This window comes from Polyangiaceae bacterium (genome assembly GCA_020633235.1).
Lineage (GTDB): Bacteria > Myxococcota_A > Polyangia > Polyangiales > Polyangiaceae > JACKEA01.
Genome location: JACKEA010000001.1, coordinates 396,706 through 512,048 on the forward strand (window position 1 = coordinate 396,706; position 115,343 = coordinate 512,048).

Below are 115,343 nucleotides of genomic sequence, written 5' to 3' on the forward strand. Positions count from 1 at the left end.
CACGTTCTGCCCCCCGGCTGACAGCGATGCAATCGCGCGCCCGGGAGGCGCCGTGAGAGTGAGGCTGCGCGCGCTGCTTCCCGACGGGCGATAGCTGCCGCTCACGCGGCCGTGGTCGATGGTCACGCTCACCAGCCGCGTGGCGAGCGCCAGCGGATGCGTGCCTTCCCGCGGCGTGATGCTCACTCCGCTGCTGATGGCCTCGACGCCCGCGATGCGAATCGCGGCAAAGAGCGGCATCGCGTGGGCGTTTGCGTTCTGTACTGGGAAGTCGGTCATGGGCGTGACTTGGCTCTTCCAGGTGCGCCCGCTCTGGGCGCTCACGCCGTCCGGGCCGCTCCAGATGCCGTACCACACGTCCGGGAACGCCTGCGCGTGGGCCGCCATCGTGTTTCGCGTGAAGTGCCGCCAGGCGCGCTCCGGGTCGGATAGACTGTAGCCCCAGGTGAGCGGCGCGCTGATCGCCGGCCACACCTGGCCGCCGGGAAGCAGCGTGGCACCGATGGGCGAGGGATCGTCGAGCTTCTCGGCGATGGTGCTCACCAACGTGTCGCGCTGAACGTCGTTCTCGAAGGTGTCGCCAATCAGGGCCCAGATCTGTGACTCCAGGTTGATCGTGTTTTCGTAGGCGGGCTTGCCGTCGCCGAAGTAGGCCCGGTAGAAGAATTTACCGTTGTAGGTTTTTGTCAGGGCGGCGCGGAACCCCGCGACCCGCTCGCGGATCTCCGCGGCCAGTGCCGGCTGGCGCACGTCCAGGAGATCGGCAATGCGCGGCAGCACGGCCACGGCCATCTGCGTGTTGGGGACGCTCTCCCCCTTTTCCACCGCCAGGTTCCGGTCCTTCGCCTCTTGGACGATGCCGTCGCTCCAGTCTCCGGTGCCGATGCGGATCAGGCCGTGCTCGCCGGTGCCCACCACGTCGAACAGATGTCGGAGGGCGCCCACCAAGTGACTCTCGACCCGCGCGTCGGGCCGAGCTTCCCGCGGCCAGTACGGCGCGTGCTCGTCGAGGAAGCCGAGGTCGCCGGTCACGCTCAGGTACTCACCCAGCGCCCAGACGAAGAACAGCGGCAAGTCGCTGGGGGCGCTGTGGATGAGGGCGCTGTCCAGCATGCCGTACCCCTGGAAGGCGTAGCTGAAGCGCTCGTCCGCGTACTGAATGCCCATGAACAAGCGCAGCTCGTCCTTGGCCAGCTCGGGGTCGGTGTACACCAGCGGCAGGGCGAACAGGCCGAGGTCACGGGCGGCGCCATCCGCGCCGTGGAGATAGAGGTAGGCGGAGCCTTGCGGTACGACGTGCCCCTGCCAGTAGTCGCGATAGCCGACGCTGGTCTCCATTTGGTACGCGTGCCACGCGAGCTCGCGGCCGAGCTCCGGTGCATCGGGAGCCGCGAAGGAGAGCAGCCGTGGGCGCAGTGCATCGGCGTAAGCGTCCGCCGCGTGAAAGCTCGGATCGGAAAAACGCGGGTCGTCCACCGGGTCGTCTCCAGCGCGGGCGTAGCCGTAGACGAAGCGCAGCGTCTTCGACTCTCCCGGCGCCAGCGTGAGCACGCTCTTCATCACGAACAGGTGCGGCTGCCCCAGACCGTTTGCTTCGCTGACGATGCCCTGAGCGAGCCCCACGCCGGGGAGGTCCTGTTCCACGGCCGCGGGGGCGGCGGGACCGCCGCCCCCGAAGAAGGCGGCCTTGTCCACGAACACGTCGCTCACGTCCCCGAGGGCCGCCAGCAACAAGGGAGAATTCGCCCAGTGGTCCACGGCGCTCGGCTCCCCTTTGGGGATGCGCGGCTCCGAGCCGGCCCAGGCGCGGGTGACCATCAGCCGGCGCTCGCCGGCGTCGAAGCGCACGGTCTCGTCGAACAGGGCGTTTCTGCCGTCACGCGTGTCGCGGGCGTTCTGGGGCGCGAGCTTCAAGGAGGAGCCGCTCACCAGCCAGTTGATCTCGATCGGCCGCCGCGCCACGTCCCAGTACTCCCAGTGAGTGAGCGTCTTTGGCGTGTCGCCGGTGTTCTCCAGGGTGACGTCGCTCACCACGACGGGGGCCGAGCCCGGTGGCGCCGCTGTCACGCGGCGCGCGCGGACGCCGCGGTACTCGAGGCTGGTCTCGCCGTAGCCCATGCCGAAGCGCCGCGTCGTGCGCGCGCCGTCGGGACGAAAGCGGTACGCCGTGCACCACGACTCCGTGCCGTCACTGAGCCAGCCGAAGCCACCGGCCCACGCCTGTTGCGACTCGTCGAGCTCGTTCAAGTACTCCACCCCGCGGTCCTGCGTCACGACTTCCACCATGCCGTCGTTCGAGAGCATGGCGTTGACGCGACGATTGCCGAAGGCCGCGAAGTGGTCTCGGCGCTCGACGGGATTTCCGGCTTCGTCCGTCTCCGTGAGGGGCCACGCGGCGCGCGGGTCGGCGTGCTGGTCCAGCTGGTAGTCGTAGGCCACGAGGCCCCGCGCGTCGACGCTCCACTGACCGAAGCTGCCGCTCCCGGTGGTGCACGCGACTTGGGTTTCAGGGTGCGCCAGATCCGGAGCCGCACAGTGCTCCGGAGGGGGCACCCAGGGGACGTCTCCCGCCGCCGCGGGACGCGCAGGTTCGTCCGTGCCGCAGGCCGCGGCGAGCCAACAAAAAAGAAATGCGGCGAAGGGCGGACGGGAGGGCTTCACGGTAGCTTCAACGTGGTCCGATAGATCAACGTCGGGTTCTGCTGCCCGTCCAGCCAGCTCCGATCCGGACCATCCAGCGGCGACGTGTAGTTGTAGACGAGGAAGCTCCGGTCCTCGAGGGGCAGCGCGCTGGCGAAACAGGTGTCGCCGCGGCCGGGGAGATCGAGCACGAAGGTGACCGTCAACGCTACGGGGTCCACTTTCCACAGGGAGCAGCGCTTGGGAGTCTTCCAGTACGTGGCTTCGTACTCGGCGGACTGGTCGGGTATCGGGTCGCTCCGGTGGAAGAGATCGTAGTTGCCGTCGTTCGCGAGCTGACGCCGGCCGATGAGATAGACGTCCGACCCGCTCTGGAACAACAGCGGCGAGTCGTACTTCTTGGGATCCGCGGCGCACTTCCAGTCTCCCCAGGCGCCGGCTTCCGCACGGCAGATGCGCGAGCCCCAGCCGAGCTCGTCCCCCGCTTCGTTGCGGCTGACGGCGACCACGCTGCCGTCGTCCAGGAAGGCGAAGTCCGTCTCCGATCCTCCGCTGTGGAGCACGATGGGCTGATCTTTCACCACGGGCTCGAAGTGCTCGCCGTCTTCGGTCTTCAGCCAGTAGACGTCGATGCGCTCCTGGTCGTTCTCGTAGATGTTCTCGCCGCCGGTGTAGCCGATGAGATAGCCGGTGCCGTCGATGTTGCGGGCGCGCCAGGGGATGAATCCGGGCTCGAAGATGTCCTTCGGGACGCTCCAATGGCCGGGCTTGCCACACACGGTGTACTTGGCGCCCTGGGGCTCGAAGGCGAGGGCGTTGGTCCCGAGCACGGCGAAGTAGAGGATGAGCCGGCCACCCACCACCAAGAAGCGCGGCTCGCGCAAGTCCGTGTCCATCGCGAGCTTGGTCTCGAAGCGCCAGTGCAGCTGGTCTTCGCTGCTGACCACGTACAGCACGGTGTCGGTGCCCGCGAAGTGGTGCGGCGCCGTGCGAAACGCGAAGTACAAGCGACCGCGGTACCAGGCGATGTCGAGGTTGTTGTGGGACACCTGAGACACCACCTGCGGCGGCATCCCGGAGTTCGGCACGACGGTGATGGGTGGTGAATAGGCGGGGCCGGCGGAAGGCGCTGCGCCGCAAGCTTCGGTGAGGCGATCGCAGATCGGCACTTCCGGAGGCGCGATCGGTTCGTCTTCGCCGCATCCGGCCACAAGCAACGCCAGCGCGAGCCAGCGGGGCGAAACGCTCATGGCGCGAAGTGTACGCTCACTCTTCGCTGCTCACCACGGCGAGAACGGCGTCTGCTTCGACCTGCTCGCCCTCGCTCACCAGAAGCTGGCGCACGACGCCGCTCTCCGGAGCCTTGACGGAATGTTCCATCTTCATGGCTTCGAGCACCACCAAGACCTGCCCCATTTCCACTGCATCGCCCTCGGCCACGGCGAGCTTCACGACCTTGCCGGGCATGGGAGCGACGCAGGCACCGGGGGCAACCTCGATCTCCGGCTCCGGAAAGCGCGGGAGCTCGAGGAACGCGACGGAGCCTTCCACGCCGTGGGCGTAGACGTGATCTCCCGCGCGAATCACGCGCCACGTGTGGCGTACGCCGTCGCCGTCTTCGAAGCTGACCTCGGGACCCTCGACGGAGACGTTGCGGAGCGTGGAGTGGAGCTCCCCGACGTGGACGCTCAGACTGCCGTCGGGGCGCGGCGTGTACTCCACGCGCTGCACGCCGGACTCACGTCGGAGCTCCACCCACTCCGGAGCGAAGCGGTTGTTGCGAAAGCCCGGCGACAGGGCGGGCAGCACGTCCCGGCTCGACTGTCGTGCGTGGCGGCCCTCGAGCGCCACGGCGATGGCGCCCAGTGCGGTGGGATCCGGCGCGTCGGTTTCCGGGCTCGACAAGTGCTCGTCGATGAAATGGGTGTGGGTGTTGCCGCTTGCGAACTCCTCGTGCCCCAGAACACGGAGCAAGAAGGCGCGATTCGTCACCACGCCCTGGAGGCTGAGCTTCGAGAGGGCACCCCGCATCTTCTGGATCGCTTCCGGTCGAGAGGGCGCCCAGGTGATCACCTTGGCGATCATGGGGTCGTAGTGGATGCCGATCTCCGTGCCCGCTTCGACGCCGGTATCGACCCGCAAATCGGGCATTTCGGGGAAGTGGAAGTCCACGACCTTGCCGGTCGTGGGCAAGAAGCCGTTGTCCGCGTCTTCCGCGTACAAGCGGCATTCGACGGCGGCGCCGTTCATGCGTAGGTCTTCCTGACGGAAGGACAGCGCGTGGCCCTGCGCCACCAGGAGCTGCTCCCTCACGATGTCGATACCGGTGACGGCTTCGGTGATCGGATGCTCCACCTGCAGGCGCGTGTTGACCTCCAGGAAGTAGAACTTGCGGTCCGGCCCCAGGATGAACTCCACGGTTCCCGCGCTCTGGTAGTCCACCGCCTTGCCCACGGCCACGGCGGCTCGCCCCATCTCGTCACGAAGCGCCGCGTCCAGCGCGGGGGAGGGAGTCTCTTCGATGATCTTCTGATGCCGTCGCTGAATGCTGCACTCGCGCTCGAACAGGTGCACCAGGTTGCCGTGGGCGTCCCCGAGGATCTGGATCTCCACGTGGCGCGGACGTTCGATGTACTTCTCGATCAGGAGCGTGTCGTTGCCGAAGGAGCTCTTGGCCTCGCGCTTGGCGCCCTCGATGGCGGCTTCCAGCTCGGCGTCGTCGTGCACGACGCGCATGCCCTTGCCCCCACCCCCCGCGCTGGCCTTGACCAAAATCGGAAAGCCGATGCGTCGTGCTTCCGCGGACAGGCCCTGGACAGTCTGATCCTCGGCACTTCCTCCCGGAATCACGGGAACACCGGCCTTGGCGACGATCGCCTTCGCCTCGCGCTTGAGGCCCATGTCGCGGATGGCGCGGGGCGACGGCCCGACGAAGGTGATGCCGGCGCTGGCGCAGGCTTCGGCGAGCTCCGCGTTCTCCGCCAGGAACCCGAAGCCAGGGTGAATGGCGTTGGCGCGCGTCCGCTTGGCTGCGTCCACGATCTTGTCGATGCGCAGGTAGCTCTCGGCGCTGGAGGCCGGGCCGATGCGCACCGCGCGATCCGCGCTGCGAACGAACGGGGCGCCTTCGTCCGCGTCGGAGAACACCGCCACGGTGGAGATGCCCATGGCGCGAGCCGTGCGCTGAATACGCGCAGCGATCTCGCCCCGGTTCGCGATCAAGAGCGTGAATGCGCCTGTCATTTCGCGGCGGAGGCTACCACGGGGCCCCGTTGCGTTGGGTCGCTGCGTGCTATAAAGGGGCGCGCATGGTGGCTGACGAAGCCGGAGTCGTTGCGGAGCTGATCTCGGCGCGAAGCCTGTCCCCCAGAGTGAAACACCTGGTGCTGCGTTCCGTGGGCGAAACGCCCTTCGAGTGGCAAGCCGGACAGCACGTGGAGCTCTCCATTCCGTCCATTGGGTCCCAGGCCCAGCCCTATTCCATCGCGTCGGCGCCCAACGTCGAGCGGCCTGGAGAGTTCGAGCTGGCCGTGTCTCGCGGTGGAGACGTGGAGGAGCTGCCGGTAGGTCTCCAGCTCGAGGTGCGGGGACCACGGGGCGCGTTCTTGAGGCGTTCGACGGCGGACACCCCGACGCTGTTCGTGGCCAACGGAACGGGCGTGGCGCCGGTGCGGGCCATGCTCCAGGAAGAGTTCAAGAACGGCAATTCCGCCAATGTGGTGCTGCTGTTCGGCTGCCGCAGCGAGATGGACCTCTTGTGGCGAGCAGAGCTGGAGGCTCTGGCGGAAGAGCACCCGCGCTTTCGCTTCGAGCCGACGCTTTCCCGTCCGACCAACGGCTGGACCGGGCGTCGCGGCTACGTGCAGGAGCACCTCGCGGAGCTGGTGGCCACGCTGGCCGAGCCCGACGTCTACGTGTGCGGGCTCACGGAGATGGTCACGGATTGCGTGGGTCGCCTCACGTCCGAGCACGGCATTACGAGCGAACGCATCGTGACCGAGAAGTACTGATCACGGCCCGGACAGAAGTCCGACGCCCATCAGTCCGAAGAAGAACACGATCATCACCAAGTTGAGGATCAAGAACAGCGCGTTGATGACCAGCGCTGCGATCGCCAGCCCCTTGCCCTGGTAGCGTTGCGGCTCGTTGTTGCAGCGGTTGATGGACACGAACCCCAGCACCAGGCCGACGATATTGGCGGCCAGGGCCACCGGACCGCAGCAGAAGTAGACAGGCACACTCACGATGCCGAGCACCAGAGCGATGATGCCCATCGGCTCGGTTTGGGTGCCGCCGGTGGGGTTGCCGGGAGTGTAGGGGTTCACGCCCGGGGGCAGCGCCGTGCCCCAACCCCCGACCGGTCCTTGCGGTGGTGCTCCAGGCGGAGCGCCCCAACCCTGGGGGCCACCGGGAGGAGCGCCTGGCGGGGGCGGCTGCATCGAGATCTGGTTATCACGCCCAGAGTGCTGCGCACACGCTGGCCAGCACGTCCGGGCGATCCGACATCAAGCCATCGACGCCCAGGGCGGCGAGTCGCCGCATCTCTTCGGCGTCGTCGATGGTCCACACGTGAACCTGGACGCCGCGCGCATGCGCTTGGGACACGAAGCTCGGCGTGACGACGGTCAGGGGACCTTGGGCGACGGGCACCTGCAGCGCGTCGTAGTCGATGGCGAGGGCGCGGGTGGCGCCGGCGCGGGCCGCCGCCCAGAACAGCGTCACCTCCCGGGCGCTCGCGCTGGTCGCCACGGCGCCGCCACAAGCGCGACGAAACTCCGCCACCAGCGAGTGCTTTGCCGCGGCGATCAGCACGCGGTCCTGCAGCGAGCGCTCCTCGATGAATTGCCACATGGCGCGCGGAAGGTCCACGCCTTCGGCCTTGAGCTCCACGTTGATTCGCACCGACGCATCGAGCTCGCACAGCTCGGCGAAGGTCGGGATCCTCAGGCCCTTGCCGCGGAAGGGAAACGTGCGCCCGTCCTGTGACATGCGATAGCCCGCGTCCAGCCGTCGCAGTTCGTCGAAGGTGAAGTTCGCGATGTACCCGTGGCCATTCGTCGTGCGATCCAACCGCGCGTCGTGGAACACCACGATCTCTCCGTCACGGGTACGGTGAACGTCGGTTTCCAGGTGCGTGACGCCCAGGGCCAGCGCGCCGCGAAACGCCTCGATGGTGTTTTCCGGCCACAACGCCGAGCCACCGCGATGCGCGAAAGCGAGGGGACGGTCACCCTGGAGGAACGCTCGGGGGACGCTGGTGGATTGGTCCGGCATTTGCTATCGGTCCCATCGAGGTGAACCGGTGAACGGATTGACGACGGTGTTCCGTGCGGCGCTGGGGGGCGCCCTCTTGATCCTGGCTTCCAGCTGCATGGGAGGGCAGTTTGGTGCCCTGGGCGCTGCGGCGTGCCCCGCGCTGGGCTCCGGGGACCCATTGCAGTTCAACTACTCCGCCAACGCCAGTGCCAACGGCAAGGTGAAGTCTTTCGTGCTCGCCGCGCGATCGCTGATGGAGACCTCCACCAAGATGGAGGCGCTGGCGACCCAGGCGTGTCGCAACATGGGGCGTGATCTGGGCATTCCGGACCAGGCGATGACGGCTCAGAACGACGAGCCCGGCGCTTCGGCCAAGGCCGCCTGCACGGTCGTCGCGGGACAGATCAACGCCATCCTGAGAGCGGGCATCCAGATCCAGGCGCAGGTCTCGCCGCCTCAGTGTCAAGCGAACTTCCAGGCCAAAGCGCGCTGCGAGGGTGCCTGCAGCGCGCAGGTGGACCCTGGGCAGATCGTGGCGCAGTGCGAGCCCGGCAAGCTGAGTGGCTACTGCCAAGGGCGCTGCGAGGGTCAGTGCGAGGGCGTGTGTCAGGGCCAGTGCAACGGTCAGTGTTCCGCGATGAATGCTCAGGGGCAGTGCAACGGTCAGTGCAATGGAACCTGTAACGGTGGCTGCACGGCGACCTGCCACGCCAAGTGTGAGGGCCAGTGGCAGGCACCCAAGTGCGAGGGCAGCATCACTCCCCCGAGCGCGGACGCCGAGTGCAACGCGAGCTGTAACGCCACCGCGAACCTGCAGGCGGAGTGCACGCCGGCGCAGGTGAACGTGCAGACCAACGCGAACACCGAGATGGCCATGCGCCTGGCGACCACGCTGCGCGCGAACCTGCCCTATCTCCTGAAAGCGGAGATCGGCCTCGGCCGGCGGGTGGCTGCGGACGCGAAGGTCGTCGTGGACGTCGGCGCACAGCTGCCGAAGATCATCGGCAACGCCGGTGCCCAAGCCGTTGCCTGTGTGGCGGCGGCGGCCCAAGCCTCCGTGCAAGCGTCGGCACGCATCAACGTCAGCATCCAGGCCAGCGCCAGCGTCAGCGGCCAGGTGGCCGGCCACAGCTGAATTTCGGCGATTTCCGCTGGCTTTTGCGAGGCCGGCGGATGGATGTCATGGTCGCGACGCTGATGCGGTGGATGTTTCCCATGCTGCTGGCGCTTGCGGCCACGCTGTCCGTGCCGTCGGCCCACGCCGAGGCCAAGGCCGTGCGGCACACGATCCAGCGGGGCGAGACGCTCTCGTCGATCGCGGCCAAGTACAACACCAACGTGGCGAGCATCTGTCGTTGGAACGCGATCAAGAAGACTGCGATGCTCACGCCGGGCAAGAAGATCGGCGTTCCACTCCCTCCCGGTGCGTCCGCGCCCAAGAAGTCGGAAGCCAAGAAGTCCGGTGAGAGCTGGCAGTCTTTCAAGAAGACGCCTGACCGTCCCGGCTACGTGAAGCTCGTCGGCTACACGGGCAAGTGGGAAGGCTACGCGGTCGGCAAGGGCGGCAAGGTCATCGGAAATGCTCGCGAAGCCTTCAACGACGTTTTGTCTTCTCGGAGGACGAAGAAAGAGAAGGACATCGACACCCGGCTGATACAGCTGGTGGCGCAGGTCAGCGACGTGTTCGGGGGTCGCACCATCCACGTGGTGAGCGGCTACCGCCCTGGCACCCACTCCAAGCATTCCACTGGTCACGCGTTGGACTTCACGGTGGAGGGCGTGCCCAACTGGGCCGTGCGGGACTACCTGCTCACCCTGGATCTGGTGGGCGTGGGGTACTACCCGAACTCCTTTCACGTCCATCTGGATACTCGGGACCGCAAGACCTACTGGGTGGACGTCTCCCGTCCGGGGCAGCGGGCGCACTACGTGAAGCCTGCGCGCCGCGCCACGCACCACAAGAAGAGCCGCCGCAAGCGCTGAGGTGACGGTGGCGGGGCGTCCGGTCGTCGCGGTTCTGCTTCTCGGGCTGGCGTCGTCCTGCAGCGGCAGCGATGAGGACGCACAGCGACCTCCGGCCAAGGAAGCGGGCGTGGTCGAAGCGTCGTGGGACGTGCAAGTGGAAGACGCGGGCGTCGATGCGCCGCCCGAGGCCGCGCCGCCCTGCGGCGACGACATGGTGCACGTGGACGACTTTTGCATCGATCGCTACGAGGCGCCCAACGTCCCTGGGCAAGTGGCGTTGGTGATGTACACGTTCGTGGAGAGCGAGGCTTGGTGCGCCGCTCGCGGCAAGCGCTTGTGCTTCGACGACGAATGGACTCGGAGCTGCGCTGGGGTGGCTGAAAGCAAGTACCCCTACGGGGACACCCACGAGCCCGGAATCTGCAACGACGACAAGCTGTGGAAGCTCTACGATCAGCAGAAGCTGAACGGCTGGCCCATCACGGTATCCAAGCCGGAGGTGGAAACCCTAACGGAGCTGCTCGCCACGGCGAAGCAAGTCTCTCAGGTGGCGGCCGTGGCCGCGGACCACGTGGAGTGGCTGTACCAGGGAGAAGCCGCGGGCGAGAGCCCGGGGTGCACCGGGCCCGACCAGGTTTTCGACCTGGAAGGCAACGTGGAAGAGTGGACTCGACGCCGGGACGGCGGCACCCAGGACTTCCACGGTAGTCTCAAGGGGCGATACTGGGCCGAACCACGCACCTGTCAGAGCGCGGTGACCACCCACGGTGATGGCTTTCGCTTCTACGAGATCGGTTTCCGCTGTTGTCGCGACCTGAGCGGTGGCGGCTGATTCTCCTCGTGTTGGCCCTCGCGCTGCCCGCGGGTGCCCAGGAGATCGTGCGCCCCACGCCGGTCGGCGAGACGCGGGTGGACTACCCCCAGGGCGCCCAGGGCGACGCCGTGGTGGTGCTCGAGATCGTGGTCGACGCCGATGGCGCCGTGCGGGACGTGACTGTCGTGAGCGGCTCGCCGCCGTTCTCCGACGTGGCCCTGGCGTCTGCTCGGCGTTGGACGTTCAGCCCCGCGAAACGGGATGGAAAGCCGATGGCAGCGCGCATCCGCTTCGAGGTTCGCTTCACCGAGCCTCCGCCGCCGGCTCCGGAGCCCAGCAGTGCTCCCCCTCCCGTGGCTCCAGAGCCGAAGCGCGTGAGCGTGCAGGCGCCCATCGACGTGACGGTGGAAGGCGACAAACGCCCTCCGGGCGTGACGACCTTCACCCGAGCCGAGGTCCGCGAGATCCCAGGCAGCTTCGGTGACCCTTTTCGCGCCGTGGAAGCCATGCCCGGCGTCACCCCCATCATTTCTGGCGTGCCGTACTTCTTCGTGCGCGGCGCACCGCCCGGCAACGTGGGCTATTTCCTCGACGGCATTCGCGTTCCGCTGCTCTACCACGTGGGCCTCGGACCTTCGGTGGTTCATCCGGCCATCGTCGATCGCGTCGACCTGTACCCCGGCGGCTACCCCGCGCGTTACGGACGCTTTGCCGGCGGCATCGTGGCCGGCGAGATCACTCCGCCGCGGGCGGACTTCCACGGCGAGGCCAACCTGCGGCTAGTGGACGCGGGCGCGCTGGTGGAAGCGCCCATCGCCAATCACCGCGGGACGGTGCTCCTGGGCGGACGCTACTCCTACACCGGGCTCTTGCTTTCGCTCTTGTCCGACGGCGTGCTCGACTACTGGGACTACCAGGCGCGTTTCTCCTACGACGTGACGCCGCGGGATACGCTCTCTCTTTTCTCCTTCGGTGCTTACGATTTCCTGGGGGAGAAGAGACCCGGGGGCGAGGTGAAGACGCTGCTCTCGACGGAGTTTCATCGCGTCGATCTCTCGTGGACCCATCGGCCGACTCCACGCACCAGCACCAAGCTGGCGGTCACCGTGGGATTGGATCGCACGCGGGGCTCCGAGGACGACGTCTTCGTGCGGGATCGCTCGGTAGCGCTGCGCAGCAGCGTGCGGCACCGTCAGAGCAAGACCGCGGAGCTTCAAGCCGGCAGCGACGTCACCACCGACACGTATGACGTCGTCGCGCCTGCGCTGGATCCAGAGAATCCCGAGGACCGCGAAGCGTTCCAGCGACTGTTCCCCACCCGTACGGATCTCGCGACCGGGGTCTGGGGCCAGGTGGTGCTGCGCCCGGAGCCTTGGATGACCCTCACCCCTGGCGTGCGGGTGGATCTGTACGCCTCGGACGGCTCCGCGGCGTGGGCGGTGGAGCCGCGCATCGCGGCTCGCTTCGAGGTGACGCCGAAGTGGCGGCTGCTGCACGCGTTCGGGTTGGCGCACCAGCCACCGAGCTTCGTGGTGCCCGTTCCCGGGTTCCAGATTTCGGGCCTCGAGGCTGGGTTGCAGCGCAGCGTGCAGTACAGCTCGGGGGTGGAGACGGACCTGCCCTGGGACGTGACGGCGTCCTTCACGCTGTTCCAGAACGCGTTCTTTCGCATGACTGACGCGCTGGGCGCCTCCCGCGGCAGTGAAGGGGGCACGGAGGTCTTGGAGCAGCGCAGCTTGGGCTCCTCTGTGGGGGCGGAGGTGTTCCTGAAGCGTCCGCTCACCAAGAAGCTCGGGGGCTTCCTCTCCTACACCTTGTCGCGCTCCACTCGCAGCATCGGTCGCGAGCACTTCCCGTCGTCCTTCGACCGCACCCATGTGCTGAACTTCGCGCTGGCGTACGACTTGGGTCGACGCTGGCGGGCCGGCACGCGCTTCGTCTACTACACGGGCTTTCCCGGGCAGGACGCCGATCCGGATCGCCTGCGCTCCGCGCACCCGTCGCGCATTCCCGCGTTCTATCGGGTGGACGCCCGCATCGAGAAGCGCTGGCGCTTGGGGCAGTCGGGCTACTGGGCCGCGGTGCTGGAAGTCCTGAACGCCACGTTGTCGAAGGAGGTCGTGAACGTTTCCTGCGATGGGGATCGCTGCGAAAATGAAGAAGTGGGTCCGGTCACGGTACCAAGCATCGGCGTCGAGGCAGTGTTTTGAGCCTCGCCGCCGTGCGCCAAGTGCTGTTCGAGTTCGCCGACGTGCTCGAGGGACGCGTGGTCGACGCGGCGGTGCCCGCGTGGTGTGAGCGTCGGGGCTGGACCGAGGCCCTGCTTTCCCTGAGCGACGCCGAGCTGCTGCGCGCCGAGCTCGTCGGGCTGCGAGCGAGCGAACCCGAGAACCTGGTGGCGTTCTGCGCGCGGACGGAAGCCCTCGCGGCGCCGTACCGTGGGACGACGACCGCACCAGCGTCCGTCCAGCGGGGCGTGAAGCTGCGCAAGTCGGCACAGATCGAAGCGCTGCTGGCCGAGTGCCGCGCGGCGAAGCCGCCGCAGCGCATCGTGGACTTCGGTGCGGGCCTCGGGCACCTCACCCGCGCGCTGGCGTCGGAGCTCGACGTGGAAGCTGTGGGCGTGGAGTGCGATCCAGTGCGCGTGGCGGCGGCAGAGCGACTGGGCGGAGCCCGCTTTCGAGTGGCGGACGCGGCTGAGGTGGCCCTCGCTGCCGGTGACCTGGTGGTGGGCCTGCACGCCTGCGGCGCCCTGGGCGACACGCTGGTGGAGCGTGCGGCCGCTCACGGCGCCGACGTGCTCCTGGTCTCCTGCTGTCCGCACAAGACGACGGCAGCGGAGCGACGCTCCATTTCTCGGGAGGGGGCCGGCCTGGGCCTCTCGCGCATCGCCTTGGGGGCCGCCAACATCGCGCACCTCCAGCGGGTCGAAGACATGGATCGAGTGATGTCGGGGCGGCGCGAGCGCTTCGCGCTGCGGCGTTTGCTCGAGCGCCGGGACGTCCACGAGCCGGCGGGGCACGAGCTGTACGGCGTGCCGCGGCGGCGCGTGGGCAAGGGGCTCGCGGCCTGTGCGGAGATCGCGTTTCGACGTCGCGGCCTCGCGCCGCCGAGCGCCGCGGAGCTGTCGTGGGCGGAGCGGGAGGCGGCGCGCGAGCACGGCCGCGTGCGACGCCTGAACCTGCCGCGCTATCGCCTCGCGCGCATGGCGGAGCTCTTCATCGTGTTCGACCGCGCGGCGTACTTGTCCGAGCGCGGCTATCAGGTGAGCGTGCGCGCGCTGTTCCCGTTCGACGTGTCTTCGCGCAACGTGGCGATCTTCGCTGGAGCGCCAATGTAGGTCGGGGTGGGGACGCCAGCCGCGCGCGGTGGGTGTATGCTTTCGTCATGGCGGGACGGAGCGCACTGGCGTTCTTGGCGGGCCTGCTCGTGGCGACACCGGCGCTGGCGGTGGGCGAGAGCACGAGTGACGGGTTCCCGAACTGGGCCGAACGCGTGATGCACGAGTGGACCAATCGCGCCCGCGTGGATCCGCAGCTGGAGATGACCCAGTGCGGCGCTCCGTGCGGCGAGAAGGCCTGCTACTCGCCCCTCGCGCCGGTCTACTACCTGGAAGGGCTGAATCGCGCCGCCCGCTTCCATTCCGACGAGATGGTGAAGCAGGGCTACTTTGCCCACGACTCCGCCTGCACCGTGGTCAACAACATCGCGTCCATCTGGCCGGCGAGCTGCGACGGGTCTGCCAGCTGCGCCTGCGTGGGAGGCACCCAGACGTGCAGCCCCACGTGCAGCAGCTTCTCCGCCCGCGTGAAGTTGTTCGGGCCCAGCGGGACGGGCGAGATCATCGCCAGCTCGACGGATCCCAATTCCGCCTTCTACCAGTGGCTGTACGAGAATTCGTCGAGCACCACCTGCGCCTTCTCGCAGGCGAACGGTCACCGCTGGCTGCTCTTGAAGTCCACCGGCGCCGTGGGGTTCGGCTCGACGGGCCGCTCCGTGGGGGATTTCTCCGGAGGAGGGACGGCCTATGCGATCCCTTCCGGCTCGCACTACCCGCGGCAAGCGGCGACGGTGGACGCGTGGGCCAACTGGTATTCCGCGGCGGGCCCCAAGCAGGCTCTGGTGAACGTGGATGGCAGCTGCACCTCGATGAGCCTGGGACGCGGCAGCGCGACGAACGGCGCCTGGACCGCGAAGGTGAGCGGCGTGGGGAGCGGGTGCCACCGCTACTACTTCGTGTTCACCAACGCGAGCAATGCGACCGTGACCTATCCGTCCAGTGGGTCGCTCGGGATCGGTCCGGCGGGCAGCTGCGCAGACTGGAACAGCACGCGCCCAGCGATGGGGACGGGCTGTGGCGCGTGTACGCCCCAGTGTGGAGGGAAGCAGTGTGGCCCGGATGGTTGTAGCGGCAGCTGCGGGAGCTGCAGCGGCGGAACGACGTGCAACGCGTCCGGGCAGTGCGTCGCGACGGGGACCGGCGGAAGTGGCGGCACGGGTGGCGCGACGGGGGGCAGTGGCGGCACGGGTGGCGCGACGGGGGGCAGTGGCGGCACGGGTGGCGCGACGGGGGGCAGTGGCGGCACGGGTGGCGCGACGGGGGGGCAGTGGCGGCACGGGTGGCGCGACGAACACGGGTGGCAGCGCGGCGGCGACGGGCACCGGCGGCGCGACGAACACGGTGGCAGCGCCGGCGCGACGGGCACCGGCGGCGCGACGAACACGGGTGGCAGCGCCGGCGCGACGGGCATGGGCGGCGCGACGAACACGGGTGGCGCGACGGGCACGGGTGGCGCGACGAACACCGGCGGCGCGAGCCTTGGCGGCGCGACGGGCAGCGACGGCGGGCTCGGCCTCGACGGGCCGGGCGACGTGGAAGGCACCTGCGCCTGCAGCGCCGTGGGCTCGCGCAGGGCCGACGGCGCGGCGTATCTGTTCGGCCTCGCGCTGCTCGTCCTCCGACGTCGGCGCCGGGCATCGCGCCGAACCAACCAGATACCGTAGCTATCGGCTCAGGTGATGTTCTCGATGCGGCGGATGCCCTTGCGTGTGACCACGACGCGTAGGCGGTGCCAGGGTGCGTCGTCGTCGCCCACGCGGCGCAGACGATAGACGACGGCGATGTTGTAGACGCGAGGTGCCTGGGCCGAGCCCACGCGACCGGCGACGGGATCCGCGAACACGATGTCGCGCTTGGGGTCGTCCGTGTGGGCCAGCCAGGGGCCGAGGTTCAGGCGAAAGATTTCCGTGAGGGCCGACAGGCGCGGGTCGGCCTTCACCACGCGATCCGCGAACAGCGTGACCTGCTTTTGGTGGAACAGAACCGTCTCCGGGCGCGCCTGCTCTTCGAGGGGATGCTCTCGCGTGATTCGTCGCGAGGCGAGCACCGCTTCGGGCACCGTGTCCCAGCCGATGAAGCCGCTCTGCTCCTTCATGGTGCCCAAGGTGACGCCGCGCTCGCGATCACGAATGCGCCAGCGGCGGTCGGGGAAGTGCCGATCGAGCACGCTGGAGAACACGTGCTGGAGTGAGGCCTTGATGCGATCCTTGGCGGCGTAGGCCACGACGGCGATCAGCATCCAGTCCATCCAGCGCCGCGGCTCGGCCTGAAAGCCGTTCAAGATGCCGGCGCCGATGGCGAAACCCATGGCCACGCTGGCGGCCACGGCGAACAGCAGCTCCCGAACCCAGCGCGAGGCCGGCCGCACCTCCGGCGACAGCCACAGCACGCTGGCGGTGAAACGCTTGAGCATGTGGCGGCGAAACTCGATGGTCTCGATGTCCCTACGCTTCATGCCCAGACGCCCGATGCCGCCCAGGCCTTGGCTCGAGCGATGGCGCGCTTCCGCCAGGGCGGCGTCCTCCACTTCTTGCACCACGCGGCGGGGAGCCTGGGCGCGCTCGAGGCGCTGCCCAACATGGGCGAGCAGCGCTTCCAACAGGCGCGACACGTCCTCTTGAACCCAGCATGCAGCGGTTGCCAGCGGATCCCCACGCTCGCCGACGCCTTGGAGAGTTTGACGAAGCTCCGCGCTCACTCGACGAGCGTTTCGAGCCAGGCCGAGCGCCAGGTCGAACGCGTGCTCCGGCGTGTTCTTCGATAGTGCGTCGAAGATCTGACGCCGAACGTTCACGCCGGCGGCGCGCACCCGACAGGCGTACAGCCGGAGCTCGTTCATGGCGTGCTCCGCCGAGCCGTCCGCGAGTGCGCGCTTCACGTCGTCCATCGCGTCGTCGCCGAGGGCGCCGAACTCGACCTCCGGCACCTCGAAGCGCACGTAGCTCTGCAGGTCGGAGTAGATGTCGTTCTTGTCGTAGGTGCGGCTATCGAGCCGCAGGCTCTCGGGGGCGAAGAAGAACGCCTGCCACTCGTATTGCTCCCGCGACGACCCTGCCGTCAGCCGGTAGTCGATGGCGAACTCCACGTGGGTGCGGTCGTGGACGTGGAAGGTGGGCTCCTCGCGCCGTGACAGGTCGGCGACCAGCGAGCCCCAGTCCGTGGTCCGCTCGTTCCCCGGAGTAGTGGGGGAAGGAAGCGAAACTACGGGAGAATTCTTGGGCTCGAGCTGGACGACACGGTGGGCGATGGCCACCTCCTTGTCACCTCAGCGTCACACATTCGTCAAAAAAGTCCAGCCAAAGGTTGCGTTTCGACAGGTTTCTTGTCGGTGCGCCGCGGTCACGACGTGGGGCAGATCACGGTGACCACCTTGCGTGCGCCGGGGCACGGCGAGCCGGTCCCGAGGCTGCCGGTGAAGGAGAGCAGCACCGCGGAGCCGAGCACTGCGAGGGATGCCGTCGTTACGCTCAGCGGCGCCAGAGAGTCGTCTCCCAGGTTCGGGACCTCGCAAGGCGCGAGCAGGCTCTCGGTATCGAGCGAACGCGCGGCGTCGGTGGCGACGCCGGTCAGGTGCAGCGTCCCGCTGACGGATGGATCCCCGGCGTAGAGGGTCGTGAGCTCCGTTCCGACCTGCGTGATGGTGAGCGTGCCGCCGGTTCCACCACTGCCGATGAACCAGGTCGTGGCGCCGCCCTGATACTCGGTTGCGATCTGAGAGTGACAGGAGAGCGTGCCCCCTGGCACTCCGTTGACGACGTTGGGCGCCAGCACTGGGTCCAATGCCGGTCCGTCCTGACACACGACCCACGCACGAGCGGGCGTCGACGGCGTTCCGCATGGGCCGGCGACCCCGCTCAGGGTGCCCGCCGCCGACAGGAACAGGGTGCCGCCCGCTTCGATCAACGCGCCGCCGTTCGCCTCGAGACTCGCGGGGAACGGGACCTCGTTGCTGAAACCGATGCCCTGGACGCACAAGCCCGAGTAGCCAGACAGCGTCTGACCAGCGTGCGACAGGCGCGCCGAAGCCGCGCTGCTCACCGTGAAATCCAAGATGCGCGACAGCGCGGGCGCTCGCTCGTAGTCGGCGGTCACGGTAGAGCCACTCTCCGTCAGCGTCAGCGATGCGTCGGGGACGGCCCCGATGCCGTTGAGGAACACGTTGCCATCGGGGTTCTCCAGCGCTTCGGTGCAATGGCTCCAGGTGCCCTCGGGAAAGTGCGGGGCTCCGCCTTCAGCGGCGGGCTCCGACTCGTCGAGCCCGATGGTGCGCGCGCCGCATCCCGACAGCAGCACGAGCGCGAAGGCGAAACAGGACCGCACCCCCGTAGCGTCCCGCGGCGCGACGCTCAGGTCCAGCCCGCGGGTTCGGGGCGCGGTGTGACCGCGGCGGACCGAAAATATCAAGCCGGGGATGGCGATCAGTGGCGGAAGACGCCGAAGCTCTGGGTGCCGCGTACTCTCGCGTTGTGCGCCGTGGACAGGGCGATGCCCACCACGTCCCGCGTCTGACGCGGGTCGATGATGCCGTCGTCCCACAGGCGCGCGGTGGCGAAGAAGGGATCGCTCTCCTGATCGATCTTCATCTCGATCATCTGCTTGGCCATTTCGAGCTGTTGCTCGTCCACTTCCAGGCCGCGCTTGGCCGCGGCCTCGCGGCGGATGATCTCGAGCACGCCAGCGAGCTGTTTGCCGCCCATCACTGCGATGCGATGGTTCGGCCAGGTGAAGAGCAGGCGGGGATCGTAGGCCCGGCCACACATGGCGTAGTTGCCGGCGCCGTAGCTGGCGCCAATCATGATGGTGATGGCGGGCACCGTGGAGTTGCTCACCGCGTTGATCATCTTGGCGCCGTTCTTGATGATGCCTTCCTGCTCGTATTTCTTGCCGACCATGAAGCCGGTGATGTTCTGCAGGTAGAGCAGGGGGACGTCGCTCTGGTTGCACAGCTCGATGAACTGCGCACCCTTGTTGGCGCTCTCCGAGAACAGGATGCCGTTGTTCGCCAGGATGCCCACGGGGTAGCCGTGGATGAAGGCCCAGCCGCACACCAGGGTGGCGCCGTACAGCGGCTTGAACTCGCTGAAGCGCGAGCCGTCCACGATACGCGCGATCACCTCGCGGGCCTCGAAGGGAACGCGGATGTCGGGGCTGGCGATGCCGAGCAGCTCGTCCGCGTCGTACAGCGGCGGCTCCACCCGGCGTGCGGGGGAGGGTCCGGCCTTGGTCCAGTTCAGGTGGGCCACGATCTCCCGCGCAATGCGGATCGCGTCGCGCTCGTCCTCCGCGAGGTAGTCGCTGACGCCGCTGATCTTGGAGTGCATCTCCGCGCCGCCCAGCTCTTCGTGCTCGGTCTCTTCCCCGGTGGCCATCCTCACCAGCGGCGGACCGGCCAGGTACACCTGCGCCTGCTGCTTGACCATGACCACGTAGTCGCTCATCCCGGGGATGTAGGCGCCGCCCGCGGTGGAGCTGCCGCACACCACGCAGATGGTCGGAATGCGCTCTTCGCTCCGCCGCGTCAGATCGCGAAAGCCCTGGCCGCCGGGTACGAAGATCTTGTGCTGGTTGGGCAGATCCGCGCCGGCGCTCTCGATGATGCTGATGCCGGGTAGCCGGTTCTGCTCCGCGATCTCCGCGAGCCGCTTGGTCTTCTTCACCCCCAGCTCGTTGATGGCGCCGCCGCGCACGGTGGACTCGCTCGCGGTGATGAGACACTCGACCCCGCTCACCATGCCCACGCCGCCGACGCTGCTGGCCCCCGTCGCGTGGTCGTCCACGTCGTGGCCGGCCAGCGCACACAGCTCCAGAAAGTGCGAGTCGCGATCGATCAAGAGCTCCACGCGCTCTCGCGGCAGGAGCTTTCCCGCGGCCTTGTGCCGGGACACGTACTTCTCGCCGCCACCGGCGCGGGACTTCTCGAGCGCCGCCTCCAAACGCTCCAGGCTCTTCAAATTCTGCTCGTAGTTTTGCTGGAACGTTTCGGCCTTCTTGTCGAGCTTGCTGCGCAGGATCGGATACGGCTGAGCGTGCATCCCGGCCACGCTACAGTGTTTTTCATTGGGTGGTAACACGCGACGCTTGGCGACCCTGGAAAACTGGTAGTCTCCCGCCGCTCTCATGGCAGCGCTGGGCGTGCATCGCATCGAGATCGGCATTCGCTCCGAGTACCGCGACCCGCGGGGCGAGAGCGTGGCCCGCGACGTGCGGCGTCACCTGGGCGCTCGGGTGGACAAGGTGCGGACGCGGGACGTGTACCGCATCGAGAGCGACCTGAGCACGGATGAAGCGAAGCGCGTGCTCGCGGAGCTGGTGGATCCGGTGCTGCAGACCGGCGCCCTCGGCCGCCTGGAAGACGGCCCCTTCGGCGTGGCGGTGACCGTGGCCTACAAGCCCGGCGTCACGGATCCGGTGGGCAAGAGCGCCCTGGTGGCCGTGCGAGACACCCTGGGGCGCGCGTTGCCCGAGGGCTCGGCGGTGTACACCTCCACGCTGTTCCTGCTCGATGGCATCTCCGAAGCGGACGCCGAGCGCGTGGCCTTGAAGCTCTTGGCGAATCCCGTGATCCAGAGCATCAGCCTCCAGAGCCACGAGGCCTGGCGCGCCTCGGCACCGGACGTGTCCGTACCCCGGGTCCTCGATCACGCGCGGCCGCCGGTGGAGCGCGTGGAGTTGCCGGACGACGACGAAAGGCTCGTGGCGTTGAGCAAGGCGCGGCTGCTGTCCCTCACATTGGAGGAAATGCGCGCCATTCGCTCGCATTTCCAGGGGCGGCAGGCGCTGGGGCTCGGCAGCGAGCCGACGGACGTTGAGCTCGAGTGCCTGGCGCAGACCTGGAGCGAGCACTGCAAGCACAAGATCTTCAACGCCGAGGTGCGGCTCGAAGGCGAGCCGGAGCCGATCCGTTCGCTGTTCTCCACGTACATTCGCGGCGCCACCAAAGAGGTGGATCGCGCGGTGACGGAGCGCGAGGGCAAGTCCTGGCTCGTCAGCGTGTTCCACGACAACGCCGGTGTGGTGGAGTGCGACGAGCAGTTTCACCTCGTGTACAAGGTGGAGACTCACAACTCGCCATCGGCGCTGGATCCCTACGGCGGCGCCATCACGGGCATCGTGGGCGTCAATCGCGATCCCTTCGGCACTGGTCTGGGGGCGGAGCTCTCCTGCAACGTGTGGGGGTACTGCTTCGCGTCGCCGTTCTACGACGGTGACCTGCCCCGCGGCCTGATGCACCCGCGTCGCATTCGCGACGGCGTGCATCATGGCGTGATCGACGGGGGCAACCAGAGCGGAGTTCCCTACGGCCGCGGTTGGGAGATCTTCGACACGCGCTTCGTGGGCAAGCCGCTGGTGTTCTGCGGAACCGTGGGCCTGTTGCCGGTGACGGTGGCCGGCCGCCCCGGACACGAGAAGGGTGCGCGCCCGGGGGATCGCATCGTGATGGTGGGCGGGCGCATCGGTGCGGACGGCATTCACGGCGCCACGTTCTCGTCCGCGGCACTGGACGAATCCGCGCCGATCCAGGCGGTGCAGATCGGCGATCCGATCACGCAGAAGCGCATGTTCGACTTCCTGCTGGAGGCCCGCGAGCGCGGCCTGTACACCGCCATCACGGACAACGGCGCCGGAGGCCTCTCTTCTTCCGTGGGGGAAATGGCCGAAGCAAGCGGCGGCGCGCGGCTGGATCTTTCGCGCGCACCCTTGAAGTACGCGGGGCTCGCGGCCTGGGAGATCCTGGTCAGCGAGGCGCAGGAGCGTATGACGCTCTCAGTGGCGCCGGAGCAGCTGGACGAGCTCTTGGCGCTGGCCGAGCGGCGTGAGGTGGAAGCGACGGACGTGGGCGAGTTCACCGACAGCGGCGTGTTCCACGTGGTCTACGGTGACGAGACCGTGGCGCACCTGTCGATGGAGTTCCTGCACGGAGGCGACCCGCGGCTTCGCATTCCCGCGCGCTTTGCGCCGCCCACGCACGCAGAACCGGAGGACTCGCCGCCCGAGGATCTGGGGGCAGCCCTCACGGAGATGGTGGCGCGGCTGAACCTGTGCTCCGGCGAGCAGAAGGCTCGGCACTACGATCACGAGGTCAAGGGCCTCACGGTGGTGAAGCCCTTCGTGGGCGTGGGCGCCGACGTGCCGGCGGAGGCCACGGTGTTCCTGGTGCGGCACGGCAGCTTGCACGGCTACGTGCTGAGCGAAGGTGTCAATCCGTTCTATTCCGACATCGACACCCACGCGATGGCCCACATGGTCGTGGACGAAGCCGTGCGCCGGCAGGTCGCCGCAGGCGCGCGCTTGGATCGCATCGCGCTGCTGGACAACTTCTGCTGGCCGGATCCAGTGGAGAGCCCGCAAAATCCGGACGGCGCCCACAAGATGGCGCAGCTGGTGCGAGCCTGTCGCGGCCTGTATGAAGCGGCCGTGGCCTTCGGCGCGCCGCTCATCAGCGGCAAAGACTCCATGAAGAACGACTCCACCATGGGTGGAGTGCGGGTCAGCGTGCCGCCGACGCTGCTGGTGAGCGCCATCGGCCAGATGAGCGACGTGCGGCGCGCTGTCACGCTCGATCCGAAAGAGCCGGGGGAAGTCCTGTACCTCTTGGGCGACACGCGCGACGAGACCGGCGGTAGCGAGTACCTCCGCTGGCGCGGAGAGCGTGCAAAAGCCAGCGCACCCTTGGGCCAGGCCGCGCCCTACGTGGGGAACCGCGTTCCGCGCATCGATCCCGCCGCGCAGCTCCCCTTGTACCGCGCACTGGAGGCGGCCATTGCCGAAGGCTTGGTGCGCGCCGCAGCGGTGCCGGCCAAGGGAGGCTTGGGCCTGGCGTTGGCGCGCATGGCCATGGCCGCGGAGCTTGGCCTCTCCGTGCGGCTGCCCAAGAGCGCTCTGCCCACCGACGTGCTTCTGTTCAGCGAGAGCGGTGGGCGCTTCGTCGTCAGCGTGGCGAAAGAGAACGAGCGCGCCTTCGAGGCAAAGCTCGCCGGCCTCGCCTGCACGCGCATCGGCCGGGTCACGGCCGAGCCTCGGTTGGTCATCGAGGACGTCCTGGACGTGACCGTGGGGGACTTGAAGCACGCGTTCAAGCACACCTTGGGGGAGGCGTGATGAGCCGCATCGACGCCTTCCGCGCGCTGCCCGAGAGCGAGCAGGCCGAGCTCAAGAAGCGGGTGAAGGTGCTGGTGCTCACGGGCCTCGGCCTAAACTGCGAAGCGGAGACGGAAGCCGCGTTTCGCATGGCGGGGGCCACACCCGAGCGCGTGCACCTGCTCGATCTGCTCGACACCGGCGGACCGAAGCTTCGGGACTTCCAGGTGCTGGCGTTCGTCGGCGGCTTCGCCTTCGGCGATCACTTGGGCGCGGGCTTCGTGTTCGCCAACAAGATCCGCTACCGCCTGTACGACGACCTGGTCCGCTTCATCGAAGATGGCGGCTTCTCTCTGGGCATCTGCAACGGCTTCCAGACCATGACACGGCTCGGGCTCTTGCCGGGGCTCGACGGAAGCTACCGGACCCCGCTGGCCACCCTCGCGCCCAACGACCGCCCGGGCTACCGCGACGCATGGGTGCGCCTGGCCTTCGACGCCGAGTCGCCGTGCTTGTGGACGCGCGGTGTGGAGAGCATGGATCTGCCGACGCGCCATGGAGAGGGGAAGTTCATCGCCAAGAGCGGCATCCTCGAGCGCCTCGAGGGCGAGCACCTGGTGGCCGCGCGCTACGTGGACGAGACCGGCGCGGCCACCGAGCAGTGGCCCGACAACCCCAATGGATCGCCCAAGGCAGTGGCCGGGATCTGCGATCCGAGCGGCCGCCTGTTCGGGCTGATGCCGCATCCGGACGCGTTCCTGTATCCGTTTCAGCACCCACAGTGGGCGCGGCGCCGCGCCGTGGGTGAGGTGCCCGCTCGAGGGGACGGCATGAAGATCTTCGAGAGCGGCGTCACGGCGGCGGCGGCTCTCGCTCGCTGAGCACCGCGAATTCCACCTTGCGACTGTCACCGTTGGCGGCTCGCGGGGTGAGCCGAGCGCCGTCCACGCCGCGAGCGATCAGCGCCGCGCGCACGTTCTCCGCCCGCGCGAGGGCAAGCCCTTTGGGTTCCTTCGCGTCGGCGTGGCCGATCACCTCGACGTGCGCGAGCTCCGGGTGCTCGTTCAGGGTGCGGGCGAGCTCGTCGATGATGGGCGCCGTCTCGGGGCCGAGCTCCGCGCTCCGTTCGGCGAGCTCGAGCTGAAGCGTGATCTCGATCTCCGTGGGTTGCACGATGCTGAGACACGGCCGCGGTGGGCAGCCGAGCTCGTCCGGGTAGCGGTTCTCCGTCCCGGCGACCTCGGGACAGCGATCCACGTCGTCCTTGAAGCCGTCGCCATCGCTGTCGGGCACGGCCGGGGCAGCGTGCGGCGCCGCGGGTGGGGCAGATCGTGACGCCGGGGCGGGACTGCACGCGAGGGTGGCAAGGCCCAGCGTGAGTAGACGCCGCCGCCGCGCGAGGATCGCGTCCCGGTCGTCTCGCGACATGCTGGCGTGCTACCACCGACGGCATGCGCGCGCCGCTCTGCATCGTCCTGTGTACGGCCCTCGCCGTGCTTTCGGGCCGCGCCGTGGCCGCGCCGAGCCAACCCCCAGAAGCCAAGCCTTTCGAAGAACCTCCGCACCATCGCCTGAAATGGCGTTCCGAGTGGCGGCGCTTCGACGCGCTGGAGTACGTGATCTCGGGCGCCGTGGCGGCGGGCTACCTGTACGTGGAATTCGGGGTGAAGAGCCCGACGGAGCCGAACTGGACCGGACCCATCCTGTTCGACGACGGCGTGCGGAGCGCGCTCCGGGGAGAATCCCGGAAGGCGCGAGAGAACGCCGCCACGTTGAGCGACGTGTTCGCCGTGACGCCGCAGGTGATGGTGTTCGCGGACACGATCTTGGTGCCGACCCTCACGGACGACTTCAATCTGGACGTCGCCTGGCAGATGACGGCCATGAACCTCCAAGCGCTGAGCTTCGTGGGGCTGCTCACGCGGTCGGGGCATCGATTCGTGGCCCGCGAGCGGCCGGACGTGGCGGAGTGCGAGAAGGATCCGGACTACGACCCGACGTGCTTTGGCGGCAGCAACGCGTCCTTTCCCGGAGGCCATTCGTCGGCGACGATGACCTCGGCGGGGCTCATCTGCGCGCACCATCTCAACGTGCCACTGTACGGAGGCGGTGCACCGGACATCGCCGCTTGCGGTACCGCCGTGGGTCTGGGCTTGGCCACGGGTTGGATGCGCATGACCGCGGATCGCCACTACGCGAGCGACATCATCGTGGGCACGGTGCTGGGTTTTGGCGGGGGTTTTGGCTTGCCGCTCTTGCTCCACTACCGCGGCCTCGCGCCCACTCGGCAGGTGGCGGGCACCACCATCACGGTGTTTCCGCAGGCCAGCGAGCGAGAGCTCGGCCTCGGCCTGTACGGCTGGTTTTGAGACTGCCAGGGGTCAGTGGGGGCATTGCGCCGAGGCATGCGCGTGCGCAAGCTACGCCCGCTATGGATTACTTCCGCTGCGCCAAGTGCGGTGCCTTCAACCGAGTCAAGAACAAGGACGGCAAGTCGCCGGTGTGCGGCCGCTGCAAGGAGAAGCTGGACGTCAGCGGTGCGCCGCAGCAGGTGACCGGCGCCGAGCTCGAGCGTGCAGTGAAGGGCGCGCCGGTGCCGGTGCTGGTGGACTTCTGGGCCGCGTGGTGTGGCCCCTGCCGCATGGCGGCGCCCATTCTCGACGAGATCGCTCGCAGCAAGGCCGGGGAGATCGTCGTGCTCAAGCTCGACACCGACGCCAACCAAGACGCCGCACGGCGCCACAGCGTGCAGGGCATCCCGCTGTTCGTGATGTTCCGCGAAGGGCAGGAGGCCGCGCGCCAGACGGGCCTGCCGCCCAAGAGCGCGTTCAAGTCCTGGGTCGAGTCCGTTTCGTAGCCTCAGTGTGAGGCAGAGTCTGATTTTGTCGGTGCCGCGCGGAACCTCGCGTGCGCCGGCGGCCCCGATGTAACGCCACTCATCGCCCAGGTGGTCACGTTGGTGAGCATAGCGGAGAGCGGTATCCGCGCGGGTTCGGGCAATTCGCCTTGACGCGCGAGCAAACGCGGCCAAAACGCTGGGGCGCGATGGACGCCTGTTACAAGAGCGAGCTGAACCGGGATGTGCCGCTGGCGCGGCCCGGGGAGTTTCGCGCGGTGGCCCTCGGGCCGCTGTCCGTGTGGCCGCCGGTGGTGCTGGCACCCATGGCCGGCGTGACGAACTATCCGTTCCGCTCGTTGTGCCGTCGTTTCGGCGCGGGGCTCTACGTGAGCGAGATGATCACCGCCCGGCCCCTGTCGGAAGGGCGGGAAAAGACGCTCAAGCTCAGCGACTTCGGTGCGGAGGAGAGCCCCCGGTCGCTGCAGCTCTACGGTGTGGATCCGTACTACGTGGGGGAGGCCGTCAAGCGTCTGGTGGGCGAAGGACGCGTCGATCACATCGACATGAACTTCGGCTGCCCGGTGCGCAAGGTCACGCGCAAGGGCGGCGGGTCGGCCATTCCCGTGAAGCCGCGGCTGCTCGCATCGATCGTGCGCGCGGCGGTGGGGAATGCGGAGCGCATTCCCGTCACCATCAAGTTTCGCATGGGCATCGACGATACCCTGCTCACGTACCTGGACGCCGGGCGCGTGGGACAAGAAGAGGGCTGCGCGGCCGTCGGTTTGCATGCGCGGACCGCAGCGCAGCTGTACGACGGCGATGCGCGCTGGGAGGCCATCGCGGAGCTGAAGGCGCGGGTGAGCATCCCGGTGCTCGGCAACGGTGACATCTGGGAGGCGGCGGACGCCCTGCGCATGATGCGCACCACAGGTTGCGACGGCGTGATCGTCGGCCGCGGCTGTCTCGGTCGGCCGTGGCTGTTCCGAGATCTTGCGGACGTGTTCGACGGGCGAGAGCCCGCCAATCCCCCGAACTTGGGGCAGGTCACGGACGTGATGCGGGAGCACGCCGAGCGCCTGGCGGCGTGGATGGGAGAGCGCCCGGCGCTGCGCGCGTTCCGGCGCCACGCCACCTGGTACACGAAGGGATTTCGGGGCAGCGCGGAGCTCCGGCAGCGCTTCATGCAGGTGACGGATCTACAAGGGTTGTCCCAGGTGCTCAGCAGCGTTCGGCGCGACGAGCCGTTCCCTCCCTCCGCCATGCGGGTGCCCCGAGGGAAGAGCTCGGGGACGCAAAAGGTCAGCCTTCCGGAGGGTTACCTGGACGACCGTTGGGACGCGACACCTCCCGAGGCGGGTGCCGAGGACGCCTTCAGCGGGGGCTGATTGCCCCAGTCGCCCGGGCCAACACCTTGAGGTAGACTCCGGCGGGAGGCAGGAATCGATGCAGGCGTTGAAGGCTTTGGCCGAGCTTCTGCGTTGGCGCTGGGCGCCGTGCATCGGCATCGTCAGCGGTGCGCTCTTGTACGTGCTCATCGCGGTGGTGGCGATCCCGTCGCGCGTGGGCGACATGCCCAAGCACTCTGCCAGCGGAGCGCTGGCCCCGCTGGCGGCGGACGAGGGATCGCCGCTGAGCGCGACGATGCCAACGACCCCGTCGTTGCCCACGCGCCGCCCGCTGCCGGTGCCCACCTCGCCTCCGCGCACCTTCACGCCGCCGCCCACCCCCATGCCGGCGCCGCCGCCGCCCGAGCCGGAGCCTCAGCGCGAGCCCGATCCGCCTCCGCCACCTCCGCCTCCACCACCGCCGCCGGCTCCCCAGGCCGACGAGCAGGGAGACGTGGAAGACGAAGAGGGCGCCGAGGACCCCGCGCCGCAACCGCCCACGCGGGTCGTGCCCCAGCGCTTCGCGTCTCCGCTGCGCATGCTGCCTGCGACGCGCACACCGCCGCCGCCGCCATCCGACGACGATCCAGATCAGGGCGAGTGAGTCAGCGGTAGCGAGCGCGCTCCAGCGCGCGACGCTCGGCCTTGGTCGGACGACCGCTCCCCCGCGGTCGCACCGCGATGCGCTCTTCGCGCGGCGGCGGAGGTGGCGAGTGGTCTTCGTACAGCTCCCGCGCCGCCGGCGGCGAAAGCCGCTTTTCCGCCAGTCCCGCGATGTCCAGCACCACCGGACCGCGAGGAGCGAGGGCCTCCACGCGATCCCCTACCTTCACCGCATGGCTCGCGCGTACCGGGTTGCCGTTGACACGCACGTGCCCGCCGACGCAGGCGTCGGTAGCCAACGTCCGAGACTTGTAGATGCGAGCGGCAGACAGCCAGCGATCGATGCGAACGGTCTCCATGGGCGAGGCCAAGGGTAGCTCACCGCCGGCTTCGGTGCTCGCCGAAGCCGCCTTGCGGGCGCTCGACCCACACGTGACAGAGTAGGGCTATCCTCGCCCGCCCATGATGCGCCCCACCGACACCGAGCGAACCACGGTGGTGCGCGAGGTGCTGCGCCTGACGGGTCCCGCGGTGCTCACCAGCTTCCTGCAGACGCTGGTGTTCCTGGTGGATCGCATCCTGCTCGGTCGCTACAGCGAGGCGGCCCTGGCGTCGATGCAGGTGCAAGGGCCGCTGCTCTGGTCCCTGTGGGGCATTTTCACTGGCTTGCTAGTGGGCACCGTACCGCTGGTAGCCCGTTCCGTCGGCGCCCGAGACTTGTCGCGCGCTCGGGATGTCGCTCGCGCCGCGCTCTTGCTCGCCTTCGTGCTCGGTCTCGGCGTGTCGCTTTCGTGCGGCGTGCTGGCGCGGCCCATCGTCGGCGTGCTGGGTCCCGACTCGGCGGAGCTGCGAGCACTGTCGGAGCGCTACGTCGTCATCGCCCTCGCCGGCTTTCCACAGATGTTCGTGGCCACCACCGCCGCCTTCGTGCTGCACGGCACCGGCAACACCCGCACGCCCTTCGTGGTGGGCTTGCTCTCCAACGGCGTGAACGTCGCCGCCAGCGCGCTCTTGGTGTTCGGTCTGTCTTGGGGTCCGTTCCACGTTCCGTCGCTCGGCGTTTCCGGCGCCGCCATCGGCTCCGCGCTGGCTTTCACGGTAGAAGCGGTGCTGCTGCTGCGGGCGTTGCGCGATCCCTCCGGGACGCTCGGGCTCGTGCCGCTGTTCCAGAGCGGCGGGCCCGCCGCGCGCCGAGACTTGCTGCGGGTCAGCACGCCGGCCCTGTTCGAGCGCGTCGTGATCCACGTCGGCTACCTCGCCTACGCCAGCGTCATCAACTCCCTCGGCCCCGTGGTCATGGCGGCCAATCAGGCGCTCATCACGCTGGAGTCGATCTGCTTTCTGAGCGCCGATGGCTTCGGCGTGGCCGCCGCCACGGTGGTGGGTCAGGCCCTCGGTCGCAAGGATCCGCGCCAGGCGCGCTTCGGCGCGCTGGTGGCCACGGGCTTCGCCATCTCGGCGCTCACCACGCTCGGGCTCGCCATCTGGGGCTCGAGCTCCGTCACCCTCGGCCTGTTCGTGCCCCGTGGCGCGGACGGCAGCGCCCTCGTGGCCGAGGCCCACAGCGCACTGCCCTGGCTCGCCCTGTCGCAGCCGTTCATGGCCATCGGCGTGGTGCTCGCGCAGTCGCTCCGCGGCGCGGGCGACACGCGCTCCCCCGTGGTCGCCGCGGTGGTCGGCGGCTTCGCGGTGCGCGTGGGCCTCGCGTGGTGGCTCGGAGCTCAGCTCGGCCTTGGCGTTCGCGCCGTGTGGATCGCCAGCGCCGTCGATTGGATGGTGCGCACGGTGTGGCTCTCCGGCGTCTTTCTCGCCGGCCGTTGGACTCGCCTCGAGATCTGATTGTTGGTCCGGCGCGATACCCGTCACGGACGAAAGCGCACGCGGCGGCACTGCGTGGCCACGCACAGCTCGCCTTCGACGTATTCGCCGCTGGGCTCCATGCCAACGACGATGGGCAATCGCGCGCGGCCTCGAGCGTCGGTGATGGCGCGCACGGTGTCGCCGTCCTGGAGCACGAGGCGCACCGGCAGGCCCGCGCGGGCGCGAGCGTCGCTCTGCGTGGTCGCGCCCTGGGTGCGCGTGTACTCGACCTGCGTACGCGTGCTGGATCCGAAGTCGAACAGATCCACTGCCGTGGCGATGGTGGCGGGCACGGCGACGAGAAAGCCAGCGAAGTTGTCCAGGCCGGAGTACATGCAGCCGACGTCGCGGTTTTCGCATTCGTCGGGTTGCGCCATCACCCAGACGCCAGCCGCTGCGATGGTAGCCTCGAGCGTGAGCACTACGGGATCCGGATACTCTTCGGTGGTGACCTCCAGGGTGCGCTTCTCACGCTCGCCCGATGTGCACTCCCGTTGCTCCAGCGCCACCACCTCGATGACGTCGCCGCGGCGCGCCGCGCTGAACCCGGAGCGCCATTCGCAGCTCTGGGTCGGTTCGCGCTCGACGGAAACCAAGCGGCTCGACTGCGACTGTAGCGTGGGCGCGCAGCCCACTGCGACAAGAACCAGGACGGCGAGCGCGCGCATGAGCCGTCTCGAGTGCAATCGGCGTGCCGCGGTGCGCCGCGCGGATACCGGCCGTTTCGCGCGGGCGCCGTGCGCTGGATTCACGCTGCGATGCCGCCGCCCTGGGCCGCGCCGGCACACCGCGCCGGGCATCGCGCCGGACCAACAGGCAGCGGCATATTTGGCCCACTCGGCAGTTGTCACGCGACAATTTCGCGGCGCACCGAATCACGTCGTTTCGTGGAGGGAACATGCTTCAGCAAATCTCAGCTCGTCGCCGGCCGCCGCCGCTCTGGTACGTCACGAACGGTGAGCTCACCGTGGGACCCGTACGCACGGACTTGCTCCTGCGCGGCGTTTGGTACGGCCGTGTCCCGGACGACTGTTGGGTGCGGGAATCGCGCTGGTCGGAGTGGCGCACCCTGGAACAAGTGCGGGAAATTCGCGCACTTCGCCAAGGGCGCTCGTACGCCGCGGAGCGCCAGACGGACTTCGGCGCGTTCTTGGTGGGTGCCAGTGATCCGAGCGAGGTGCTGCTGTTCACCCTGAGCTCCGCGATGAGCCTCACCGGCGCCACGACGGGGCTCGTGTATCGCTCGCGGCGCGCCTTCGGGCCGCCGGTGGCGTCGTATGCGCAGGGGCCCGGCATGAGCGAGATGCTCGGGCTCTTGCTCGATGGCGGCGACGCCGTGGTGGATCTGGCGCGGCGCGGCCGCGTGATGATCGGAGCTCCGGAAGACGGTTTTGCGCAGCGGCAGATCGCGCATCGCTCGAGCGCGGGGCACGCACCGGCGGGCGTGGCGCTGGTGCCGATCGTCTCCGGCAAGAACGTGATCGCCATGATGGAGCTCGGGCGCGCGGATCATCCGTTTCGACAAACCGACGCGCTGTCTTTGGCGAAGCTCTCGGCAGCTGCGGTTTTCAGCATCGAGCATTTTCGCGGCTGACGCTCCAGCGTAGGCTCGGGGCCTTCGGACCCCCGTGAAGACAGGCGACGTCCTCCTAGATCGTTTCGAGATCGAGCAGCGTGCCGGCGAAGGCGGCATGGGCGCGGTATTTCGGGCGCGGGACAAGCACACCGGGGACTGGGTCGCGCTGAAGGCAGCGCCGGCTCCGGACGAGGCCCGGGCGCTGTCTCGGCTCGATCACCCGGTCATCGTGCGCTACGTGGCCCACGGCGAGGGCTTTGTCGCGATGGAATGGCTCGACGGCGAGCTGCTTTCGGAGCGTCTCGCGCTCGGCCCTCTCGCCATCGCGGAGGTGGTCAGCCTGGGGCAAAGCTTGGCGTCGGCGCTGTCCCACGCCCACGCCCGCGGCGTGGTGCATCGCGATCTCTCCCCGCGAAATCTCCTGCTCGCGGGCGGTCGCGTGGAGAGCGCGCGTCTGCTCGACTTCGGTCTCGCGCTGGTGGGCGGTGCGCGTTCACGCTCGGGGGTGTTGCGCGGCAGCGCTGGGTACATGGCGCCAGAGCAGGTGCGCAGCGCCGACGACGTGGACGGGCGCGCGGATCTCTTTTCCTTGGGCTGCGTGCTGCACGAGGCGCTCACTGCGCAGCCGGCGTTCCGCGCGGAGCATTACCTGGGCGTGCTCGCCAAGCTGATGCTTGCGGAGGCGCCGGACGTTCGCAGCCTTCGGCCGGAAGCACCCGCCGGGCTCGCACGGTTGATCCGGCGCTTGCTCGAAAAGGACCCGGATGCGCGACCGGGCAGCGCGGAGGAGGTGGCGCGCGCCCTGGAGGGCGAGCCGGCGCACGCGGTGGAGGCGATCACGCGAGCGGAGCGCCACGTCGCCAGCGTGGTGCTGGCGGGGGACCTGACGCTGCCTCTGCAGCCCGGCACGGAGCCGGATGCGCGCACTCGAGAAATCGCGGAACGCTACTCCGCCGTGGCTGCGCCGCTGCCGAATGGGGCCGTTGCCTTGGGTTGGTCCGGCGCGGGCACGGCCCGGGATCACGCCGTGAGCGCCGTGCGCGCGGCCCTGGAGCTTCGGCCCTTGCCCGTCGCCGTGGCGACCGGCTGGGCGCGACAGGGCGGCGAGCTGTCCACCGGCGAGCTCATCGACCAGGCCGTGGTGATGTTGGCGGAGCCGGGCGCGCGTCAAGGCGTGCGCGTGGACTCGGTGACCTGGGGCCTCTTGCCCGCGCGCTTTCGCACGGAAGGCACGGACGAAGCACGTTGGGTCACCGGCGAGAGCGAGGGCGAGCCCACGCGGCGCTTGCTCGGACGCGTGGTGCCCTGCATCGGCCGTGAACGAGAGCTCCGAACGTTGCACGCCATGGTGGACGACGCCTTCGACGTTCCTCGCTCGCAGGTGGTGTTGCTCACGGGCGCGGCGGGGGTGGGCAAGAGTCGCGTGCGGCACGAGCTACTGCGCGCCGTCGCGGAGCAACGCCCGGAGACGCGCGTCTGGATCGGTCGCGGGGACGCGACCCGGGCCGGAGCTCCCTTCGGCATCTTGGGGGACGCACTTGCCCGCGGGCTTGGCCTGCGGGACGCCATCGGGGCTCGGAGCGAGTTCTTGGCGGAGCTCTGCGGCGTGTCGAGAGGGTCGTCCCCACAGCTGGATGCCGCCCGGAGCGATCCCGTGTTGATGGGCGATCAGCTCCGCGCGGCGTTCCAAGACCTGTTGGTGGAGGAATGCGCCAGCGGCCCGGTGCTGCTGGTGCTCGAGGATTTCCAGTGGGGAGACGTGGCTACGGTCACGTTGCTGGACGCCGCGCTCAGGAATCTCCCGGAGCTGCCGTTCTTCTTGCTCGTCGTGGCCCGCCCTCAGCTTTTTGACTACTTTCCGCGGCTTTTGCTGGACCGCGGCGCCCAGGAGCTGGTGGTGGGCCCGCTCACGCGGCGCTCGGGTGAACGCTTGCTCCGTACAGCGTTGGGCGACCAGATCGGAGCGGAGCGACTGGACGAGCTCGTCCGACGAGGCAACGGCAACGCCTTCTACCTGGAGGAGCTGGCGCGGGCGGAGGTCGAGGGGCGTGCCTTGCCGGACACGGTGCTGGCCATGGTGCAAGCGCGGCTGGAGGCGATGGAGCACGAGGCGCGACGAGTGCTGCGGGCAGCCAGCGTGTTCGGCAACAGTGCTTGGCTCGGCGGCATCGCCGCGTTGCTCGGCGGCGAGTCTCAGCGAGAAGAGGTCGCGCGTTGGCTCTCGACGCTGGCCGCTCGCGAGGTCGTGAGCAAGGTCCGCGATACGCGCTTCGTCGACGAGCCCGAGTACGCGTTCCGTCACGCGTTGGTGCGCGATGCCGCCTACGCCATGCTCACCGACGAAGACCGCGCCCTGGGCCATCGCCTGGCGGCCACCTGGCTTTCGCGCGTGGGGGAGACGGACGCGGGAACGCTGGCCGATCACTACGAGCTCGGGGACGCCGTCGGAGAAGCCTTGCCCTGGCTGGAACGCGCGGCGGCTTCGGCCCTCGACGCGGGGGACTTCGAGCAGGCCAAGCTTCACGCCGAACGCGGCGAGAAGATGGCGGCGGGAAGTGATGGCTTGGGAGGGCTGGTCGCGAGCCACGCGGAGGCGCTGCGGCTCTTGGGGCGCGCCGAAGACGCCGTGGAAATGGGAGCGAAGGCGCTGGCGCTGCTCGAGCCCGGCAGTGCGCGCTGGTGCGCCGCCGCCGGCGAGCAGGCGTTGGTGCTGCAGCGCTTGGCCCAGGGCGAAGAGCTCACGGACCTGGCGCGAGTGCTGCTGTCCACCACGGCTCGCCGCGGAGCGGGGGAGAGCTTGGCGCTGTCCCGGCTGCGCGCGGCCATCGCGCTGCTCCGCACCGGAAACGTGGCCGACGCGAATCGGTTGGCCAACGCCGCGCTGTCGCCGAGCGACGACGCTCGGCCCTTGGTCAGCGCCTGGAGCCATGCCTTCCGCGCGCTCTCGGCGCTGCAGGAGGGGGACCGTGGAACGTTCCTGGTCGAAGCGCGCACGGCGCGGCGTCACCATCTGGAAGTGGGCGACGAGCGGCCCGCGCTGGAGCAGGCCATCAACATGGGCAGCGTGTACGTCGAGCTCGGTCGCTTCGACCAAGCCGAGACCATGCTGCGGGAAGCGCTCGCGCGAGCGGAGCGGCTGGGGCTGTCGCACGCCCGGGCCGGCGCCATGCACAACCTGGGCTTGGCGGTCGCGCGCCTGGGGCGCACCGCCGAGGGGCTCGACCTCGAGCGGAGTGCCCTGCAGGTCTTTCATGGCCAAGACAAGCGTCTGGAGGGCGGCGTGCGCGTGTCCATGGCGCTCATCGCGCTGTGGTCCGACGACATGGCGCTGGCGACGCGGGAGGCGGCGCAGGCGGAAGAGCTGCTCTCGGACGCCGCTCCGCCCATGGTGCCGGTCGCTCTCGCCGTGCGGGCGAAGGCCGCTCTGGCGCGGGGCGAGTCGGAGCTGGCGCTGACTCTCGCCGAGCGCGCGATGGAGCTCTCCGCGTCGGTGGGTGTGGAGTTCGGCGGCGGATTGGTTCGCCTGGTGCACGTGGAGGCGCTCAGGGCGAGCGGTGACGAAGCCCGCGCCGAGCGCGCGCTGGCGCGCGCCCACACGCTGCTCCTGGAGCAGGCCGACGAGCTGTCGGATCCGGTGCTGCGAGAGAGCTTCCTCGAGGGCGTGCCCGAAAATCGCCGCACCCTGGAGCTGGTCACTCGGCCGACGAATACTGGCCTGGCGTGACGCATTTCGCGACTGTTTCAGAAATTCCGAGACGAACGAGGGAGAGCCGGCACTAAACTCGTCGCCTCCGGATGGCGCGCACCGAGGTCAACAGCACGACCGTGGCCGTGGAGCTCGAGACGAGCTTCGCCGCCAGTGCGTTCACCCTGCGCGTGATCGAAGGGCCCGACGCCGGAACGGCGCTCGAGCTCGATGGGGACGCGGTGGTCCGGCTGCTGATCGGGACCAGCCCGGCCTGCGACGCCCGCCTGGAAGATCCGCAGGTTTCTCGACGCCACGCCAGCGTGGAGCTGGTCGGGCGGCGCATCCGCATTCGCGACCACGACAGCACCAACGGCACCTTCGTGGACGGTGTCGCCATCGTGGATGCGTATTTGCGCGGCGGAGAGGTCGTGCGCATGGGCAGCACCGCGCTTCGCGTGGACGAGACCGGGCCCTACCGGGAAGTCACCCTGCCTACCGTGGTGCAGTTCGGTCGCGTGATCGGCGCTAGCGTGGCCATGCGGCGGCTGTATCCGCTGTGCGCGCGCTTGGCGAAGGCCGACGTCCCGGTGGTGATCGAGGGGGAGACGGGCACCGGCAAGGAGCAGTTGGCAGAAGCACTGCACGAGGAGGGCGCGCGGTCCGGCGGTCCCTTCGTGGTCTTCGACTGTACCGCGGTGGCGCCCAATCTCATCGAGTCCGAGCTGTTCGGTCACGAGAAGGGAGCCTTCACGGGATCCACGGGCACGCGGCGCGGCGTGTTCGAGCGTGCGGACGGGGGCACGTTGTTGATCGACGAGATCGGCGATCTGCCGCTGGCGTTGCAGCCCAAGCTGCTGCGCGCCATCGAGCGCTCGGAGGTGACGCGGGTGGGTGGTGAGCGTCCGATCCGGGTGAACGTGCGAGTCTTGGCCGCCACGCGCCGGGACCTGGACCACGAAGTGCAGCTCGGACGCTTCCGGGACGATCTGTTCCACCGCATCGCGGTGACGCGCATCGAGCTGCCGCCCCTGCGCGATCGCGCAGGGGACGTACGGCTGTTGGCCAGCTACTTCTGCACCCAGCTGCACGCCGACGCGGACTCCATACCGCCGGACCTGATGCGTCGCTGGGAGGACTACGCCTGGCCCGGAAACGTGCGCGAGCTGCGCAACGCGGTGATGCGTCGCGTGGCCCTGGGGGATCTGGCGGACGACGCGCCCAGCAGTGAGGATGCGCCCAGCGTGGCGCGGGACCTGGCGCTGGGCGCCCGCGCCTCGGGGGATCCCATCGCCCAGGTGATCGCCATGGACCTGCCCCTGGCGGAGGCTCGGCAGAAGATCGTGGACGAGTTCGAAGCGCGCTACGTGGAGCAGTTGCTGGCCAATCACGGCGGCAACGTGACGCGGGCGGCCGCTGCGGCGGGAGTGGCGCGACGCCACCTGCAGAGACTCAAGGCGCGCTTCGAGTCGCGTTGACATGGCCCGGCTCGCCGCGCTCGTGATCGCGCTGGGGCTCCTCGGCTGCACGGAGCGCGCTCCTTCAGCGAGTGGTCGGCTGTGGCCGGAGGCCGACCAGCTGTTCCATCGCGAGCCCCGCTGGGTCGGCGGTGATGGCGCCTACTCGGTTCCCCTTGGTGGCGATCGCGTGCTGTGGCTGTTCGGGGACTCCTTCATCGCTCAGGGACCCGTCCTGGATCGCTCGCATTCCCGCATGGTGCGCAACAGCGTCGCGCTCGAGACGGGGCTCGATCCCGCGAACGCCTTCATGGAGTTCCATTGGCCCGAAGTGGACGGCGAGCCGCAGTCCTTCGTGCCGGAGGACGGAGCGTCTTGGTTCTGGCCCATGCACGGCGTCGTGGTGGGCTCCCGCTTGCTCTTGTTCTACGAGCGGCTGGGCACGCCGGCAGGGGACCCGGACGGATTTCAGACCGACGGCTGGAGCGCGCTGGTGGTGGACCATCCCGAAGCGCCGATTTCCGCGTGGACGCCCAGGGGAGCGCTGCTCCCGAAGAGCAGTCACGACGTCATCCTGGGTGAGGCCGCGCTCCTCGAAGAGGACTTCCTCTACCTGTATGGCACGCGAGGCCAGCGTCACTCCGTGTATCTCGCGCGCGTTGGCACCGGCGCAGCGCGCGAGGGGGACTTGCGGAGCCTGGAGTGGTGGACCCTTGCCGGGTGGTCCAAGACCGACGCACCAGAGTCCGTCGTGGACTTCGGCGCTCCGGAGCTCTCCGTGCACTACGACCACCACGTGAATCGCTACCTGATGGTGCACACCGAGGGCTACGGAGGGACCACTCTCGCGTTGCGTGCGGCGGACCGACCCGAAGGCCCGTGGACGCCGCCCCGAGACATCCTGCGTCCACCGGAATCGAGTGAGCCCGACGCCTTCGTGTACGCCGGCAAGGCTCACCCCGAGCTCTTCGGTGCCGATCTGGTGGCGACCTACGTGCCCAGCAGCTTCGCCGACGTTCCGAGAGAAGACGAAGATCGGTTGTACTTTCCTCACTTCGTGCGGGTGAGCTTCTGATGCGCCGGAAGCTCGTGCTGCTCGCGGCGCTTGCCTGGGCCGTTCCCGCGCGCGCGGAATGGCTGCCGGCCCAGGGGCGGAGCTTCTCGCGGGCGACGTCGGCCTCGCGGGACGCTCCGGTGCTGGAGCTCGCCTATGGCCCCAGGAGCTACGGCAGCATCGGCTTGGAGCCGGCGCTCTACGCGCACCGCTCGGGTCGCGGGAGGTTCGTGGTTGGATTCTCGGCCCTGCTCGCGTTCGAGAACGAAGACACCACGCCGGTGGTGCCGGATCAGCCGCTGTGGCGCGACGTCGCGGGAGCGTTCGTGGCCCACGCTTTCGGCGACCTCGAGATCGCGGGGTTCCTCGGTCATGAAGCGAGCTTCGCCGTGGATCGACCTCCGGATGCCTACCGCCCGACCGACATCCCTTTTGGGGGAGGGGGTTGGTTCGTCGCGCCGGACATCGCGTTGCGCTCGGGCGTCACTGCGAGCGTCGAGCTCACGTCGCGCCTCGGTGACCGGCTGTATACCAACTTCTTCCCCGCGCTCGTCGGTCAGCGCGAGGAGTCGGACTACGTCGCGGACTTCCTGCGCGAGGGCTCGAGTCAGATGCCTTTCGCGGAGCTGTCCCTGCGCTGGAAGCTCGCGCCGTGGCTCCGTCCCGTCGTGTCCGTCTACGGCGAGGCCCTGGTGCCCCATGACGACAGCGCCAAGGCCGGCGTGCTCGTACGCGGGCTCTTCGGCGCGGGCTTCACGGGGGCCGCCGGCACGTTGACGCCGTTCGTCGCGGCAGCGGCGGGTAACGGCAAGGGTTGGCTGGTCAACCGCCAGGAGCTCTCGCTGTCCCTCGGGGTGCGCCTCTCGCTGGAGAGCGCGCCATGAGAGCCTGGCTGCTCCTCGCGTTGCTGCTGGGCGGCTGCGGTGTGCGCCTCGACGAGACGCCCGAGCCGGCGCCGGCGCCCAGCTCGCCGCTGGCGCCGTCCTGCCCATTGTTCCCTTCGTTCGCTCACGTTTGGGGACGAGCGAGTCCCATCGGCGACGCGTGGTTGTGCGAGAGCGTCTCCAGCGCCGGGCAAGAGCAGGTGAACGCCGGGGTGACGATCGCGGGCGGCGCGGATCCGTGCGGCACCGAGGGCGTGGTCGAGCAATTGGTGAACGACTCACCGAGACCCGAAACCCTGCCGCCCCAGCCGCTATCACCGGTGAGCTTGGATGGCGCGCGATGGCTGTTCTACGCGCTGTACCGTTCGGATTCGAGTCAGCCCTTCGGCGTCGCGAAGGAGGGCTATGGCGTGGCCGCCTTCGATCCCACCAGCGGCCGCTACCAGCCCACGGAGCAGCTGCTGTGGACCGCGGATCGTCCTGCTTTCGGCAGCGGCGCCCTGGTGGAGGGAGACGACGTCGTGCTGTACGGCTGCAGCGGTGGATATCCGGAAGAGGACTGCTACGTGGCGCGGGTCGCCAAGACGAAGGTCGACGATCTCAGCGCCTACCGTTACCTCAGCGGTGGCGGGCACGAGACCACGTCCATCGATGCCGCGGCGATCGCGTTTCGCGGGGGCGCTCCGTCCGTGAGCCGGCTTGCCGATCGCGATCGCGTCGTCGTGGTCTACGCGAAACCGCTCGGCGATCGCTTGCTGATGCGCACGGGGCTCGGACCGCTCGGACCCTGGTCCAAGCCTTACGAGGCCGCCCGCTGCGACGTGCCCAGCGGCGGATTCTGCGCGTCGCCGGTGATCGTCGACCAGCCATCCCCGACGACGTTGCGCGTGAGCTACGCCGTCTCGACTCTGGCCGCGGGGGCGCGGGAGGCCGCCCCGAAAGCATACTCGACGCGCCTCGCCACGGTGACTTTGCCCGCCGCGCTGCCCTGAGCTTGGCTTGACCCCCAGCCGAGCGTAGAATTTCTGCGTGCTTCGCAGGGTCTTAGGCGCGCTCCTTTTGGCGCTGCTGACGCTCGTCGGCTGCGCCAGCTCCGAGGTGCCGTCCGTTGCGGGAGAGCAGCACGACGCGGGGTCGCACCCAGGGGACGCCGGCGCGGACGGGCCGGCATGTACGCCGGACTGCCTGGGCAAGACCTGCGGCCCCGATGGTTGTGGCAAGTACTGCGGCAGCTGCTGGGGAGACGCGTTCTGTACCCCCGACGGGACTCTGTGCTCGCCCACCTGCGTGGGATCCTGCGACGGCAAGAGCTGCGGCGACGATGGCTGCGGCAACTCCTGTGGTAGCTGCGCCGCGGGAGAGTACTGCGTGGGCGGCACCTGCTCGGGGTCCTGCACGCCGAGCTGCACGGGCAAGAGCTGCGGCGACGACGGCTGCGGGGGCAGCTGCGGCAGCTGCGCCGCGGGGCAGGCGTGTGTGAACGGCCAGTGCAATTCCAGTTGCAGCCCGAGCTGCAGCGGCAAGAGCTGCGGGCCGGACGGATGCGGCGGCACCTGCGGCACCTGCGGTGTGGGCAAGGTCTGCAACACGACGACCGGGAGCTGCGACGCCACATGTACGCCGGCGTGCTCGGGCAAGAGCTGCGGTTCCGACGGCTGCGGCGGGCTGTGCGGCACCTGTCCGTCGGGCCAAGGCTGCAGCGGAGGCCAGTGCGCGTGCGATCCCCAGTGCGGCACGAAGAAGTGCGGCCCCGACGCCTGCGGCGGTAGCTGTGGCAGCTGCGCCGCGGGGGAGACCTGCAGCTCCGGCAGCTGCAGCTGCGTGCCGCAGTGCACGGGGAAGCAGTGCGGCCCAGATGCTTGCGGCGGTAGCTGTGGCAGCTGCTCGCGCTCACAAACGTGCCAGAACGGTGCGTGCGTGTGCGTGCCGCAGTGTTCGGGAAAGCAGTGCGGCCCAGATGGTTGCGGTGGCAGCTGTGGCAGCTGCAGCGGTGGCAAGATCTGCAGCGGCGGCAGCTGCGTGTGCCACGACACGCTCCAGCCGGGGCAGGCCCTGGGCGTCGGCGAGTCGATCACCAGCTGCGACGGCGACGTCACGCTCGTGATGCAGAGCGACGGCAACCTGGTGCTCTATGGGCCTCCCGGCGCGCTGTGGTCGTCGAACACGGCCAACACTCCGGCGAACGTCGCCGTCATGCAGGGGGACGGTAACTTCGTGGTGTACGCCGGGAACACCCCGTACTGGAACTCCAACACGGCCAACCACGCCGGCGCGTACCTGGTCGCTCAAGACGACGGCAACGTCGTCATCTACCAGGGCAGCACGGCGCTCTGGTCCACGCAGACCTGCTGCTACTGATGGCGAGCGCGATCACGCTCACCTTTGGCACCGGGGAGTGCTTGCGGCTGCCGCTCTCGAACGGAGCAATGTCCGCGCTCGTGGCATCTTTGGTGTGGGTCGGCTCCGAGGTGATCGACGATGACCCTTGGGCAACCGACGTACTCCGCCTGCTCGCGAGCCATGACATCGCGGCCATCGGGAGCTTGCCGATACTGGAGCTCGGGCGGCTCGGCTTCGACGAGGGGAGTCTCTTCGAGCAGAAGGCGCTGATGACTTTGATCGTCGACCTGACGCTCGGCCGCGACGTTCCCTCGTCGCCGAGACGGCTGTTCCCGAACTTGGGAGCACTGAGGCTCATGATTCAGCACTTGAGGGCGGACGGCATCGACCCGCGGCCCCCCGAGTGGCCCTTGCCGCGACCCGATCGGGTAGAGCGCTGCCCGCGGGATGGAGCGCTGCTGCACGCGCGCGGCTGCGTCGTCTGCAATACCTTCGTGGATCTCACAAGAGCTTGAGCTGAGGCGGCTCGAGGCGGGACCACACCACCTTCTCGGCCTCGTCCATCCAGCTTTCCCGGGGAATGCTGGCGAGGCTCAGGAACTCGAGGGCGTGGTCCCGAAGCTCGCGCAAGAGGCGCGCGTCGATGGCGCGCTGGAACTCGGGATCCGTGGCGCGGACGCCGTCGGCGGCGGGGCGCTCGAGCACCGGCACATGGATCAAGAGATCGTAGGTCTTCATCCAGTAGGCCACCAGCTCGTCCAGGCCTTCTTGTCCGCCGGAGGCGAGCAAGAGGTACACGTAGTTGTCGAGGGCGGAGCGGTCGCAGATCACCACGGGATGGCGATGTGCCGCGATGACCTCCTCGGCGATCTGCGTGTGAAGGATCCACGATTCGCTCGCGAGGCCGGTTTCTTCGTTGATGGGCAGCGGGCAACGACGCGCGACCTCGTGGATCACTTCCAACACCACGTCTCGCGCCTTCAGCCGAGCGGCCAGTCCGTAGCAGAGCGTCGTCTTGCCCACGCCGTGGCTACCAATGAACGCCACTTTGAAGCACTTGGCCATCGAGCGAGCACCATATCGCTGACGCGCCTGCCTGTGGTGGAGTTTGAGGGCCCTCCCGTCGATGCTACGATGCAAGACGAAAGCCATGAGTGCATTGATCCCCACGCGTGCCTACCGCACCGCTTACCGGGCCCAACAGACGACGTTCCTTCTCAACTGTCTGGCGGCGCACCGATTTCTGCGGACCGTGTCCGGGCTCAAGATCGAGCCGAGCCCAGCAGCGCTGCTCGAAGTTCGCCGCCGCTACGACGAGCTCCTGGACTGTGATCTCTCCAACGTGGAGCGCGGCGTCTATCCTCGCAGCTTGCTGTTCCAGTTTCCCGTGGCGGACTACGCGCGGCAGCTGCCCAAGCTGGTGCGAGACTTCCCGCGGACCATCGCCCGCGCGCGGCGCAAGAACTACCAAGACCTGCCGAACGACGTGCAGCTGAGCGACTATCCGCCCTATTTCCGCCGCAACTTCCACTGGCAGACGGACGGCTACTTCAGTGAGCGCTCGGCGGAGCTGTACGACGTGGGCGTGGAGTTCCTGTTCCTGGGCACGGCGGACATCATGCGGCGCCAGGTGATCCCGCCGCTGGTGGAGAACCTCGGCCGCCAGGGCCGGCCGCGCATCCTGGACGTGGCGTGCGGCACCGGCCGCGCCCTGCGACAGATGGCCCTGGCCATGCCGGGCGCCAAGCTGTACGGACTGGATCTTTCGCCCTACTACGTGCAAGCGGCGCGGGAGTTGGTCACGGACGTTTCTCCGGACGTTTCCTTCGTGGCGGAGAATGCCGAGAACATGCCGTTCCGGGACGACTATTTCCAGGCCGTCACCAGCGTGTACTTGTTCCACGAGCTGCCGAGAAACGCGCGTCGCAACGTGTGCCGCGAGATCTTTCGCGTGCTCGAGCCCGGGGGCACGGTCGTGTTCGAGGACTCGGCGCAGTACGCCGAGGCGGGGGAAGTGGCGTTCTTCCTCGAACGCTTCAGCGAGGAATTCCACGAGCCGTTCCACCGCGACTACCTGCGGGACGACATGGCGGAAATGCTGACCGAGACGGGTTTCCAGGTGCAGAGCGCCGAGCCCTGCTTCGTGTCCAAGGTCGTGGTCGCGAAGAAGCCCTGATCAGCGTTTGGCGCAGCCCATGCGGGTGCTCAGGCCGAAGCCCGTGCTGAGGCCCACGGTGGTGTCGCTGACGCGGCCGTTTGGCGAGATCACGTAGTTCGTGGGGAATGCGCTCACGTGATAGGCGGCGAGCACGGCGTCGTTCCCGAGCAACACCGGATAACGGATGTCGTGCTCCTTGACGAAGCTCCGGATCCGCGCCGGATCCTCCGAGTCCGCGACCACGGCGATCAGCGCTTGATCCGAGGCGAGCCCCGCGTAGATGTCATTCAGGGTTCCGAGCTCCTGACGGCATACGCCGCACCACGTGGCCCAGAAGTGCACCAGCACCGTCTTGCCGCGCAGGCTCGCGAGGCTCACCGGCTTGCCCTCGAGGTCCATGAGCACGAAGGCCGGGGCTTCCGTGCTGCCCGAGGACAGCAGGTTGCGCTTTTGCCAGGTGGTGACGGCCAGATACACGGCCACCAACAAAAGCGCTTCCAGGGTCCAGCGGGTGATTCGGGAGCGAAGGGGCGGCTTTTCGGCGCGCGCGGAGGCTTCGGTCACTCTTTCTTGCTCTTCAGCAGGGCTCGTACCGCCTGGCGGGCGAGCATCGGTGCCGAAAGCATGCTCCTCGCGAGGGAAGCTGCAAGCGCAATGGGGGTGGAGCCATGAGCGACGATGGCGACGCGTTCGCCGTTCTCCGCGTCTTCCAGGGCGCCGCGGGCGATGGTCCGCGTGCCGTCCGAGCGGATCTCCACCACCATGCGAGCGACCACCGGCGGCTCGTCCGAGTGCTCCACCTGGGTGCTGCCGACCTTCTCGATATCGTCGTCCTTCATGGGTGGTCCCCGGGAAGCGTGGCCCGAGGCTTCTTGCCGCGCCACGGCTTCCAGGCACCGCTCAGTGCTGCGTCGCAAGGCGGCGGGAAATTGGGGCTCGCGTAGCGAGGCTGCCCGCTCTCGCCGGCGTTGTCGAAGACCAAGATGCGTTCGTGCTCGTCGATGGCGAAGGCGTGCATGGGGCCGCCACCCGCTGCCACGGGCCAGGCGTAGGCGATGAAGCGACGCTCCGCGAGCTCTTCGTTCACTGGGTCGGTGGGGCGCGCGGTCAGGCCGCCTGCCGCGCCGGGCAAACAAACCAAGAAAAGATAGCGCCCCACGTTCGCAGCGGGTCCCTGGGGAGTGTCTTCCAAATGCGTGAAGTGCGCTTCGAGTAGCGGCGGCGAAGGATGCTCGCCATTGCGCAGCGGCTTGGCTCCGGAAAGGCCGGTGATGAAGGCGGCGGAACCGACATGATCTCCATCCGGGTCGATGGTGCCCCGCTTGCGCAGCACGTCCTGGCTGAAGGAGATGTCCCGCAAGCGCGAAACGGCGGTGGTCGCCGTGGCCGAGTTCCCGCCCTGCATCAGGCCCGGGATGGCTTCCGTCGCCACGAAGCGGCAGACGGCGACGGTTGCGAGGATGGCGGCGGCGCCCAGGACGTAGCGACAGCTGCGTAGGGTGGCGGGGGGCAGCGCGGCCGGCAGTGACAGGAAGGTCAGAAGCGTGGCCAGGCCGGCCGGGAGCGACAGCTTCGGCAGCAGGATGCTGACCGCGGCGAGCAGCAGCACCAACACGGTACCGCCCAGCCAACTCGAGGTGTTGGCGCCGGCTTTTGCTTCAGTGGTCAACGCCGCGGCGGCTTGGAGGAAGGATGGGGAGCGTGTTCCGTCGTCACTTCCTCACCGCTTACCGCATATCCACCCAGCGGTCTCGTGATGGGATCCGGCTTGCGGGGTAGCGGGGACGGCTTGGGCGGTGGCTCCACGGCTTCCAGCGAGTTTCCAGGTGGCGACGGCCGCGAGGCAGCGATTGCCCACTCCAGCTGGCTCCGGGCCGGGGGCTGCGTGGAACGCTGCGTGACGCCGGCCTCCACCGTGGGGCGATCCCCCGGATCGAGCTCGAGCTCCGAGACCATGGGCTGTACCGGTTGGGCCGCGGCGGGGTGGGCGGGCAGGGTGCGCTTTGCGTCCCGGGGGGTATGGACGGGCTCGCGCAGGGTCTCGAGCTCCTGGATGAGGTCGGCGTTTTCTCGCAGCAGGCGGGAGAGCTGGGCTTGGGCGTCGTCCCGTTGGGCCTGCAAGCGGCGCAGGACCTCGCGCGAACGGTCGCGTTCGGTGGTGAGCTTCTCAATCACGTGCCGAGCTTCGACCAGCTCCTGCGCGGCATCCGTGATGGGGCGATCCGGTGGCGTGAGGTTCGAGCGGCGTTCCTCCGCGGCGTCCCTGCGCGCCATCTGCTCGAGCTGGGCTCTCAGCGCCTCGCGCTCCCGCACCACGCGCTCGAGTGTTTGCTCGTGTTCGTCGAGCAAGCCAGCGAGGAAGCGATCTTGATCGTCGATGATGTAGCGACGCTCCGCGTCCGCCTGGTCCCGCGCTTCGACCAACGCGCGTTCCAAGAGCTCCACTCGATTCTTCAGCGCGAGGCGTTCTTCGTTGCTGGAGCCGAGCATCTCTCGAACCCGCGCGAGCTCCTGGTTGAGCTGGGAGTTGGCTTCGCGGGCGCCGCTCACATTGGCGGTCACGAGCTGGATGGCGCGGTGCAGCGCGCTGAGGCTCGCCTCCGCTCGGGAGCTGGCGGCCAGTGCCGCTCGGACGTGTTCTTCGCTGGGCTCCTGCGCCTCCGGCTCGCTCGCCGTGAGCTCCGGGGGTGTCCACGCCGAGTCCACGGTCTCGGAGGTGTCGTCGGCCTGGGCCGGCATGCCGGGCACGGTGCGCATGGAGCCCCAAGGATACCCGAAGGCGGCGCTCCTCGTCCCGTCCGACCCGGGTCTTTTTAGCTGAATGAATACCAATGCTTGCTCGGCCCTCGGGCGCTCCCAGGGGCGGCGACAAGCTGCTACGATGCGGTGGAATGAGCCGACGTCTAGTGAGCCTGCTGGTCGCGCTCTGGGTCGCGACAGGCTGTGACTCGGGGGATGCCGGTCCCGCGACCCCCGCCACGCCTCCGCCGCAGGCGTCGTCCGCTCCCAAGCCGCCCCCCCCGCCCCCCACGCCGGGCGGTCCGGTGACGTTCGCCTCGGAGGACGGCGCCGCCCTGGCTGGGGTGTTGTACGTGGCGCCGAACAAGTCGGCTCCCAGCGTGATCTTGGTTCATCGGCAGTATGGAGACCGTGCGGAGCTCTCCGATCTGGCGCAACGGCTCCGGAAATCCGAGAAGCGCTACACGGTCCTTTCCTTCGATCTCGCCGGCCATGGCAACTCCAAGCTTCCGGACAAGAGCAAGCCGGACGACGTGGCCCGCCTCACGAAGGACGTGAAGGCCGCCATTGCACGCGTCAAGGAGGCGACCGGCGGGGCGACCCGCGGCTACGTCCTGGTCGGCTCTTCGCTCGGTGCCACTCTGGTCAGCCGCGTGGCCGACGACGAGCCGAAGGTCCTCGCGTTGGCCCTGGTGTCTCCAGGGGCGGCCATCAGCGGCATGGACATCTACGAGCCCTATGCGGAGGTCCGGACGTTGCCCACTTTCCTGGCGGGCAGCGCGGACGATCCCATCAGCCAAGCACCCTTGGACGCCCTGGAGAAGATGGCGAAAAACGGAACGGTGCGGCGCTACCCGGGTGCCGTACACTCGGCGGGACACATCGCGAAGGCGAACCCGGCCCTGTGGGACGACCTCGAGGATTGGCTGATGAAGGTTTTCAACGCCGAGCAGGTCGAGCGACAAGCTCGCCAAAAGGGCAAGCACTGATGCCGCGGATCTTGGTGGTGGAGGATTCCATGGCGATGCGCGCGTTCGTGCGCGATGCCCTGGAGGCAGATGCCGAGCTCGGCCCCACGGAAGTGGTAGAGGCCGAGAGTGGATTCGAGGCCCTCCGCCTGCTGCCCCGCGGGCCTTGGGATCTGGTGATCACCGACATCAACATGCCGGACATCAACGGCCTCGAGCTGTTGTCCTTCATTCGCAAGAGCGAGCAGCATCGCGGCGTTCCCGTCCTGCTCATTTCCACGCAGTCCTCCGAGCGGGACCGCGAGCGGGGCCTGAAGCTGGGCGCAGACGGCTATCTGGCCAAACCCTTCACTCCGGAGTCTCTGCGGGAGGAAACGGCGCGGCACCTCACGCCCGCGGCATCGTCGAATGGCTGACGTCACGGACAAGGCCCGCGAGGAGTTCTTCTCCGAGGCACAAGAGATCATCGAAGGCCTCAGCAAGAACCTCCTGGCCCTGGACGCCGCGATGAAGTCCGAAACGGAGGACCCCGCGCTGGTGAACGAAGCGTTCCGCGCGGTGCACACCCTCAAGGGCCTCGCGGGCCTCTTTGGCGCGAGCAAGATGGGGCTGCTCTCGCATCGCCTGGAAGACGTCCTCGACCACCTGCGGCTCGGGCGCATGACCCTGAACGAGCGCGTGTTGGACGTGCTGTTTTCCGCCATCGACGTCTACGGGCAAATCCTGGCCGTGGAAAAGCACGGTCTGGACGACCCTCTGAGCTCCGTGGACGAGCTGGTGGATCAGCTCGGCTACCTGGGGGCGGACGCCAACAGTGGCAGCAGCCCGGCCATCGAGTACGAGCTGGATCCCGGCCTTTTGGCGGTGCTCACGGAGTACGAAGAGCATCGCCTGCGCACGAACATCGAGCAGGGGTTGCGGCTCTACCGGCTGCGAGTCCAGTTCGACTTGGCCACCATCGACAAGGCGCTGGAGGACATGAAGTCCCGCGCCAAGAAGCACGGCGAGATCGTCACCTACCTGCCTACTGGAGAGTCGCCGTCTCCGGACGCCATCGAGCTCGATCTGCTGATGGCGTCGCGGGACGACCTGGCCATGCTGATCGGCTCCCTGGGTGCGGACAACGTGGTGATCGAGGAAGTGCCGCGGCGTCGCGCCGGCGTAGGCACCATCCCGCCGTCGATGGCGCCGACCGGTACCAGCGTCAGTCCCAAGATGATGGTGACGCCGTCGGTCTCCGAGTCCTTGGCGGCCGAGCCCGCCGTGGTGGAGCCCGCGGGATCGCTCCGCGCCGTGAGCCAGACGGTGCGCGTCGACATTCGCAAGCTGGATCAGCTCATGAACATCGTGGGCGAGCTCGCTATCGTGCGCAGCACGCTGGCCAGAATCGGCGAACGCGTGCGCGGCGAGGGCAATCGGCAGTTGGGCAGCGAGCTCCAACGACTGCATCGCAGCTTCGATCGTCGCCTGGCGGAGATGCAGGACGCCATCTTGGAAGTCCGCATGGTGCCGCTGGGGCAAATCTTCGACCGCTTGGCGCGAGTGGTGCGGCAGATCAGCCGGGAGCTGGGCAAGGAAATCCGCCTGGTGATCACCGGCGCCGAGACCGAGATCGACAAGCTGATCGTTGAAGAGCTCAGCGATCCGCTGATGCACATGATTCGCAACGCCATCGACCACGGCATCGAAGCCGCCGAAGAACGCAGAACCGTGGGCAAGCCCGTGGCGGGCACCATCGCGTTGAACGCCTACCAAAAGGGCAATCACGTGATGATCGAGATCGAGGACGACGGCGCCGGCATCGACGAAAGCGCGCTGGTGGATCGAGCCGTGCGCCTGGGCAAGCTGTCCACCTCGGACGTGGGCGAGCTCACCCGCGCGGAGGTGCTCGGGCTCATTTTCGTGCCCGGGCTCAGCACCCGTGCGGAGGCCGGCGAGCTCAGCGGCCGCGGCGTCGGCATGGATGTGGTGAAGACCAACATCGGCAAGCTGGGTGGCGTGATCGACGTGCAGAGCGAGCAGGGCATCGGCACCAAGATGATGATCACCCTGCCCATCACGCTGGCCATCGTCAGCGCGCTGGTGGTCGAGGTGTACGGTCACACCTTCGCGATTCCGATGAGCAGCGTCTCGGAAGCCATCGTGTTCGATGGACGCGGCAGCCGAGTGGTGGATGGGCGAGAAACCATGACCTTGCGCGGCACCACCTTGCCGCTGTGCCGCCTGGAACAGCTGCTCGGCTTGTCGGAGAAGGAGCCCCCGCCGCGGCGTCGCTTCGTGGTCGTCGCGTCGCTGGCCGCCCGGCGTCTGGGGCTGATCGTCGATCGCCTGGTGGGTCAGCAAGACATCGTGATCAAGCCGCTCGGACACTCGCTGTCGTCGGTGCGCGGCTTCGCGGGCGCCACCGAGCTCGGAGATCAACGCGTGGGCCTGGTGCTCGACGCCGGTGCTCTGATCGAAGAGGTACTGGCCAGCATCGACGCCACCATCACCGCTGGGGGGAGCTTGCATGGCTGATCTCGCCAAAGTCCGGGATCAGCGGGTCGTCGCTCAGAAGCCCGTTCGGGAGTTCTTGGTGTTCACCCTCGCGGACGAGCTCTACGGCGTGGAGCTGACGCGCATCCGCGAAATCCTGAGCCCGCCGCCGGTCACCGAGGTCCCCCGCGCACCGCGAGACGTGATCGGCGTGTGCAGCGTCCGAGGTCTGCTGGTGACGGTCGTGGACCTGCGTCGTCGCATGAGCGTGAGTGAGAGCCCGCCCACGCGCCGGACGCGCATTCTGCTTGCGAGCGCCCCTCACGACGAGGTGGTCGGACTGTTGGTGGACGAGGTCAGGAACGTGGTGCGCTTGTCCGAGACGGAAATCGAGGTGGCCACGTCGGTGCTGGGCGGCGACGTGTCGGAGCACGTGTTCGCTGTCGGCCGCCCCAGCTCGGACAGCATCTTGGTGCTGCTGGATCTCGGCTCCGTCGTCGGCGAAACCAGGGAGAGTGCGCAATGGTGAGCTCACGCCATCGTCCCGATCCGGACAAGAGCTTGGTCGGTTTTCTCGTGGGTAGCGTGCACTACGCGGTGCCGATCAGCTCCGTGCGCGAGATCGTCAACCCGCTGCCCGTGACCACCTTGCCTCACGCGCCTTCGGCCGTGGTGGGCGTCGCGGATCATCGCGGCGAGGTCGTGCCCGTGGTGGATCTGCGCGTGCGGTTCGGCTTGCCCGCGGCGCCGGACTCGCGGCGCTCCAAGTGGATCCTGGTGGACATCGCGGGCCGCACCGTGGGCCTCAGCGTGGACGGCGTCACGGAAGTGTTCGGGACCGGCGGTGCGGAGCTCCGCCCGGCGCCGGCGCTGGGCACCGGCGACGACGTGCGCGGCATCGCCGGAGTCACCAGCTACGACGAGACCATGGTCTTCGTGCTCGACGTGGATCGCTTCGACTCGTTGACGGCACCCTTGGCGGAGGCGGGGCTCTTGGGGGGCGAGCCGTGAAGGTCGAGGAGATCGAGCAAGGCCTGCTGTCGGAAGATCCGGAGCTTCGCCGCCGCGCAGCGGCGGCCCTCGCGAACGAAGCGGGGCCGAAGAGCGTGGCCCTCTTGATGCGCGCGCTGGGCGATGAGGACTGGCGCGTACGCAAAGAAGCGACGTCCGCCGCGGTGGCCTTGCGCCCGTCCCGCGCCGTGCTCGACGCGCTGTGCAGCGCCTTCGAACCTGGGCAGAACGTCGGGCTGCGCAACGCTGCGGTGGAGGCCATCGCCGGCTACGGAGAAGTCGCGGTGGAAGCGCTGGGCAACGCCCTCGCCACGCTGGACGCGGACGGTCGCAAGCTGGCGGTGGAGGCTTTGGCCAAGACGGGCCGTCCGCGTGCCCTTCGCTACCTGGAGGCAACGCTGGGCGACGACGACCCCAACGTGCGGGCCGCGGCCATGGAAGCGGTCTCTCAGATCGCCTCCACGTGCTCCACGCAGGCCATCGTGGTGCTCGATCGCGGGCTCGACTCCGCCGACGCGCTGCAGCGCCTGGCAGCGCTCGAGGGACTGAACAACCTCGCCGTCACCATGCCGTGGCATCGCATCGAGCCGCTGCTCTCGGATCCGGTGCTGGAGCGTGCCGCCCTGGTCGCTGCCGGGAGCTCCGCGGACCCGCGCGCGGCGGCGGTGCTCGTCAGCGCCCTGGACGCCGCTCCACGCCGAGCCTTCGGCGAGGTGCTCGCGGGTATTGCCGACCTCGGCCGCGGGGAGGGCGCGTTGAAGCGCGCCATCCGTGAGAGCGCGGATCGGCTTTCCGCCGGCAGTGTGGATCGAGTGCTGGCCTTCGCGTCGGGAGACGCCGGGCCGGAGCTCCGGCGCCTGGCACTCTTGCCCGCTGCTTTGCTCGCCGGTTCGCGAGCGGCGGAGGTCGTGCTCGATGCGCTGGCCGACGACACCGTGGCGCTGGAGGCGGAAGAAGCGTTGGAGGCCCTGGGTGCGGACGTCGCGCCGGAGCTGGTGCGACGCGCGACCTACGGCGAGGCCAGCGAGCGCGCGGCGTATCTGGAGCTCATCGGCGAGCTCGCTTCGGAGCAGGCGAGCGCGGACGTCGTGAGCGTCGTTCGCGCCGCGCTTCGAGATGCCAACGTCGAGGTCGCCTGCGCCGCGCTCTCGGCGGCTGCGGCATTGGGCGACGCGAGCACGCTGCCCTTGGTGGCCCGCTGGCTCAATCCGTCGGAGCCCGTCGCCGCCCGCAAGCTCGCGGAAGGCGCCTTGGCTCGCCTCTCCGAGCGCCACCCGGACGTCGCTCGGGAATTCGCGGCGGCTGCGGGTCCGGAAAGCGCCGCCGCGGTGGCCACCATCATCGCCAACGGCACGGCGCCGGTGTTCGGCACTGCGGAAAAGGACGTCGAGTATCTCTCGTCCCTGCTCTCGCACGAGCAGGCTCCATTGCGCCGCGTCGCGCTGGACGCCCTGGCAACCCTTCCGAGCCCCCTCGGCGTCGAGGCCGTCGCCTTCGCCCTCAGCGACGAAGAACCCGAGGTGCGGCTGGCCGCAGTACGGGCCCTCGGACGTCTCGGCGGCGCGGTCGCCACCCAGCGGCTCTTCGACCTGGTGGACGACGCCGAGGAACCGGAGCTGTCGGCTGCGGCGATCCGCGCCCTGGGCGAAACTGGTGACGTCCGCGCCATCGGCGTGCTTCGGGACATCGCGCGTTCCGCCGACGGTCTGGCCGCGGTGGCGGCCGTGGATGCGCTGTCTCGCACCGGCGATCCGCGTCGCATCGACGCGTTGATCGACGCTTCGAGTCACCCGGACTCGGAGGTCGTCAAGTCGGCCCTGCGCGGCCTTGCGCTCGAACGCGATCCGCGCGCCGTGGCGCACCTCGGGGCGTGTCTCGATCACGACGCCTGGGACGTCCGTCGTCTGGCCGCGGATCTGCTCGGCCGCATCGGCGACGGCAGCGCCATGGGCCTGCTCCGGGCGAAGCTATCCACGGAGGGGGAGCCCCTGGTCCGGGAGGCCGTCGCGCGGGCCCTGGAGCTGTTGGAGGCCGGCGGCGGGTTGCGCCGCACCACACCCCCGCCGCCGCTGGGGCCGCCGAAATGATGATTCGCCGCGGCTCGGGGGTACGCGCCAGGCTCCGGCCCGACGAGTTTCGTCTGATCCGAGATCTGATCAACGAGCACGCCGGTCTGACCTTCGACGAGAGCGCGATCTACACCTTCGAGCGGCGGTTGGGAGAACGGCTGGCGGAGCTCGACCTCCGGAGCTTCGACGAATACTACAAGTACCTTCGCTTCCACGTGCGCGGCACCGCGGAGCTGGACGACGCCATCGATCTGCTCACCACGAAGGAGACGTACTTCTTCCGGCAGGAGTATCAGTTCCGGGCTTTTCGCGACGAGATGCTGCCGGAGCTGGCGAAGCAGAACGCCGGCCGCCGGCGCCTCGCCATCTGGAGCGCGGGCTGCAGCACGGGGGAAGAGGCCTACACCATCGCCATCTACCTGTTGGAGTCCAAGTTGTTCGAGGGCTGGGACCTCAGGGTGATCGGCAGCGACATCTCCAAGACCTCGGTGGCGGCGGCGCGGCGGGGCGTGTATCGGCCGGCGTCGTTCCGCACCACGCCGAACGACGTGCGCCAGACCTACTTCACTGAGCAGCGAGACGGCACGGCGGTCAACGAATCCGTGCGGCGGCTGTGCCACTTCGGGCAGCTCAATCTGTTGGACGCGACCAAGGCCAGCATCGTCGGCCGGGTGGACGTGGTGTTCTGTCGCAACGTGCTCATCTACTTCGACGTGCGCTCGCGCCGCCGAGTGATCGATAGCCTCTACCAGCGGCTCTTGCCCGGCGGTTTCTTGCTCTTGGGCCACAGCGAGTCGCTCTTGAACGTATCCACGGCCTTCGAGCTGGTGCACTTGAAGGAAGATCTGGTGTACAGAAAGCCGCTCGCCTCCGAGCGCTGGGACGTGACGGACAAAGGATGACCGAACCGCAGCAGCCCCCGGTAGGAGTGCTCGTCGTCGACGATTCGGCCGTCAATCGCCGGAGCATCTCCGAAGCCCTCACGTCCACGCCGGAAGTGAAGATCGTCGGCAAGGCCGCCAACGGAGAAGAAGCACTGCGGCTGGCGTTGCTGCTCAAGCCGGACGTCATCACGCTGGATCTGGAAATGCCCCGCATGGACGGCTTCACGTTCCTGCGCATCCTGATGAGCCGGCAGCCCACTCCGGTGATCGTCGTCTCCAGCTACAGCCAGAAAGAGAACGTGTTCAAGGCGCTGGAGCTGGGCGCGCTGGACTTCGTGGCCAAGCCGGACCGGCAGACGGACGCCGAGCTCGCCAGCATCCGCCGCGAGCTGGTGGCCAAGGTGCTGCAAACTCGAAGCCTGCGCCCCAAGAGCCTGGCTTCTCGTCCCCGCATCGACTCAGTGAGCGGCATGCACGTCGCGCCCATCGTGCGCCAGAAGCGCACGGAGCCGCCGCGGCGCGTGGTGGCCGTGGCGTCGTCCACCGGCGGCCCCACGGCGCTGATCCAGATCTTCGCGCGCATCCCCGATGGCTACGACAGTGCGCTGCTCGTCGCGCAGCACATGCCGGAGCGCTTCACCCGCACCTTCGCGCAGCGCCTGGATCGTCGGGCCCGCATCCTGGTCAGCGAGGCGCTGGAACGGGACGCCGTGACCGCGGGCATGGCCCTCATCTGCCCCGGGCGGCGCTGCATGGAGCTCGGCTCGGACGGGGACGAGCTGGCCGTCCGGGTCGTCGACCCGGACGCCTCGGACCGCTACGTTCCCAGCGCAGATCGGCTATTTTCCAGCGTCGCCAAGGCCGTGGGGCCCCGCGCCGTGGGCGTGATCCTGACCGGCATGGGGGACGACGGCGTGCTCGGGGCGCGGGACATCCTGGATGCCGGCGGCACCGTGATCGCCGAGAGCGAGGAAACCGCCGTCGTCTACGGCATGCCGGGGGCGGCGGTGCGCGCCGGCGTGGTGTCCCGATCGCTGCCCATCCATCGCATCGCGGATTTCGTGGCCGGCTTGGGCGGCTGACGCCCTTGACAGACTTTTTCCGGGTGGACAGGTTCTTGCCTGCCCGACGCGGCCATCCCGTCGGGCAAACATCCAACCGGGGTTCGTGTGTGGCCGGCGGCGCTGTCGCCGTGGGGTCAGCCACGCCCTGTCACCAGGAGCAAGCACCATGTTTGGCTACACCAGGGATTACGAAGGAGCATTCGATTTGATGGACCAGCTCCGTCGTCGCATGGACCGGATGCTGGAAGAAGGAGACTGGGACGCCTCGTTCCCCCGCACCAACGTGTACGACACCGGCGCGGCGTTCGTGCTCGAGGCAGAGCTGCCGGGCGTGAAGCAGGACGACCTGAAAATCACGCTGCTGCAAGACGTCGTCACCATCGCCGGGGAACGGCGAACGAACGCTCCGGAAGGCTACGGCGTCCAGCGCCAAGAGCGCGCGCCCTTCCGTTTCAATCGCAGCTATTCGCTACCCGCCAAGGTGGATCCGGAGAAGGTCGGCGCCAAGCTGAACGATGGCGTGCTCACGCTCACGTTGGAGAAGGCGCCAGAAGTGAAGCCGCGTCAAATCTCGGTGAAGGTCGGTTGAAGGAGGCACACCATGGCAAAGGATCTCGACAAGCGTGAACAGGATCGCCTTTCGGAGCGCGTGTCGCGGCGGCCCGCCGTGGCTCCGCGCGTGGACATCTTCGAGAACGAGCAGGAGTTCTTGGTCCTTGCGGACATGCCCGGCGTCCCCAAGGACGCCCTCGACATCCGCGTGGACAAGGACGAGCTGACGCTCCAAGGTCGGCGCAGCGACATCCAGGAGCGCGCGGCCCTCGCCCTCGAGCTGCGTCCGGTGGACTACCGGCGCTCCTTCGTGCTGCCCGGCGGGATCGACGTGGACAAGATCGACGCCCACCTGGAAGGCGGCGTGCTCCGGCTCAAGTTGCCGAAGTCCGAATCCCTCAAGCCCCGCACGATTCCGGTGCGAGTCGGCTGATCGGGAATGAGGACCGGACCTCGTCGGTTGCTCCGGAGAAGATGAAAACCCGTCGCAAGCTCCCCGTCATCCTCGCGCTTTCACTCGCTCCAGTTGCCGGCTGCACCCGGGTTCATCCCGGAGCAGGCCCGGAACCCGGACAAGCCAGCATGGCGGGGGGCGCCAAGGCGGAGAAGGTCAAGACCCTGAAGACACTGCCCACGCCCGCCTTGGCGCGCGTGGGCGGTAACGCGAACATCGCGGACGTCGTGGAGAAGGTGCTCCCCTCGGTGGTGAGCATCTCGTCCACGCGTGTGCAGCGCTTCCCCCAGCATCCCTTCATCCCGGGGTTCGGTCCCTTTGGCGGCGGTGGTGGCGGGCAGCGCGAGCTCCGGCAAGAGGGGCTCGGCTCCGGCGTGGTGGTGGCGCCCGGCGTGGTGGTCACCAACAACCACGTGGTGGACGGCGCGGACGAGATCCGCGTGACCACCAAAGACAAGCGAGAGCTGGTGGCCAAGGTGGTGGGCACGGATCCGAAATCGGATCTGGCGGTGGTTCGCGTGGAGGGCGACACCAGCTCCCTCACTCCCGTGAGCTTCGCGGACTCGGCGCGCCTGCGCCTGGGCGACGTCGTGCTCGCCATCGGCAATCCCTTTGGCGTGGGGCAGACGGTCACCATGGGCATCGTCTCCGCCAAGGGCCGCGCGGACGTGGGCATCGAAGACTACGAGGACTTCATCCAGACGGACGCCGCCATCAATCCCGGCAACTCCGGCGGGGCACTGGTGGACATGGAAGGCCACGTGGTCGGCATCAACACGGCCATCTTGTCGCGCTCCGGCGGCAGCGTGGGCATCGGCTTCGCGATCCCGTCCAACATGGCCAAGCCCATCGTGGATTCGCTGATCAAGAACGGTCGCGTGGACCGCGGCTACCTGGGTGTGACGATTCAAGACATCGATCAGGACATGGCCAGCGCCCTCGGTCTGAACAAGGCGGACGGCGTGCTCATCGCGGACGTGCAGCCCAACGGCCCCGGCGCCAAGGGCGGCCTGCAACGGGGGGACGTGGTGCTCAGCATTGCCGGGCAACCGACCCACTCCACCGGGCAGCTGCGCAACGTCGTGGCCTCCTCCGGCGCGGAGCAGACGGTCCAGGTGAACGTCAACCGCAAGGGCAAGAGCGTGAGCTTGGACGTGAAGCTCGGCACCATGCCGGACAATCTCGGTCGCTTCGCGCAGAAGCCCTCGTCGGGCGGCGGTGCCTCCTCGAGCGCCTTGGACGGCGTCACGCTGGAAGGGCTCACCAAGGAGAACAAGCAGCGCTTCCAGCTGCCGGACAACGTCTCGAGCGGCGTGGTGATCACCAACGTGGAGCCGGGCAGCACCGCAGCGCGCGCCGGCCTGCGCCCGGGTGACGTCGTGCTCGAGGTGAACCGTCAGAAGGTGACCACGGTGCAGCGCTTCGAGCAGCTGTACAAGGACGGCAAAGGGCAGCTCCTCCTGCTCGTGAATCGCAAGGGCAACACGCTTTTTCTAGCCGTTCACCGCTGACCCGGCGGCCGGTATCCACATGCCCGGGAGGGCGCTACGATATCGGCCGTGAGCCCCCCGCAAGCGGTCGAGACGCTGCCTCTCGGCGCCGCGTTCCAATACGGGGACGCGGCGTCGCTGCCCAAGCGCTGCCCCACCTGCGGCGGGCGTTACCCGGCAGACTTCCGGGTTTGTCCTCGCGACGCAGAACCTCTGGAAGAAGCCCCCGCCGACGAAGATCCGCTCATCGGTGCCACGCTGTCCGACACCTACGAGGTGTCCCGCGTGATCGGCGAGGGTGGCATGGGCCGCGTGTACGAGGCGCGCCACCAGCGCCTGCGTAACAAGCGCTACGCCATCAAGGTGCTGCACAGCGAGCTCGCCCGGCAGCCGGAAGTGGTGTCGCGCTTCCAGCGCGAAGCGGAAGCCGCCAGCGCTCTCTTGCACCCCAACGTGGTCGGTGTGTACGACGTCAACCGCACGCCGGACGGCCGACCCTACATCGTGGCGGAGCTCCTGGAAGGCGAGCAGCTCGGCGACGTGCTCGATCGTGAAGGGCGGCTCTCGCCCGGGCGCGCCGTGCCCATCGTGCGGCAAATCTGCCGCGCCCTCATCGCGGCGCACGAGCGCGGCATCATCCACCGCGACGTCAAGCCGGAGAACGTGTGCCTGGTGGGCAGCGGACCCACGGTCAAGGTGCTGGATTTCGGCATCTCCAAGGTGACCGAGATGGGCGACGATCTCACCCGCACGGGCGTCGTCATGGGCACGCCGGCGTACATGGCGCCGGAGCAGGCCCGCGGGGATCACGTGGACGCCCGCGCGGACGTGTACGCCGTGGGCGCCATCCTGTATCGCGCCCTCACCGGTCGCCGTCCCTTCGAAGGGCTCGACCAGATGGCGACCCTCACGGCGGTGCTCACGGAAGAGCCGCCGCGCCCGCGGGACGTGAACGGCATGGTGCCGGAAGCCCTGGAGGTCGTGATCCAGCGCGCCATGGCCAAGGAGCCGGGGGATCGCTTCCGTACCATGGACGAGCTCGACCAAGAGCTCGCCGCCTTCGATGCGCCCGTCAAGGTGGAGGCCGAAACGCTCATCGCGGTAAGACCTCCGGTGGTGAGCGACGCCTCCCGCCGCGCTCACCTGGCGCGCCCCACGTTGGTGGCGTTCTCCCTGGCAGCGTGGATGTGGGTGCTCACCCTGGTGGTGGTCGGCGTGCTCTCGCTGATCCGCACCTTCAGCAAGGAGCTCGGCCCCACCGACGCGGAGCTGGTGCTCACGGTGGTGGGCTCCCTGGTGCTGCTTTCTACACCCACCGTGCTGTGGGTGCGCTGGCTGATGACGTCCGTGTGGCGCAACACGCCGCGCACCCTGGAGGTGGGGGATCGCCTGCGGCGCACGTTGGTGTTCGGCGTCACCGCCTTCGCCGCGGAGAGCGCGCTGGCCCTCATGTGGCAGCTCGCCGTGTTGCGCGCCGCACCCGGCCTGGCCTGGCCGGGCTGGGCGCTGTTCGGCGTCGTGGCCAGCGTCGTCGCCGGCGCTGCGGGCTGGCTACTCCCCAAGCGCTAGGGGTTCGTTTTCTTGTTGGTCCGGCGCGAGCCCCGACGTGTCGCGAGGTTCCGCGTTGGACCAAAAAACCAGCGGAGGAGAACGGTCAGACCATGTCCCCGGGCCGGACCCATTGGTCGAATTGTTCTTCGCTGACCAGGCCGGAAGCGACGGCGGCCTTGCGCAGCGTGGTGCCTTCGGCGTGGGCGCGCTTGGCGATGGTGGCGGCGGCGTCGTAGCCGATGTGCGGGTTGAGGGCGGTCACCAGCATCAAGGAGTTTTCCAGGTGCTCGGCGATGCGTTCGCGGTTCGGTTCGAGGCCCTCGATGCAGTTCTTCCGGAAGCTCTCGCTGCCGTCGGCGATGAGCCGGGCGCTCATCAGGAACGCGTGAGCGATGAGCGGCTTCATCACGTTGAGCTGGAAGTTGCCGCTGGCGCCGCCGAAGGTCACGGCCACGTCGTTGCCGAACACCTGGGCGCACAGCATGGTCATGGCTTCTCCCTGGGTGGGGTTCACCTTGCCCGGCATGATGGAGCTGCCCGGCTCATTGGCAGGGATGTTCAGCTCTCCAATGCCCGCCCGGGGCCCGCTCGACAGAAAGCGGACGTCGTTCGCGATCTTCATCAAAGATGCCGCGAGCGTTTTCAGGGCGCCGTGAGCGAAGACGATGGCGTCGTGGGCCGAGATCGCTTCGAACTTGTTGGGCGCGGGCACCATGGGCACGCCGGTGGCCTGCGCCAGGCGCGCGGCGACGCGCTTTCCGAGCTCGGGGTGGGCGTTCAGGCCCGTGCCCACGGCGGTGCCGCCCAGGGCCAGCTCGCACAAGTGGGGTAGGGCGCTGTTCAAGTGCTCGGCGCCGTGAGAGAGCTGCGCCGCCCAGCCGCCGATCTCCTGCCCCACGGTGAGGGGCGTCGCGTCCATCAAGTGGGTGCGACCGATCTTGACGACGTCGTCGAACGCCTTCGCCTTGCTCAGCAGGGTATCGCGAAGCGCGAGCACGGACGGCAGCACGCGATCGTGTACGGCCGTCGCGCTGGCCAGCGCCATGGCGGAGGGGAACACGTCGTTGGAGGACTGCCCGCGGTTCACGTGATCGTTCGGGTGCACGAGACGGCCCTCGCCGCGGGGGCCGCCCAGGATCTCGCTGGCGCGGTTGGCGAGCACCTCGTTCATGTTCATGTTCGTCTGGGTGCCGCTGCCCGTCTGCCACACCACCAGGGGGAACTCGTCGTCGTGCTGGCCGGCGAGCACCTCGTCGGCGGCCTGGGCGATGGCCTTGCTCAGCCGTGCGTCGAGCTCACCGAGCTCCGTGTTGGCCTCGGCGGCGGCCTTCTTGATCATCGCCAACGAAAGCAGCAGCTCCCGCGGCTGGCGCTCACCGCTGATGCGAAAGTTTTCCAGGCTGCGCTGGGTCTGGGCGCCCCACAGGCGGTTTGCCGGCACCTCCACGGGTCCCAGGGAGTCCTTTTCGGTCCTCGTCGTCATCCAACGGGCCTTCCATGGAATGCCCCGAGGGATCAAGATCGCGAGGCTTTTTCCCTGCTATTTGACCGATTCGTGACGGCCCGCTACCACTCGGCTCATGGTCGGGCTCCGTCTCACGCTTCCCGCTCTGCTTGCGGCGCTGTGCCTGAGCGGGGTGAGCAGCGCCAAGCCCAAGGCCAAGAAGGCCGAGAGCGCGAAGCTCGACGACAAGAAGACGGACAAGAAGTCCTCTGCCGAAGCTTCCAAGAAGGCGGAGGACAAGAAGGCGGACGCGAAGCAACCGGACCCGCCGAAGAAGGACGACAAGCCCGACGTGGGACCGGGCGCCGGCGCGGGCACTCGCAAGGTGGACGCCGACAAGGGCAACGACAAACCCAAGACGGAGCCGCCGAAGGAGCCGCCCAAGCCCAAGGTGGAAGAGGAGAAGAAGGACAAGCCCGTGTCGCATCGCCGCGGGCCCCGACCTCGGAAGCCGAGCCCCACCTTGCCCAAGGGGGCCGAGCGCTCCTCACCTAAGGAGTCGGTGCGCCGCGCCATCGCGGGCGGCAAGACGCTCGACGATCTGCGCGCCGGTACGGACGATCCGGAGCTGCGCGCCCTGAAGGAAGCCGACCGCGTGCTGTTCCCGCGGCCGCTCCACGGCGCCACGCCGGGGTTCGACTGGAACCTTCCGGCGCCCGCGCGTCGCGGCAGCCCCGACGTGGTCGCTTCGGGCTTGCCGCCGGAGGCGCGCGTGTCGCCCTCCACCGGGACGGAGGACGACGCCGTCACCGCAGAGTGGCTCCGGAGCCTCACGATGCCGAACCTGCCGGTTCGCCTCGAGGCTCGCGTCGTCCGCTACCTGAAGTTCTACCGCGACAACTCCCGCGGCCGGGCCATCGCCAAGGTGTGGGCGCGCAAGAGCGGGCGCTTCGTTCCTGCCATCAAGGCGGAGCTCGCCAAGGCCGGTCTGCCTTCGGACCTGGTGTGGCTCAGTCTGATCGAGAGCGGACACAACCCGACCATCTACTCGCCGGTGGGCGCCGCCGGGCTGTGGCAGTTCATGCCCGCTTCCGGGCGCATGTACGGCCTCACGGTGGACCGCTGGGTGGACGAGCGCCTCGACCCGAAGCGCAGCACCGACGCCGCCATCCTGTACCTCAGTGATCTGTATCGCCGCTTCGGCAACTGGGAGCTGGCGATGGGCGCCTACAACATGGGCCACGGCGGCATGACGCGGGCGATCCAGAAGTTCAACACCAACGACTTCTGGGAGCTGTGTCGTCACGAGGCGGGCATCCCGTGGGAAACCACGCTGTACGTTCCGAAGATCTTCGCCATCGCCATCGTGATGAACAACAAGAAGGCGTTCGGCATCGCGGACGTGAAGCCGGATCCGCCGGAGAGCTTCGACAGCGTGCTGGTGGGCTCCGGAACCTCGCTGGAGCAGGTGGCCGCCGCCGCGGAAACCTCGGTGAGCACGATAGAATCGCTGAATCCGCAGCTGCTCGCGTCGCGCGCTCCGCCGCGCGGGCCCGGGCGGCGCGAGCTCAAGTGGCACGTGCGCGTGCCGAAGGGCCGCGGCGTGAGCACCACCAGCCGCATGGCCAAGGTGTGGGCGGCGGATTCCGGCCTCGCTTCCTACGTGGTGAAGCTCGGTGACACGCCGGAGGCCATCGCCAAGTCCCTGCGCTTCCCCGAGGTGCAGCTCCGCGCGCTCAATCACATCGACAAGGACGAGGTCCTCGACGCGGGGACGGTCCTGTTGGTTCCGCGGTCTGCCAGCCAAAGGAAACCGGCAGAGCCCGAGACCCCGGACGTGGTCGTGGTGCCGCCCCGGCGCTTCGACTACCCGGATCGCCAGCGCATCTTCTACGTCGTGCGCCCGGGAGACTCGCTGACCGAGATCGCTTCCGCCGTGGGCGTGACCGCTGCGGATCTCGAGAGCTGGAACGCCATCGATCCCAACGCTCGGCTGCAGCCGGGCATGACGCTGCAGGCGTGGGTGGCGGACGCCGCGCGCCTCGCGTCGGTGCGCTACTTTCAAGACGCCGACACCCGCGTGCTGGTGGCGGGCACGCCGGAGTTCATCGAGTACTACGAGGGGCTCAACGGCAAAGAGCGCATCGTGGTGGCCGCGCGAGATGGCGACACCCTCTCCAAGATCGGCCGGCGCTACGGCGTGAGCAGCGGTTGGATGGAGCGAATCAACCGCAAGTCGCGCCGGAAGAAGCTCAAGGCGGGCGACAGCGTCGTGGTCTACGTGAAGAAGGGCACGCGCGGCTCGAGCGAAATCGACGAGACCACTCCGGAGCCGCTCCCCGCTCCCGAAGCGCCGGCGCCGGAAGCGCTGCCCGCCGTGCCTTCCGCCGAAAGCGCCGCGCGACCCAGCACCGCCGCCACTTCCGGCGGCTGATCATTCTTGGGCTCTCCGGACATCTTCACGGCTGAGAAATCGTTGGCCTTGGTGCGCCGGTCCCCACGTTTCGGCGATCGGGAAAGAGGCGAAGCGAGGCGCTGTCGAGCTCCGCAATTGAGTCCGGTGCTTCTTTGACGCAAAACGTAGAAAGCGTTCAAGAGAGGTCGTCGCCGTTCAGATGCGTGACCTTCGCCAGCGAATGGAACGCGCGCAGCGCGTGGCGTGAGCTCCTCGAAGAAAATCGCAGCCCGATGTCGAATTTTGTAGACAGGATTTCGGCGCGCAACGCCTCGCCACTGCGTCTCGCGTCACGATGCGCGCAGGGGCGCACGTCCGCGCGCGCTGAGCGCGTTTTGGTTCGGTTTCGATTTCTGAAGCATCCAGCGCTCTGAACGCGCACCAGCGAGGCAGCGAAAGAGCCCAAATTTCGCGTGGTATGTCGATGAGAACCCAAGGGGGACTCATGTCGAACCAGAACCACGAACGTCACGAATCCAATGGTCTGCAAGAGCTCGATGCGCTCTCGAACGACGCGCTCTGGCAAAGTACGCTGACGGCGAACGCTGCTCGGCGGCGCGCGATCGCACGACTTCTAATGCATCTCGCGCTCATCGAAACGCGGCGGCTGCACCTGGTGCGCGGCTACTCGTCGCTCTACGATCTGTGCGTGCGCTGCCTCGGGATGAGCGAGGGCCAGGCGCACCGCAGCGTTTCCGGCGCGCACGCGGCGAAGAGCTTTCCTCTCGCGCTGGAGATGATCGCCGATGGCCGGCTGCACCTCACCGGTCTTTCGCTCATCGCCAAGCGCCTCACGCCCGAGAACCACGCTCAGCTGCTTGAAGACGTGGCCGGCAAGACCAAAGCCGACATCCTGATCGTGCTCGCCCGCTGGTTTCCGAAGCCGGATGTTCCGGATCGCGTGGAGCCGGTGTCGGACGGGTCGGGTGGCGGAGAACAAGGGAACTTGGGCCTGGACGGTGCGCCACGTTCCCGCGTGGAGCCGCTGTCGGAGGAGCGCTTTCTCGTGCATTTCAGCGGCAGCGCGGAGCTGAAGGCGAAGCTCGAGCACGCCCAGAACCTGATGAGCCACGTGAGCCGAAAGCTCGAGGTCGTTTTCGAACGGGCTCTCGATGCGCTGATTCGCGAGCTCGAGAACAAGCAGTGGGGCAAGACCGAGCGGCCGCGACGCTCCGGGGGTCGCAAGGACCGAAGGCCGAGCCGTGCGGACAAACGTGAAGTCTACGAACGGGATGGAGCGCAGTGCGCCTACGTCTCTCCGTCGGGCGTTCGCTGCACGGCGCGCGCGTTCCTGCAGTACGACCACGTCGACCCGCTCGGCAAGGGTGGCGGTGGAGAAGCGCGCAACGGTCGCCTTCTGTGCGCGGCACATAACGATCTCCACGCACGACAAGCCTATGGCAGCGAAATCATCGACGAGAAGATCCGCCGCGCCCGATCAAGGGCGGAGCAAGGTGGCGCGGCTCAGACTGCGAAGGACAAGTGCGAAAGGCTCCGCGTGGCGCTCGTGACCATGGGCTTCAAGAAGGCCGAGTGCTGCAAGGTGGTCGCGGCACTCGCCACAGAGGCCGAACGCTTGCCCTTGGACCAGCTGATCCGCGATGCCCTGCTCAGACTCACGCAGCGCTGAGCTCGCCAGCCTTCCCTGGCGAATGTCGTCCGTAGTTCCGCGCAGGGGGAACGCTTCGGCCCTTTGCCGCGCCGGACCAGAAAAACCATTGCCCAGTCGAGTGGCACGTCCCTCTGAGCCTTCCTCATCGCATTCAGGCACCCACGAATGTGTGAGGAGAGCCCATTCTTGTTGGTCCGGCGCGATGCCCGTCACGTGCCGCGGGGCGGCGCTTGTCGGCTTCGGGCGGCGCGATCGCGTCGGAGCTGTTTGGCAATGGCCTCGACCAGGTCCTGCGTCTCGAACGGCTTGAGCAACAGGGTGATGGCCTTGTTGCTCACCAGCTCTTGGGCTTCCGGGGGCAGCGCTCCGCCGGTCATGAACACGAAGCGGCTCTGGTAGTGCGCGTGGCGCTCGCATAGCCGCCGGTAGAGCTCGTCGCCGCGTAGCTCGGGCATCAGTACGTCGCACAGCACGAGGTCGAACTGCACGGTGCCGGCGCTCAGGGCATCGAGGGCCTCGCTGGGGTTCAGGTGCACGCTCACGCTGTGGTCGTGCTCCAGCGTTCGCTCGAGGGCGCGGGCGACGGCGGCTTCGTCGTCGATGATGGCGATGGATAGGCGAGAGAGGGGTTCGGGCGAGCGCTCCGAGACGGAGGGCGCGGCGCGCTCGCTGTCGACCTCGACAGGAAGCTCCACTCGAAAGCGCGCGCCACGGGGGGCGCGGTTCTCCGCAGCGATGGTGCCTCCGAGAGACTCCACGATGGCGTGACAGATGGCCAGACCGAGACCCGTGCCACCGCCCACGCCCTTGGTGGTGAAGAACGGCGTGAAGATCTGATCCAAATGCTCCGGTGGAACGCCGGGGCCGTCGTCGGAAACCTCGATCACCACGCTGCTTTCGCTCTCGTACACGCGCAGCCGAACCTCACCCTCGGAGCCGCGCTCGGCCACGGCTTGGGAGCCGTTCACCAGCAGGTTGAGCACCACCTGCCCGAGCTTGGCGGCGTTGGTTCGCGCAAAGATGCCGCGTGGCAAGTCCGTGGAAAGGCGTGCGTGGCGCTCCACCGTCGGGCGCGCCAGCTTGATGGCCGCCTCGCACACGTCGGCGATGTCCGACAAGCGCCGCTCGGGACCGCGCGGGCGGGCGAACTCGAGGAGATCCCGCACGATGACGCGCACGCGCTCGCCGCCCTCCAGCGCTTCGCTCACGTAGCCGAGGATGCGCTCGTGGTGCTCCTCCGGGACCAGGCTGGGAAGTGAACGACGGAGCTGCTCGAGATGGAGCAGCACGTAGGTCATGGGATTGTTCACCTCGTGAGCGATGCCCGCGGCGAGGGTGCCTACGGCGGCCAGGCGGTCGTGCTGCGCCAAGCGAGCTTGCAGGGCCTTGCGCTCCGTCACGTCACGGCCGTAGGCCAAGACGGCCGGTTGTCCCTCGAACTCCACTGCCAGCGACGAGATCTCGAGCATGATGCTGCTGCCGTCCCGGCGCACGCCGCGGTACTCCCGCGGAGTGAGGCGTTCGCCCTCACGCACCTTGCGGATGCGCGCCATCATGGCGCCGAGCTCCTCCGCAGGTAGGAAATCCTTGGGCTCGAGCCGCAAAAACTCCTCCACGGACGACAGGCGCAGCGCGCGAGCGGCCGCGGGGTTCGCGTACAGGAACCGCCCGCGGCTGATCACCACGATGACGTCCGGCGCCGCTTCTGCCAGGTGACGAAAGCGCGCCTCGGATTGTCGCAGAGCGGCTTGGACTTCCTCGCGGCGGGTGATGTCCCGCAAAAACGCGACGATGAGCCGAGTGCCGTCGCGTTCCGTGTTCGCGAGGCCCACCTCCAGCGGGATCCGGCGGCCATCTTTGGCGATCACCTCGGTCTCCAGCAGCGGCGGGCGCTCGTCCGTGCCCACCATCGCGCCAATGCGCTCGCGCTCTGCCGGCGCCAGCACGTTCAGCGGGGGGATCTCGTTGATCTCGTCCGGCGCGTAGCCCAGCGCGCGGGCGCCCGCGGCGTTGATGAACAAGCGTTCGAGCTTGCCCGCCCGCTCGCCAATGATGGTGACGCCGATGCCCGCGTGATCGAGGGCCTCCAGTATGGTTTCCCCCAGTTGGCTCGCGTCGAAGGACGTGTCTTCGCGGGTCACGACCCGCGCGCTCTGCCCGGCTGCCGTCTCATTTCTTCCCCTTCTCTTTCTTGTCGCCCTCTTGCTCTTCGAAGGCTTTCTCGAACGCTTCGTCGCCCTCCGGCGTTGCGGCCTTTTTCTCCGCCTGCGGCGCCTGGGTGCGCGTCTCCGGCTCCTTCTCGGGGGCGGCGGCGGAAGGGCGCGTGGGCGGCTCGTCGGGGGAATCGAACTGGTAGGCCAGCCCCAGGCCGAGCACGTTCGCGCTGGCCGAGTAGCTGCCGGCGTTGATGTAGTTCGGGTTCGCCGGCGGATTGGCGACCACGGGGTTGACCTGCTCCACCCGTTGCTCTTTCACGCCCACGGTAGCGCTGCTGGCTAGCACGTGGGCCACCACGCCGTCGAAGCGCCACTTGCCGATATGCAAGCTGCCGCCCACCGCGAACACGATCTTGTCGAGGTCGATGCTCGCGGCGCTGAGATACTCCTTGGGCACCGCGCTCTTCTCGTAGGTCACGCCCGCGCGGCCCACCAGGCGATAGCTGCTCACGGGAAATCCGAGCTCGCCGCCCACGCGCGCGGAGTAGCTGTCTTGGAAGCCGCGCTGGATGTCGACCGGAGCGATGCGATAGCGCTGCGGAAACCCGGCGACGTTGACCAGGGCGATCTCGTCGGACTCCACGTGGATCGTGTCGTGCATGCTCCACGCTTCGTAGCCGACGCCGGCTTCCATGCGGATGTCTTCCGTGGGGCGGAGCTCGATGCCGGCGCGAGCGGTCCACGGCAGCCGGAACTTCACCGTCGCGCTATCGCCCTCCACGCTCGCGTTCTGGAACACCGCGGCGCTGGGCAGCCGCACGTCTTGGGTGGCGTGGGCGTTCACCCAGAACGGCAGGTGAAAGGACGCACCGATGCGCACCGTGTCGCTCGGCAACAGGATCGCCCCCACGGTTCCGGAGGGCGCAAAGATGGGGCCCACGCGCAGCCGTGCGTAGCTGTCGTAGTCCGGCTGCTCGGGAGCGCAGATGAAGCGTTCCGGCACGCAGGCGCTGAAGTACACGCTGGTCTGGAAGTAACCCGTGAGCATTTCCAGGCCCGCGCCCAGGGCGATGGGAGAGTTGGGCTCGTGCCAGGAAACGTATGCGCCGGGGATCGCCAGGGCGGAGCCGTTCAGCGAGATGATCGAGTAGCGCTGGGGAGCGGGCTGGCCGCGCACCGTCTCCGGGAAGCTGACGATGGCCGCGTAGGGCGCCCACATGCCGATCGCGAAGTTGAAGTTCTCCTGGCCGAAGTTGTCGGCGTACACGATGGTCGGGATCGGCAGCACCGGCGTGGTGCCGTCCACGGAGTCGTAGGTTTGCTCCCACTCCTGCCCGGTGAGCTTTCCGGTGTTGGGATCCACCTGCCGGAGGATGGCCTTGCGCTGGTACGTCGCGGAGTACTGCAGCCAGGAAGCGTCCAGCAAGAACTGGTTGCCCGTGAAGGCGAGCCCCGCCGGGTTGTAGGCGATGCTGCCGGCGTCGTCCGCGCCGGCGACGAAGGCACCGCCTCGCCCCAGCGGCCTCACGCCGCGGTCCGTGAAGTACAGGCCACCCGCGCTGGCGGTGGCCGTCGCACCCGTTACTGTCGCGGCGGCCAGGATGGCCAGCGTCTTTTTCGTCACCACGATGAGGAGCCCCTAACGAGTCAGTTGCCGTCCCTGTGGCTCATGATCTCGTAGAACTGCTCCATACCTCGGGTAGGCCCGGTCATGAAGTCCCGCAGCGTAGCAAAGGTGAGCTGCAGGTCTTGAGGGGTCATGGGCTGCTCTCGGGGCTGGCTCGCGTCGTAGCGGTTGACCTCCGCGATGGTGTCCAGGAAGACCTCCAGCGGCGTCTGGCTCTCGGGGTTCGAGGCATCCATGGGAGTGACCAGGTTCACCAGGATGGTGTCCAGCACTCGGTAGGGGTCGTAGGGGTTTTGGGCCGGCGCGCCGCTGGCATCGGTCTCCTTGGTCAGCGCGTCCATCATCTCCAGCACGCGGTCCGCGGTGCCGGGAGCGGGCTTGCCGTCCAGCGTGGCGTTCTCCGGGGCCGCCGCCAACGCGATGGCGTTGTAGATGAGCGGCATGTTCACGTCGTCCCCCAGGATCTGCATCATGTCGCTGCCGCTGGCGAGGGTGGACGAGAGGGCGTCGTTCTGGCTCGCGAGCCGCACCAGGTAGCGCAGGTGCTTCTCCAGCGCCTGGCGCGCCGCGGGGTCCTCGTTGATCTGATCGATGAGCGTCATGGCCGTGGAGAACATGGGTCCGCCCAGGGTGTCGGCGGCCTTGTCCGCCAGATCCTTCGTGGCCCACTTGCAGGAAATGGGGTTCGTCTCTCGATCCGGGCAGTTGGCGTTCAGCTGAGCGCGCAGCACGTCCACAAGAATGGGCACGCTCTTGGCGAAGCCCTCGTTCACGAAGTGCGCGCTCGGGCCGCTGCCCTCCACGCCCAGGAACTGATCCACCAGATGGGAGCGGGCGCTCCGCCAGCGGTCCTGCCGCGGATTGCCGTCCAAAGCCTGGTCGATGCCCTTGAGAGCGTCGGCGAACAGGTCGAAGGGCGTGAGCTGGGGCTTCGTGATCAGGCCGTTGGCCCACTTGGTGGTCTTGTTGCCGAAGCGGTCCCGCATGCCCACGCTGGCGGCGTAGTCCGGGTCGAACATCGCCTGGGTCATCTCGTGCAAGATGTCCAATCCCTTGTGGTCGACGCCGTTGCGGTCCTTGATGGTCATGGCGTCCACCGTGGTGACCAGCTCACCCAGCGCGGGGATCAGATCGCCCTGGAACGCCTCCGCCAAGATCGGCTCGTAGCGTGAGAGCCCGCTGCCGGTGCAGTAGCGGGGGTTGTACGCCGGGTTCACCTTGTGAGCGGCGCGGTCGGCGTCCGACAGGTACTTTTCCCAGGGCCGCTGTGAGAAATCGCCGTCGGAGTTGCACTCCGGACCGTGCGCTTCCGTGGCCCAGTGGCGATACAGGATCTCGATGTGATCGAGGAACAGCTGCGCCTGCCCGTTCGACTTGAACGCCTGCAGGATCGGCTTCATCGCCTTGTAGAACTCGTACTTCTCCCAGGTGAAAATGGTGCCCTTGTCGCGCACGCGCAAAAGGTCTTGAGGATTGCCGGCCTGGCCGCTGTGCGCCCACTTCACGTTGGGGCTGCAGTCGCTGACCCAGATGGTGCCAAGATTTGGTGGGGGCCGCGGATCCTGTACTGCGCGCTCGGGGCACACGGCGGGGGAGATCGCGTCCACCATGCTGGAGATGAACTTGTTGGTGTCGCCGTTGGAGCCGTTGAAATTGGCGTCCCGATCCGGCAGCTTGCCGCCGGAGAAGAGCGGGTCGAACTTGCTGGTCTCGGCGCCGAAGTACACCAAGCGGTTCAGCGCCTGCGGGGTGGGGGAAAGGCCCATGCCGGTGATTCCGCTCGAGGTCTGGAACACGGCGTCGGGATCGGTGAAGATCCCCGCAACGTCCATCATGAGCTTCAGCGTATCCGGGCGAATATCGAGCTTCGCCTGGCCCAGGATGGAGTCGAGGTAGAACAGGCCCATGTTCTTGAACACGAACAGCTCGCACTCCTTGTAGCCCGAGCCGGCGGGCCAGGTGATCGGTATGCCCAGCTTGATGCGCACCTTGGCGCCCGGCTTGTTGCAGGCATTCACGTCGTTCACGTCGTGGATGATCTGCAGGATGCGCGCGAACTCGCTGCGGTTGTCGCCGGCGTCGGGCTGGGAGTAGTCGGGCGGGACGCTCGGGTCCGCGGTGCCGCCGGTGGTCAGGTTGATGGGCGTGCCGTTCAGGTTCTTGCTGTCGTAGGTGAGGAAGTCCTTGTAGCGGTTGTAGTTGCCGTAGGCCGTCCCCAGGTACGCCTGCACGTTCGGATCCGCGAGGGACCGCAGCAAGTCCTTCGTGAGATTGGCGTCCTTGCTCATGTTGGCGACGAACTCCGCCATCTCGTCCCAGAAGGTGTCGCTCGGATCGAGCTTGGCTTCGGGGTGCGCGTTGGAGACCTCGCGCACCTTCAGCGCCGCGCCGATCACCCGCGCCACCACCTGCTCGTGCTCCGCGAACAGCGTGCGCAGGAACTTGAGCTGCACGTCGCTGTTCTTGTGGGCGAGGATCCAGCCGGTGGCATACAGAAGGTTCACTATTGGCGAGCTCTGCGTATCGAAGCTCGGGTACACGCCGCCTTCGGCCCAGGTCGCGGGCACCTGGATGGGCGGGCCGTACAGCATGTAGGCGCCGGAGAGCAGATCGGCGATGGACTCGTTGCCGCCGTCCACGTCCAGCAGCGGATCGAGGTCCCGCATGGTGGACGCCATGAAGGTCTCGCTGGTGTTCAGGTACGCGTACAGCGGCTGACCATTGGAACCGAGAGCCCGACCGAAAGCGTCGGCCGGAAACTGGCGGGGAACGCCGGGCACCACGAAGGGCGTGTCCACCGGTGCCAGCGTGCCCGGGCCGCTCAAGAAGCGACCGAGCTCGTCCACGTCGGCGAAGCCGTCGTTGTCGCCATCGAAGAACGGCGCCGGCACCGAGCCCGCCGTGCCCGGCGTGTTGCCCGCCGGCACCGCGTAGCCCCGCGTGTCCCGCACCACGAGCCAGCGGGGCGTGGACGCGGGCCCGGCGAAGGCCGGATCCGTCGCCAGCATGATGGCCTGCGCGATCTCCGTGTTGGTCCGTGGGCGCTGGGGAAACTCCACGTTCACCGGGCCGTCGAAGGGCAGCGGCAACGCCTTCTGCTCCGAGGTGGTCAGCTCGTTCTGCGCCATGCCGAGCACGTTCTGGAAGCCACTGCGCAGGTTTCCTCCGGGGCGAAGCTTGGGCGTGAAGGTCTGCGCCAACTGTCGCAGCTCGGGATAGGCCAAAGATGGACGCATCGCGCCCAGGGCCACGCGCAACGGACGGTAGCCGAGCCGACCGGACAAACGGGAAAGGGCCAGCTGTGCGGCCTGGGCCTTCTGGGTGTCGCCGATGCTCGAGATCGGATCGCTGCCGGGACCGCCGAGGGCCGCGAACAGCCGTCCCACGGAGCGGGTCACGCTGGGCATCAGCCCTTCGCGGGCGCCGGAGCCTTCGTGGTCGATGGGGTTGCCGTCGTACAGGGGCGCGATGCGCTTCAGGAACTGGTCGAGCGCCGCGTGCCCGTTGATGGTCTCGCCTGGCTGGCCAAAGGGCACCGGGATGGGATCGTCCGAAAAGGTCTTGTTCAGCGCCAGGATCAGATCACCCCGGCGGCGCACCATGGCGTTCAGCTTGGCGACGGCCAAGGTGCGCGCGAACGCGCTGTTCCCGGCCACCGGCGGCAGCTTGCTCTCGTCCACGCTGTCCGCGTAGCTCCCGAACTTGTCGCGGTGACACACGCCTCGGTAGGACGCCCCGCTCAGGTCCTCGGTGAGCACGCTGGCCCCCACGCGATCGCACAAGGCGGAGTACAGGTCGTCTCCGAGAGTCCCCACCGGCTCGGTCGTGCGACGGGTGGTGTCGAAATCGCTCGAGCAAGAAATCGAGAGCGTTGCCGCGAGGCTGGCCAGCACCACGGACTTCACCAAGTAGGACACGGAGCGCATGACGGAGAAGTGTATCGCGCCCGTCACGATCACGACACGAGAGCCCGGCTGACGCATCGCGTCAGCTTCCCGTCCGGGCGCATTCGCGGTAATCGGGTGCGCGATGTCCGATCTCGTTGCCGTCGTGCTGGCTGCTGGTCAAGGCAAACGCATGAAGAGCAGCCGCTCCAAGGTGCTCTTCCCCGTCGCCGGCCGGGCGCTGCTCCACTATCCCGTCGCCGCCGCCTTCGCCGCCGGCGCGAGCCACGTGGTGTGCGTGGTGAGCCCCGACAATCACGACGACGTGCTCGCCGCGCTGCGCGAGGACTTTGGCGACCGCGTGAGCGCGAAGGTACAAGATCCGCCGCGGGGAACCGGCGACGCCGCGCGTGTCGGTCTCGAAGGGCTCACGGGCGATCGCGTGCTGGTGCTGTGCGGCGATACGCCGCTGCTCGCTGCGGCCGCCCTCACCGAGCTATCCGCTGCCCTCGATCGCGAGCAGGCGAAGCTGGCGCTGCTCTCCTGCGAGGTAGACGACGCCTCCGGCTATGGCCGCGTGCTCCGCGACGAGTCTGGTCGCGTGCTCGAAGTGCGGGAGCATCGCGATCTGAAGACCAACGCCGAGCGCGCCGTTCGTGAAATCAACGCCGGCGTGTACGCCGCCCACGCGGATTTCCTGCGCGAGGCCCTCTCGCAAGTCTCGCCCAACAACGCTCAAGGCGAGTATTACCTCACGGACGTGGTAGCCATCGCCGCGAAGTCCCGCGCCGCCATCGCCGAGCTCGGTGATCCGTCCGTGCTGCTGGGCGTGAACGACCGCGCGCAGCTGGCCGAGGCAGAAGAGCTGCTCTTCGCGCGCATCGCCGAAGCTCACGCCCGCGCCGGCGCCAGCGTCAAGCGCGGCGCGCGCATCGAGACCGGCGTGGTGGTGGAGCCCGACGCCACCGTGGAAGCGGGCGTCACCCTCCGCGGAAAGACCGTGATCCGCAGCGGCGCCACGGTGGACGTGGGCTCGGTCATCACGAGCTCCGAGGTCGGCGCCGGCGCGCTGATCAAGCCGTACTCGGTGATCACCGACAGCCGCGTCGGCCCCGGCGCCCAGATCGGTCCCTTCGCGCATCTCCGCCCCGGCAGCGAGATCGAGGACGACGCGCACATCGGCAACTTCGTGGAGACCAAGAAGACCCGCGTGCGCAAGGGCGCGAAAGCCAATCACCTCGCTTACCTCGGCGACGGTGACATCGGCGAAGGCGCCAACGTCGGCGCGGGCACCATCTTCTGCAACTACGACGGCTTCAAGAAGCACACGACGACCATCGGCCCGCGCGCCTTCATCGGCAGCGACTCTCAGCTGGTCGCGCCCATCACCATCGGCGAGGGTGCCTACGTGGCCACCGGCACCACCGTCACCAAGGACGTCCCCGCCGACGCCCTGGCCATCGCGCGACCGAAGCAAGAGAACAAGCTCGGCTACGCGCCGCGGCTCCGAGCGCGCCTCAAAGGCAGCTCCTGACGACAGGTCTCGCTAGGTCTCGCTGAGCCGCGGCTCCGAGCACGCCTCAAAGGCAGCTCCTGACGAATGATGTCGCTGCGCCGCGGAACCTCGCGGCCGCGCGGGGCGTGCCAGGTCGCCGAGCCAGAGCTGCGCCTTCGCTGATGGAGGCGAGAGGACGCGGGCTCTCGCCGAGCCACGAAACCCCGCGGCCGCGCGGGGCCGACAAGCGGCGCGCGGGGCCGACAAGCGGCCGCGCGGGGCCGACAAGCGGCGCGCGGGGCCGACTCGCGGACGCGTGAGCTCGAGTGCGGGGTGGTTCCGCGCCGAACCAACACCCCCGAGACAATAGCGCTCCTGGCGCTCCATTGTGCGCACGACAAAAATCGACATTCCCAAGACGATTTCGATTGAACCGACACCGAGGACACTGCCGACGCCGAGGAAACTACCGACGCCGAGGAAACTATCGACGCCGAGGAAACTACCGACGCCGAGGACACTACCGACGCCGAGGACACCGAAAGCACCATCGACGCCGAGGCGCGGGAGAAGCGAGACGAGCTCCTCTTGGCGCTCACGAGCCAAGGCTTCAAGAAGGGCGAAGCCAAGAGGGCGACGGAGACGCTCGCTGGAGAAGCCCGCACCCTCTCGCTCCAAGAGCTGCTGCGTCGTGCACTGGCGCTGCTCGTTCCGCGATAGGCGGGACGCGCCAGGGGGGCTGCAGGGCGCGGGGTGCGGGCCTTCGTCTCGGCATCGCAGCGGGTGGCCGCTACTGGGGGCAGAGGCGGGTGACGGTTTGCTCGAGGGCGGGGTCGCGCTGGGTCGCGCGGGGCGACCACACGACGCGGAGGCCTCCCTCGCGGCGAGCGAGCTCCGTCGCGAGGGCGAGAGGGCGGAAGCCGCGGGGATCGCGATAGCCGAGGGCGCCGCGGAGCACGGAGCGTTCGGGGAGATCGCTGACGCGGGCGCTGCCCTCGGCGCGGTCGAGCTCGACGTCGCGCTCGTGTTTTTCGGCGCCGGCGTGGTTCGGAACCATGCAGGCGATGCGGAGCACGGGGCGGCCGTCGCGGTCCTTGCGGCTCGCGAGGGAGACCGTCTCAGGACGCAGGGCCCACACGATGGTGAGGGCACCCGTGGCGTCGCTCAGCAATGCCACGTGATCGGCGTCCTTTGGCGCGGCGTCCTTTGGCGCGGCGTCCTTCGGCGTCGCGACAGCGGCCTCCGTCGCGGGACCGGAAGTGTGGAGCTCCGTCGCGGGCGCAGCTTCCGTCGGAGCGACGGCGTCGGCGAGGTTCGTCGGAGCGACGGCGTCGTCGAAGCGCGTCGTGGGCACGGCGTCCGACATGGGCGTCGCGTCGTCAAAGCGCGTCGTGGGCACGGCGTCCGACGCGGGCGTCGCATCACCCGCCGTCGCGTCCGTCGCGTTCGCGCTGTCCGTCGCGTTCGCGCTGCTCGTCGCGCTCGCGCTGCTCGGCGCGTCCCCCAAGCTCCGCTGCGTCCGCGGCGCGTCCTTCTCTTTGGCAAGGCGATTGCGCAGCGACCGCGCGATCTCGTGGTCCGGCTCTTTCTTCAGCACTTCGTCGAGCATCGACAGGGCGCGCTTGTGATGGCCCTGGGCGGCGTAGATCTCCGAGAGCGTCACGGTGGCCACCGGCGGCTGGTGACGGATCACCGTGGGCGCCAGGCTCGTGCGGCGGACCAGGGCGGCTGCGTCGGGAAGGTGCAGCCCTTGCTCGATGAGCTCCGCCACCAAATCTCGTGCCACACCCAGCCAGCCGCGGGCGCGGCGGCGTGCCACTTCGTCAGTGATCGTGCGCCGCACGATTTCGTCTGCCAGCTCCACCCGGGTCATCACTTCCGGGCGTTCGATTTCGAGACGGCGCGCGCGATCGACGAGTGCTTCGCGCGACAGGCTCTCCAGCTCTTTGCGATCGATCACGCGCGGACACTACATCACTCAAGGTCTTCCGAAAACGGTCGCTTCCCAATGTGATGACCACCCGCGATCGCTGCCGTTCTGAACGTCCGAAGCATGGGGGGCATCGGACCCATCACATGCCAGCACCGTCGCGCGCCCTTCTGGGCGCCGCCGCCCTGACCATCATCGCACTGCCCCATTGGGCCTACGCCGCCGAGCCTCAGAGTCCCGCCACTGCCAGCTTCGCGCTGATCCCCGAGCCGGCCCCCACCGCCGAGACGTTTCCGGCGCCGCCCCCCACGCCCGCGCAAGCTCCGGCGCCGGTCGTGGACCGCGGCGAACCAACAAACCCAAGACCAGAGCCGGTGTTCGCTCCAGCACCAGTACAAAGCGATCCGGTGCGCGATACAGCTCCGGCGGAAGAAGCGAAGTCCGGCGGTGCGTCGGACCAGTGGATGCTCTCGCTGGAGGGCGTGACGCGCATTCCCGTGGACGTGGGTGGGCAGATCATTTTCGAGACGCCCATCGGCTTGCGCTTCGGTGGAGGCTACGGCGCCATCCCGAGCGCGTACGTGAACGTCGTCACCGGCGCTGCATCCAACGCGTCCGGCAGCGACCTCTCCATCTTCGATGGCGGACACGTGTGGCGCGCGCAGATCGGCATGCGACCGATCCCGAAGCTCGGCTTCTACCTGGATGCCGGCTACGCCAAGGTCACCCTCAATGGATCGGTGGATCCTGCGAGCTTTGGCACGATCACCGGCGTCACGCTGTACCCCTCGGGGGTGACGACCACGCTCGACATGTGGTTCGCGGAGCTCGGCTACCAAGGGCACGTCGGTGACCGCGTGGTGCTGGGGCTCGGCGTGGGCCTGATGGGCACCATGAGCTCGAGCACGCAGGTGGACGAACCCTCGCAGAACACCACCGCCCAGGCGCTCACAGCGGAGGCCACCAACACGGTGGACCAGCAGATCGAGCGCTACGGGTTCATCCCGAACCTCACCCTGCGGCTCGGGTTCGACTTGCTCTGATCAGTGGGTGGCGGCGGGATCGGAAGAATCCCCGCCGTCGTCGCCGCTGTCGTTGGTGGGCTTCTGGTGGAAGACGCCGCTCGGTAGCTCGTGCTGCATGCGGCGGCGCTTCACCTCGAGGTACTCCGCGCTGAAGGGCGTGGCGGCCACCAAGGTGGGAATCCGCTTCTCGACGATGATGCCGAGGTGCTGCAGCGAGCTCACCTTCTCGGGGTTGTTGGTCATCAGCTCGATGGACAGCACGCCGAGATCTTGAAGCATGGCGGCGGCGATGTCGTACTGCCGCGCGTCTACCGGTAGGTGCAAGAGCTCGTTGGCTTCGATCGTGTCGGCGCCTTGGGCTTGCAGGGCGTAGGCGCGGATCTTGTTTGCGAGGCCGATGCCGCGGCCTTCTTGCCGGAGGTAGAGCACGACGCCTTCACCCCGGCGGCCAATCTCGGCCATGGCGCGCTCGAGCTGACCCTTGCAGTCGCACTTGAGGCTGCCGAACACCTCACTGGTGAGGCACTCCGAATGCACGCGCACGGCCACACCGCGTTTGCCGTGCACCTGCCCCATCACCAGGGCGAGGTGCTCGTTGGACAGACCATGGGAGGGCGCCTCGTTCGACCGATAAACGTGCAGCTCGAAAGTGCCGTACTTGGTCGGGAGCGGTGCGTGTGCCGCGTGGTCGAGTGCCGGGAGCACCGTCGGAGGGTCCAAGGCTTCGTATTCTTTCATGGCCCAAGGGGAGGTAGGAGGAAATACTTCAATAATTTCGCGGAGCCACCCCTCGCGAGCCTATCGAGTCACGGAGAAGGATGGTGCCGCCGACGCAGCAGGTCAAGCTCCCCTGTTTTGTCGTTGTCCTGGACGTGCACTGTTCTGGTGACAGAGGCTGAGGATGGCGTGCTCCAACACTGCTTTGGGCGGACGCTTGGAGCCGCCCTTGAGGGCGAGGTCTACACGGGCCAGGAGCTCGAGCCACTGCTCCAGATCTTGTCGAGGGATGCTGCGCACTTGCGCTGCCAGCTCGCGGGCCTTGAAGGGCGGTGCGCCGGCGCGCTTGGCGGCCTCTTCGGGGCGCGCGCCGCTCTGCATGGCGGACTCGAAGCGCAATAGCTGCCGCGCGGACCAGGCGAGCACGCCGACCAAGCGCAGACCGCGATCGTGAGGATCGTAGACGCGCTCGAGGGCCGCCAGGGCGCTGCCCGCGTCTCGTTTGCCCACGGCGCCCACCAGCTCCCACACGGTGGTGGGCCGCACGCGCACCACGCACTCCGCCACGGCTTCTTCCGTGATGGTCTCGCCTTCCCCCACGTACAGGCACACGCGCTCCAGCGCGTCCGCCACGGTGGAGAGCTCCGGCCCCGCGAGCTCCGCCAGCAAGTCCGCAACGCCCGCGGCGATGGAGTTGCCCCGCTCCTTGGCGGTGGCGGCGATCCAGCGCGGCAGATCCCCGCGGCTCAACGCTTCACAGTTCACGGCAAAGCCCTGCTTGAAGGCGTAGGCGGTGAGCTTCTTGCGCTTGTCGAGCTTGGCGGCGGTGAGCAACAGCACGGTAGAAGGCGACGGATCCTTGGCGTACTCGAGGAGCGCTTCCAGCGCTTCGGTGCCCTTGGCTTCCCAGCGCTCCAGGGCGCGCACCATCACCAGCCGCCGCTTGGCGAACATCGGCAGCGTGCGCGCAGCGCCGAGCACGGCGTCCACGGTGGCCTCGCCGGCGGTGAACTGATCTTCGTTCAGCCCCGGCGTGGCGCCTGCCAGCGCGGCCTGCCGCAGCGCCGTCGTCACCTGCGTCTGCAGGTGGCGCTCCTCCCCCGTCACCAAGTAAACGGGCCGAAGCTCGCCGGCGCGCGCTTCTTTCAGGGCTTGGTCCGGGGTCATGGGCAGCGGGCCGGGAGCATACACGAGAATGCCAGCCGCTGGCGGTGGCCCTGCTGTCGCGGCTGTAGTAAGCACGCCGCGCCGTGTCGTCCCGCCGCATCGATGGAGCCGCGTCGCTCGCTGCCTCGCCCGGATCCACGTTGGTGGTGATCGGCAACTTCGACGGCGTGCACCTGGGGCACTGCACCATGGTCCACTCCGCGGTGCAGGAAGCGCAGAAGAACGGCCTCGCGCCGCTGGTGCTCACCTTCTATCCGCATCCCGCGGAGGTGCTCGGGCGCGGCAAGCAAGAGGTGCTCACGCCGCTCGATTACAAGATTGAGCTCCTTGGTCGCGCCGCCCCGGAGCTCCGGGTGGTGGTGGAGCGTTTCACGCGGGAGCTCGCCGGCAAGAGCCCGCGGCAGTTCGCCGAAGAGCTGCTCGTCGGCGAGCTGGGCGCCGGCGTCGTGATCGTGGGGGACAACTTCCGCTTCGGCAAAGGCCGCGCCGGCGACGTGTCCACCCTCGTCGCGCTGGGCAAGGAGCTCGGCTTCGTCGCCCACACGCATGCGCTGGAGGGCGACGCCGAGGGTCCGTACTCCAGCAGCCGCGTTCGCGACGCCGTGCGCAGCGGCGACTTGCCCACCGCCACGCGCATCCTCGGCCGCCCCCACGCGCTTTCCGGCGGCGTGGTCCGGGGCGACGGCCGCGGTCGCACCATCGGCATCCCCACGGCGAACATCGCCCCCGTCCCCGAGCTCTTGCCGCCCTTCGGCGTGTACGCCTGCGTGGTCGACGACATCACCGATCCCGCCGCCCCGCGCGCCCTCGCGCCCGCCGTCACCAATATCGGCCAGCGCCCGACCTTCGACGCGAGCTTCAGCGTCGAAACGCACCTGCTCGACTGGGACGGCAACCACGACCACGACGGCAACCGCGATCACGACGGCGATCGCGACCGCGACCGCGCCGGCAACCGCGACGGCAACCACGACCACGACGGCAACCGCGACCACGCCGGCAACCGCGACCTGTACGACAAGCGCCTGCGCGTGCACCTCGTCGCGCGCCTGCGAGACGAGCGCAAGTTCCCGAACAAGGACGCCCTGGTCGCTCAGATCCAGCAAGACATCGCCCAAGCGCGTCCGCTCCTCGCGCCCCTGTCCCCCAAGACTCCCACCTGGTTCTGACGCCCAGGGCCGCGCGCTCGCGCGCCGCACATAGAGCCGGGGCGCGTCGCGATGTCCGAAAAGCGGACATGGGGAGGGGGTCTCGCGAGTGAGCGGCTCGAAATGTCCGGATTTCGGACACAAGCGCAACGCGGGTCCGCGGCACGCGGCCGTGCAAGCGTGTCCGCGGCGCGAGGTTCCGCGGCGGACCGACATGATCTGGCAGCTCAGCCGTCGAGGCCGCGAGGTCCAAATTCCGGACATGGAGGCGCCTTGCGACGAGTGAGCGACCGGAAAATGTCCGGAACATGGACCTCGGCGCCGCGGGCCGCCTCGCCTACAAACCCTCCACCCGCTTCCAGGTCGTATTGTTGGGGCGGCGCGAGCCCCGTCGCGTCGCGCGTGCGCACACTCAAACGTCACTTCCCCGTGGGCGCGTTTTGCGGGATCATCACGACAGATGACGTCGCGGGTGGGATCCTTGTGTGCGGTCCTCGCGTTCTTTGCGAGCGTGGGGGCATGTGGGTCGGCGGACGATCCGGTAACGGATCACGCGTGCCGGGTGGGCGACACCCGTGCTTGCCTCGGTTCCGGCCAATGCGCGGGGGCGCAGAGTTGTCTGCCTGACCGTTCTGGATGGGGGCTGTGTGACTGCGGCTCCGGTGGTGGGGGACTCCCGGGTAGTGATGCCGCGGCCGGTGCGGGCGGTGCGGGCGGTGCGGCTGGAGAGGCCGGGGTCGCGGGAGGTGGCGTTGCAGGAAGTGCAGCCACTGGAGGTGGTGCCGCTGCGGCAGGAGCTCCAAGCGATGCCGGAAGCGACGCTCAAATCCCGAAGTGCGTCGGCTTGCCGGGTTCGCAGATGGCGGATCTTGGCGAGTTCTGCATCGACAAGCACGAGGCGACGCAAGAAGAGTACGAGAAGTTCCTGGTCGCCGTGGGCACGACGCCATCTGGCGCGCAGCCAGTGGGCTGCCAGGCGAACTCGAGCTTTCATCCCAACGACCACTGCGCCGGCTACTTCCAGCCGCAGACCAAGTGGAACCACGCCGTGGGCTGCGTGGATTGGTGCGATGCCTACGCGTACTGCAAATGGGCCGGGAAGCACCTCTGTAGCTCCGTTTCGGGGCAGGTGCTCACCGCCCAGACGTTCGAGGACTACTCGGCGAGCCAGTGGGGCTATGCATGCAGCAACGGTGGGCAAACCGACTATCCGTACGGCGCTACCCTCCAACCGCAGAACTGCATGTCGACCGTGGATTCGGCGCCGGTTGGCAGCTATGCGCAGTGCACGGGATTGGCGGTTCCGTTCAACCAAGTGTTCGACATGGTGGGCTCCGTTGCGGAGTGGATTGACTACTGCGACGTGAACCAAGGCTGTGCGCTCATGGGACGGCTGGATACGCCCAACGACAAGCCCAGCTCCTGCACGGCGAACACTTACGCGTTGAAGCTCACGGCGAGCGAGACGACGGGGATCCGATGCTGCTTGTAGCGGAGGCCGACCAATGAGCGGAAGTATCAGGGGTTACGCAAAGTACTCGTGCGAAGTGCGCGCGCAGCATGGGTGGAGACACGTGGCTCGATGGTTGGCGATGGCGCTGGCAGTGGCCGCGGGCGCGTGCGGCTCCGACAGCAATCCCGCCGAGGCGCCAGCATGTGCCGTGGGCGATACCCGCGCTTGTCTCGGGCCCGGACAGTGCTCTGGTGCACAGTCGTGCCTGCTCGATCGCAGCGGGTGGACGGCGTGCGACTGTGGTGGGACGGATTCCGGACTGGGCGGTAGCCCTCCCGATGGGAGTACTGGAGGGGCAGGCGGCGGCGCCGCAGGAGTTGGCGGAAGCGCTGCGAGCGGCGGACAGGCTGGAGCAGACGCCGCCGTCGGCGGGTCTGGCAACTCCGCGGGGAGCTCGGGAGTTGGCGGGACCGGCGGCATTGCGGGTAACGCTGGCGTTGGCGGCGGCAGCTCGGATGCCGGAAGTGATGTCGCAAGCACGAAGTGCTCGGGGTTGCCCGGATCCCCGATGGTCGACGTTGGTCCGTTCTGCATCGACCGCCACGAGGCCACGAACGCGGAGTACAAACAGTTCCTCGATGCGGTCGGTACGCCCGCTCCGGGTTCACAGCCCACCGGTTGCGAGTTCAACGCGAGCTTTCACCCGAACGAGCACTGCTCGACCGGCTTCGATGTTCAGAACAAGCCGGACTACGCAGTGTACTGCGTCGATTGGTGCGACGCGTACGCGTACTGCAAGTGGGCGGGGAAGCACTTGTGCGGAAACATTGGCGGCGGTCCGCTGAACGACCAGAACTTCGAGGACTACAGCGTGAGCCAGTGGGGGTACGCGTGCAGCAATGGCGGGCAAACGAACTATCCGTACGGCGACACGTCGCAGGTGGGGACTTGCGCCATTGGCGTGGACGAAGGCGCAGTTGAGACCCACCCGGTTTGCAGGGGCCTCGTGTCGCCGTTTGACCAAGTCTACGACATGGTCGGTAGGCCGTCCGAGTGGATTGACTATTGCGACCCAATCTACGGCTGCATGCTCATGGGCCACCTGGCTCAGCCGGCCGTAATGACTTCGTCGTGCAAGGCCAACAAGTTTGAAGGCAAGCACAGCGGTACGTACGACACTGCCATTCGCTGTTGCTTGTGACACTCTTGGAATACGGGCATCGAGCAGCGCAGAGTCGGCAATTTCGCTGCGAGTCGGATTGCGCTGCGCCGTCCGCCGAGCGAGTTGCGAATTGACCACGACGGAGAGCCTGATGGAGTGCATTGTCGGGTTTGTGCGCAGGTGCGGAGGACAAACCGCGCTGCGGGCGGGGAGCCAGCCGGGGTTGCAGAGCGCGATTCGGCGCGCGACATGTCCTGCAACGTGCATTGCGGAAGGCGCTGCGGGTTGTGCACCGCGGCGGGGAGAACTACTCGGAGGCTCTCGACATCTGTGCGCGCGCGAGCACTGTGTCTGTGTTTCGTGCTCACCACTGTCGGGTGTGCGGCGCCCGCTTCTACGTCTGCCTCGCCGCGAGCACGTCCGCTCGTCGAACCAACGGCATGTTGGTCGGCCGAGTCGGGGCAGTGGCTTCCGATCAAGGACGTTACTGTTACTGATGTGGCTTCGGTCGCTGGGTCAGCTCTTCTCGCGGGGTTCAGTAGCAAGGGAGCGGCGATGCTTGGCGTTGATGGCCGAGGTCGGCGCACCAGGATCTCCACGGTCCCCCTCTGGTTTGGTGGAGACTATTGGGACGTGAGCGCAGACCGGGATGTGACAGTCGTGGTCGCGAGCCAGACACTGGAAGTTGGCTTCTACAAGATCGATGCCGCGATCGTCGATCGTGACGCGCGGGTGCGTCGAAGCTGGACAGTGACCTCCGCGGGGCGCGGTGCGAGCTCGGCAGTTGCCGATGGTGTGGCAGCAATCGCGTTCTGGCGAAAGCAAGACGATGGCCACGACGACGGCGTCATGCAGGGATTCGACGTGAAAGACGGGAGACTTCTGTGGGAGCGAAACCTGGAGTCCCTGCAGCTGTCCGCTGTCGAAGCCGGAGGCCAGACCGTTGAGCTGGCCGCGTACGGAGGGAAGTTCTTTGTGGTTGGGCCGCAGTCGCCCACGGTCTCGATTCGTGCGTTTGACGCGCACTCAGGCGACGAGTTGGGCAGACGAGGCCTGCACGGCATTGCATGGAGCTCGGTTCTCGACACGCGGCCACACCTGCGCTCTTTGGACAGCGGGGTTGCGGTCGTTGGCGCAAGCAGCGGCGCGGGAACCGATTGGACCGTATACAACTTCCAGCGGGGTGAGTTGTCGCGCGCTGAGCGGTGGGGATTCCAAGGACGACTGCAGGAGCCAGTGCAGGTGGTTCGCGCCGATCTCGTGTTGGCCAACGGCACGGTCGCCCAGCGCGGTTGTTCAGTTCGCGTCTACAGTGTTCCAAGTTGGGACGGCTGCGCGGCAGAACCGCCCGGGGCACGCTACTGGTCGACGGTCTTGCTGGGGCGGAAGCAGGTCACTTCGCTGGCATGCTACGGGAAGTCCGCTGTTCTTGTTTCCACAGTGAGTGGGGATTTCGCTTCCTGCGCGTGCCCGCAGAAGGTGACGAGCGAGACGAGAGACTCCCTCTGATGCCTCGCGGGGCAAGGCCCGTCCAAGCGCCGAGACCAGGGCTGGAAACGCGGTGCGGGAACACAGAGCGCTTGGCCAGCGTTCGTAGGCTACTTGGACACCACTCTCTGGAGTCGTCTGCGGACGATACCGGCGGCAGCCTGTGTGCTGTTGGCCGGCTGCCAACTGGAAGACCGGCAGCTGGTCGGGGCGCCGCCGCCGGGGCCGTCTCCGATGACGACCGAGTCGGCGCCGCTGGAGGCCGAAGCGTACGAGCCGTGCGACGAGCTGTGCGCCGCGACGGAAGTGATCTCCGCCTGGAACCGTCACGATGCGGCCGCGCTGACTCGGTTCGTCAATCCACGGTTCGGCGGAGCGTTCCTGATTTGGCAGCTCGGCCTTCACGTGCGGGCGGAGTGGCACTCCAGCATGGCGGCGCTCTTGGCAACGGACACGGGGCGCGACCAGCACCAGGTAACGCTGGAGCAACCGGTAGCGGGTCCGATTCCGCGCTACGACGGGTGCCACTTGCTCGACGACGAGGCCCTTGCCGTGCTCGCCAAGTATCGCTTCGCGCCCGGGGTCGTGCGGCGCGTGAACGGCGACGCCATCGAGCTCGATTCGGCGGCGGATGCCGCCCGGGCGAAGCGGTTCCGTACCCAGGTCACCGACTACTTCTGGGACGCGGATGCTGATCTAGGCCTGTTTCTCGTGCACGAGCGGCACGCGCATCGGATGTGGATCTTCGCGGTGGAACAGGTGGAGCCGTGCTCCTAGTTTGGTGACGTGACTGACGCTTCGAATTCTCCGATGATGCGCGGAGAGTGGCTTCGCTGCTTCATTCAATTCAGGCTCACGGATGTGAGTACGGCCCGCCGTACCGTGGGGACGAGCTCCGAGTCCGCGGCTCCGCGCTGCCAGGGGAGTTCTGGGAGGTAGCTCGAGTTGTCGACGGCTTCACGACGGTGGGGGGTGTCTTTCGTTTCTTCCGGGTCGACGCGATCCAAACGCACAACGCATCGTCGTGGGCGACGGCATACGGTTCGTTGCTCGACCACTTCGTGATCGTCGCGGAAGACATCTTCGGAGATCTGTACGGGTACGCGCTCGATGCGCCGTGCGCCCGGCTCGCGAAGTTCTACTGCGAGGGCGGGGAGATGGAGGGCTGCGTGCCGCCGAAGCTGGCCGAATTTCTGATGAACAGAGTCCTGGGCGCCTCTCCATCGATCGTGGACATGGACATGCTGCGAGCCGCGCTGGACGCGGGCCTGCGCTGCGGTCCTGATCAACATCTGGCGTTCCAGCTGCCACTGGTGGCCGGCGGCGAATACTCCGTCGAGAACATGGGAGTGGAGGACAGAAACCTCCACATGGGCGTTCTCGGGCAGCTCTCCGTCTCCACCCGGCGTGCTCGGGACGGGGCTCCAATTGCGAGCTTCGTCGAGAAGAAGGAAGATTGATCCGGGCTGGCATACTCGAGCCGGTTCGTGCCATCTCCCGAAGTGATCTGCCATGCCGAAATTGAGATGTACCTGTGGCTTCCTTTTCAATCTGTCGAGGACGACGGCCGCGGAACATGCACTAGTGCCCGAGTCCATCCTCGAGGACGCTGTCGCGAGCACCGATGCGGCCGCCGAGCTGATCGACCGCATCGACGCGGCGAGCCGTCACGTCCTCTTGTGCCCCAAGTGCGCACGGCTGTGGCTGCAGTGCGAGGGGCAGTCCGTGAACTACTGGCAGTACGAGCGGGTCGAGGACGTGACGTAGGAAGTCGCCGACAAAGCTCGCGAAAGCTTTGGCCATCGGGGCAAGCGCACTCCTTGCAGCGGTAGGCGTGCTGGCAAGCCGAGTCGGCACGCCTCCACGTGACGAAGCGGCGGAGGCCAAGATCGAGCTGTTGTCGGATTACGTGCGCGCTCACTATCGCGAGCAGCACTCCTGCCCATCTGCCGAGAACCTCGAGGACTACTCGACGACGCGGACCGGATCCGGACTGTGTCCGGGCGGGGGTGTACCGGACTATCCATGTGTCGGGTACTACCCGCTCAAGGAGATCAATGACTGCATGTTCAGACACCCGAGCGGGCTCGACGACCATTGGATGTACTTGGCCCGACAGAGGCGGTGGTACGACACGGACGAGTGGATCGAGATGCTGCGGTCCAAGAGTCCAGCAGCGTCCCTGATGTCAGCGCGCAAGCGTAGGCGCCGACAACGCTGCCACCACCCGCTGAACGACCGCCGCGACCGCGATCACCACGGCCACGAATCCGAGCGGTCCCGCCGCGAGCCACAGCAGCGCGGCTGCGGGCACCGCGAGCAAGAGGGACGTCCACTCCGAGGCAGCGGCGCGCGTGTCCAAAGTGGGCCTGGCGCTCAGCACCGCGACGGAGTCGTCGCGCCGGACGGTGAGGCCGAGACCGCGGAGCGCGCGGCACATCGCGGACGCGGCGCGACGCGACTCCCTCGGCGACCGAAAGCGGATGTGCCACGCGGCGTTGCCCATCGCGAGCGTGAGCTGACCGCGCAGCGCGCTAACGATGACCACGTCCGGCGCTTCGAAGCGTGCAACCCGTTTCCAGGCTCCGCGACCGCGTCGGTGTGCGAGCTCCAGGCGACTACCGACCCGCACGACGGCGTAGCGATCGTCCACGAACACCGCGCACGCGAGCTTGCCCGCCGCCGCCAACAGGGTTGCGGGCCACGCCACCGCGCTGAGCGCCACCGCCCACAGGAACCACGGCACGCCCGAGCGCGATCGCGTGAAGAAGACGCGCGGACTACTCGTGGATTCCATCGCGATACGCCGGAGGTAGGCACGCGAGAGAGCTCTCGCGCGCGCAAGGGTCGCTCGAAGCGGTGGGCTCGGGAGTGGTGGGCGGCGGTTCCGGCTGGCAACTTCCGCCGGGAGGGGGCGGGAGCGGGCCGGCTTCGGCGCCGAACACGGCTTCGTACAAGAGGTAGCCCGCGCCGACCGCCATGCAAGCCGTCGCGTTCCGAGCGCAGTACGCCGCGACATCCAGCGGCGTCTCCAGTGGTCCCAGCGCCTTCCTGCCAAAGGTCTTCGCAGCGTCGGAAACGGCACCCGCTTCTTGGATCGGCGGGCGGCGTGCCGCGACGAACTGGGCTGCGCGGCTCGGCTGCTTGGTGGCCACCAGGTGCTTCGGCCCCGGGCCAGCCGATTTGGTCTGACCCGCGGGTGTTCCAGAGCCCGCTGTCTTGGCGGACGACGCGGCCGGCCGCGCTGTCGGCTCGTAGTCCTCGGGATGCGTCTGGTTGTCGTGGACGGACGTGAAGTTGCGCGAAACGGGTTGCGTCATGGTGTCCACTTCGACGGCTCGCGGTGGCGGTTGCGTGCGACGCCTTCCGCCCGGCGGAGGTCCGTATTCCGGACATGAACGGCTTGTCAGAGAAGTGAGCAGCCGAAAATGTCCGGAATATGGACCTCGGCGCAGCCGCCGCGCTTGCGTGGGTGGGCTCCTTCATCCGCCCCACGAACATGCTCGTGCTCGTGACCGAACAAGCGTTGGGGGGGAGTTTGCGGAGGCCGGCCAGCGTGAGCGACGACTGCTCCTGACGCTGACACAGGTAGAGCGCCGCGGCCTGCTCGTGCACTCCCTCGTCCGGGCGGTGCTCATGAACCGCACGCTGAGGTTGCTCGTGCTGGCGCACTCCGGCATCGAGTAGCCCCCGGCATTTGCTCCGAACAGCCGCCGTCATTTCCGGCGGATTTTCTGTGATGGCGCCGCCGCACAGCTCGCACTCATGGTTCGACCGGGGGGGGACGCGCGTGGCGCGAGGTTCCGCGGCGGAACGACAAAGTCATGGCGAAGGCGCGACAAAACGCGCCGCACCCACATCCTGCGTGGATGTGGATCCCGCAGCGCCAAAGTGTGCCGGCCTGTGCCGACAGCACTACCTGCCAAGAAATTCCCAAGCAACTGTCACAGATGACAGTCCGAACACGTCGTCATGGCTCGGGATTACGCACGTCCACGACGGTCGCTTTCTGCTAACATCCAGCCCACGAGACGGTGGAGTCGGGTAGGGGACAGAACATGACGCGGGTGCTCGTCGTTGACGACGTGGCGGCGGCGGCGCGTACGTTGGCGCGGCTGGTGCGCACCTTCGGGATGCACTGTGAGACGGCGAACAGTGCGGACGACGTGCTCCACAAGAGGTCGCTCGAACGTTACGACGTGATGCTGCTCGATCTCGTGATGCCGGGCATGGATGGCATCACGCTGTGTGCCCAGTTGCGCGCGCGGGGGTTTGACGGCGTCATCATCATCGTGAGCGCCGAGGACGATAGCGGGGAGAAGGCGCGCGCCTTCGATGCCTTCGCGGACGACTACCTGGTGAAGCCGGTGGCCGGCGAGGAGCTCGAGAGACGCATCCGCGTGCGGCTGGAACACCGGGTGGAGGTCCGTGAGCTTCGGGCTGGGCAGGTTGTCAGCGTTGCGCCGTCGTCTTCCAGGACACCGTCCAGTCCCGGCCTCACGCCGGTGACTAGAGCTCCGGTGCCCATCAGCGGCCGGATCGGGTTGCTGGTGGCGGATCCTGACTCGACGCGTCGGGCGCATTTTCTCCAGCGCTTCTCCATGTCTGGTGCCGTGGTGCAGGAGGCGGACAGCCGTGAGGCCGCGCTGGAAAAGGTCGTCTCCAAGGACGTGGAAGCGGTAGTGCTGTGGTCTCGGGGAGGGGCAGAGGAAGACGCGTGGGCCCTCTCTCTCGTGAGTGCGCTACGCCGAGCAGCGCCGCGCACGGGGATCATCGTTCTGTCCCACACCTTTGAAGAGCCCTCCCCGGAGCATGCCCAGGCGGGCGCGGACTTGGCATTCCCGGGCGGCGTGAACGCCAAGGCGCTGTGGTTCGCGGTCAGCTCGCTCGTGCACGGGCGCCGGGAGCGGGCGCAGATCCTGGATCTCGGTGACGTGAAGATCTCGATGATCGCCCGGATGGTCATCGTGAACGGGAAAGAACGGGATGTGGGACCCGTCGCGCATCAGCTGCTCGCGCTGGTGGGCGGCGTGTATCCCGGGACGCTATCCCTTCCGATCCTCCACGACCTCATGGGCTACGCGGGTGAGTACTCGTCCGAGTTCAGCCCGTTGAAACAAGCCTTCCGTCGAGTGCGAGAGAGACTCACGCCCTTCGGCGACATCCTCGAGACCCGGGGCGGCTGTCGTCTCATTCATACCTCCCAGCTGTGCCGGAAGTCCGACACGATGCCGAAGGTGGACCGCGGCGCCGAGCCCGCCGAGCCCGACGCAAGACAGACGTCGAAGTCGAAGCCGAAGTCGAAGCGGCCGGCAGGCAAGCCGAAGAAGCAACGCGAGTAGCGCAGCGCCGCGGTTGCAGCACTGCCCCGCGCGTGCGGCTCGCTCGAGGCGACGAGCGCGCGCTGCCGCCGCTGCGCACCTGCCTGCGTGGCCCGCGTCGTGGTCGCTTTTCGCCAGCTCAGAAAATTCACGCGCGTCCTGAGGACAGTGATTTTGTGCCAAACGTACCAATTTCGTTCCTTGACACCGCACGCGCTCACTGTTCTCGCGCGCCGCACGTTCCAGCGCGATCTCGCGATCCCCCGACGTTTTCTCGATTTCTATGTTGGCTCGCCGCGGAACCCCCGCGCCTGCGTCCAGATCCGTCGTACCAAAAACGTACCCTTCCGCGATTCGCCAACCTGCGAGATGGGTGGAGGGATGGCATCTCGGCTCGGAGCTATCGGCGTGGCACTCGCGTTCTTGGCGAGTGTGGGGGCGTGTGGGTCGGGGGGTGCCGTGCAGACGCGGATTGGAAACCGCGGGGAGGAACCATGGCAGGCACGATCACAGTCGTAGTACTGGAGGTGGATCCGGTTCTCTGCCAGCGCATCCTGGCACTGCTCGCGCGGGTGGACGCGGAGGTGGCGTGCGTGGCCACTCCGGCGGACTTGCTCGCGGCCGTTTACGGACTGGGCGCCGAGGCGTGCTGGATTGGCTCGTATGCCGCCGCCGAAGGGCCTGACGCACCAGCCCTTTTCCGTGAGCTTCGCAAGTGCTTTCCAGATCTTGCGGCCTTCGCCTTTGGCGAAACGGCCCGAGAAATGGCCTCGGCGACCGCATGCATGACCGCGGGCGCGGACCTTTGCTACCCGCCAAGTGCGCATCTTTCCACCGTCTGGTTTGGCACGGCCGCGCTGGTGGCCAAGCGGCGGGCACGGCGGACCGTGTGCGATCTTGGTGCTGTTCGCGTCTTTCTCGACCAACCATGGATGGACGTGGACGGCGACCTGGTGGAGCTCACACCCAAGGAACACGCCATCGCTCGGGGGCTGGCCGAGACGTATCCCGGCGCACGAGGGACCGCGGACCTTTACAAGAGTTGCCTGGGCTACGCCTGCGATCCGTCGCCGGGAAGCAACTCCGTGGCTCAGCTCGTCCGCCTGCTGAAGAAGAAGCTCGGACAGTACAAGTCGTACTTAGCGACCACGAAGGCGGGGTATGCGTGGGTGCGGAGTGAGCGCCCTCAGTCCAGCGTGTCCGGCGTACATCGGACTGTGCGCAGCCCGATTTCCGATGTACCAGACCAGGTCGCAACGAGGTAGGCTACAGGCGCCGATGCGGCGGGGAAGAACATGGCGGCGGGTTGGCCGATGCGAATCACAGTCGCGAGCCAACTGGAACGGAGTAAGGTTGGAGCGCAACCACAGCACACGGGGACCTATGTCAAACAGCAGCCTAGTGAAGAACAACCGGCGGATGCTGCGCATGGCTTTGGCCGGGTTCTTGGTTTCTGTCTTCGCGGGAGCTTGCGGGTCGGACGACGGCGGCGGAGCAAGCTCCAAGGCCTGCGCCGTCGGGGACACGCGGGCATGTCTTGGCCCTGGGCAGTGCGATGGCGCGCAAGCGTGTCTAGCGGACGGCACCGGCTACGGCACATGCGAATGTGGAGCGCCGGATTCGGGCGCTGGCGGTGGTGGCACTTCCGGCGCGAGCGGAGCCGGCGGTGGCGGTGGTGGTGCGGCCCCGGATAGCTCCAGCGGAGCAACGGGTGGTAGTGCGGGGGTTGCCGGCACTGGCGCCGCGGGTGCTTCCGGCTCCGACGCCGGAGACGGCGCCGTGACGTACGTGGATGACCCGTGTCCGACAGGTGCGATCTACAACGACTGCTCCTCCACCTGTAAGACCGACGGCTGCATCCTCGCACTGTGCGGAAAGGGACCAGACAAGGTCAATGAAGTCGCGCCCTTTCCCCTCATCATCCGCACGCCTGCCTCCCCCGGCACGACTGCGCCTTGCCAGTGCACGGACAGCACCGTGTCCGCTTTCTCGTACTATCTCTGGGCGAAGTCGAACGGGACCACGGAGTACTTTCGCATTTCTGTGGGCCCGCCATGGCGGATCTACACTGGCACCACGGACAACGGCTCGGCATGTACGTATGACGTGGGTGCGTCAGGGTGCGTAACGCCGTCGACGGACCTCATGCTATTCATGTACTTCTCAACCGACGACCCCGACGCTCCCATGCGCAACATCACCGTCGAGCGATCGGACACCCCGTTGAGCTGCCCATGACGAAATTGCGGGAAACCCGGAATAGCGCGACGGATAGGTGCGTGAAGCGCAGCGTTTCTGGCGGCTTGGAGTGACGTACCGCTTGCGCTGAGCGCTGAGCCCGCTTCAGCGGTGACGGGTTGCGAACCGTCCGGTGGACTGCACATCGGCCGCTCGTCTGTGCGGTCATCGCCGCAAGATCTGTATCCGTTCGGCCAACCGCGTTCCTGACGTAGGGGCCACAGACGTGGCTCGATCGGGGCGTGCCGGAAGATCCGATCAAGCGCGGGCGCGAGAAGCGTGATGTTTGGGCGAAGCGGGTAGAGCGCTGGAAGGACAGCGGCCTGACGTGTAGCGAGTTTTGTGCTGAGGTAGGCGTGAATCCGCGCACGCTGAAGTATTGGAGCTGGCGACTCCAGAAGGATGCTGCGCCGGCTGCGGGAAGCGCCGCCAAGCGGCCCCGACGGGTAGAGTCCAAGTCGGAAGTGCCCGCGGCGCACACGCCGCGCAAACGTGCGCTCACGAAGAAGCGGGCGGCGGAGCCCACGTTCATGGAGGTGGTCACCGCGCCTCCCGAACCGCCGGCGGAGCCCGTGGAGATCATGGTCAGGAGCGTCACGGTGCGCGTTCCTCAGACCGCTGCTGCTGATCTCGTCCGCCGCGCGTTCGACTTCGCCGAGAAGCTGAAATGATTCCCGCAAACACGCGGATCTTCGTCTGCCCTGAGCCGCAAGACATGCGGCGCTCCTTCGACGGCCTTGCACTCGCCGCTCGCGAGCACCTCGGCGAGGATCCCCAGAGCGGCGCGCTGTTTGCGTTCATCAACAAGCGCAGGAATCGGCTGAAGGTGTTGTGGTTCGATCGCAACGGCTACTGCATCCTGTACAAGCGCTTGCATCGCGCTCGCTTCCAGGTGCCCGGTTCGCGTACGCTCGATCCCTCCAAGCTCGGCCCGCTCCTACGCGGCGTAGAAAACTCGCGGTGATGTCCATTTCACGCTTGACGTTCGATCGCGAGAGGATCATCACGAAGCGATCGTGGTCGACGCCAGCGTTCTGCAGCGCCTGGACGAGCTTGAGCGGGAGCAACACCGCATCCGCGATGAGCTGACCCGCGCCGAGGAAGAGCGCCGCGCGGCGGAAGAAGCGCGCGACGAGTACCACAAGCTGTACCTCGAAACGCTGGAGCGCTGCCGCAAGCTCGAGCGTGGAATCCTCGGCCAGAAGACAGAGCGGCTGCCCGAAAACGAGCAGCAGCTCACGCTGTCCATCCTGCAAACGGCGCTGGGCTCGCCCGCCAGCGAGCTCGAGCAAGACACCGACGTCAAGGCTCACCGTCGCAGGAACAACCACGGTCGGAAGCCAATCCCGGAGCACCTCCCGCGCGTCGAGATCGAGATCCTACCGCCCGAGGTGCAGGAGAAGGGTCTCGCTGCGTTCGAGCGGATCGGGCAAGAAGTAACGGAAGTGTTGGAGCGACGGCCCGCATCCCTCGTCGTCGCTCGCATCATCAAGCCCAAGTTCGTCCCCAAAGACCGCGCCCGGAACGACTCGACGCAGGTTCTCGTGGGAGCAACGCCCGCCCTGCCCATCGCCCGCTGCCTTGCTGGCCCGGGCATGCTCGCTGATACCATCGTCCGACGTTGGCAGGATCACCAGCCGCTCCACCGCCTGGAAGGGATCTATGAGCGCGACGGCCTTCCCCTCGCACGCTCGACAATCTGCGGCTGGCATGACCAGCTGACACCGCTCGTGCAGCCCCTGGTCGCGGCGATGCGCCAGGATGCTTTCGAGCAGCCCTACCTCTGCACCGACGCAACCGGCGTGCTCGTGCAAGCCAAGGAGAAGTGTCGCAACGGGCACTTCTGGGTGCTCGTCGCTCCGGAACGCCACGTCTTGTTCGAGTTCAGTAAGCACCACGACGGCGATGCCGTCGACGATCTCCTTGCAGGCTACTCTGGCTATCTCGTTGCCGACGCGCACACCGTCTACGATCACCTCTACGAAGATGGCTCCGTAACCGAGGTCAACTGCTGGGCGCATGCGCGAAGGTACTACTTCAAGGCCCTCAGCTCCGACCCCGAACACGCTCGAGTCGCGCTCGGACACATCGGTGCGCTCTTCAAAATCGAGCGCTCGCTCGCAACGGCTCCCCGAAAGAAGAAGGAGCGCCTGAGACAGAAACACTCCAAGCCGATTCTGAAGCGATTCTTCTCTTGGTGCGACGAGCTTTGGCCGTCTCTGCACGAAGACTCGCCGATGTACGAGGCCGTGCGCTACTCACGCAACCAGCGTGAGGGGCTGCAGCGATTCCTCGATGATGGTCGGCTTCCCATCCACAACAACATCAGCGAGCTGAATCTCCGTCGCCAGGCGATCGGCCGGAAGAACTGGCTATTCGTCGGCAGCGAGGATGGCGCCGCCGCCAACGTGGCCTTCACCTCACTGCTCGCCAGTTGCCGCATGCACGGCGTGGAGCCGTGGAGCTACCTTCGCGACATCCTGTGCTTGCTGCCCGACTGGCCAGCGCATCGCCTGCTCGAATTGTCGCCGTTGCACTGGGCGGCGACGTCAGCATTGCCCGAAGTGGACCGCGCGCTCGACGACAACGTCTACCGCCGCCTCACGCTGCTCGGCGGCACAGCCGCCGGCGGCTAGCACTTGCTGCCGCCGCTGTCACTGACGCGATTCACCGAACGGATACGGCAGTACGTGGGGTGCCGCACCCTGTGGTGCTCCGGCGGTCCAAGTTGGCGGTCTGACCGCTCTGCCAGCTGCTTCAGGGGACGGTCGCAACTCCATCGAGTGGGTGTATTCGGATTGGGTGAAACGCGGCTTCCCGGCCACATCACCCGGCGCGACGGATGTCCTCTACGAGAAGAAGGACGGCGTCTGGCAAATCGTGGAGGCGGACATCTACCTAAATGCCGAGCTATTCAAGTGGAGCACGAATCCCAACATGCCGGCATACATCGACGCTGTGGTCGTGCACGAACTGGGGCACGCGCTCGGCCTCTTGCATCCGTGTGAGATAGGTGGCGGGGGGGGGGACTCCGCACCCGATTGCGCCGACGTTTCGGGGGCGATCGGAACCACGATGTATCCGGAATATCAGCCCAAACAGGCCACGCTGAGTAAGGACGACGTCGCCGGCCTTTGCCACCTTTACCCTAGTCTTTCATGCGAAAAGGCGGGGTGCCCGGGAGGGTTTGAGTGCGTAGACGGCGTATGTGAAGAGAGCTGCGCTCCCAGCGGGAGCTGCGCTTCCGGTGTTGCTCAGCTTGGGGATCCGTGTGTGACTGGCGCCGACTGCGCGACGCACGAATGCGTCGGAGGGACGTGCGTCCAAGGGTGCAGCCCGACCGGCGGTTGCCTCAACGGCGAGTGCGCGACGACCACGGCCGGCTCAGCGTACTGCAAACCGACTCTTGGTGCACTCGGTGACCCGTGCGACTCGCCCGACGACTGCCTCGGCAAGCAGTGCATCCAACAGGGCGACTCGCACCCCGTATGCACGCGACTGTGCGCAAAAGGATGCCCGCAAGGGTGGAGTTGCGCGTCGGTCGACAGCCTTGAGGTGTGCGCTCGCGACGAGCAAATCGAACCCGTTTCAAATTGCACGTGCACACACGTTCGGCTCGCAAGGCTGGATTGGGGCGTTGCGTGCTTGTTCTCATTGAGCCTGATTGTTGCGGGAGCGCGACGCCGGCGATCGAGCCGTGTTGCGAATCGATAGGAGAAGACCATGCAGACCCTGATCACGATGCGAGCGACGCTCCTGGCAGTTGGGGCCGCAATGATGGCAATAGCAGGTTGCGGTAGTAGCCAAGACGTGCAGTCGCATCTGTTGAATGGTGATAGCGCGAACGACATTGAGCAAGCACGCCTTCGCCAACTGCAGACTCTGAAGATGGTCGAGACCAATGACTCGTCCGGGGAACAGACTGAATACGAACTCGCGATGACTGACTACAGCCAGGTGGAGCTTTCGCCGCTATACAACGTCGTTCGTGTCAAGTGTCTGGACAGCTTCTTTCTTAGCACGACAGACGCCTGCACCACCTCGGCGAAAGACGCGGCCTCAGACCTCTGCGCGGCAAATGTCTATTTGGAAATGGCGACGGTTCGCGCCGAGCCAGTCACTGCGGACACTGGTACATACACCTACAAGGTTGGGACTCAAGCTACGCCAGTGAACGCAGCACTGGCTCGTCACGCCGCTGCCAAAGCGCGCAATGCGTTTGCCAAGTACCTCGGAGCTCTTCGCCAGGCGACTGGCAGTGCTTCGCCAACGTGTAGCACCCTGCAATTCGAGATGGCGCCTGGGATGAGCGCTGCCCAGATAATTGGGAGTGGTTTTGTCGACGCCTACGCCACCTACCGCGAAGCGGTCGACACGTTCGTGAAGAACACGGTGGCCTCGTCCGACGCTCAGCTCTCGACGACAGGGTCGCTGACGCAAGGTACCTCCTACGCGGTTACTGCTAGTGCATTGTCTCGCGCTGCTGCCGCGCATGCGCTGGTGGGGGGCGACCCGGGGCTGTTCGGATCGACCTCAGCGGGGGGGACGGATTGGTGTACCGTCCCGGAGCCCACGCCGACCGTGCGCGCGGCGATCGAGATCTTTCGAGAGGCCGGCACAGATCCGGCTGATATTCTGAAGGCCGAGTCGGAACTCCCGCTGACGGTCCTCTTGGAGAACCTGAGCGACTGCTCGACGACCTGTCCCGCGGTTCAACTGGACAGCGCTGCCCCGAACTTCAGCGTCAGGGAACGCTTGGCCGACAGATGGGGACAGGAAGACACGCTGCTCCAAGCATCCACACCAAACCTCTTCGACTACTTCAATCTGAGCAAGGCGGACTTCTCGTCCGCGAGGGAGTACCTCGCCAGCGAGATCAAGGCGTTCTCGCGGTCGATGACGGCCGTTCTTCCTCCACCGCCAAAGGCAGGAGGAGTGCCGACCAATGTCCCACTGTTTGCGGGCGTGGCGACACCGCCGCCCGCGCGACCACCGCAGTACTTCGCAGCACTTGCAAAGCCGTCTGCGACCCTTCGCGAAGAGGTTCCAACGGGGTGGGTAGCAGATCAATACGACCTCGACGTATCGGTGTTCACCGACTGGGCAGTGAGCTCAGCTTCCGAGGAACTCAAGCAAGGCCTGAGCCTCTCCCCAGCACTTCCGTCTGAGCTCCTGGACCCAATTGCCGGGCTCGTCGCTGAAGCTAGCAACGAGCGACTGGGTCGGCTGTACCTGGAAGCGAACCCCGGGGGAATCGATCTATATGCATACGGCCTTGGAACGACCGACCAAGTCCGACTGGTCCAGGGCGAGGATGGACTCGCGTGTGCAACGACTGGGTCGATCGAGGGCGCTGTCTGCGATGTGGACTCCCCGGGCATCACCGTTGCCCAGCTGAGCACGGAGTATCCGACGTCCGGCGCATTCTCGAAATTCGTATACGGGTACTTCGAGTTTCAGGTGTGGCCACCGGATGCGGGGGAGCGCTTCTATCTAGTGCGCCGCAAGTCGACCTCGACTGGCGCCAAAACGTTCGAGCCCTTGATTGGGTTCGGCTATTCGGGCGACTACGACATCGAGTCCTATCCAATCGTGCTCGATGCCGAGCGTCGCGCCGGAGAGTTGCTGGCGCCAGACCGGAACTGGTGTTCGCGCACACGCGTGTCCTGCGCCGGCGTCGACATGGACGCGCGTGTTCCCCTGGAAGATGAACTCTCGGACGACGGAAATGGCGTCGAGAACTCGTGGCGCCACTATGTTGATCTTGCCCACCGTGCCGCGGAGGACGCGGATGCGCTTGGGGAAGCCGTGCTCAATGCGGGGTCTGAAGTGACTTCCAACGAGCTGGCCATCGCTGGTCGTGCCGAGAGCGCCATGGAAGAGGTGCAACAGATCTGTGGCGCGAACGTCGACATTGAACAACTGCGTACCATGCTTGGTGCGCAGAGCGGCGGCCTAGAGTATCTGCGGACCAACGAAGCGTGCACGACAGACGCTGACTGCGACACCGCAACGAATGCGAACCTGCCTCCCCAGGGTGCTCCGGAAATGAAGTACCACTGTGGGGGAGGCTACTGCGTCGGCGATCTGCTCGGGTCAATTGCCACGGCCGCCAAGCAGTACCCAGAGCTGGAGCGTATCGCCGAATGCGTCGACCCCGGAACAGTGCAGGACTTTGTGACACCGGGGTCGCAGGACCTCTGCGTCTGGACGAGGGACCACCAGCTGTCGCAATTGTGCGCCGACCAAAGTTCCGGGTACCCGTGTCCGGTAACGGCCGATCCCAATGTGGACGGCATCGCTGGTTGCGACAGTCTGGTGCCCCCAGATCTTCCAGGTCACACCTACGAAAAGGTCCGGATCGAGACGACGCTGGGCTACTTCGACTACCAGAACGAATCCGCGGGACTTCCTAATGCAGGTGTTTGTGAGAGCATCCGCGCGCTGAGACGGTCTCACCCGAAGCCGTCCGAGTATTCGGCAATACTATCTTCCGAGTTCTTCCATCCCGCCACGTTTGATTCGTTCGCCGCGAGCATATCGTTTGAGCCGCGATTCGACTCGCACTCGGCCGTGATGCTCAACGGCACGCCCGTGTTCCAGACCGGGGATGCTTGGGCAGGCACATCCTCGCAATGGCCTTGTGCACCAATGGAAGGCGCGAAGTGCACTGGCAGTGGGGACCCCTCGCTTGCATGCATCGGAGGCGCTGCAGCCCTCTGCAATGACCCAATACTGCGAGCACCAATCAATCGACGCCTGCTCAATGCTGTTGTCGCCCTGCGCGGGATGGTGACGCCGGCTGATGTGGAGGACCTGCCGGGTGTGATGTTCCCAGCGTTCGGGACATACGACTCGGCAAAGGTCGAGCCGGTCAACAAGTTCGCTCGCTCCCGCACCGTCTCGGGGTTGGCGCCTGTCGAGGTGCACGAAGTGACGGTCAAGAACGACCCGCGCAAGTTCACGTTCAACTTCGTCGACGCTCCCACCGGATATGCGGATCTCATCGCTTGGCGCGACGTAAAGTGCGACGGCTCGCAGAACTGCTACTATGACAACTTCAGCGTTGCGCCGGGCTACGGATTCGCGGTTGTCGAAGAACGTCCGAGCCCCGCGCCTGCCTGCGCGAGCGCGTGGCTTGGCGGACTATCCTCTGCCACTCAGAAGGGCAAGGGGATCATGGATTCGGGAGCGTTCCGAGCATTCTTCACGTACGCGAAGTTTGACAAGCCGACTTACACTGGTGCGAAGTGCTCGGTGTTCGGCTTCTATCCCGGCGGGCTTCCCACGGCTATCCAGGCAGCCCCATCCATTTTCGGTGTTCGTGCCACTGGTGAGGACTACAATTCCAGTCTCGATGCCCTTGAGCTTGCTTGCGAGGTTGCCCACCAATCGGCCGGGGGCGGCTGCGATCTCTCCCATCCGCCAAACATTGCGGCGGAGGGATGGTCGGCTGCAAAGAGGTTCCTGAACTGCGCGGCTGACCAGATCCAACGAAGCGGCGCGCTCACCATCTATGCGGACTTCCCGACAAAGGCGATCGATGCGCTAAGGAAAGAATCCACCGTTGGGGCATTCCCTGCGCTCGGCGGGGAGTACGGCGCTGCCATATCGCGCTTGCGCTCGGCGCTCGTAGACGTTTCGGATGTCACTCCGTTGATCGCATCGGAGTTGCGAGCTCTGGGTACGGACTTCGAGTTGGCGGAGAGCTCAATCGCCCTGACGGACATCCAGAAGAAGAAGAACGACGTCCAGTTCGAGGCGACGGTCGCAAACCAAACCGCGCAATGCCTCGCGACAAGCGCGCAAACTGCGGGGCTCGGGTCGGCCATCAATCCCGGGCAGGTTGCGGCCGCAGCGGTGACGTGTGCGAACTCGTTCGCCCAGATCAAATTCGCGGGCAAGCTCAAGGAGTATGACGACCAGCAGTCGTCTATCCAGGCGGAGCAAGCGCGGCTCGAGCTCAAGCAGCGTTTTGAGACCCACGCGACGAACCTTCAAACATACTCGTCGCGGCAAGCGAAAGCTGCCAATGAGATTGAGGCCGCGCTAGCCGAGATTCAGACGCTCCGGGAGCGTGCTCGAAAGGCGTTGTACAAGGCGGTGATTGATAGCTCTACCGTAGGGAAGAAGCAGGCCGCACTTCTGTCGGTGAGCAAGGCGCGATTCGCTACCGCCCAACGGCGATACGAGGCAGGTCGCCAAAACGCTGTGCTCGCGGCGTTCATAGCAAAGCGTGCCGTCGAGACTCGCCTTGGGGTGAGGCTGTCGTCGCTCAAGGAGGATCTGCCCTTGGTTGCCGCTCCCGCGTCCTGGGAATCAGCGGTGTGTACGTCGAGCGGAGTCAGCTTCGACGATGTGGTCCGCGAAGGGGGCGCGAAAGACTTCGCTGATGCGTATGTCGGCGACTACGTCGACAAGCTGGAAAACGTGGTGGAGTCGTACCGCCTGGTCAACAACTTCCATGAAGGTACCGATACGGCGATCGTCTCGTTGAAGGACGACTTCAATCGGGTGAAGAAGTTCTGCGCAACCCCGGTAGGGAACAAGCTCTTCCACGCCGGCGATTTCTCGGGCGCGGGCAACTACCCGATCGGCAGCGCGGCCAATGACCTTGCCAGTCTGCCCGACGAAGCGTGGGCATTGGCGGGGTGCTCGCCTGGACTCCCAGATTGCGTGGGAATCTCTCCGTTGGCTGAGGACGACGGTCCTTTCGAGCCAAGTGTGAAAGCACTATCAGCAGTTCGAGGCTTCCGCGTGACGTACGGGCCGGACAGCGGAACTTGCGACCCGGCATATTGTGGGTACCAAGCCGGCGCCTATCTCGCACAGAAAGTTGAGCTCGATCCCGGCAGGTATCGTCTCAGCTGGTATGCCCGTCAGCCGTCCGTGACGGCCGTCCCTGCCCTCGACGGTGCTGGGCTCGCGATACTCAGCGGACCGTCCGTCACGGTGCTCGGTAGCGAGGGAACCGACGTAGATCCGTCCGGATGGTCCCGACACTGGCAACTATTCGAGGCTAGTGATGCAGGAACGTACGGCGTGCTGATTGGACCGGCTGGCTCTGCGGGTGGAGCCGTGGACCTCGCTGCTGTGATGCTGGAAGTCGCGCCTGGAGCGATCGATAGCGATTTGCCAACGACGTACGCGAACACGGGGGACACACTCACCGCCTCACTGCCGACATGTGTAGACACCGACGGTGCAGTTTTCCGCGCCACGAAATGGCGCCGGGGATGCGTGCAGCTCTGTTCCAACGGGTTCAATGCGTCCTGCGATGGCGCCGCAGCCCAAACGTATTGCTATCGAGAAACCCTCGTCTCGTTCTCTCAGGCTGACATTGACACCGGAGCTGTGTTCGGCGCTTCGGGCATTGCAAAGGGCAACTTCAACTATCGCATCGAGCGGATCGGCGTGAACTTCACCGGCACTGGCCTGCGAAGCTGCGAGGATAGCTCGAGCCCGCTCTCCTGCTACGGGTCCGGGTACTGGACGTATTCGCTCCAGCACGGCGGTCCGTACCACGTCCGAAATTACACCGGTCAGGATGTTGACGTGCAGCTGTTTGCCGGGAACATCGAACACGCCCGAGGCCTCGCAGCCGAACGATATCTAACGAACCCGATGTCTGGCGCTGACAAGGAGCTTATGGAGACCTACATGAGGCGTGAGTTCCAAGGCCGACCCTTGGATGGCACGTTCGTGCTGAGGGTCTGGGAAGAGCCGGGCATGAACTTTGACGCCCTCGAGGACGTACAGCTCGCCTTGGAGTATCGGTACTGGACACGGTTCAAGTGACCGAGGAGGTAGGTCACCGGGAGGCGTAGCCATGAGTCGACCCAGCGACGGACGGTTGCCTCGCGCGCTCCGCGCCGTAGCTTTGGCTACGGCGTGGGGCGTGATCGCGGTGGGGTGCGGATCGAAGAATAGCGACGCGACCCGGACGGCGAGCGGTGGCGCCGCGGGCGCGGCCGGAATGAGTGGAGCCGGTGGCAGTGCCGGCAGTGGTGGAGCCGCAGCCGCAGCCGGAACTGGGACGGGCGGTGATGCAGCCGCAGACGCAGCCCCGGACAGTGACGCAGCCGTGGATGCGGGGGCGGACGTGGATGTGGACGCGAGCGTGGACGCGTCGGCGGACGCGGAGGCGGGCATGGACGCAGCCGTGGACGCGCCGGTGTCCCAATTTTGTGGCGATGGCATTCGCGATCCCATCACCGAGGAGTGTGACGACGGCACTGGGAGCTTGCCGGCGGATTCGTGCTCTCTCGACTGCCGCGTGACCGACGTGCTCGCGGTGCCACCGGATCCTTCGTGGGATGGCGGACCGACGAGCAAGGTGTACCGTTCCCTGGGGAGTGGGCGACATCCCGTTGGGGCGGGGGCGCAGGGGTACGGCGTTGCGTTCGTGACCACGCCGGAGCCAGCCAAGGTCGGGGTGAGCTTGTTCGACGCCCAGGGAGTGCCCGGCCCCGTGGTGTTACTGGATGAAGCGACAACCGACGCGAACGCGGCGCCGGTCGTGGCCGCGCTGCCGAATGGGAAGCTCGCGGTGGCGTGGTCCGACCTGGGGGTGGATGGCAGTGCGCGGGGCGTGGTGTTGCGCACGGTGGATCTCGCGACCGGGCAGGCGAGCGCGAGCGTGCGCCTGAACACCACGACGACGCAGAGTCAGAAGGATCCCGATCTGATCTGGACGGGGAGCGAGCTGTGGGCGGCGTGGGTGGACAACTCCCAGCTCACCAACGGGTACTTCAACGACATCGTGATGCGGAAGTTGAGCGCGACGGGCGTTCCGCAGGGCGGTGAGGTGAAGCTCGCCGCCACCAAGGAGAACGAGTCCCGCGTGGCGCTGGCGCCCTTTGCTGGGAGCTGGGCCGCGGTGTGGCGCATGGGCGGCGGTGGCAACGAGAGCCTGGGGGCCAAGGCGGGGAGCACCAGCTGGACGGTGCCCGTGGGCATCAGCGGCGGCGTGGAAGACGCGCCGGGCATCGCGGAGATCGACGCGACGCATCTCTTGGTGGTGTTCACGCACGACAGCCTGACGACGACGCGTCTGAGCGGTGCGGTGTTGGACATGGGTGCTCCCGGGTGGGCGACGCCCTTTGACATCACGCCGATGGTGGCGCCCTACGACAGCGACGCCACGCTGACGCAGACGCACCCCGCGCTGGTGCGCGCGGGAGATCGCGTGTTCGTGAGCTGGCGCTCGGAGCGCCTCTCGAGCACGAGCGCCACGGGGGAGGAGCTGTGGCTCAAGGAGATCACCTGGAGCAGCTCCGGCGCGACGGTGACGCTCGATCTCTCCACGCCGGAGATCCCGCTGCCGCGGAGCTCGGATCATCAGCTCAAGGATCAGCGGAATCCCGCGCTGGCCGCTACGCCGCTGGGTCCGGGAGGCGAGATCGCCGCGGCGTGGGTGGATCGGGGCAGCAGCCTCGTGCCGAGCCAAAGCTACTGGGACGTGGTCAGCGAGCTGATCCCGGTTCCGGTGGTGCGTTTGCCCGCATTCGACGGAGGGACAGGCCAATGATTCGCCGCGTCGTACTCGGAACTGGAATCATTGCCGTTGGCGTGGCGCTGGCATCTCCGGATGCGCGCGCGCAGGACACCGCCGGTGGCGCTCAAGGTGCGGACGACACCGCGACGCAGGCGCCGGTGGACGCGGTGCTGCCGGCGGATGAGGCGGACGACGACGTGGACACGGCCGACGCGCCGGAGAGTGCGTCGCCTGCCCAGGCGGGCAAGGCCGCAGGCGCGAACGCGACGGCCAAGGTCGACGAAGAGGCCGCCAAGGTTGCCGCCAGCGCACCGGGCGGTTCCCGCGCCGAGCCAACATCCCTACCTACAGGAGCGGACAAGAGCGGAGTCACCAGCAAGACGATTAGCGTGCCCAAAGGGGCGGGCACCATCAAAGGGATGGAGGAGAGCTTTTCTGCGCAGCTCTCCACGGGCATTGCCACCTTCAGTGTGCCGCTGAGCTTGCCGGCGGCGCGCGGTGGAGCGCAGCCGAGCTTGGGGCTTTCCTACAGCTCCAGCGGGGGCTCGGGGCTGGCGGGCATGGGTTGGCAGATCGGTGTGCCGTTCATCTCGCGGCAGACGGATCGCGGTGTGCCGCACTACGGCGACACAGCGGGGTGGGATCCCGAGCAAGACCACTTCGTGTTCAACGGTGGGCAGGAGCTGGTGCCCATCTGCGTGGTGGATGGCAACGGCGTGTGCGATGGCGCCATTGACGATGGCATCGCGCCCGAGGTGATGCCGGTGTGGGCCAAGGGCTGGCAGTACTTCAGGCCGCGGGTGGAGGGATCCTTCCTGCGCTTCTTTTGGAGCTCGAATCACCAGACGTGGCGGGTGCAGGACAAGAGCGGCGTGACCATGGAGCTCGGGGTTCCGTGGGATGGCTCGAACTACATGGGGGCGCTGGAGACGAATCCGGACAAGCCCGAGGAGATTTTCCGTTGGTCCCTGGTGCGGCAGTACGACACCTGGGGCACCGCGAATCCGAGCAGCGGCTGGGCGACGCCGAACAACGTGGTGGTGTATCGCTACTTCAGCGACGGCAACACCGCGTACATCTCGGACATCTACGATACGCCGCCGATCACGAATACGACGACGGCGTCGCTCTCGAGCTACGCGCACCACACGCACCTGGTGTACGAGCAGCGCGCGGACAGCACCGTGAGCTACCGCAGTGGGTGGCGCATGGAGCAGGCGCTGCGGCTCGTGCGCGTGGACGTTGCGAGCGCCACGTGGGAGGCGACGGGCGCGCGGCGGCAGGTGCGGCGCTACCACCTGAGCTATGATCCACTGTCGCACCTCTCGCTCTTGACGAGCGTGCAGGTGGAGGGGCGCTGCTCGGGGGCGGAAGCGGCGGCGCCGGCGGAGAGCAACGAGCTCCTGCCCGCTGCGACGAGCTGCCCGCGGCTGCCGGCGATGACCTTCGAGTACGGGCACGTGACGCCGTACACCACCAGTGGTGGCGCCGGCGTGGCGGACTTGCCGGGGTTTGACGGCTTCGACGAGCGCATCAAGACCATCAACCAGAGCCCACCGCACTCCGTGGACGAGGCGCAGACCGATCTGTTCGACGTGAACAGCGACGGCCTTCCAGATGTTCTTGTGACAGCAGCTGGTTTGTACGGCGCGGGCCACGGCGTGTTCTTCAACGGCGACGGCGGCACGGCGGATCGCTTTGGCGCCGTGCAGAACATGGGCATCCAGGGCGTGCTGGGCGCGGGGGCCAGCACCATTACCCTGGGCAACCTGAACGTGGCGCCGCTGGACCTGGACGGCGACGCGACCATCAACCTCCTGCACATGCCGAAGGTGAAGACCTACGCGGTGTACGAGCCGGTGTTCGATGGCGCGAAGTGGTGGTGGAAGGGTCGCAGCATCGATACGGCCAGCGGCCAGAGCCCGAAGATCGATTGGGGCAAGGACACGCTGGACACGCAGGTGATGGACGTGAACTTCGACGGCCTGGTGGACGTCGTGGTCACCACCGGCACCGAGGTGCAGACGTTCTTTTCCCTGGGGCGCTACCCGGGGGGCGACGGGCAGTTTGGCCAGGCGTACTGGACGGGGGCCACCACCGCGAGCATCTCCAACGAGCCGGTGCGCACCTGCGTGCCGTGGAGCGCCACACCGGTGCGCTTCAGCGACCCGGACGTGAAGCTCGCCGACATGAACGGCGACGGCATCACGGACATCGTGCGGGTGCGCAAGGGCGACATCCGCTACTGGCCGGGCCGCGGCAACGGCTTTTGGGGCACCGGCAAGCGGGACGACTGCCCGGCGGGTGGCTTTGGCTCGAACCGCCACGTGCTGATGGACGCGAGCCCGCAGTACAGCGACGTGTCCGGGGACTCCCTGCGGCTCGACGACGTGAACGGCGATGGCCTCACGGACTTGGTGCAGATCCGTTTTTCCGACGTGGACGTGTGGCTCAACGTGGCGGGAACGAGCTGGACCAAGCGCCACATCATTACCGGTACGCCGGCGAGCCCTTCTTACGCGAACCGGGTGCGGCTGGCCGACATCAACGGCAGCGGCACGCGCGACATCTTGTGGGGCAACGCGAACAAGTACCAGTACATGGATCTCGCCGGGGGCGAGCGGCCCAGCGTGCTGACGCGGGTGGACAACGGCCTCGGCAAGAGCACGTTCCTGGAATACTCCACCAGCACCCAGGAGATGCTGGCGGCGGACACCGCCGGCACGCCCTGGGAATCGCGCATGCCCACGGTGGTGCACGTGGTGAAACGCGTGACCGAGACGGACAACCACAGCGTGGCGGGCGTGGGGCCGGGCGTGTACGTCACCGAGTACAGCTACGCCGATCCGGTGTTCGAGGGGCGGCAGCGGGAGTTCCGCGGCTTCAAGCACGCGAGCGCCACGCGGCTGGGGGACGCCAACAGCCCCACGGACATCACGGACAGCACGTTCCTGCTCGGGGAGTGCGTGGACGAAGACGCGGGCGACGGCATCGACGCCTGCGCGGTGGACCAGCGCTGGCGCGACAACCCGCGGGAGGCGTTGAAGGGGCTTCCGGTCATCACGGAGAAGCGGGACGCGACGGGGAGGTACCTTTCCACGGAGCTCACCGCATATCGACTGCGCCGCGTGTACAAGGGGCTGGACGGGCGCGATGTGCGGCACGCCTTCGAGGAAACGAAGACGTCCGTCCTGTACGACACGGACAACTTCGTGCCCGCAGACCAGACGTTCCCGTTGCCGCTGGTACAAGTGGAGCTGGATCCGCACGTGGATGGATCGACGGCCACGGTGGCGGGCCTCGAGGTGATGGTCAACGTCACGGCGCGGTCGAACAACCTTGCCGTGATCCAGTCGGCGTCCACCGTGGACATATACGGCAACCAGCGGACGGCGACGGCGTTCGGCTGCGTGCAGGGTTGCTCGAGCACGGATGAGACCATCGTCACCACCACCACGCCGGGAAGGCCGACTCAGGATCCGACCGGGTGGCTGTGGCGCACGGTGAGCTCCAACGTGGAAGGGCAGACGTACAAGAACTTCCAAGGGAAGCTGAAGGAGACGGACGTCACGTACAACGCGCGTGGCGTGCCGACGACCACCACGGCGCATCTGCACCACACATTAGCACTGGACCGATTTCACGAGACTGCGGGCGCCGCGGTAGCGGCCACGCCGGCGGATGCTTCGCAAGACGGGACGATCACGTCCTCCAGCAGCTACGACGACTTCGGCAATCTGACGCAAGAGTCGGGACCGGACGGGCGCTGTCGCGGCATGGGCTACGACACGACGTACGGGATGTTACCCGTCACGGAGGAAGCGTATCGCGGAGGGTGCGGAGTTTCTCCACTCACGACAACCGCAGATCTCTACGATCGTGGGCTCGGGTTGGTGACGAAGGTCACCAACATGCAAGCTCAGCCGACGCTGATCGAGTACGACGCCTTCGGACGTCTGGCGGCGACCTACGCACCCGACCCTGACGCCGTGGGCGCGTCGCTCATGCCCAGCGTGCAGGTGGAGTACCTGCTGCCACCGGATCTGGGGACGCCTCAGGCGCCGGCGTATCACTCGATCATCCACACGCGCACGCAAGACGGGCCGTCGCCGAGCGACGATTCGTTTATCGAGAGTTGGAGCTTCGTGGATGGCATGGGGCGCACGCTCGTGACGCTGTCCGAAGCGGACGTGAGCGCGGGGGACGGCGGCGACTGGGTCGTGAGCGGGCAGGTGTCCTTCGACGCGAAGGGCGCCGTGCAACGCAAGTGCCTGGACAAGTTCTGGACCGGGACGCCGCAGGCGTTCCCGTTCGGAGCGGCGCCCAGCTCGAACTGTGGTGAGCAGACGTACGACGCCTTCGGGCGCGGCAAGGTGACGACGGATCTGGATGGCACCGTCACGCTGTGGAACGTGTACCACGCGCTCTCCACGGACATGTGGGACGCCGAGGACTTGGGCGGCCACTACGGCACCTACGCGTCGGAGACCAAGGACGGGCATGGCCGCACGGCGCGCACCGACGAGCGCTTCCTCGACCCCGGTGGTAGCGGCAACGTCTACAAGCGCACGACGACCACGAAGTACCTGCCGACGGGTGAGCCGTGGACGATCACGCGGTCAGCGGACAACACCACGGAGACCGTGAAGCGCTGGATGCGCTACGACTCGCTGGGCCGGATGGTGCTCAACGTGGAGCCGAACACGAGCACCGGCTTCACGGACAACGAGACCGTGAACCCCGTGCCGGGGACGCTGAAGACCTGGCACTACGTGTACAACGACTCGGGCGATCTGGTGGGCACCAGCGACGCCCGCGGCTGCGGTGAGAACTTTGCGTACGACGGGGTGGGCCGGCTGAAGTGGGAGGACTACTCGCCGTGCAGGGCGTATCCGTACCACCTCGCCTACGGCGCACCGAACGCGAACGGTACCAGCGGTGCGGAGGTGCTGTACGTCTACGACGCGCCGCCGAATCTCGTCACGAACGACGCGCCCGCGGGCTTCTTTGGCACGCCGTACAACACCAATTGGCTGATGGGTCGATTGGTGACGGTGTTCGACCGTGGCGAGATCTCCGTATCCAAGTATGACGGCCGCGGGCGGGTGACGCACCACGAGATCCGACTATCGAATCCCGGGAGCTTCGCGAGCTGGATCGGCAATCGCTACCAGCCGGAATGGTACGAAAAGACGTTCGCCTACGACGGCGCCGACCGCGAGGTGGAGACGACGACCGGCGCGGCCATCACCGAGCTCATGGGGGCGGCGGATGGTCAGAGTCGGATCACGACGCAGTACTCGCATCGCGGTACCGTGGCGAGCGCCGGGGGAAGTTACGACACGTTGGTGGAGAAGGTAGAGCGGGACGCCGACGGCCTGTTGATGAAGGTCCAGTATGGCGATGCAGCCGACACCGCTACGACCAACACCTATGACGACCGCCGACGGCTGAGCACGCAGGTGACCACCCGCTCCATTCCGGAGCTCTGGAGCTCGCCGCCCGGTAACTATCAGCCCCCGCCCGCCCAAGGCACGGCGCTGCCGACGTTCCAGATGCTGCTACAGGACGACAGCTTCACGTACGACGCTGTCGGCAACCCGCTCAGCATAGCGGACAACCGCACCGCGAGCGATTGGCCGGACGACGCGAAGCCCGTAGACCGCGCGATGGAGTACGACGACTTCTATCGCCTCAAGCGGATCGACTACACGTACAACGGCAGCAATACGTGGAAGTCGCCCTTCGACGCGGAGATCGCGAATGGCGGCGCGCCGACGGACCCGCGGCACATGCGGCCGATGCAACAGATCCAGTACGACACTCGAGTCGGCTGGCAGACGTTTGACTACGACTGGAAGGGCAATACCTCCGAGACGCAAGACGACCAGCACGGCTTCTACGATCGCTCGCTGGGTCCGATCACGAACTCCACTGCGAAGCCATACCAGCTCGATTCGGCCAGCAACAAGACCGGCCAAGGCACGCGCGAAGGCGCAGTGCAAACCGCGTACGACGAGATGGGCAACCTGGTGCGCATGCACGTGGAGCGCAACGGCACCTGTCTGGGCTACGGCCCGTGCAACCACATCTTCTACTACCAGTGGGACGAAGTGGGCCGGCTCCAAAAGGCGCGCCGCTACGACGTGACGCAAGCGAACTTGGGCGCGCCTTCGGACCCGCTGCCCACGGGCGCATTCCAGAGCGAGTACACGTACACGTACAACGCGAACGACGACCGGGTGCTCAAGATGTGGTCCGCCGGGGGCGCACGCATCTGGGCGTACGTGTTCGACACGCTGGAGCTGAAGAAGGCGGCCTGGATCCAGGTGGGCGACCCGCCGCACGCCACCTACGACCGCACGAAATGGACGGAGGTGCCGTACCTCGTCGTGAACGGCGTGCGTCTCGCCCGCGTCCACTATCACGACTCAAATCCGGAAATCGGCGGGGCCGAAACACACGTCTTGTTCGAGCTGGGCGACCACCTGGGCTCGACGAACATGGTGCTCGACCAAGCGACAGGAGAGCTCGTCGAGCGAAGCACGTACCAAGCGTACGGCTCGCGCGAGAGCGACTATCGGCCCGACCGCTGGGACTTCTTCCGCGAAGACTACGGCTTCACCGGGAAGGAAGAGGACATCGACGTCGGCCTCACGTACTTCGGAAAGCGGTATCTGTCGCCGTATTTGAATCGGTGGATTTCGCCCGATCCACTCGCCGTGCATGCGTTCGGGGCGGACCTGAACGTGTATGCGTACGTGAACGCGCGCGTACTAGCAGCAGTCGATCCGCTTGGATTGGAGCCAGCAAGTTGGTGGCTGGCATCCCAAGCCACACGGAGGGCCATTCTCGCCGAGGCAGCGGCTTCGGGCAATCCGCTCGCAGAACTAGTGGTCGGTGCCGGGGTGCTCGGGTTCGAACTGGGCAACGCCGCCGGCGAGCACCTGTATGGGGACAAGATCAAGGCCGCCGAGGCTCGGGCCGCAGAAGAGAAGCGGCGAATCGCCGAATTGAAACGGCAGATCAACGCAACGAAGCAGAAACTCGCGGCGCAGAGGGCGAAGAATCGGGGTCTTGAGGCGAAGCTAAAAGCGTCCAAGACGGCAACGAAGAGTCGGCCGGAAGGCGCGAAACGCGACGGTGGCACCCATCGGCACGATCCGCTGGAGAACGAAGAAGATGAGCTGCCCGACCCCAATGCAGCTCCCAAGATCCGACCCCGGCCGTTCGAGCGTGGCACGCCCAGTGAGAGAGTTGACAGCATCAAGAAGGCTCAAGAAAAGAAGCCGAAGTTCATTGAGCATACTGATAAGACGGAGCAGAATGAGCGCACCAACTGGGCGCGCGAGCACTCAGGACATGACACGCCACACGATGCTGGTGCGCGAAAGGATGCGGGTGGCGATGGTTCGAGCAAAGACGCAAGCGATGACAAGTGACCGACGGGATGCTGGGGAAAGACACGACGCAGCGATGGCTATGATTGAGTCTGGTCGCAGAGAAGTGGGTCTAAGCATGCTTCGAGACCTTGTGCGCACGCATCCAAATCATGTGGCATCCTGGGAGAGTCTCGGACTTGAGCTGTATCGGGATGGCGTGACCGAAGAAGCGTCCAAGTGCTTTGACGCCGCTTTGGCTCTGGAGCCCGACCGCCTCGGTTCGAGACTCGGTGCCACCTTTGTTCTGGAGTCCAGGGGGGAACTTGAAACTGCTGAGGCCAGCTACCGCAGGATCTGTGAGGATTGCGGCGAAAGCGGGCTGGCATTGAGCTTGTTTGCCGACTTCTTGGCAGGGCAGAACCGTATCGACGAGGCTCGTTCCCTTTTTGAACAAGCACTACGGGTAGATCCGGATGAGGTTTCTGCTCTCAGGAAGTATGCAACGTTGCTGTCCGTGCTCGACCAGGACGACGAGGCTGAGAAGCTCTTTCGACGAGCACTCCTGCTGCGTGCCGACGATCCGCACACGCTTTACCTGTATGGCCGGTTTCTTTCGCAGTTTGCGGGGCGAGAGCAGGACGCGCTCAACCATCTTGAGCGAGCGGCAGAACACGGGGAGGGTAGAGCTGCGGCGCTGGTCACGGAGCTGAAAGAGGCTCTCGCGCAAGACTCCTGAAGTGGTTGTCTTAGTCCGCCCCAACCCGGGCCGCTGCCCAGCGGGAGAGCGCGCACTGGCGATAGGCCTGAGTAATGTTTCGTTGGCCTGCGGCGCGCGCCAGAACGCGACGGTGATCGCCGACGAGTTGGAGACAGACCCGATCACGGACGCCCCGGCGCCGGCTGGCCCAACGCAAACATTACACAGCCGGCGGCCCAGAGCGGCGGCCGCGCACATCCGCGCTCACGACGCAGAGCGCGTCGGGCCGCGCTATCCCAAGGCCACAGCGGTGGGAGGGTCCCGCTGAACTGGTCCACCGAGATGTTCCCGCGGCAATTGGGCGACTTCCAACGCGGACGAGCACACGTCGATGCTGTACGGATTGCCAGCCCGGGGACCGGGGGGCGCACGTGCGCCTCGGCGCTGCGGTGCCGGAGTGCACTCCGCTCACGCCGCGTTGCGCAGCGAGACGAGGGGGAGATGAGGGAGGCCGGGCGGATGGCTCACGACCACTCGAAAGGCTCCGCCACGCCGTCCCCGAACGGGCGCCTGCGGACTCGCACAGGGCGCAGCGTCAGGGTAGCGCGCGCGTGGTTCGATTCGTGGTCGTTGGTGGGCGGGACGCTTGCCGTAGAAGACTTCGTGCGGCGTGCGGCCCGCCAGCCCCTGGTGGGGCCGCATCTCGTTGTACCAAGTAACGTAGTGGCCAGAGAGCACGACGATGGCGCGAAGCGACAGCGGAACGAGTCGCCGCCGCGGTCCGAAGGCCTCGTCCTTGAGCGATCGCCAGAAGCGTTCGACGCGAGCGATGGATCCGTACTTGCCGATGGCCCCGTAGCGGGGCGTGACGCCGTGACGCTGGCACCAAGCGCCGTAGACACCCTGGAACTGCGTGCCATGGTCCGTGATGGTGTACCTGGGCGCTGCCCCGGCGCGGCGGCAGGCCCTGTCGAGGAGGCGGCACGTTTGCTCCGCGGTGGGCTCTTTGATGAAGACGCCGATGGCGAGCACGCGGCGGGAGTAGTGGTCCAAGACCACGGTGAGCCAGAAGCAGAAGGGCCAGACGGGGATCATCGCGCTCGGGAACCACGGGACCCAGAAGCCAATGCCGGTCGGAACGGTCGAGTGATCGATGCCCCAGACATGATTGGGGTAGCGCGCCACGACGGTTCTTCCCGAAGGCCGGAGCTTGTCCGCCGATACCGGCGCGGAAGGCCTGGGTTTGGGCTTCGGCCTATCCCTGAGCATGCGCTGCACGGTGCTACCCGCGAGGTGAAGGCCGCACCGAGCGAGGAGCTGAGCGATGCGTTTCTTGCCCATGGTGGGGCAAGAGGCCCTGAGTTGTTGCACGACCTGGGCGACGAAGTCCGGAAAACGATTCACGGGTGCTTGCATAGTGAGCAGTGCGCTTGGCCCGCCATCGTCCAGACGGTGCAACCAGCGAGCGATGGTCAGTGGCGTGACAAGGAACCTGCGCGCGAGCTCGGCAGCGGACCAGCCGGTCTCGGACTTGATGGCCAGGATTTCGAGGCGCTCAGCCGGCGCGAAGTGCGGCCGGTTGGCGGGCGGAACCCGCTCGAAGCGGGCGCGGAGGAGACGGTTTTCCCGCTCGGCGAGGGCGAGCTGCATCCTTGCGACGGCGAGCTCCCCGGCGAGGCGGACGCGCGGCAGCGGGCTGTTCTCGGCCCAAGCGCGGACGAAGGTCATCCCGCGATGGGCAAGCGCGATGGCGCAGAGCCAGCCACGCTGCACGTTGTCGGACCAGTGGCGGGGCAGTGGGATGGCGGGCGTCTTCACTTGCGGCAGCGTTGAATCTCCCGGATGCGGCGACAAGCAATGACGTGACCATCGCGTGAGCCGCTCCCCGCCTGTCGCCTGCGCCAGGTTCCGATCGGTGCCTTCGGTGGTACGTGGATGACATGAGCTCATATAGGGGCCGCATCGCAGGGGGACGTGTGGAGATCGATGCGCCGGGTGATGGCGAAGAGGTGCCGGCGCTGGTCGAGGGAGCCCCGGCCATCGTGGTCCCGCTCGCGGGGCTCGAACCACACCAGGGCCTGCGCATCGAAGAAGTCGTGGAGGAGACGTTCTGGGAGTGGGAAGACGACGAGCCGATGGACGCGGACGAGTTCCTGCAAAACCTTGGCGCCAAGCCGAAGGAGCGTAAGGCGTACACGCCGACGCAGTTCGCGCTCTGGGCCTCCGACCACCAACCGCCCAACCACTTTCAGTACGGCAAGGCGTGGTGGGACTTCGTGGAGAGCGTCCAGATGCTGCAAAGCAAGTTCGAGATCGAGGACGTCCGAGTCGTCGGGCAGCACATGGTCAAGACGCCCCCGCCGGAAGAAAGCCTGCCCATGCCGGTGGTCGCGTTCGTGACGGAGCACGTGACCGTCACCTTCAAGTGGGATTTCGGTGCGGTCTGCCGCTGGCCCCAGGAGTGGACCGTCAGCGTGGAGCGGCGATCGCCGTACCTCGGGCCGCTGTTCGGGCTCATTGACCCGGACTTCGATGCGAGAAGCGTGGAAGTGCCCGGCTTTCCGCTGGAGCTCGTGCTTCCGCCTTATCGCGAGAACCCCGGGCGGTTCACCTGTGAGCTGGAGGACGAGCACGACTTCGCCATGCTGCTCCGCATGATGCTGTACGAAGCGTGAACGCGTGGGTCCGCGCCGTACCGGTTTGCCGCGTGGTTTCGCGGCGGACCGACAGGATCACGAACCACGCAACCGGAGGGACGTGGGCCCCGACCGGCAGGCCATGCTCGCCGGACAGAAGACCCTAACGACACTCATCTTCGTGCTCACGCTCGCCTCCGTAGCGCGGGCGTCACCACCGGGGGAGGCGGATTCGCGCGGGAGCTTGATGCTCAGCGTGAGCGCAGGCGTCACCTCCACGTATTGGGGCACGCGCCAGTGGCGTGGCCTCGTGAGCCTTTCGGTGCCGCTGGAGCGCGTGGCGTCTCCGGGGGTGATCGCTGGCGGGAAGCGCCGGGCGCAGCGCAAACAGACGCGGGACGCCGAGACCGTTCCGCCATCGCCGTCGCCATCGCCGCCACCATCGCCGTCGCCGTCGCAGCCGCCATCACCGTCTCCGGGATCGGGGGCGGATGCGGCGCCGGACACGGCGGGGGAGAGTGGGACGAGCGCGGGGGCGCCGTTGGTGCTGCGTCCGGGGCTTGCGCGAAAAGTGGTGCGCGCGGCGCTGCGGGCGGCGGGGAGCGCGCGGGCGGCGCGGCGGCTGGCGTCGCTTTCGAGTCGGTCGCGGTCGAGCGCGGCGCTGCCGGAGCTCCGGCTGCGGGGAGAGCGGCGCTTCGACGAGTCGCTGCGCTTGGCGCCCACGGTGGACGATCCGTATCGCTACACCCAGGCCGGGGGGACCAGCACGGCGCTGGAAGCGCGGCTCACCTGGCGGCTGGATCGACTGGTGTTCGCCGACGAGGAGCTGCGGGTGGAGCGGCTGCGGATGGCGCGGGCGGACAGCGAGGCGCGGCGCATCGAGCGGGTGCTCTCGGCGCTGTTCGAGTGGCAAAAGGCGCTGGTAGAGCGGGACGACCCGGCGCGGGCGCCGGACGAACGCGCCCTGGCGGCGGTGAAGGCCGCCCATGCGGCGGCGGTGCTGGACGTGTACACGGACGGCTGGTTTTCCGCCCACGTGCGGGAGGCGGAATGACGCGGGAGGTCCGGGGCGCTTGGGGGGGCGCTCCGGAGGGGCGCTCCGGAGGGGGCGCTCCGGAGCGGGCGCGTGACGGGTCTGGCACGCGCGCCCACTTCTTGGTAAAGAGCGCCGACCATGTTGGCTGATACCCGTTCGCTTCTCGAGGACCTCAAAAGGCGTGTCGATGCGCTAAGGGGGTCTCTTTGACGTCCCGGCTCTGAAGCGGGAAGTCGAAGAGCTCGATCAGGTCTCGAGCGACCCTAATTTCTGGAACGATCAGGCCAAGGCGCAGGTGCTCATGCGGCGCCGCGCGGCCGCGATGGAGAAGCTCTCCAGCGTGGAGTCGCTGACCAAGGACGTGGCGGATGCCGCGGAGTACTTGGAGCTCGGCGCCGAGGAGAACGACGAGGGCGTGCTCGCGGATGCCGAGAAGCAGGCGGCAGAGCTGGAGGAGCGCGTGCGCTCCACGGAGCTCGCCCGCATGCTGAGCGGCGAGGCGGACCACGCGGACGCCATCGTGAGCATTCACCCGGGCACCGGCGGGACGGACGCCAAGGACTGGGCGGAGATGCTGCTGCGCATGTACCTGCGTTGGTGTGAGCGCCGCGGCTACAAGACCGACGTGATCGACTACCAGCCCGGAGACGAAGCCGGGACGGACGGCGCATCCTTTACCGTGAGCGGGCCCAATGCCTACGGCTACCTGCGGGCGGAGATGGGCGTGCACCGCCTGGTGCGCATCAGCCCGTTCGATGCGAATGCGCGGCGGCAGACGAGCTTTGCCGCGGTGGAAGTGACGCCGGACATCGAGGACGAGATCGACATCGAGGTGAAAGACACCGACCTCGACGTGACCACCATGCGCGCCGGCGGCAAGGGCGGCCAAAACGTGAACAAGGTGGAGACGGCCGTGCGCATGAAGCACTTGCCGAGCGGTATCGTGGTGGTGTGCCGGGCAGAGCGCAGCCAGCATCAAAACCGCGCCATGGCGCTCAAGATGCTCAAGGCGCGGCTGTACGAGATGGAGCTCGCCAAGCGCGAAGAGGACAAGGCCGCCTACGAGGCCGCCAAGGGGCAGATCGCCTGGGGTAACCAGATCCGGAGCTACGTGATGCAGCCCTACCAGCTGGTGAAGGATCTGCGCACGGAGCACGAAACCGGGGACGTGAATGCGGTGCTCGACGGCGACCTGGACGCGTTCATCGAAGCGTACCTCTTGCAGCACGCCGACAAGGCGCACAAGGCAGCATCATGACGATCCAGATCTTCTACTGCACGCCCTGAAACTACAGACCGCGCGCTGCGAGTCTCGCGGCGGAGATCGAGAAGAAGACGGGCGTAGTGCCGGAGCTGGTGGCCGGCAAAGTCGGGCAGTTCGACGTGGTGGTGGACGGCACCGTGATCTTCAGCAAGGCCAAAGAGCTGCGCTTCCCGGAACACGCGGAAGTGCTCGCGAAGCTCTGAGGTGCGCGGCGCGCAACGGGCGGGGTGAGGTGCGGTCCTCATGCCCGCCTTGCGTAATACTCGAGTATGCCATACTCTCATGCCATGGCCGTCGATCGCTTGAGCGTCACCGTTC

General features: G+C 67.4%; 88 protein-coding genes (2 of these 88 only partly in view). 62 read left to right on the forward strand and 26 right to left on the reverse strand.

Features of this window, described 5'->3' with window-relative positions; translation table 11 throughout:
* The 3 genes in view from H6717_01850 to H6717_01860 are tightly spaced (at most 16 nt apart) and all read right to left on the reverse strand, a layout consistent with a single transcriptional unit that may run on beyond the window.
* On the reverse strand, positions 1-2,661 hold the 5' portion of the coding sequence (locus tag H6717_01850; protein ID MCB9575756.1) for a hypothetical protein. It extends 75 nt beyond the left edge of the window; the window shows 2,661 of its 2,736 coding nt (coding positions 1-2,661); the start codon lies at positions 2,659-2,661; its stop codon lies off the left edge, out of view.
* On the reverse strand, positions 2,658-3,890 hold the full coding sequence (locus H6717_01855) for a hypothetical protein (GenBank protein MCB9575757.1): 1,233 nt from the start codon (positions 3,888-3,890) through the stop codon (positions 2,658-2,660). Before H6717_01855 ends, H6717_01850 begins: the two co-directional genes overlap by 4 nt.
* Before the next feature lie 16 nt (positions 3,891-3,906).
* Positions 3,907-5,883, reverse strand: coding sequence for an acetyl-CoA carboxylase biotin carboxylase subunit (locus tag H6717_01860; GenBank protein MCB9575758.1), 1,977 nt, complete (start codon positions 5,881-5,883; stop codon positions 3,907-3,909).
* 65 nt (positions 5,884-5,948) lie between these two features.
* Between H6717_01860 and H6717_01865 the strand changes: the two genes are divergently transcribed.
* Entirely contained in the window at positions 5,949-6,650 is a 702-nt protein-coding gene (locus tag H6717_01865) for an oxidoreductase (GenBank protein MCB9575759.1), read from the forward strand.
* On the opposite strand, the gene H6717_01870 is transcribed toward H6717_01865, so the two are convergent.
* Both H6717_01870 and H6717_01875 read right to left on the reverse strand, forming a co-directional pair.
* The gene (locus H6717_01870) at positions 6,651-7,079 is read right to left on the reverse strand and encodes a DUF4190 domain-containing protein (GenBank protein MCB9575760.1); all 429 of its coding nucleotides are present in this window, start codon (positions 7,077-7,079) and stop codon (positions 6,651-6,653) included.
* A 13-nt stretch (positions 7,080-7,092) separates the two neighbouring features.
* The gene (locus H6717_01875) at positions 7,093-7,914 is read right to left on the reverse strand and encodes a glycerophosphodiester phosphodiesterase (protein MCB9575761.1); all 822 of its coding nucleotides are present in this window, start codon (positions 7,912-7,914) and stop codon (positions 7,093-7,095) included.
* Positions 7,915-7,942: 28 nt separating this feature from the next.
* Here H6717_01875 and H6717_01880 point away from each other — a divergent pair, with 28 nt between their 5' ends.
* The 6 genes from H6717_01880 to H6717_01905 are packed head-to-tail and all read left to right on the forward strand — an operon-like array spanning position 7,943 to position 15,679.
* Positions 7,943-9,031, forward strand: a complete 1,089-nt coding sequence (locus tag H6717_01880; GenBank protein ID MCB9575762.1) for a hypothetical protein — start codon at positions 7,943-7,945, stop codon at positions 9,029-9,031.
* A gap of 38 nt (positions 9,032-9,069) precedes the next feature.
* Positions 9,070-9,879 (forward strand): DUF882 domain-containing protein, encoded by an 810-nt coding sequence (locus H6717_01885; protein MCB9575763.1) that lies wholly within the window; start codon positions 9,070-9,072, stop codon positions 9,877-9,879.
* A gap of 7 nt (positions 9,880-9,886) precedes the next feature.
* Positions 9,887-10,693 carry a hypothetical protein gene (locus tag H6717_01890; protein ID MCB9575764.1) on the forward strand — a complete coding sequence of 269 codons (807 nt, stop codon included), beginning with the start codon at positions 9,887-9,889 and terminating at the stop codon, positions 10,691-10,693.
* A gap of 8 nt (positions 10,694-10,701) precedes the next feature.
* Entirely contained in the window at positions 10,702-12,885 is a 2,184-nt protein-coding gene (locus tag H6717_01895; GenBank protein ID MCB9575765.1) for a TonB family protein, read from the forward strand.
* Positions 12,886-12,896: 11 nt separating this feature from the next.
* The gene (locus tag H6717_01900; protein MCB9575766.1) at positions 12,897-14,015 is read left to right on the forward strand and encodes a methyltransferase; all 1,119 of its coding nucleotides are present in this window, start codon (positions 12,897-12,899) and stop codon (positions 14,013-14,015) included.
* Between the two features lie 47 nt (positions 14,016-14,062).
* A complete protein-coding gene (locus H6717_01905) occupies positions 14,063-15,679 on the forward strand; it encodes a hypothetical protein (GenBank protein ID MCB9575767.1) in 1,617 nt (538 codons plus the stop codon).
* 8 nt (positions 15,680-15,687) lie between these two features.
* On the opposite strand, the gene H6717_01910 is transcribed toward H6717_01905, so the two are convergent.
* The 3 genes from H6717_01910 to H6717_01920 form a co-directional block, all read right to left on the reverse strand.
* Positions 15,688-17,268, reverse strand: a complete 1,581-nt coding sequence (locus tag H6717_01910) for a hypothetical protein (GenBank protein ID MCB9575768.1) — start codon at positions 17,266-17,268, stop codon at positions 15,688-15,690.
* An 86-nt stretch (positions 17,269-17,354) separates the two neighbouring features.
* Complete coding sequence (locus H6717_01915) at positions 17,355-18,335, reverse strand: hypothetical protein (protein ID MCB9575769.1); 981 nt, start codon at positions 18,333-18,335, stop codon at positions 17,355-17,357.
* 98 nt (positions 18,336-18,433) lie between these two features.
* The gene (locus H6717_01920; GenBank protein MCB9575770.1) at positions 18,434-20,047 is read right to left on the reverse strand and encodes an acyl-CoA carboxylase subunit beta; all 1,614 of its coding nucleotides are present in this window, start codon (positions 20,045-20,047) and stop codon (positions 18,434-18,436) included.
* Between the two features lie 85 nt (positions 20,048-20,132).
* Between H6717_01920 and H6717_01925 the strand changes: the two genes are divergently transcribed.
* Together H6717_01925 and H6717_01930 are read left to right on the forward strand one after the other, a co-directional pair.
* The gene (locus H6717_01925; GenBank protein MCB9575771.1) at positions 20,133-23,114 is read left to right on the forward strand and encodes a phosphoribosylformylglycinamidine synthase; all 2,982 of its coding nucleotides are present in this window, start codon (positions 20,133-20,135) and stop codon (positions 23,112-23,114) included.
* Positions 23,114-23,974, forward strand: coding sequence for a phosphoribosylformylglycinamidine synthase subunit PurQ (locus H6717_01930; GenBank protein ID MCB9575772.1), 861 nt, complete (start codon positions 23,114-23,116; stop codon positions 23,972-23,974). Before H6717_01925 ends, H6717_01930 begins: the two co-directional genes overlap by 1 nt.
* Here H6717_01930 and H6717_01935 read toward each other — a convergent pair.
* On the reverse strand, positions 23,946-24,521 hold the full coding sequence (locus tag H6717_01935; GenBank protein MCB9575773.1) for an OmpA family protein: 576 nt from the start codon (positions 24,519-24,521) through the stop codon (positions 23,946-23,948). The genes H6717_01930 and H6717_01935 overlap by 29 nt on opposite strands.
* A gap of 23 nt (positions 24,522-24,544) precedes the next feature.
* Between H6717_01935 and H6717_01940 the strand changes: the two genes are divergently transcribed.
* From H6717_01940 to H6717_01955, 4 genes are all read left to right on the forward strand, one after another.
* A complete protein-coding gene (locus H6717_01940) occupies positions 24,545-25,462 on the forward strand; it encodes a phosphatase PAP2 family protein (protein MCB9575774.1) in 918 nt (305 codons plus the stop codon).
* A gap of 62 nt (positions 25,463-25,524) precedes the next feature.
* On the forward strand, positions 25,525-25,950 hold the full coding sequence (gene trxA / locus H6717_01945) for a thioredoxin (protein MCB9575775.1): 426 nt from the start codon (positions 25,525-25,527) through the stop codon (positions 25,948-25,950).
* A gap of 188 nt (positions 25,951-26,138) precedes the next feature.
* Entirely contained in the window at positions 26,139-27,317 is a 1,179-nt protein-coding gene (gene dusB / locus H6717_01950; protein ID MCB9575776.1) for a tRNA dihydrouridine synthase DusB, read from the forward strand.
* A gap of 58 nt (positions 27,318-27,375) precedes the next feature.
* Entirely contained in the window at positions 27,376-27,921 is a 546-nt protein-coding gene (locus tag H6717_01955) for a hypothetical protein (GenBank protein ID MCB9575777.1), read from the forward strand.
* 1 nt (position 27,922) lies between these two features.
* On the opposite strand, the gene H6717_01960 is transcribed toward H6717_01955, so the two are convergent.
* Positions 27,923-28,279 (reverse strand): RNA-binding S4 domain-containing protein, encoded by a 357-nt coding sequence (locus H6717_01960; protein MCB9575778.1) that lies wholly within the window; start codon positions 28,277-28,279, stop codon positions 27,923-27,925.
* Between the two features lie 103 nt (positions 28,280-28,382).
* On the opposite strand from H6717_01960, the gene H6717_01965 reads away from it, so the two are divergent.
* Complete coding sequence (locus tag H6717_01965; GenBank protein ID MCB9575779.1) at positions 28,383-29,759, forward strand: MATE family efflux transporter; 1,377 nt, start codon at positions 28,383-28,385, stop codon at positions 29,757-29,759.
* A gap of 23 nt (positions 29,760-29,782) precedes the next feature.
* On the opposite strand, the gene H6717_01970 is transcribed toward H6717_01965, so the two are convergent.
* Positions 29,783-30,448, reverse strand: coding sequence for a hypothetical protein (locus H6717_01970; protein MCB9575780.1), 666 nt, complete (start codon positions 30,446-30,448; stop codon positions 29,783-29,785).
* A 230-nt stretch (positions 30,449-30,678) separates the two neighbouring features.
* Here H6717_01970 and H6717_01975 point away from each other — a divergent pair, with 230 nt between their 5' ends.
* From H6717_01975 to H6717_02010, 8 genes are all read left to right on the forward strand, one after another.
* Complete coding sequence (locus H6717_01975) at positions 30,679-31,374, forward strand: hypothetical protein (protein MCB9575781.1); 696 nt, start codon at positions 30,679-30,681, stop codon at positions 31,372-31,374.
* Positions 31,375-31,408: 34 nt separating this feature from the next.
* On the forward strand, positions 31,409-35,080 hold the full coding sequence (locus H6717_01980; GenBank protein ID MCB9575782.1) for an AAA family ATPase: 3,672 nt from the start codon (positions 31,409-31,411) through the stop codon (positions 35,078-35,080).
* Between the two features lie 71 nt (positions 35,081-35,151).
* A complete protein-coding gene (locus H6717_01985; GenBank protein ID MCB9575783.1) occupies positions 35,152-36,519 on the forward strand; it encodes a sigma 54-dependent Fis family transcriptional regulator in 1,368 nt (455 codons plus the stop codon).
* Position 36,520: 1 nt separating this feature from the next.
* On the forward strand, positions 36,521-37,573 hold the full coding sequence (locus H6717_01990) for a DUF4185 domain-containing protein (GenBank protein MCB9575784.1): 1,053 nt from the start codon (positions 36,521-36,523) through the stop codon (positions 37,571-37,573).
* On the forward strand, positions 37,573-38,436 hold the full coding sequence (locus H6717_01995; protein MCB9575785.1) for a hypothetical protein: 864 nt from the start codon (positions 37,573-37,575) through the stop codon (positions 38,434-38,436). Before H6717_01990 ends, H6717_01995 begins: the two co-directional genes overlap by 1 nt.
* Complete coding sequence (locus H6717_02000) at positions 38,433-39,428, forward strand: hypothetical protein (GenBank protein ID MCB9575786.1); 996 nt, start codon at positions 38,433-38,435, stop codon at positions 39,426-39,428. The genes H6717_01995 and H6717_02000 overlap by 4 nt, the downstream gene beginning before the upstream one ends.
* A gap of 1,027 nt (positions 39,429-40,455) precedes the next feature.
* Entirely contained in the window at positions 40,456-40,794 is a 339-nt protein-coding gene (locus tag H6717_02005) for a lectin (GenBank protein ID MCB9575787.1), read from the forward strand.
* Entirely contained in the window at positions 40,794-41,291 is a 498-nt protein-coding gene (locus H6717_02010; protein MCB9575788.1) for a hypothetical protein, read from the forward strand. The genes H6717_02005 and H6717_02010 overlap by 1 nt, the downstream gene beginning before the upstream one ends.
* On the opposite strand, the gene H6717_02015 is transcribed toward H6717_02010, so the two are convergent.
* A complete protein-coding gene (locus H6717_02015) occupies positions 41,278-41,841 on the reverse strand; it encodes an ATP-binding protein (GenBank protein ID MCB9575789.1) in 564 nt (187 codons plus the stop codon). The two genes, H6717_02010 and H6717_02015, sit on opposite strands and share 14 nt — an antisense overlap.
* A gap of 85 nt (positions 41,842-41,926) precedes the next feature.
* Here H6717_02015 and H6717_02020 point away from each other — a divergent pair, with 85 nt between their 5' ends.
* Positions 41,927-42,952 (forward strand): class I SAM-dependent methyltransferase, encoded by a 1,026-nt coding sequence (locus tag H6717_02020; protein ID MCB9575790.1) that lies wholly within the window; start codon positions 41,927-41,929, stop codon positions 42,950-42,952.
* On the opposite strand, the gene H6717_02025 is transcribed toward H6717_02020, so the two are convergent.
* Genes H6717_02025 through H6717_02040 form a run of 4 tightly spaced genes read right to left on the reverse strand, consistent with a single transcriptional unit; the run spans position 42,953 to position 45,691 of the window.
* Positions 42,953-43,498 carry a TlpA family protein disulfide reductase gene (locus H6717_02025; protein MCB9575791.1) on the reverse strand — a complete coding sequence of 182 codons (546 nt, stop codon included), beginning with the start codon at positions 43,496-43,498 and terminating at the stop codon, positions 42,953-42,955. It abuts the gene before it with no gap.
* Complete coding sequence (locus H6717_02030; protein ID MCB9575792.1) at positions 43,495-43,773, reverse strand: hypothetical protein; 279 nt, start codon at positions 43,771-43,773, stop codon at positions 43,495-43,497. The genes H6717_02025 and H6717_02030 overlap by 4 nt, the downstream gene beginning before the upstream one ends.
* Positions 43,770-44,603 carry a hypothetical protein gene (locus H6717_02035; protein MCB9575793.1) on the reverse strand — a complete coding sequence of 278 codons (834 nt, stop codon included), beginning with the start codon at positions 44,601-44,603 and terminating at the stop codon, positions 43,770-43,772. Before H6717_02035 ends, H6717_02030 begins: the two co-directional genes overlap by 4 nt.
* Positions 44,600-45,691, reverse strand: a complete 1,092-nt coding sequence (locus H6717_02040; GenBank protein ID MCB9575794.1) for a hypothetical protein — start codon at positions 45,689-45,691, stop codon at positions 44,600-44,602. Before H6717_02040 ends, H6717_02035 begins: the two co-directional genes overlap by 4 nt.
* A gap of 134 nt (positions 45,692-45,825) precedes the next feature.
* Here H6717_02040 and H6717_02045 point away from each other — a divergent pair, with 134 nt between their 5' ends.
* The 12 genes from H6717_02045 (at position 45,826) to H6717_02100 (ending at position 58,209) form a co-directional block, all read left to right on the forward strand.
* On the forward strand, positions 45,826-46,662 hold the full coding sequence (locus tag H6717_02045) for an alpha/beta fold hydrolase (protein ID MCB9575795.1): 837 nt from the start codon (positions 45,826-45,828) through the stop codon (positions 46,660-46,662).
* Positions 46,662-47,057 (forward strand): response regulator, encoded by a 396-nt coding sequence (locus tag H6717_02050; protein ID MCB9575796.1) that lies wholly within the window; start codon positions 46,662-46,664, stop codon positions 47,055-47,057. The genes H6717_02045 and H6717_02050 overlap by 1 nt, the downstream gene beginning before the upstream one ends.
* Positions 47,050-49,158 (forward strand): chemotaxis protein CheA, encoded by a 2,109-nt coding sequence (locus H6717_02055; GenBank protein ID MCB9575797.1) that lies wholly within the window; start codon positions 47,050-47,052, stop codon positions 49,156-49,158. The genes H6717_02050 and H6717_02055 overlap by 8 nt, the downstream gene beginning before the upstream one ends.
* On the forward strand, positions 49,151-49,645 hold the full coding sequence (locus H6717_02060) for a chemotaxis protein CheW (protein MCB9575798.1): 495 nt from the start codon (positions 49,151-49,153) through the stop codon (positions 49,643-49,645). Before H6717_02055 ends, H6717_02060 begins: the two co-directional genes overlap by 8 nt.
* On the forward strand, positions 49,639-50,127 hold the full coding sequence (locus H6717_02065) for a purine-binding chemotaxis protein CheW (protein MCB9575799.1): 489 nt from the start codon (positions 49,639-49,641) through the stop codon (positions 50,125-50,127). Before H6717_02060 ends, H6717_02065 begins: the two co-directional genes overlap by 7 nt.
* Entirely contained in the window at positions 50,124-52,214 is a 2,091-nt protein-coding gene (locus tag H6717_02070; GenBank protein ID MCB9575800.1) for a HEAT repeat domain-containing protein, read from the forward strand. The genes H6717_02065 and H6717_02070 overlap by 4 nt, the downstream gene beginning before the upstream one ends.
* Positions 52,214-53,098, forward strand: coding sequence for a protein-glutamate O-methyltransferase CheR (locus H6717_02075; GenBank protein ID MCB9575801.1), 885 nt, complete (start codon positions 52,214-52,216; stop codon positions 53,096-53,098). The genes H6717_02070 and H6717_02075 overlap by 1 nt, the downstream gene beginning before the upstream one ends.
* Positions 53,095-54,162, forward strand: a complete 1,068-nt coding sequence (cheB, locus tag H6717_02080; GenBank protein MCB9575802.1) for a chemotaxis-specific protein-glutamate methyltransferase CheB — start codon at positions 53,095-53,097, stop codon at positions 54,160-54,162. Before H6717_02075 ends, cheB begins: the two co-directional genes overlap by 4 nt.
* A 148-nt stretch (positions 54,163-54,310) precedes the next feature.
* The gene (locus H6717_02085) at positions 54,311-54,733 is read left to right on the forward strand and encodes an Hsp20/alpha crystallin family protein (protein MCB9575803.1); all 423 of its coding nucleotides are present in this window, start codon (positions 54,311-54,313) and stop codon (positions 54,731-54,733) included.
* A gap of 12 nt (positions 54,734-54,745) precedes the next feature.
* Positions 54,746-55,129, forward strand: a complete 384-nt coding sequence (locus H6717_02090; GenBank protein ID MCB9575804.1) for an Hsp20/alpha crystallin family protein — start codon at positions 54,746-54,748, stop codon at positions 55,127-55,129.
* A 41-nt stretch (positions 55,130-55,170) separates the two neighbouring features.
* Positions 55,171-56,661 carry a Do family serine endopeptidase gene (locus H6717_02095; GenBank protein MCB9575805.1) on the forward strand — a complete coding sequence of 497 codons (1,491 nt, stop codon included), beginning with the start codon at positions 55,171-55,173 and terminating at the stop codon, positions 56,659-56,661.
* Positions 56,662-56,709: 48 nt separating this feature from the next.
* Positions 56,710-58,209 carry a serine/threonine protein kinase gene (locus H6717_02100; protein ID MCB9575806.1) on the forward strand — a complete coding sequence of 500 codons (1,500 nt, stop codon included), beginning with the start codon at positions 56,710-56,712 and terminating at the stop codon, positions 58,207-58,209.
* A gap of 85 nt (positions 58,210-58,294) precedes the next feature.
* Here the strand turns inward: H6717_02100 and fumC are convergent, their stop codons facing one another.
* Complete coding sequence (fumC, locus tag H6717_02105) at positions 58,295-59,674, reverse strand: class II fumarate hydratase (protein ID MCB9575807.1); 1,380 nt, start codon at positions 59,672-59,674, stop codon at positions 58,295-58,297.
* A gap of 97 nt (positions 59,675-59,771) precedes the next feature.
* On the opposite strand from fumC, the gene H6717_02110 reads away from it, so the two are divergent.
* Positions 59,772-62,069 carry a LysM peptidoglycan-binding domain-containing protein gene (locus tag H6717_02110; protein MCB9575808.1) on the forward strand — a complete coding sequence of 766 codons (2,298 nt, stop codon included), beginning with the start codon at positions 59,772-59,774 and terminating at the stop codon, positions 62,067-62,069.
* A 466-nt stretch (positions 62,070-62,535) separates the two neighbouring features.
* Complete coding sequence (locus H6717_02115) at positions 62,536-63,720, forward strand: hypothetical protein (GenBank protein ID MCB9575809.1); 1,185 nt, start codon at positions 62,536-62,538, stop codon at positions 63,718-63,720.
* Between the two features lie 191 nt (positions 63,721-63,911).
* Here H6717_02115 and H6717_02120 read toward each other — a convergent pair whose 3' ends face one another.
* Genes H6717_02120 through H6717_02130 form a run of 3 tightly spaced genes read right to left on the reverse strand, consistent with a single transcriptional unit; the run spans position 63,912 to position 71,411 of the window.
* The gene (locus H6717_02120) at positions 63,912-65,843 is read right to left on the reverse strand and encodes a PAS domain S-box protein (GenBank protein ID MCB9575810.1); all 1,932 of its coding nucleotides are present in this window, start codon (positions 65,841-65,843) and stop codon (positions 63,912-63,914) included.
* 28 nt (positions 65,844-65,871) lie between these two features.
* Positions 65,872-67,488, reverse strand: coding sequence for an outer membrane protein transport protein (locus H6717_02125; GenBank protein ID MCB9575811.1), 1,617 nt, complete (start codon positions 67,486-67,488; stop codon positions 65,872-65,874).
* Positions 67,489-67,505: 17 nt separating this feature from the next.
* The gene (locus tag H6717_02130; GenBank protein ID MCB9575812.1) at positions 67,506-71,411 is read right to left on the reverse strand and encodes a hypothetical protein; all 3,906 of its coding nucleotides are present in this window, start codon (positions 71,409-71,411) and stop codon (positions 67,506-67,508) included.
* Positions 71,412-71,514: 103 nt separating this feature from the next.
* On the opposite strand from H6717_02130, the gene glmU reads away from it, so the two are divergent.
* Positions 71,515-72,903, forward strand: coding sequence for a bifunctional UDP-N-acetylglucosamine diphosphorylase/glucosamine-1-phosphate N-acetyltransferase GlmU (gene glmU / locus H6717_02135; protein MCB9575813.1), 1,389 nt, complete (start codon positions 71,515-71,517; stop codon positions 72,901-72,903).
* 549 nt (positions 72,904-73,452) lie between these two features.
* Positions 73,453-73,584 carry a hypothetical protein gene (locus tag H6717_02140; protein ID MCB9575814.1) on the forward strand — a complete coding sequence of 44 codons (132 nt, stop codon included), beginning with the start codon at positions 73,453-73,455 and terminating at the stop codon, positions 73,582-73,584.
* Between the two features lie 70 nt (positions 73,585-73,654).
* Here H6717_02140 and H6717_02145 read toward each other — a convergent pair whose 3' ends face one another.
* Positions 73,655-74,824: a hypothetical protein gene (locus H6717_02145; protein ID MCB9575815.1), complete on the reverse strand. Its 1,170-nt coding sequence runs from the start codon at positions 74,822-74,824 to the stop codon at positions 73,655-73,657.
* Positions 74,825-74,940: 116 nt separating this feature from the next.
* Between H6717_02145 and H6717_02150 the strand changes: the two genes are divergently transcribed.
* On the forward strand, positions 74,941-75,837 hold the full coding sequence (locus H6717_02150) for a hypothetical protein (GenBank protein MCB9575816.1): 897 nt from the start codon (positions 74,941-74,943) through the stop codon (positions 75,835-75,837).
* On the opposite strand, the gene ribA is transcribed toward H6717_02150, so the two are convergent.
* Together ribA and holA are read right to left on the reverse strand one after the other, a co-directional pair.
* A complete protein-coding gene (ribA, locus tag H6717_02155) occupies positions 75,838-76,557 on the reverse strand; it encodes a GTP cyclohydrolase II (GenBank protein MCB9575817.1) in 720 nt (239 codons plus the stop codon).
* Between the two features lie 102 nt (positions 76,558-76,659).
* A complete protein-coding gene (gene holA / locus H6717_02160; protein MCB9575818.1) occupies positions 76,660-77,703 on the reverse strand; it encodes a DNA polymerase III subunit delta in 1,044 nt (347 codons plus the stop codon).
* Positions 77,704-77,786: 83 nt separating this feature from the next.
* Here holA and ribF point away from each other — a divergent pair, with 83 nt between their 5' ends.
* The 7 genes from ribF to H6717_02195 all read left to right on the forward strand — a co-directional run bounded on the left by ribF (position 77,787) and on the right by H6717_02195 (position 84,721).
* Positions 77,787-78,872 (forward strand): riboflavin biosynthesis protein RibF, encoded by a 1,086-nt coding sequence (gene ribF, locus H6717_02165; GenBank protein MCB9575819.1) that lies wholly within the window; start codon positions 77,787-77,789, stop codon positions 78,870-78,872.
* 838 nt (positions 78,873-79,710) lie between these two features.
* The gene (locus tag H6717_02170) at positions 79,711-80,343 is read left to right on the forward strand and encodes an SUMF1/EgtB/PvdO family nonheme iron enzyme (protein ID MCB9575820.1); all 633 of its coding nucleotides are present in this window, start codon (positions 79,711-79,713) and stop codon (positions 80,341-80,343) included.
* 529 nt (positions 80,344-80,872) lie between these two features.
* Entirely contained in the window at positions 80,873-81,505 is a 633-nt protein-coding gene (locus H6717_02175; GenBank protein MCB9575821.1) for an SUMF1/EgtB/PvdO family nonheme iron enzyme, read from the forward strand.
* Positions 81,506-82,099: 594 nt separating this feature from the next.
* Positions 82,100-82,975, forward strand: coding sequence for a hypothetical protein (locus H6717_02180; GenBank protein ID MCB9575822.1), 876 nt, complete (start codon positions 82,100-82,102; stop codon positions 82,973-82,975).
* A gap of 93 nt (positions 82,976-83,068) precedes the next feature.
* Positions 83,069-83,731, forward strand: a complete 663-nt coding sequence (locus H6717_02185) for a hypothetical protein (GenBank protein ID MCB9575823.1) — start codon at positions 83,069-83,071, stop codon at positions 83,729-83,731.
* A 47-nt stretch (positions 83,732-83,778) separates the two neighbouring features.
* Positions 83,779-84,414: a hypothetical protein gene (locus H6717_02190; GenBank protein MCB9575824.1), complete on the forward strand. Its 636-nt coding sequence runs from the start codon at positions 83,779-83,781 to the stop codon at positions 84,412-84,414.
* 124 nt (positions 84,415-84,538) lie between these two features.
* Positions 84,539-84,721 carry a hypothetical protein gene (locus H6717_02195; protein ID MCB9575825.1) on the forward strand — a complete coding sequence of 61 codons (183 nt, stop codon included), beginning with the start codon at positions 84,539-84,541 and terminating at the stop codon, positions 84,719-84,721.
* A 421-nt stretch (positions 84,722-85,142) separates the two neighbouring features.
* Here H6717_02195 and H6717_02200 read toward each other — a convergent pair whose 3' ends face one another.
* Together H6717_02200 and H6717_02205 are read right to left on the reverse strand one after the other, a co-directional pair.
* Positions 85,143-85,700: a hypothetical protein gene (locus H6717_02200; GenBank protein ID MCB9575826.1), complete on the reverse strand. Its 558-nt coding sequence runs from the start codon at positions 85,698-85,700 to the stop codon at positions 85,143-85,145.
* Positions 85,701-85,734: 34 nt separating this feature from the next.
* Positions 85,735-86,274: a hypothetical protein gene (locus tag H6717_02205; protein MCB9575827.1), complete on the reverse strand. Its 540-nt coding sequence runs from the start codon at positions 86,272-86,274 to the stop codon at positions 85,735-85,737.
* A gap of 738 nt (positions 86,275-87,012) precedes the next feature.
* On the opposite strand from H6717_02205, the gene H6717_02210 reads away from it, so the two are divergent.
* The 10 genes from H6717_02210 to H6717_02255 all read left to right on the forward strand — a co-directional run bounded on the left by H6717_02210 (position 87,013) and on the right by H6717_02255 (position 110,128).
* A complete protein-coding gene (locus tag H6717_02210; protein ID MCB9575828.1) occupies positions 87,013-88,296 on the forward strand; it encodes a response regulator in 1,284 nt (427 codons plus the stop codon).
* 473 nt (positions 88,297-88,769) lie between these two features.
* The gene (locus tag H6717_02215) at positions 88,770-89,540 is read left to right on the forward strand and encodes a hypothetical protein (GenBank protein MCB9575829.1); all 771 of its coding nucleotides are present in this window, start codon (positions 88,770-88,772) and stop codon (positions 89,538-89,540) included.
* A 154-nt stretch (positions 89,541-89,694) separates the two neighbouring features.
* Positions 89,695-90,513: a hypothetical protein gene (locus H6717_02220; protein ID MCB9575830.1), complete on the forward strand. Its 819-nt coding sequence runs from the start codon at positions 89,695-89,697 to the stop codon at positions 90,511-90,513.
* Between the two features lie 242 nt (positions 90,514-90,755).
* Complete coding sequence (locus H6717_02225) at positions 90,756-91,184, forward strand: hypothetical protein (protein ID MCB9575831.1); 429 nt, start codon at positions 90,756-90,758, stop codon at positions 91,182-91,184.
* A 44-nt stretch (positions 91,185-91,228) separates the two neighbouring features.
* Entirely contained in the window at positions 91,229-91,477 is a 249-nt protein-coding gene (tnpB, locus tag H6717_02230) for an IS66 family insertion sequence element accessory protein TnpB (protein ID MCB9575832.1), read from the forward strand.
* A gap of 52 nt (positions 91,478-91,529) precedes the next feature.
* Positions 91,530-93,149, forward strand: coding sequence for an IS66 family transposase (locus H6717_02235; GenBank protein ID MCB9575833.1), 1,620 nt, complete (start codon positions 91,530-91,532; stop codon positions 93,147-93,149).
* A gap of 1,087 nt (positions 93,150-94,236) precedes the next feature.
* The gene (locus tag H6717_02240) at positions 94,237-100,311 is read left to right on the forward strand and encodes a hypothetical protein (protein ID MCB9575834.1); all 6,075 of its coding nucleotides are present in this window, start codon (positions 94,237-94,239) and stop codon (positions 100,309-100,311) included.
* Positions 100,312-100,342: 31 nt separating this feature from the next.
* A complete protein-coding gene (locus H6717_02245; GenBank protein MCB9575835.1) occupies positions 100,343-102,043 on the forward strand; it encodes a hypothetical protein in 1,701 nt (566 codons plus the stop codon).
* Positions 102,040-109,452, forward strand: coding sequence for a VCBS repeat-containing protein (locus H6717_02250; protein ID MCB9575836.1), 7,413 nt, complete (start codon positions 102,040-102,042; stop codon positions 109,450-109,452). The genes H6717_02245 and H6717_02250 overlap by 4 nt, the downstream gene beginning before the upstream one ends.
* Before the next feature lie 157 nt (positions 109,453-109,609).
* Positions 109,610-110,128, forward strand: a complete 519-nt coding sequence (locus H6717_02255; GenBank protein MCB9575837.1) for a tetratricopeptide repeat protein — start codon at positions 109,610-109,612, stop codon at positions 110,126-110,128.
* Between the two features lie 429 nt (positions 110,129-110,557).
* On the opposite strand, the gene H6717_02260 is transcribed toward H6717_02255, so the two are convergent.
* Positions 110,558-111,907: a DDE-type integrase/transposase/recombinase gene (locus H6717_02260; protein ID MCB9575838.1), complete on the reverse strand. Its 1,350-nt coding sequence runs from the start codon at positions 111,905-111,907 to the stop codon at positions 110,558-110,560.
* 122 nt (positions 111,908-112,029) lie between these two features.
* Between H6717_02260 and H6717_02265 the strand changes: the two genes are divergently transcribed.
* From H6717_02265 to H6717_02285, 5 genes are all read left to right on the forward strand, one after another.
* Entirely contained in the window at positions 112,030-112,764 is a 735-nt protein-coding gene (locus H6717_02265) for a hypothetical protein (protein ID MCB9575839.1), read from the forward strand.
* Positions 112,765-112,846: 82 nt separating this feature from the next.
* A complete protein-coding gene (locus H6717_02270) occupies positions 112,847-113,779 on the forward strand; it encodes a hypothetical protein (GenBank protein MCB9575840.1) in 933 nt (310 codons plus the stop codon).
* A gap of 120 nt (positions 113,780-113,899) precedes the next feature.
* Positions 113,900-115,019 (forward strand): peptide chain release factor 2 gene (gene prfB, locus H6717_02275; protein ID MCB9575841.1). Its coding sequence is split into 2 segments (ribosomal slippage): positions 113,900-113,968 and positions 113,970-115,019, totalling 1,119 coding nucleotides; the frame shifts between segments, so codons are not numbered across the junction.
* A 65-nt stretch (positions 115,020-115,084) separates the two neighbouring features.
* On the forward strand, positions 115,085-115,228 hold the full coding sequence (locus H6717_02280) for a hypothetical protein (protein ID MCB9575842.1): 144 nt from the start codon (positions 115,085-115,087) through the stop codon (positions 115,226-115,228).
* An 84-nt stretch (positions 115,229-115,312) separates the two neighbouring features.
* Positions 115,313-115,343, forward strand: partial view of a ribbon-helix-helix protein, CopG family gene (locus H6717_02285; GenBank protein ID MCB9575843.1) — the start only. It continues 233 nt past the right edge of the window; 31 of the gene's 264 nt are visible here — the first part of the coding sequence; its start codon is at positions 115,313-115,315; its stop codon lies off the right edge, out of view.

Coding starts and splice junctions, on each gene's coding strand:
- H6717_01855 (MCB9575757.1), bottom strand. CDS start 3,890: ATGAGCGTTTCGCCCCGCTGGCTCGCGCTGGCGTTGCTTGTGGCCGGA.
- H6717_01860 (MCB9575758.1), bottom strand. CDS start 5,883: ATGACAGGCGCATTCACGCTCTTGATCGCGAACCGGGGCGAGATCGCT.
- H6717_01865 (MCB9575759.1), top strand. CDS start 5,949: ATGGTGGCTGACGAAGCCGGAGTCGTTGCGGAGCTGATCTCGGCGCGA.
- H6717_01870 (MCB9575760.1), bottom strand. CDS start 7,079: ATGCAGCCGCCCCCGCCAGGCGCTCCTCCCGGTGGCCCCCAGGGTTGG.
- H6717_01875 (MCB9575761.1), bottom strand. CDS start 7,914: ATGCCGGACCAATCCACCAGCGTCCCCCGAGCGTTCCTCCAGGGTGAC.
- H6717_01885 (MCB9575763.1), top strand. CDS start 9,070: ATGGATGTCATGGTCGCGACGCTGATGCGGTGGATGTTTCCCATGCTG.
- H6717_01905 (MCB9575767.1), top strand. CDS start 14,063: ATGGCGGGACGGAGCGCACTGGCGTTCTTGGCGGGCCTGCTCGTGGCG.
- H6717_01920 (MCB9575770.1), bottom strand. CDS start 20,047: ATGCACGCTCAGCCGTATCCGATCCTGCGCAGCAAGCTCGACAAGAAG.
- H6717_01925 (MCB9575771.1), top strand. CDS start 20,133: ATGGCAGCGCTGGGCGTGCATCGCATCGAGATCGGCATTCGCTCCGAG.
- H6717_01930 (MCB9575772.1), top strand. CDS start 23,114: ATGAGCCGCATCGACGCCTTCCGCGCGCTGCCCGAGAGCGAGCAGGCC.
- H6717_01935 (MCB9575773.1), bottom strand. CDS start 24,521: ATGTCGCGAGACGACCGGGACGCGATCCTCGCGCGGCGGCGGCGTCTA.
- H6717_01940 (MCB9575774.1), top strand. CDS start 24,545: ATGCGCGCGCCGCTCTGCATCGTCCTGTGTACGGCCCTCGCCGTGCTT.
- trxA (MCB9575775.1), top strand. CDS start 25,525: ATGGATTACTTCCGCTGCGCCAAGTGCGGTGCCTTCAACCGAGTCAAG.
- dusB (MCB9575776.1), top strand. CDS start 26,139: ATGGACGCCTGTTACAAGAGCGAGCTGAACCGGGATGTGCCGCTGGCG.
- H6717_01955 (MCB9575777.1), top strand. CDS start 27,376: ATGCAGGCGTTGAAGGCTTTGGCCGAGCTTCTGCGTTGGCGCTGGGCG.
- H6717_01960 (MCB9575778.1), bottom strand. CDS start 28,279: ATGGAGACCGTTCGCATCGATCGCTGGCTGTCTGCCGCTCGCATCTAC.
- H6717_01965 (MCB9575779.1), top strand. CDS start 28,383: ATGATGCGCCCCACCGACACCGAGCGAACCACGGTGGTGCGCGAGGTG.
- H6717_01970 (MCB9575780.1), bottom strand. CDS start 30,448: ATGCGCGCGCTCGCCGTCCTGGTTCTTGTCGCAGTGGGCTGCGCGCCC.
- H6717_01975 (MCB9575781.1), top strand. CDS start 30,679: ATGCTTCAGCAAATCTCAGCTCGTCGCCGGCCGCCGCCGCTCTGGTAC.
- H6717_01985 (MCB9575783.1), top strand. CDS start 35,152: ATGGCGCGCACCGAGGTCAACAGCACGACCGTGGCCGTGGAGCTCGAG.
- H6717_01990 (MCB9575784.1), top strand. CDS start 36,521: ATGGCCCGGCTCGCCGCGCTCGTGATCGCGCTGGGGCTCCTCGGCTGC.
- H6717_01995 (MCB9575785.1), top strand. CDS start 37,573: ATGCGCCGGAAGCTCGTGCTGCTCGCGGCGCTTGCCTGGGCCGTTCCC.
- H6717_02000 (MCB9575786.1), top strand. CDS start 38,433: ATGAGAGCCTGGCTGCTCCTCGCGTTGCTGCTGGGCGGCTGCGGTGTG.
- H6717_02010 (MCB9575788.1), top strand. CDS start 40,794: ATGGCGAGCGCGATCACGCTCACCTTTGGCACCGGGGAGTGCTTGCGG.
- H6717_02015 (MCB9575789.1), bottom strand. CDS start 41,841: ATGGCCAAGTGCTTCAAAGTGGCGTTCATTGGTAGCCACGGCGTGGGC.
- H6717_02020 (MCB9575790.1), top strand. CDS start 41,927: ATGAGTGCATTGATCCCCACGCGTGCCTACCGCACCGCTTACCGGGCC.
- H6717_02030 (MCB9575792.1), bottom strand. CDS start 43,773: ATGAAGGACGACGATATCGAGAAGGTCGGCAGCACCCAGGTGGAGCAC.
- H6717_02040 (MCB9575794.1), bottom strand. CDS start 45,691: ATGCGCACCGTGCCCGGCATGCCGGCCCAGGCCGACGACACCTCCGAG.
- H6717_02045 (MCB9575795.1), top strand. CDS start 45,826: ATGAGCCGACGTCTAGTGAGCCTGCTGGTCGCGCTCTGGGTCGCGACA.
- H6717_02050 (MCB9575796.1), top strand. CDS start 46,662: ATGCCGCGGATCTTGGTGGTGGAGGATTCCATGGCGATGCGCGCGTTC.
- H6717_02055 (MCB9575797.1), top strand. CDS start 47,050: ATGGCTGACGTCACGGACAAGGCCCGCGAGGAGTTCTTCTCCGAGGCA.
- H6717_02060 (MCB9575798.1), top strand. CDS start 49,151: ATGGCTGATCTCGCCAAAGTCCGGGATCAGCGGGTCGTCGCTCAGAAG.
- H6717_02065 (MCB9575799.1), top strand. CDS start 49,639: ATGGTGAGCTCACGCCATCGTCCCGATCCGGACAAGAGCTTGGTCGGT.
- H6717_02075 (MCB9575801.1), top strand. CDS start 52,214: ATGATTCGCCGCGGCTCGGGGGTACGCGCCAGGCTCCGGCCCGACGAG.
- cheB (MCB9575802.1), top strand. CDS start 53,095: ATGACCGAACCGCAGCAGCCCCCGGTAGGAGTGCTCGTCGTCGACGAT.
- H6717_02085 (MCB9575803.1), top strand. CDS start 54,311: ATGTTTGGCTACACCAGGGATTACGAAGGAGCATTCGATTTGATGGAC.
- H6717_02090 (MCB9575804.1), top strand. CDS start 54,746: ATGGCAAAGGATCTCGACAAGCGTGAACAGGATCGCCTTTCGGAGCGC.
- H6717_02095 (MCB9575805.1), top strand. CDS start 55,171: ATGAAAACCCGTCGCAAGCTCCCCGTCATCCTCGCGCTTTCACTCGCT.
- fumC (MCB9575807.1), bottom strand. CDS start 59,674: ATGACGACGAGGACCGAAAAGGACTCCCTGGGACCCGTGGAGGTGCCG.
- H6717_02110 (MCB9575808.1), top strand. CDS start 59,772: ATGGTCGGGCTCCGTCTCACGCTTCCCGCTCTGCTTGCGGCGCTGTGC.
- H6717_02115 (MCB9575809.1), top strand. CDS start 62,536: ATGTCGAACCAGAACCACGAACGTCACGAATCCAATGGTCTGCAAGAG.
- H6717_02130 (MCB9575812.1), bottom strand. CDS start 71,411: ATGCGCTCCGTGTCCTACTTGGTGAAGTCCGTGGTGCTGGCCAGCCTC.
- glmU (MCB9575813.1), top strand. CDS start 71,515: ATGTCCGATCTCGTTGCCGTCGTGCTGGCTGCTGGTCAAGGCAAACGC.
- H6717_02150 (MCB9575816.1), top strand. CDS start 74,941: ATGCCAGCACCGTCGCGCGCCCTTCTGGGCGCCGCCGCCCTGACCATC.
- ribA (MCB9575817.1), bottom strand. CDS start 76,557: ATGAAAGAATACGAAGCCTTGGACCCTCCGACGGTGCTCCCGGCACTC.
- holA (MCB9575818.1), bottom strand. CDS start 77,703: ATGACCCCGGACCAAGCCCTGAAAGAAGCGCGCGCCGGCGAGCTTCGG.
- H6717_02170 (MCB9575820.1), top strand. CDS start 79,711: ATGGCGGATCTTGGCGAGTTCTGCATCGACAAGCACGAGGCGACGCAA.
- H6717_02175 (MCB9575821.1), top strand. CDS start 80,873: ATGGTCGACGTTGGTCCGTTCTGCATCGACCGCCACGAGGCCACGAAC.
- H6717_02205 (MCB9575827.1), bottom strand. CDS start 86,274: ATGACGCAACCCGTTTCGCGCAACTTCACGTCCGTCCACGACAACCAG.
- H6717_02210 (MCB9575828.1), top strand. CDS start 87,013: ATGACGCGGGTGCTCGTCGTTGACGACGTGGCGGCGGCGGCGCGTACG.
- H6717_02215 (MCB9575829.1), top strand. CDS start 88,770: ATGGCAGGCACGATCACAGTCGTAGTACTGGAGGTGGATCCGGTTCTC.
- H6717_02220 (MCB9575830.1), top strand. CDS start 89,695: ATGCTGCGCATGGCTTTGGCCGGGTTCTTGGTTTCTGTCTTCGCGGGA.
- tnpB (MCB9575832.1), top strand. CDS start 91,229: ATGCGGCGCTCCTTCGACGGCCTTGCACTCGCCGCTCGCGAGCACCTC.
- H6717_02240 (MCB9575834.1), top strand. CDS start 94,237: ATGCAGACCCTGATCACGATGCGAGCGACGCTCCTGGCAGTTGGGGCC.
- H6717_02245 (MCB9575835.1), top strand. CDS start 100,343: ATGAGTCGACCCAGCGACGGACGGTTGCCTCGCGCGCTCCGCGCCGTA.
- H6717_02250 (MCB9575836.1), top strand. CDS start 102,040: ATGATTCGCCGCGTCGTACTCGGAACTGGAATCATTGCCGTTGGCGTG.
- H6717_02265 (MCB9575839.1), top strand. CDS start 112,030: ATGAGCTCATATAGGGGCCGCATCGCAGGGGGACGTGTGGAGATCGAT.